Raw genomic sequence first — 115,343 nt, 5'->3', positions numbered from 1 at the left:
TTCTAACTTAAATGGAATGAATACTAAAAAAATAAAAAAAGATATATTAATTGAAATTATAGAATCAAGATATTCTGAATTATTAAATATCATTAATGATATTATTATAAAAATACAAAAAAAATTATTTTATTCTAAACAACCATATTTAATTGGATCGGGTATCGTCATTACTGGAGGAAGCGCACAAACAAAATCGTTAAAATGTTTTGCAGAAAAAATTTTTAAAATGCCAGTAAGAATTGGAGTACCCAATAATGTTAAAACAAACAACCAAAATATTCTTCATCCTAGTTATTCCACAGTAATAGGATTATTAAAATATAGTCAAAAAAAATATCATTATCAAAATCATAATAAAACTTTTATATTTAAAAAATGGATTTACAAAATACAAAATTGGTTTCAAAAGATTTCAAATAAACACTAAACTTTTTAAATAGGATATATTATGTTTGAATCTACAGAATTAAGTAATGAAGCAATTATTAAAGTATTAGGTATAGGAGGAGGAGGGGGTAATGCAGTAGAACATATGGTAAGAGAAAAAATAGAAGGAGTAGAATTTTTCGCAATCAATACTGATGCACAAGCACTAAAAAAAATAGAAGTAGGACAAACAATTCAAATTGGTAGTAATATTACCAAAGGATTAGGGGCAGGTGCAAATCCAGAAATTGGAAGACATGCAGCAGAAGAAGATAAAGATTCTATTAATAATGCTCTAAAAGGAGCAGATATGGTATTTATAGCTGCAGGAATGGGAGGAGGTACCGGAACAGGAGCAGCACCTGTTGTAGCTTCTATAGCAAAAGAAATGGGTATTTTAACTGTTGCAGTAATCACAAAACCATTTATATTTGAAGGAAAAAAAAGAATGGTATTTGCCGATCAAGGTATTTTAGAACTTTCAAAATATGTTGATTCATTAATAATTATACCAAATGATAAATTATTAAAAGTATTAAACAGAGGAATTTCTCTACTTGATGCATTTAGTGCTGCAAATAATGTACTAAGAGGTGCAGTACAAGGGATTGCAGAATTAATTACAAAACCAGGATTAATGAATGTAGATTTTGCAGACGTCAGAACTGTAATGTCTGAAATGGGATATGCCATGATGGGAACCGGTTTATCTACTGGAGATAATAGAGCTGAAGAAGCAGCAGAAATTGCTATTTCTAGTCCATTGTTAGAAGATATTGATTTATCAGGTGCAAGAGGAGTATTAGTCAATATTACTGCTGGAATTGATCTTAGATTAGATGAATTTGAAACAGTCGGAAATACCGTGCGATCTTTTTCTTCCGATAATGCAACAGTAGTAATTGGTACTTCATTAGATCCAGAAATGAATGATTCTTTAAGAGTAACAGTAGTGGCAACTGGTATTGGATCTGATAATCATCAAAAAAATGATATTTTATCTCAAAATAATACTAACAAAGAAAAAAAATCAGAATATCGATATCAAAATTTTAATTCATATATGAGAAATAATAATCAGAAAAAAAATATAAAAAATCATTTAGAATGTAATAAAAATCATAAAATAGAATCTAATTACCTAGATATTCCGGCATTTTTAAGAAAAAAAAAATATTAATAATTATCATAATAACAATAAAAAATACAAATATGATTATAATATCCAAATTGAAATTAAAAATTACTAGTACAGCAATCAAAAAAATTTATCAATTAACTCATAAAAAAAATAATACCTATTTAAAATTTAGAATTTATATTATCGGTGGAGGATGTAATGGATTTCAATATCAATTTAAAATAGATAATAAAATACATGATAATGACATTATACTCAAAAAAGAAAAAAATATTATTATTGATTCTATCAGTATACAATATCTTCATGGAGGCGTAATAGATTATATAGAAAATATAGAAGGATCAAAATTTACTGTATCTAACCCTAATGCAAAAACAACATGTAGTTGCGGATCATCATTTAGTATATAAATATTTAAATTATATATTTTATATATAACTTATACAATTATATATCCATACATATGATCATGGATACTTTTGAAGATACAAAATTTTCTTAATATCTATCATTTTTATAAAATTTGTAATTGTATAAGTTATTTAAAATAAATAATATATAAAAATTATATTATATAATATTCTTCTTAAAAATATATATTACCTATATAATCAATATTATATATGATCATCAATGATTTTAATTTTTAAAATAATAATTTATTTTTTCAAACATTATTTAAATACAGATTTTGAATTGATTAAATCAGTAATCGTACCTAAAAAAACCTGTGCAGATAATCCAATAGATTCAGACAACGTAGGATGAGGATGAATAGTTAATGAAATATCTTCTACGTCACAACCCATTTCAATCGCCAATGTAATTTCTGATAATAATTCTCCAGCTTGTCTACCAATAATGATTCCACCAAGAACTTTACGAGTATCTTTATTAATAATTAATTTTGTCATGCCATGAGAACAATTAGATACAATAGCTCTTCCAGAAGCTTTCCAAGGAAAAACAGCAGCTTCATAATTTATATTTTTTTTAATTGCATCATTCTCATTCATTCCTACCCAAGCAATTTCAGGATCAGTATAAGCAACTGCAGGAATAACTATAGGTTCAAAATAATGCTGATATCCAGCTATAACTTCTGCAGCAATATGACCTTGATGTATTCCTTTATGTGCTAATAAAGGATTACCAATAACATCTCCAATAGCATATATATTATTTATATTTGTTCGTAATTGACGATCCACTTGAATAAAATTATTAGAATTAATTTTTACTCCAGCATTTTCTAATTTTAATGGAAGAATATTTGATTTCCTACCAATAGCAACTAATACGGCATCATAAAAAATTTCTTTTTTATCAAAATTAGTATTAGATAAAGTAACTAATATTTGATTATTTTTCACAATTATTTCGTTAATATTTGTTTGTAATAAAATATTAAAATTCTCTGAAAGAGATTTTTTATAAATATTAATAATATCTTGATCTAAAAATGATAATAACCTATTATCACGATCTACAACATCTACCTGAGAACCCAGTGCACTATATAAAGTAGCCATTTCTAAACCAATAATACCAGATCCAATAATCAACATTTTTCGTGGAATAAAACGCAAAGATAAGGCTTCAGTAGAATTCCAAATATATTCACTATTTATAGGAATATTAGGTAAAGCAATTGATTGTGAACCAGTAGCAATAATTACATGATCAAAATGTACAGTAATCATTTCATTTTCATTAACAACAAGTACTGTATTTTTATTTATAAAAGAACCCATTCCATATAATATTTGTACTTTTCTATTTTTTGCCATGTATTTAATACCAGAAGACAATGTAGAAATAATTTCTTGTTTTTTCTTTCTAATAATATCTAAATCAATTTTAGGAGTCTTAAAGAATACACCTTGTTTTGATATCTCTTTTGCTTCTTGAATAACTTTTGCAATATGTAATAAAAATTTTGAAGGAATACATCCAACATTTAAACACACACCACCTAATGAATTATATTTTTCTATTAAAGTAGTTTTTAAACCTAAATCAGAACTTCTAAAAGCTGCTGCATATCCTGCAGGACCAGATCCAATAACTAATACTTGTGTACGAATATCCATCACCATAATGTTTTCCTTAATAAAAATTTTAAATATAATTTAATAAATTCAATAGTACATATTATACATCACACATTTATAATATTCATGAAAATACTTTAATATCACATACTATATCTATAATAATAACCATCTAATATCAGATAATAATTTATTAATAAAAGAAATAAATCTTGCACCATCAGCTCCATCAATAATACGATGATTATAAGACAAAGATAACGGTAATATTAATTTTGGTAAAAATTTATTACCATTCCAAATAGGTTTATAAAAAGCTTTTGAAACTCCTAAAATTGCAGCTTCTGGATGATTAATAATAGGCGTAAAAAAAGTACCTCCAATTCCGCCTAAACTAGAAATAGTAAAACAACCACCCTGAACATCTAAAACACTTAATTTTCTTTCTCTTGCTTTCTTAGAAAGATATAATATATTTTGAGAAACATCAAATATACTTTTGTTTTTTACATCTTTAACCACTGGTACTACTAATCCATAAGTTGTATCAACAGCTATACCAATATTAATATATTTTTTTAAAAATATTTTTTTATTGTCTAAAGAAATTGAACTATTAAAATAAGGAAATTTTTCTAATCCTTTTGCAAGCGCTTTTATAATAAAAGACAATAAAGTGATTTTTTTTTCTTGAATATTCTGTACTTCCATATTATATTTTTTGCGAAAATTTTCTAAATCAGTAATATCTACTTCATCAAATTGAGTAACATGAGGTATAGTAGACCAATTTTTAAATAATACGTCTCCAGAAATTTTTTTTACTTTCTTTAATTCTATAGTTTCAATTTTTCCGAAACGACTAAAATCAAAATCTTTTATACTGGCATCATTAATATCAAAAATACCCTCTTTACTAGCAACATCTTGATGTATACTGTGATCAATATTTTTAATATGATTCTGAATATCTTGTTTAGTAATTCTACTTTTCCTGCCAGTGCCTACTACTGTATGTAAATCAATTTTTAAAGTATGTGCCATACGACGAACTAATGGAGACGTATGTATAGTCTTGTGAGTAAAATCAAAACCATTCTCATTAGTATAAATATCTTTTTTACCATTATTTATAATATTATTATTTCCTTCCGGATGCTCTCTATTCTCAACAATCATAATAATAGAATTCTTTTTTACAATATCTGAAATATTTACTTTAATTTCTTTAATCACACCAGAACATGGAGCAGGAATTTCCATAGAAGTTTTTTCGCCTTCTACAACAATCAAACTTTGCTCTTTGAGAATGGTATCATTAACACAAACCAAAATATCAATTACCTCGGCTTCATCAATACCAAGATCTGGAATTTTAATTTCAATATCCATAACTTGTACCTCTTATAATAAACGGGGATTAACTTTTTTAATATCAATTTTAAATTTTAAAATCGCAGTAGAAACCATTTTTTTATCTATAATACGACAATTTGATAATTCTGTTAATGCAGCAATAACAATATAATTTGCATCAATTTCAAAATGTCTACGTAAATTTTCTCTACTATCAGAACGACCAAAACCATCTGTTCCTAATACTCGATACTTTATAGCAGGTATGTAATTACGTACTTGATCAGCAAATAATTTCATATAATCAGTAGCAGCAATTGCCGGAGCACTATTCATAATTTGAGCAATATAAGGTACTTTTGGATTTTCTTCTGGATGTAACATATTCCACCTTTCGCAATCTTGTCCATTTCTTGCTAATTCTGTAAAAGATGTGACACTATAAACATCAGAACCAATATTATAATCATCATGTAATATTTTTGCTGCTTTTTTTACATTGTTTAAAATTGCCCCTGATCCCATTAATTGAATTTTTCCTATTTTTCCAAATTTTGTTGTTAATTTATATATACCTTTAATAATACCTTCTTCAGAATTTTCAGGCATTTCTAACATATTATAATTTTCATTTGTTGTTGTAATATAATAATACACATTATCTTGTTTTTTTCCATACATTTTTTTTATACCATGATTAATAATCACTGCTAATTCATACGAATAAGCTGGATCATAAGAAATACAATTAGGAACTGTTAAAAAATGAATATGGCTATGCCCATCTTCATGCTGTAAACCCTCCCCATTTAAGGTTGTTCTACCAGAAGTTCCGCCAATTAAAAAACCACGTGCTTGTTGATCCCCAGCAGCCCAGCATAAATCTCCAATTCTTTGAAAACCAAACATAGAATAATAAATATAAAAAGGAATCATAGGAAAGTTATTATTACTATATGAAGTGGCAGCAGCTAACCAAGAAGCAGCAGCACCTAACTCATTGATACCTTCTTGTAAAATTTGACCATTTTTATTTTCTTTGTAATACGAAAGTTGATTTTTATCTTGCGGAGTATATTGTTGTCCATCAACATTATAAATACCAATTTTTCTAAATAGTCCCTCCATTCCAAATGTTCTAGCTTCATCAGCAATAATTGGAACAATACGATCTTTTAAATACGATAAATTCAATAATATATTTAATATACGTACAAATGCAATAGTAGTAGAAATTCTTTTTTTTTGTCTGATAATTACAGAATGAAAATCTTTTAGTTCTGGTAATTGTATTTGATTTGTAAATTTTGAATATCTACGTGGAAGATATCCCCCTAATTTTTTTCTTTGATTGTGTAAATAAATATATTCTGCAGAATTCTTATTAAAAGTAATATATGGAAGAGAAGAAATTTGATCTTCAGATATAGGTATTTTAAAACGATGATAAAAATATTTTAATGAATCTAAACTCATTTTTTTAACTTGATGAGCAACATTTTTTCCTTCTGCAACATCCCCCATTCCATATCCTTTAATTGTATGAAATAAAATAACTACTGGTTTTTCTTTTGACTGTTTTGCTTTATAAAAAGCAGAAAATATTTTCTGAGAATCATGACCACCTCTATTTAAAGAATAAATTTCTTCATCTGACATATCTTCTACTAATTTTAATGTTTCAGGATATTTCCCAAAAAAATACTTTCTTATATAAGATCCATCTTGGGATGCAAAGTTTTGATAATCCCCATCTACAGTTTCATTCATTAATTGTATTAATTTTCTACTATGATCTTTTTTAAATAATCTATCCCATAAACCACCCCAAATCACCTTAATAACTAACCAACCAGCACCATGAAATAAACCTTCTAATTCATTAATAATTTTTCCATTGCCATATACTGGTCCATCTAATCTTTGTAAATTGCAATTAATCACGTAGATTAAATTATTTAATTTTTCTCTAGATGCAATAACCATAGCACCTTTTGATTCAGGTTCATCCATTTCACCATCACCTAAAAAAGCATATACTGTTCTTTTACTAGTATTTTTTAATCCTCTATTTTCAAGATATTTTAAAAATTTTGCTTGATAAATCGCACTAATAGGAGTTAAACCCATAGATACTGTTGGAAATTGCCAAAAATTCGGCATTAATTTAGGATGAGGGTAAGAAGAAATACCTTTCCCGAACACTTCTTGTCTAAAATGATCTATTTGTTCATGTGTTAATCTACCTTCTAAAAATGCACGAGAATAAATACCTGGAGCAATATGACCTTGAAAATATACCAAATCACCATCACAAGTTTCATTAGAACCTATAAAAAAATGATTAAAACATACTTCATAAATAGTTGCAGAAGATTGAAAAGAAGATAAATGACCCCCTAAATCTAAATTTTTTTTAGAAGCACGTAAAACCATCATCATAGCATTCCATCTTATAACAGAACAAATTTTATTTTCTATTTCTAAATTCCCTGGATATCGTTCTTCATGTACTTTTGTTATTGTATTAATATAATTTGTAATTGACATATTATTGATAGTATTCATGCCACATTTTTTCATTTTTTCAAGCAAACGATCTAATATAAATTTAGCTCGGTCTAACCCATCGGTCATAATAACGGAAGAAATAGAATCTACCCATTCAAGAGTCTCAACAGGATCAATATCATCATAAAAATTGTTTGACATGTATATATTCCTTATATAATAAATAAAAATTCATATGGTTGTTATATTATAATAAAATAATTGTTATATCAAAAATCAAAAATAAATCACCACAATCATCATATAATAACTTTCATCTTACTGAAGATTAAAAATTTTATTTTCTTGTTCTAATACACGAATAAATGTTGTTCGCTTCGTTAATTCTTTAATATTTCTTGCTCCTACATAAGTACAAGATGATCTTAATCCTCCTAAAATATCCATAATAGTATTTTTTACCGTACCTTTTAATAACACTTGTACAACTTTGCCTTCATCAGTTTTATAACTTTCTATTTTTCCAATATGCAGTTTCATAGCATAATGAGAACTCATCCCATAAAATAACATAAATTTTTTATTATCTTTTTTAACAATTACTCCTTCACATTCATTATGACCAGAAAAAATACCTCCCAACATTACAAAATCAGCAGCAGCACCAAATGCTTTTGCAATATCCCCTGAATTAATACAACCACCATCGCTAATAATCTGCCCATTTAAACCATGCGCAGCATCTGCACATTCAATAACAGCAGAAAGTTGAGGGTAGCCAACACCTGTTTTAGAACGTGTAGTACAAACTGAACCTGAACCAATACCAACTTTTACAATATCAGCACCAGATAAAATTAATTCTTCTACCATTTCTCCTGTTACAACATTGCCTGCACAAATGATTTTTTCAGGAAAATCATTACGTACTCTTTTTACAAAATCTAAAAATCGTTCAGAATATCCATTAGCTACATCTATACAAATATAATTTAATGAAGAAGATAGTGAAAAAATTTTTTTTAATTTTTCATAATCTATATCAGATATACCTGTTGATACCATAATATAATTTAAAAGATTTTTTGAAGCAGTACTAATAAAATTTTTCCAACACGTTAATTCATAATGTTTGTGTATTGCTGTTAATACATGAAAATTCGACAATACTTTAGCAATACTAAAAGTTCCAATTGTATCCATGTTTGATGCAATAAGAGGAATACCAGACCAGATATATTTAGAATACCTAAAATTAAAACTTCGTATTAAATTAACTTCTGAACGACTTTTTAAAACTGATCTTTTAGGCCTAATTAAAACGTCTTTAAACCCTAATTTAATACCCTCTTCAATACGCATCACAATTCCAAATTTTAAAAAATTTACTTCATGATTATTATATTATATAATAACAGAAATAAAAAAAATAGTTAAATTATTTGTATTATAAAATAAAATTTTAAAAACCCATAATTTTTTTTATTATTTTAGAAATTGCTTTATATTGTAATGTATCTAACATAATAGAAAAAATATTAAATGCTTCTTTAATATATTCTTGTTTAGGATCTTTTTGTGCATATCCTCGAAAATGTATTCCTTTTCGTAAATAATCCATAAAAGATAAATGCTCTATCCAAAACAAATCTAAAGTACTTAACATAATAGTTTTTTCAAATTTTCTAACTGTAGAAAATCCAATTTTTCTCTCTTTAGCACAATAAGAATATTTAATAAATTGATAAATTTTTTTACAAAAATCTCTAGGAGAAATATAGTAATAATTACTGTTATTATAAGAAAAACGATATATTATATGAAAATCTTCTTTTAAAATATTGATAATTCTAAAAATTTGTTTTTTTTTTAAAAAAGATTTTTCTAGACAATTTTTATGAATTATTTTACATATATTTATAAATAAATAATTTTTTATTAATACTTTTATATCTTTCATCTCTAATATATAGTTTCTTAAAAAATATATTATATTTCTATGAATATTTAAAATATTATCATATTCTAATAATTGTTTACGAATTTCAAAATTATTATTTTCTATTTTTTTTTGTGCATACAAAATAAAATGATTAATCCAATTATGTTGTATAGGTTCTCCGTATGTTAAATTATATTTTTGAATAATATTTTTTATATTTCTTGGGATAAAAATTTTCATTAAAACATCTTCCATAGATAAATAAAAACGAGAAGAACCTGGATCTCCTTGTCTTCCTGCTCTACCCCTTAATTGATTATCAATACGTCGTGATTCATGTCTTTCGGTACCAATCACATGTAAACCACCAGAAAAAACAACTAAATCATGTCTTTTTTTCCATATTTTTTTTTTTTTTTCATATTCAATATCAGAAGTACAATCTTCTCTTTTTTGTATTTCTCCTCCCAATACAATATCTGTTCCCCTACCAGACATATTAGTAGAAATTGTCACAGCATTTAACTGACCAGCTTGAGAAATAATTTTAGCTTCTTTTTTATAAAATTTTGCATTTAAGACATTATGTTTAATATTTAACTTCGTTAATTGTTGAGAAAGTATTTCTGACTTTTGAATCGATATTGTTCCTACTAATACTGGTCTTTTGTTTAACAGACAATTTTGAATATCTTTAACAATTGCATTAATTTTTTCTTTTTCTGTAACATATAATACATCTGAGAGATCTTTACGTATCATGAGACAATTAGTAGGAATCACAACTGTTTTTATATTATAAATAACTTTAAATTCAAATGCTTCAGTCATTGCAGTACCTGTCATACCAGAAAGATACTTATATAATTTAAAATAATTTTGTAAAGTCATGGATGCTAATGTTTGCGTTTCATGTAATATAGATACTTTTTCTTTAGCTTCTATGGCTTGATGTAATCCATCTGACCATCTCCTATTTGGAACCATACGACCAGTATGTTCATCAACAATAATAATTTTTCTTTCTTTGACAATATAATCTATATCTTTTTTAAAAAAAATATGTGCACGTAAAGCAGAAATAAAATATTTAATCAAGATAATATTATTTACTAAATACAAAGAAGAAGGTGTAGTAATTAATTTATTTTTAACAAGTAATTTTTCAATTCGAATTAAACCTTGATCCGTTAAAATAATTTGTTTAGATTTCCAATCTATAACATAGTCTCCAGAATTTTTTACAAATTGCGCATCATATCCAACCGTTTTAGGAAAATATTTAATTAAGTTATTAATCGTGTTATAAATATTAGTATTTTCATATAATACACCAGAAATAATTAATGGCGTTCGTGCTTCATCAATTAAAATAGAATCAACTTCATCAAGTAAAGCATAATATAAATCTCTTTGAACACGATGTTTTGTATGAAAAATCATATTATCTCGTAAATAATCAAAACAAAATTCACTATTTGTACCATAAGTAATGTCAGAAAAATATGCTTTTTTTTTTAATTCAAGAGAAAGACCAGAAATATTAAGACCCACAGTTAAACCAAGAAATTCAAATAATTGTTTATTTTTTTTCGCATCCCGTGTTGCTAAATATTCATTCATGGTAATTATATGTACACCACGTTCTTTTAATGCATATAAGTATGCAGGTAAAGTAGCTGTTAAAGTTTTTCCTTCGCCTGTTTTCATTTCTGTAATATAATTTTTATATAAAAAAATTCCACCTAATATCTGAACATCAAAATGCCGCATATTGAATACTCTTTTACTAGCTTCTCGAACAGTTGCAAATGCTTCAGGTAATAATTCTTCTAATGACTTTCCATATTTTAAACTTTTTTTAAAAAAAATAGTTTTTTTTTTAATTCTTTATCTGATAGCTTTTGAAAAGAACGTTCTAAATTATTAATAATATTAAGAGTATTTTTTACATGATTAAATATTTTATTATTATTTTTTAAAAAAAAATCAAAAACATTGGCATCCATAGAATTCTCGTATTATTAATTAAGATATAAAATAGTATTTAAAATAAAATATATTATGTACATATAAATTTAATATAATTATAACAATATCAAATATTCTAAAAATAAATAGATGGTATATTAAAATAACTAGGATAATTGATTGTAAATAAATACAAACCATTTGCAATAGCAGTAGGTGCACAAAATAAACGATTTTTTTTTTCTAAAACATATTTTATCCATTCAAAATTTTTTTTCATTTTTCCAATTTCAATTAAACATCCTACAATATTTCGTACCATATATTGTAAAAAAGAATTTGCTTTAATATCAATAAAAACAAAATTATGAAATTTAGAAACATTAATATATACAATTTTTCTATATGTTGTACAAGCTTGACATGTACTAGATCTAAATGAAGTAAAATCATGTTCTCCAAGAATCAATTGACTTGCTTTATACATATTTTCTACATTTAAATTATGATGAATATGTGTTGTTTTATTATAATAAATAGGAGATCGAAATTTATTATTATAAATAATATATCTATAACAACGTGATACTGCACTATATCTTGCGTGAAATAATTGAGATACTTTTCTAATCCATTGTATAGAAATACTATTCGGTAAATAACTATTAATACCAAGTATCCAAGAAATATTCTTACGAATAGCAGTAGTATAAAAATGTATTACTTGTCCTAAGCTATGGACTTTAGAATCTGTTCTTCCTGCACAAAATACTTTTATTTTATGGTTAGCAATAATAGAAATTGCTTTTTCCACTTCTTCTTGAATACTTGCAATACCTGATTTTTGTTCTTGCCATCCATGATAATAACTACCATCATATTCTACACCTAGTGCAAATTTTATAACATGAGTACCGTGATACATAAAAATCCTATAATATAAAATATAAAATATAAAATAAAAAATTACATATGTTCACAATTTATACAATAATTATTTTATTAATAATATATCATTTAAAATAAATATATTTCAAAAAAAATATATCATCAGTATAATAATGCAATAAATATGTATATAAAATATATAAAATACAGAATAATTTCAATGTCTTATATCATACAAAACAAACTATAAATATGATTTCTTCTTCACATATATAACAAATTTCTTATTTTCATGTATGATATTTTTATAGTATATAAATTGTATATTTATACAAAATATTGAATAAGATAATAATTTTTATCATAAAACATAAAAATTTTGATAAGAAAATGAGTCTTTAAAAAATAAAAATGATTGAAATTTTTAATTTATCATTAAGGAAATAAACATTCAATGCAAACCCTTAAATTTGGTGGCACGTCATTATCAAATGCAAAGAAATTTTTACATGTTTCTGAAATTATTAAAAATAAAACAAAAGATACATCAGTATCTGTTGTATTATCTGCTCCAGCAAAAGTAACTAATTATTTATCCGAAATTATTGAAAATATTCAATGTAATCAATCATCAGAAAACATATTTATATCTTTAAAAAAAATTTTTAATAACATTATTTATGAAATACAAAATTTTCAAATACACTTTCCATATCAAAAAATATTAAATAAAGTTAATAATATTCTGCAAAAAATACAAGAAATAATTCAGGATATTCAAAATACACAAGAAGATATCAATTATATTTATGCAAAGATTATTTCTATTGGTGAGCGAATATCCATAATTATTATGAAAGAACTATTAATACTGAAAAATTTTTCTATATTTGTTATTGATCCAATAAAAACAATTATAGCAACAGGAAATCCTTTACATGCAACAGTAGAACTTCAAGAAACACAAAACAATTTTAAAAAAAATATTCCTCTTAAAAAAACAATTATACTAATGGCAGGTTTTATTGCTGGAAATCAAAAAAATCAATTAGTAACATTAGGAAGAAATGGATCAGATTATTCTGCTGCAATACTTGCAGTATGTTTAAATGCACATACTTGTGAAATTTGGACTGATGTAGATGGTGTATATACAACAGATCCTAAAATATCTAAAAAAGCAAAATTATTAAAATCACTATCTTACGAAGAAGCAATTGAATTATCTTACTTTGGAGCAAAAGTATTACATCCAAAAACAATTTTACCGTTATTCAAAAACAATATAAAATGTGTTATAAAAAACACATCTGCTCCAAACAATGAAGGAACAATTATTGAAAAACAACAAAAAAATCATTTAAAAAACAAAATTAAAGGTATCACATATCTTGATAAAATCATTATGGTTCAAATTAAAATATTAAAAACTTATGAAAGTCATGTAATAACAAAAAAAATTTTTTTAATATTTTTTGAATCTAAAATACAGATATTACTAACTCAATATTCACATCTGCAAAATATATATACGTTTTATATAATTGGGGAAAAATATCAAAAAATTCAAGAACTACTATATCATACATTAAAAAACAAAATTGATAATAAAATTATAGAGATTATAAAAATTGAAAAAAATATTAAAGTAATATCAGTGATTGGTAATAATATTAAAAATGACAATAAAATTATTAAAAAAATTATGTATGCTATACAATATAGTAATATGAATAATTTTAATATTATTAATCATATATCTCAAAATTCTATTTCCATTATTACCAATACCAAAAATATTATAAAAAAAATTAAAATAATACACGATCGTCTCTTTAACAAAAAAAATATTCTTGAAATATTTTTAATAGGTATTGGAGGTGTTGGTTCTGCTTTAATACAACAATTTTCAAAACAAAAATTTTGGTTAAAAAACAAAAATATAAAGTTTAAAATATGTGGTATTGCAAATTCAAAAAATATGTTTATAAATCTCCATGGTATTAGACTAGATGATTGGAGAAAAAATTTTTACCAAAATCAAAAACCATTCTGTATAAAAACAATTATTCAATATGCAAAGAAAAAATATTTATATAATCCAGTAATTATAGATTGTACTGCAAGTCAAAAAATATCTGATTCCTATGATAAAATTCTTTCGAATAAAATTCATATTGTCACACCAAATAAAAAAGCAAATACAAATCATTGGAATGAATATAAAAAAATTAGAAAAATAGCTATTAAAGTAAATAAAAAATTTTTATACGAAACTAATGTTAGTGCTGGATTACCAGTCATTACAACATTAAGAAATTTATTTTATGCAGGAGATAAACTCATTAGCTTTCAAGGAATACTTTCAGGATCGTTATCGTATATTTTTGGAAAATTAGAAGAAGGAGTATCAATTACAGAATCTACAAAAATGGCACAAAAATTAGGATTTACCGAACCCAATCCAAAAGATGACTTATCTGGAATTGATGTTGCTAGAAAATTATTAATTATTGCTCGAGAAGCAGGATATCCTTTAGAATTAAAAGATATTGATATTCAACCAATATTACCTAAAGAATTTTTTGATATTAATGATGAAAAAATATTTTTTAAAGAATTACAAAAAATAAATAAAATTTTTCTTGAAAAGTCAAAAAAAGCTAAAAAAAATAAAAAAGTTTTAAGATATATTGGAAACATTCAATCAGGAGGCATTTGCCAGGTTAAACTCATCGAAGTAGATAAAACAAACCCATTATATAATGTTAAAAATGGAGAAAATGCACTTACTATATATAGTAATTATTATCAACCAATACCATTAGTATTAAGAGGTTATGGTGCTGGAAATAATGTCACAGCTGCTGGAATTTTTTCTGATTTATTACAAATATTATCATAATTATTAGGAATATAAATATGATAAAAATTTATGCACCTGCTTCTATCGGAAATATCAATGTCGGTTTTGATACACTCGGAGTTGCTATTTCACCGAAAGATGGAAAAAAGTTAGGAGATTGTGTAATTGTAAAAAAAAATCACACTTTTTCCTTGACAAACATAGGAAAGTTTGCATTTCAACTTCCAAAAAATATTCAAGAAAATATTATTTGGAAATGTTGGAATCATTTTTGTACAATTATTGGAAAAAAAATACCTATTTCAATTCTATTAGAAAAAAATATGCCTATTGGTTCTGGACTGGGTTCTAGCGCATGTTCCATTGTAGCAACTTTAGTAGCTATCAATGAATTTTGCAAAAAACCTCTAAATAAACAACAATTACTGAAATTAATGGGAAAAATTGAAGGTGAAATATCTGGAGAAATACATTATGATAATGTTGCTCCATGCTACTACGGAGGTTTACAATTAATAATAAATGAAAATAATATTATTAGCCAATCAATTCCCTTTTTTAAAAATTGGATTTGGATTGTTGCTTGGCCAGGAATAAAAATATCAACATCACAAGCAAGATCAATATTACCTTTACAATATAATAAAAAAATTTGTATTGAACACAGTAAATTATTAGCAGGATTTATACATGCATCTTATACAAAACAAGAAAAATTAGCATATACATTAATGAAAGATATTCTTGCAGAACCATATCGTATACCATTAATTCAAAATTTTACTAATATCAAAAAAAATATATTAGATTTAGGAGCAATTAATTTTGGAATATCCGGATCAGGACCAACAATCTTTGTAATATGTGAAAATGAAACATCAGCAAATAAAATATCAATATGGTTATCAAAACATTATCTAAAAAATAAACACGGATTTGTTCATATTTGTAATGTAGATACAAAAGGAACAAGAAATATAGGAGTATAATATCCATGAAATTATATAATTTAAAGAATCATTATGAACAGGTAAGTTTTTTAAAAGCAGTAAAAATGGGATTAGGAGAACATCAAGGATTATTCTTTCCAATAGATTTACCTATTTTGAAAGCAAAAGAATTAGATGCCATGATCGAAATGGATTTTTTAACACGTAGTGTTAAAATACTATCTATGCTAATAGGAAATGAAATCAGTATTAACGATTTAAAAAAATATGTATACCACGCATTCTCATTTCCAGGCCCAAAAATCGCTCCAGTGACTGATAATATATCATGTTGTGAACTTTTTCATGGACCTACACTAGCATTTAAAGATTTTGGTGCTAGATTTATGGAAAGAATACTATCTCATTTAAATACAAATAACGAAATTATAACAATTTTAACAGCAACTTCAGGAGATACTGGAGCAGCCGTCGCGCATGCTTTTTATAAATCTAAAAATATTCGAGTGGTTATACTATATCCGGAAGGAAAAATTAGTAAATTACAAGAAACATTATTTTGTACATTAGGGCATAATATTACAACAATTGCAATAGATGGTAGTTTTGATGAATGTCAAACATTAGTGAAACAAGCATTTAATGATCATCAATTAAAAAAAAACACAGGTTTAAACTCTGCTAATTCTATTAATATTAGTAGATTATTAGCGCAAATATGTTATTATTTTGAAGCATATGCATTAATTCCCAAAAAACATCGTAATAATATAGTAATTTCAGTACCTTGTGGAAATTTTGGAAATTTAACAGCAGGTTTACTAGCAAAATCCATGGGTCTTCCTATAAAATCATTTATTGCTGCAACAAACACTAATGATACCGTTCCTAGATTTTTAAAAACTGGAAAATGGAAACCATATAACTGTATTTCCACAATATCTAATGCAATGGATATTAGTCGTCCTAATAATTGGCCAAGAGTAGAGGAATTATTTCACCGAAAAAAATGGAAATTAAATCAACTAGGATATGGAAGTATATCAGATAATGTAACCTGTAAAACATTAATTCAATTAAAAAATATGGGATATATTTCTGAACCACATGCAGCAATAGCATATAAATTACTTAAAAATCAATTACAATCTAATGAATATGGACTATTTTTTGGTACAGCACATCCAGCAAAATTTAAAAATGTTGTAGATGATATATTAAATATTACTGTTCCGTTACCTGAAAAACTAAAAATACCATCTAAATTACCTATATTATCACACTACATGAAACCAAACTTTGAAAAACTAAAAAAAATTTTAATTACATAAATAATTTATTAGAGAAGAATAGCTATTTCTTTCTTCTCTAAAAAATTATACTTTAAATAAAAATTTAATAATGTCTCCATCTTGAACAATATATTTTTTACCTTCTAATCGTATTTTACCTAATGCCTTTGCTTTATTTTCTCCGTTACAATTAATAAAATCTATATAACTAATTACCTGAGCTCTAATAAATCCTCTTTTAAAATCAGAATGAATTTTTTTAGCAGCTTCAAGAATTGTTGTACCTTTATGAATTTCCCATGCACGTACTTCTTTTTTTCCAACAGTAAAAAAAGTTTGTAATTTTAATAAATGATATGCAGAATTAATTATGGTATGAATTTTGAAACTTGTATTTTTTGTAAAATTTAAAAAATTTTTATTTTTTGATACTATAGAATTTTTTTTATGAGATTCTGATAAAATATTAACAGATATAACAGTATTTTTAAAAACAGCATTAGAATTCAATAATTGATTAAAATATTTTATACTATTGTTATTTTCTAAAACATTTGCAAGATATAAAATTGGTTTTAATGTAATAAATTTACAATAATTAATTAACTCTAGTTCTTTTTCATTAAAAAATACTGCCCTAATCATTTTACAATTTTGTAAATTCTTTAAACAAATATGTAAAATCTTTATTTTTTTTTCATGTTCAATATCAATATTATTTTTTTGGTTTTTTAATTTTAATAATTCTTTTTCACAAATTTGTAGATCTGATAAAATCAATTCCATATTAACTACTTCAATATCATATGCAGGTGATATTTTATTATGTACATGAATAATATTAGGATCTTCAAAACAACGTACTATATGAATAATAGCATCAGCTGTTCTAATATGACTTAAAAATTCATTACCTAATCCTGATCCTTTAGCAGCTCCTTTAACCAATCCTGCAATATCTATAAATTTTACGTAAGATGTTACAATATTTTCTGGATGTATAATTTCTGATATTAAAGATAATCGATCATCAAAAACAGGTGAAATGCCAATATTGGGATCAATAGTACAAAATGGAAAATTTTTTGCTGGTATTTTAGATTTTGTTAAAATATTAAATAACGTAGACTTTCCAACATTTGGAAGACCGATAATACCACATTTTAAACTCATAAAGATCCCTAAAATAAAAATATATCACTTTCAATATCATTAATATATTATATAATTAAAAAATACTCACTTTCATAAAAATAATCACAATAAAAATATAATACCAAAAGAATAAATTAATACAATCTATAAATATAAAAAATAATATTTATCATATATGATTAATAATATACAATTTTACATATAAAATTAATAATTCAAAATTTAAATATATATCTTTAAATAATATAATACATGATACGTATTCTCAATAATATCATTATGATTATGTTACATCGTACAATAATTACCAAAGTTAGAATGATATGTAATAAAACTTATCAAATTGTTTATAAAAATAAATAAAAATTTTGTATAAAATATAATATATTTTAACAATTAAAATTAATATATGAATATACAAAAAAAATATAATTTATTAAAAAATAGATTTCGAAATTTTTATCCTGTAGTGATAGATATTGAAACTACAGGATTTGACCATAAAATGAATGCTTTACTAGAAATCGCAGTCATTACATTAAAAATGAATCAACAAGGATGGTTAGAAAATTTAAGAACAATACATTTTCATATTAAACCATTCCTTGGTGCAATAATTGAAAAACAATCTATGATTTTACACAAAATCAATCTATTTAGTTCTTTAAGACAAGCAGTTGACGAAGAATATGCACTAAAATGTATTTTTGATATTGTATCTCAAGATATGCAATATCATCAATGTAAAAAAAGTATTATTGTAGCTCATAATGCAACATTTGATCATAATTTTTTAATGGAAGCTGCTAAAAGATGTAAAATAACCAATAATCCATTCCATCCATTTGTAACTTTTGATACAGCAACATTAAGTGGATTAGCTGTAGGACAAACAGTATTATCTAAAGCCTGTCAATACTTCAAAATACCATTTGATAATCATCAGGCACATTCTGCACTATATGATACTATAAAAACTGCAAAATTATTTTGTAAATTAATTAATCAATGGAAAAAACTTGGAGGATGGCCACCAAAAAAATATTTTAATTATTAAATAAAAAGTATTAGATTAATAAAAATAACATTTTATTAATCTAATTAAATTTTAATAAATAATTAATTTTTCTGTGTTGCACTCAATAAAATTTTTTTTAATTTTCCATTTTCTAACATTTTTAATATAATATCACATCCTCCAATTAATTCTCCTTTTACCCAAAGCTGAGGAAAGGTCGGCCAATTGGAATATTGAGGTAAAAAAGAACGAATATTTTCATTTTCTAATACATCCACATATGCAAATGATACACCACAACTTGACAATGCCTCTACTGCTTTAGCTGAAAAACCACAACTTGGAGATTCTGGAGAGCCCTTCATATAAATTAAAATGGTATTTTCACTAATTTGTTTTTGAATAATCTTTTTTATATGCATAATGTACCTTTTTGTAACAAAATACAAACTATTCATAGTATTATAAAATAAATATTATAAAAATTAAATATTATTTTTATGGAAGTAAGAAATATTTTATTGACTTTTTAATTTAATTAGTATTATTATAATACTATATGATAGAATAGATAGGGGGCTGATATTGGATTCGACAAAATCTTCTAAAAACTATCAGTGCATGCCGAGGTACGGTTGCCTCGATAAAAACCGTAAATTAATAAATGCAAAACAAGAAAAATACGCTTTAGCAGCTTAAAACACTAATAAAGCCCTTTTTGATTTTTAGTACTCTTTTAAAAATCATATACTATAAAGGTTGAATAAAAAGAGTATTCATAATAAATTATTCTCAGAATTTATATGAATTAAAAAACTGAGATAGGTATTTAAATAATATTTTCTTTTATATTAAAATACTAAATCAATTAAAAGAATAAGCATGTAGTACTATAGTATTAGATATTTTGGACGCGGGTTCAAATCCCGCCAGCTCCAAATAAAAATTCAATATTCATATATTCACAATCTTAAATACATGCACAATAAAAAATAAAAATATAACAAATTAAATAAAAATATTAATTACTTAAAAAAAATTTTTAAACCAATCTAATTTCTTTCTTAAAACTTTTAAATAATGATAACTTTTTGGATGAATTAAATTAATATAATATTTACTTTTATAAATAAAAATTTTATTTTCATGTTTAATAGGTAAAATAACCTGACTATCACAACTAATTTCAAAGTTATTCTCAGAATTAAATAACTTAATCATAATAACGGTATTATTATTAATAATAATAGGACGTGATGATAAAGTATGTGGTAAAATTGAAATTATAGATATTACTTCCGAAGTAGGAGATAAAATTGCACCTCCCGCTGACAAATAATAACCAGTAGAACCAGTAGGAGTAGAAATCATTATTCCATCAGAACGTTGATAAAAAGCAAATTGATTATCTAAATACACTTTTAAACTCATCATGTACGATTTTTTGATTGACGATATCATCACCTCATTTACAGCAACACTTTTTTTTTTAATCTTTTGATTTTCTACTGATACTTCTAATAAAAATCGTTTCTCTAAAAAAAAATTTCCTGATAAAATATCAAATAATCCCAAAAACATATTTTTGGGTTGTAAGTCAGTTAAAAATCCTAAGTTACCACAATTAATTCCAATTAGTTTAATAGGGTACGAAGATAACATTCTTGAAACATACAACATATTTCCGTCTCCTCCTATTACAATACCTAAATCACATTGCTCTCCAATCTCCACAAAAGTAAATATTTTAGCAGATTTAATATTAACAAACTTTGAAATACTATATTCAATAACAACATTATATCCTTTTTTTTTTAACCAATTATATAATATCTGATGTGTAAAAAATAAATGTTCGTTACGAGGATATCCTAAAATTGCAATCCATTTAAATTCTATATTCATAATCTACATATTTCCTATTTTCATCTATAAAAATAAAATGTGTTATATGTTATTGAATAAACCAATAAAAAACCTTATAATAAAACATATTATTTAACAGAATAAAAAATCAAATTATATGAACAATAACAAAGAAAATATGCAAAAAGAATCAAAAGTACAAAAACAACATCTAAAAATTCAAATACAAATATTAAAAGAAAAACTTTTAGTATTAAAAAAAAAAAAAAAAGAACTTCAATTACGAAAACAAGCAAATACTGAAAACATAAAAAAAAAATCTGAAAATAAAATGTTGCAATTACAAAAAGAGAATTTAAGCGTTTTCATAAAAAAAATATCTAATATAATTAATAAATTCAAGAATATATTTGAAATAGCAAAAAAACAAAAAATAGAACAACACTCTATTATAGAAGGTATTAAACTAACAAAAAAATCACTATCTAATAATATTCAAGTATTCCAAAAAAAAATAAACAATAATGATATCAAATAAAAATTTTATTACCAAAAAATAGGAATTTTATTGTGCAATAATAAAATTTTATTGATTTCCGAAAAATGCCGACAACCAAAAAACCCTAAATTTGCTGAGTATGGAGAAGGATGTGCAGCACACAACACATAATGTCTATTATGATTAATAATATACGATTTTTGTTGAGCATACTTTCCCCATAATACAAAAATAATATTATCCAAATATTTACTAATATAATAAATAATAGCATCAGTAAAATCAGACCAACCATACAATATGTGCGATTTTGGCTTTCCTAATTCAACAGTTAAAATACTATTTAATAATAAAACACCTTGATGAGCCCAATGATATAAACATCCATGATCGTAATAATTTTTCGGTAAAAGTAAATCATTAATAATCTCCTTATAAATATTTTTTAAAGAAGGAGGAATTTTACAATTATAATTTACTGAAAAAGATAGTCCATTTGCTTGGTTTCGTTGATGATATGGGTCTTGTCCGATAATAACAATTTTTATTTTATGAAAAGGAGTATAATAAAAAGCGTTAAAAACATTTTCCTTACTTGGAAAAATCATTGTACTTAGTCGTTTTTTATTAACTCTATGTAATATTTTGAATAATTTATTTTTTTCTTTGTAAAATAAATCTTTCCAATTAAAAATAATATTGTTCATAACTTGACCATACATATATTTTTAAAAAATACTAAAAGACATTTTTGTAATTCATATAATATCAAATATAATAAATTATAGTATATGATTTTCCATATTCATATTAAAGAGGAAAAATGAATTTAGTAACCCAAACAGCACCTAACTTTGTCGCTCCAGCAATATTAAAGAATGGTAATATTATTAATGAATTTAATTTTAAACAAAATATTAAAAATCAATTTACTGTATTATTTTTTTGGCCAATGGATTTTACTTTTGTATGCCCAACAGAAATTATTTCATTTAACGAATTATATCCTGAATTTAAAAAAAGAAACACAGAAATTATTGGAGTTTCTAAAGACTCTGTTTTTGTACATAAAGCATGGCAAAATCTTTCTATTCAGAAAGGTGGAATTGGAAAAATTAATTATACTATGGTTTCAGATATTAAAGGAGAAATACAAGATTCATATGATGTTACACATCCTAACATGGGAATTGCATTAAGAGCAACATTTGTAATTGATAAAAATTGGATTATTCGACATCAAGTTATTAACGACTTACCATTTGGAAGAAATATTAAAGATATTCTAAGAATGGTAGATGCTATTACATTTCATGAAAAACATGGAGATGTCTGTCCAGCAAATTGGGAAACCGGAAAAACTAGTATACATCCATCTGAAGAAGGACTAAAAAAATACTATCAGTAAATATATAATTTATTAAAACCAGTAATAAAATCTTTTATTCTGGTTTTAATAATTTTAAAAACTATAAGATTATATTATTCCATTTATAAACCAAAATAATCTGTATCATCTTCTATGTCTGAAACATTATTATCAAAGTCTTCTACATCATCATGATCACTCGTATCTGGTGTATCATTATTTACAGAATCATTTAAATGATGTGAACCTACAAAATTATTATGAACAGGATCAATATTAGTATGATTTTCAGAATCTTGAGTATGATCACTATTGATATCTTGCGTGTTATGGTTTAAATCCTGCCCATGATGAAAAAAATCAGATAACATATTTCCTGCAACAATTCCTCCAGCAACACCTACTGCTGTTTGTAAAGCATTTCCAAGAAAACTAGATATTTTATTGGTATTATGAACAGGTTGATTTGCATGATGAGTATAACTATTTTTTAAATCTTGAGAATCATTTTGTACATTTTGGTTAGAAAATATATTTTTTTTATTTAATACATCATCTCTTCTAACAGAATTTGCAATATTATTTTTTACCTCACCAGATAAAAATTCAGAACGATAATTCATTTTACATATTTTATTTTCCAAATTTTTAATTTTTTCAGTTAATTCTTTAATAATAATATCTTGTACTAATAAAGTTTGTACCATATAATAAGTGGCATTACGATGATTTTTTAATAAATCATCAATCATCTTTTCTGCCGCAGAATCCTTTTCAGGAGTTTGATTTTCAATATTACGTAATTTATTAAATAATTCTATAATTAATAATTTTTCTGTATCTTTCATAAATATCCTATAATATAAATAATATTTTTCTAAGTGTTTAAAATTATAAAATACACTATTATTAAAATAATAATTATAAAAATAAAATTATTATTTTTTGATTTCATGTATTATGTTTAATATAAAATCATTATATATTCAATAAAATTATATATTTAATTTTAAGAGAAAATCAATATATGCAAGATATTCCTAAGAATATTCAAAAAATTGATATTGAAAAAGAATTGAAATCTTCATATTTAGATTATGCAATGTCTGTAATTGTAGGAAGAGCATTACCAGATGTTAGAGATGGATTGAAACCAGTACATAGAAGAATATTATTTGCAATGAAAATTTTAGGTAATGATTGGAATAAACCATATAAAAAATCTGCTCGTGTAGTAGGTGATGTTATTGGAAAATATCATCCACATGGAGATTCCGCAGTTTATGATGCTATAGTTAGAATGGCACAAAATTTTTCATTAAGATATGTATTAATCGAAGGACAGGGTAATTTTGGTTCCATAGATGGTGATTCAGCAGCTGCTATGCGATATACAGAAATTAGAATGTCAAGAATAGCACATGAATTATTAGAAGATTTAGATAAAAATACCGTAGAATTTTTACCAAACTATGACGAAACAGAAAAAATACCAGAAATTCTACCAACTAAAATACCTAACTTATTAATTAATGGATCATCAGGTATTGCAGTAGGGATGGCAACTAATATTCCACCACATAACCTTAACGAAGTCATTAATGCTTGTTTAGCATATATTAATAACAAAAATATTTCATTAAAAGAACTGATGTACTATTTACCAGGTCCAGATTTTCCAACATCTGGTATTATTAGTAATGCTGAAGGTATTGAAAACGCATACCGCACTGGAAAAGGCAAAATTTATATTCGTGCTAGATATACAATTGAAAAACACTTTAAAAATAAACGAGAATCCATTGTAATATACGAATTACCTTACCAAGTTAATAAAGCAATTTTAATGGAAAAAATTGCAGAATTAATCAAAGAAAAAAAAATTGAAGGTATTCATACATTAAGAGACGAATCTGATAAAGAAGGTATGAGAATTGTCATTGAAATTAAAAAAGATGTTATAAAAGAAATATTATTAAATAAATTATATGTACTAACCCAGATGCAAATATCATTTGGAATTAATATGGTAGCATTATACCATGGACAACCCAAAGTCATGTCTTTAAAAGATATACTAAAATGTTTTATATTACATAGAGAAAATATTATTACGAGACGTAGTATATTTGAATTAAAACGCGCTAAAAAAAAAGCACATATTTTACAAGGATTATCGATTGCAATAAAAAATATTGATCATATTATTCAAATTATTAAAGAATCTAAAACACAAAAAATAGTAAAAGAAAAATTATTATTAAAAAAATGGAAAATGCATGAAAAAATCTTTTATAATCACTTCATAGATGATCAAAAACAACAAAATAATAATTCTGATAATCAATATAAATTTAGTGAAATACAAATTCAATCTATTTTAGAATTAAAATTACATAGATTAACAAATCTAGAAAATAAAAAAATTATTGAAGAATATAAAGAACTATTAAAAAAAATTTCTTCATTATCAAAAATTTTAAATAATCATCAAAATCTATTACATAGTATAACAAAAGAACTTAAAAGTATTCAAAAAAAATTTGGAGACAATAGAAAAACAGAAATTATTCAAAATAATACTGAAGTCAATATTGAAGATATGATTACAAAAGAAGATGTAGTAGTTACTTTATCTCATTCAGGATATGTAAAATATCAACCATTATCAGATTATGAAGCACAACATCGTGGTGGTAAAGGACGTTCTACAGCAAAAATAAAAGAAGAAGATTGTATAGAAACATTGTTAGTAGCTAATACACATGATACGATTTTATGTTTTTCAAATCAGGGAATTTTATATAGAATGAAAGTGTATCAATTACCAGAATCCAGTAGGCACGCCCGCGGAAAACCAATTATTAATTTAATTCCTTTAAATCACAAAGAAAGAATTACAGCTATTTTAAACCTAAATAAAATTATAAAAAACAAAAACGTTTTTATGTCAACAGCATACGGAATTGTAAAAAAAACTTCTCTAAATACTTTTAAAAAACCAAGATCTACAGGGATGATAGCAATTAATCTAAAAGAAGGTGATGAATTGATTGGAGTAGCACTAACAAATGGTATGAATAATATTATGCTATTTAGCAAACAAGGTAAAGTAGTACATTTTTCTGAAAAAACAGTGCGAAAAATGGGAAGAACAGCATATGGAATTAAAGGTATTAATATAGATCAAAATGATCAAGTAGTATCATTATTAGTACCACATCAAGATGGAACTATCCTAACAGTCACAGAAAATGGATATGGAAAAAAAACTCAAATACAATATTTTCCAATAAAATCTAGAGCTATTAAAGGTATTCGATCTATTAAAATTACTAAAAAAAATGGTGTTGTAATTAGCGCAATACAAGTAATAGAATCTGATCATATTGTAATTATTACTAATGCTGGTACACTAGTACGAATTAGAGTAGCAGAAATTAGAATATTAGGTAGAAACACACAAGGTGTTATTTTGATAAGAACTACGAAAAATGAAAAAGTAGTAGCAGTACAAAAAATTTCTAAAAATAATATTAAAACATCTTATTAAATATATTGAACTTTATTATCTTGAAAATAAAAAATTAGGTTTTTATGATAAATCAAACATTATTAGTAGAAAAAAAAAATGGAAAAAAAGAACCCATAAATTTAAATAAAATTAAAAAAGTACTCCAATGGTCAGCAAAAGGATTAAATTCTATTTCAATATCTCGAATAATATCACATGCTCAAATACAATTTTATCATAATATTACAACTATACAAATTCATGATATTATAATAAAAGTCACTGCAGACCTGATTTCACAAGAAAATCCGGATTATCAATATATGGCAGCAAGATTATCTATTTTAATGCTTAGGAAAAAAGCATATGGTAACTTTAACCCACCTACTCTATATAAACACGTTAAAAAAATGGTACAATTAAAAAAATATGATCATGAATTGCTTAAAAAATATTCAAAAGAAGAATATCACATTATGGATAGTTTTATTGATCATACACGTGATATGAATTTCTCTTATTCTGCAGTCAAGCAATTAGAAGGAAAATATTTAGTACAAAATAGAGTTAATGGAAAAATTTATGAAAGTGCTCAATTTTTATACATTCTGATATCCGCATGTTTATTTTCTAACTATCCCCACCATACAAGAATGCAATATATTAAAGATTTTTATAATGCTATTTCTACATTTAAAATTTCTCTACCAACACCTATTATGTCTGGAGTACGTACTCCCACTAAACAATTTAGTTCATGTGTACTTATTGAATGTGCAGACAGTTTAAATTCTATTAACGCTACTGCAAGTTCTATTGTAAAATATGTTTCACAACGCGCTGGAATTGGAATTAACGTAGGGCAAATACGAGCTATCGGTAGTTCTATTAGAAATGGAGAAAACTTTCATACAGGATGCATACCATTTTATAAGCATTTCCAAACTGCAGTAAAATCATGCTCCCAAGGAGGAGTACGAGGTGGAGCAGCTACATTATTTTACCCTATATGGCATTTAGAAGTAGAAGATCTGATTATTTTAAAAAATAATAGAGGTATTGAGGAAAATAGAGTACGACACATCGATTATTGTGTACAAATTAATAAAATCATGTATCAAAGAATGATAAATCAAGAATATATTACATTATTTAGTCCATCAGATGTTCCAGGATTATATGATTATTTTTTTTCTGACCAGAAAAAATTTCAAGAATTATATATAAAATACGAAAAAACAAAAAACATTCGAAAAAAAAAAATTAAAGCTATTCATTTATTTTCATTAATTATGCAAGAAAGAACTTCTACTGGTAGAATTTATATACAAAATGTAGATCATTGTAATTCACATAGTGCTTTTAACCCAAAATATGCACCTATCAAACAATCAAATTTATGTCTAGAAATTACATTACCAACAAAACCCATTTATGACTTAAATGATCAAAATGCTGAAATTGCATTATGCATATTATCTGCGATTAATTTAGGAAAGATTAAAAATCTATCTGAATTAAAAAAAATATCCGAAATATTAGTAAGAGCATTGGATGAAATAATTGATTATCAAGAATATCCTATACTTGCTGCAAAAAATAGTGCAAAAAATAGACGTCCTTTAGGTATTGGTGTTATAAATTTTGCATACTATTTAGCAAAAAATAATGTTCGCTATTCTGACGGTAGCGCTAATATATTGACACATACTACCTTCGAGCATCTTCAATATTATTTATTAACAGCATCTTGTAAATTAGCAAAAGAAAAGGGATCTTGTTCTTTATTTTATCAAACAAATTATTATAAAGGGTTATTACCAATAGATACTTATAAAAAAGATTTAGATAATATATGTAATACTCCACTCCAATTAAATTGGAATAAATTAAGAAAGAACATTAAAAAATATGGATTAAGAAATTCAACACTATCAGCAATCATGCCTTCTGAAACATCCTCACAAATTTCTAATGCAACAAATGGAATTGAACCACCAAGGGGATATATTACTATTAAAGCATCCAAAGATGGGATGCTCAAACAAGTCGTTCCAGAATACCAAAAATTAAAAAAACAATATGAATTGTTATGGAGTCTTCCAAATAATATTGGATATTTAGAATTAATTGGAATTATGCAAAAATTTATCGATCAATCCATTTCAGCAAATACAAATTATGATCCAAAAAAATTTTTTAATAATAAAATACCAATAAAAGTACTACTAAAAGAATTGTTAATAGCATACAATTTAGGAATAAAAACGTTATATTATCAAAATACTAGAGATGGCGTACAAGAACAAGAAAATAATATACGTAAAAAAAATAATCATTGTAATAATGGATCGTGTATCCTATAAATATATATCTTAATATTAATATATTTTCCTAGGTCATATCATGTCATATACTACTTTTTCTAGAAAAAAAAATAATCCACTAAAAGAACCAATGTTTTTTGGACAATCTGTAAATATTGCTCGATACGATCAACAAAAATATGCTATCTTTGAACAATTAATAGAAAAACAATTATCTTTTTTTTGGAGACCAGAAGAAATTGATTTATCTAAAGATCGAATTGACTTTCAAAAATTATCAAAAAATGAAAAACATATCTTTCTTAGTAATTTAAAATATCAAACACTATTAGATTCTATTCAAGGAAGAAGCCCAAATATAGCATTTCTACCCATTGTTTCATTACCAGAATTAGAAACATGGATAGAAACATGGTCATTTTCAGAAACTATTCACTCAAGATCTTATACACATATCATAAGAAATATTATCCATTCTCCATCAGAAATATTTGACAATATCATTTCTAATGAAAATATTTGTACAAGAGCAAAAGACATATCTAAATATTATGATAAATTAATAAATATGGTACATTATTGGAATTTATTTAAAGAAGGTTGTTATACAGATCATAATAATAAAAATATTATCGTCAACTTAAAGTCTATAAAAAAAGCATTATATCTTTGTTTAATCAGTGTTAATATACTTGAAGCAATTCGTTTTTATGTAAGTTTTGCTTGTTCCTTTGCATTTGCTGAAAGAAAACTTATGGAAGGAAATGCAAAAATTATTCGGTTAATTGCTAGAGACGAATCTTTACATTTAACTAGTACACAACATATTTTAGATATTCTTAAAAATCATGAAAATGATTCAGAAATGAAAAAAATAATTAAAAATTGTAAAAAAAAATGCATTTCTTTATTTCAACAAGCAGCTAATCAAGAAAAAGAATGGTCAAGATATTTATTTCAAGATGGTCCTATGTTAGGATTAAATCAAAAAATTTTATATCAATATATAGAATATATTACAAATATTAGAATGCAAACCATTGATTTTCCACAAATTTTTCCCAAAATCAATAACCCAATACCCTGGATTAATAATTGGTTAACATCAGATCATATACAATCCGCTCCTCAAGAAGTTGAAGTGAGTTCCTATTTAGTTGGACAAATTGATTGCGAAATCTCAAATCATGAATTTAAAAAATTTAAATTATAAAAAAAAATATATTATAAAAATCAAAAATCATATATATACTATAAAAAATAATGTACATAACATACCATTACTAATATTATTAAAATACATAAATATTCATATTCCTTATCAATGTCAAGAAGGATATTGTGGAACCTGTAAAATTCGATTAATTCATGGAAAAGTACAATATTTTAAAAAAAATATTATTGCTTTAAAAAAAAAAGGATACATATTCCCATGTTGTTGCAACATAAATAGCAATATTGAAATAAATATATAAATTTTTATATTAACAATCTATTGATCTGCTTGAATAGCTGTAATTGCAATTGTATATACAATATCATTAATTGATGCCCCTCTAGATAAATCATTAATTGGTTTTTTTAATCCCTGTAAAATTGGTCCAATCGAAATAATATCAGATGATTGTTGTACAGCTTTATATGTAATATTTCCAGAGTTTAAATCAGGAAAAATGAATACATTAGCATTGCCTTTTAAAATAGAATCAGAAGATTTAATTTGAGAAATTAATAAATTACTTGCTGCGTCATACTGAATAGGTCCATCAATCACCAAATTAGGACATCTTTTTTTAACTAATTGTGTTGCTTTTCTAACTTTTTCTACTGTTTCTCCTACTCCAGAAATTCCAGTAGAATACGAAAGCATTGCTATTCTAGGTTGAATAAAAAATTTAGATGCTAAATTAGCAGATTGAATAGCAATTTCAGATAATTGTTCTGCATTTGGACTAATATTAATCGCACAATCCCCATATACTAATACACAATTATTAAATAACATAAAAAATACAGAAGATACCAAAGAAAACTCACTATTTTGATTTTTTAGAACACCAATGATTTGTAATGCTGCTCGTAAAACATCAGCAGTAGAATATTTAATACCACATACTAATCCATCTACTTCATTATTCTGTAAAATTAAAGCACCTAATGTCATATTATCCCGAACACTAATAGATGCTATTTCTTTAGTCATTCCTTTAGAACAACGTAAATGTAATAATTGATCAATATATTTTTTTTGAACATTTTTAGGATCAATAATATCTACATTATTTAAAAATTTAATATTTTCTTTTTGCATGATATTATAAATAACCTTTGGATTACCTAATAATGTACATTTTGCAATATTCAAATTTGAAACAATCGATGTAGCTTTAAGTATTCTTATGTCTTCTCCTTCAGGTAATAAAATATTTCTACAGATTTTTTTTGCTTTTTTAACTAATTGATTTTGAAAAACAAAAGATGAAATTCTTTTATAACATACATTTTCTTCAAGAGTATTTTGAAAAAAATCATTTGCACAAAAACATTCAGTAAATTTTTTAATTATTTTTGTAAAATAGGATTTATTAATTTGAAAAAAATGATTATAGTATGCATTTAAAACATATACTACATCCTCTTTTTTTAAAAAAGTATAAAAAATCGGAATTGTAATAGAATATTGATTTTTTATTTGTTTGATTTGATCATAATTCTGTGTATTGATATTAGTTAATAAAATTGAATGAATATTAAAATTTTTAAATAAATTATTAAATTTTTCTAAAAATTTTATAAAATTAATATCTAAAGGAAGAATAATAACATTATAATTACAATAATGATATTTTTTTACAAAATCATTATCATATAATATAAATGATTCTATCAAATGAATTTTATCATTTTTTTGTATTTTTGTAAAAATTTTTAAGTTAAAGAATAATTTTTGAAAAAAATTTGTTAATAATACTGAATACACAGGAATATTAATAATTTTAGAGGAAAAATAACTAAAAATTTTATCAGTAAAAGAATGTTTATGTACAATGTTATTGTATATTTTTTTAGGATGTAAATGAATATTATTAATAATAATATTTAAAATATTTTTTTCAATATTTATATTGTCTTTACAAAATTTTAAAAGATTTAAAAAATTTTCTATATTATTATTTTGAGAAGTGTAAAAAATAATTTCAGGACAAATTTTTTTAATAAAATTCATATTAAAATCATGTACATAATATTCTTTTGAAAAATTTTTTATCCCTTCTATAAAAATAATATCATATTGATTATAATACTTATAATATAATTCTAAATTATATTTTACTAAATATTTTATGTAACATTCTTTCGTAAAAAATTTATTTTTATTAATTTTATTACACATGGAAACAATTTCAATGTCACAATATTTTTTTAATAAATTTTTTGTATCATCCATATGATTTTCAAATCTATAATTCTCATAAAAAGGCTTAAAAAATAAAATACGAAAACCTTTATCTTTAAAAATATTCATAAAACTAATAATAGTAGATGTTATACCAATACTGTTACTAATAGGAACAAACATAATAGTACGCAACACGATAAATATCCTAATTTTCATACATTCTTAATTAATATAGTATTATTATACTAGTTAATTATGTTTTTTTAAATAATTTTATTGTTTCTTTTGCAATTAATAATTCTTCATTTGTTGGAATTACAAGCACAGGAATAGTATTTTTTTTATTAATGTAACCTTGTTTTCCAAATTTAATATCATTATTAAGATTATCATCAATATAAATATTTAGTAATGATAATTTTGACAAAGTAATCTTTCTTACTAAAGCAGAATTTTCTCCAATACCACCTGTAAAAATAATCGCATCTAACTTTCCTTGTAATAAAACACTATATGCACCAATATACTTAGATAATCGATGACAAAAAACATTTACTGCTCTGTATGATTCTTTGTTAGAATCATAATTCTTTTCAATATCTCGAAAATCACTAGTGATGCCGTTTGTTAACCCTAAAATACCAGATTTTTTTAATAATATATTTTCAATCTCTGTAATATCAATGTTCAGAACATGATGCATAAAAAATATAATTGAAGGATCCAAATCACCACTTCGTGTCCCCATAACTAATCCTTCTAATGGAGTTAATCCCATAGAAGTATCTACGCTAACACCATTACATATTGCTGTTACTGATGATCCACTACCTAAATGACAACTAATAATATTTAATGTATTTATTGAAACATTTAGCATTTTTGCTGCTTCTTGAGAAACATAAGCATGACTAATACCATGTGCACCATATTTTCTAATATGATATTTTTTATAAAAAATATATGGAATAGCATATAAATAGGAAAATTCTGGAAGATGAGTATAAAATGTAGTATCTAAAACAGCTACATTTCTCTTAGATAAACTAGGAAAATATTTTATAGCTGCTACTATACCTAGTAAATTTATGGGATTATGTACAGGGGAAAAAATAATATTTTTTTTTATTTCTTGAATGATATTATCAGTAATAATAACTGATTGTTTTATTTTATATCCTCCATGTACAACACGATGACCTATAAATTTCACTCTTAACATCAATGCTGTGTATTTAAAAAATATATTACGAATAATAAATTTTAAAGATTTTTTATGTTTTATATAATCTCCAATAATAATTTTATTTTTTTTATTTTTATAATTCCATATCACATATGTTTCGGATAAATATAAACGATCAACTAATCCAAATAGATATTTTTTATTTTTTTTGGGATCTAGAATCGAAAATTTTAAAGAAGAACTTCCACAATTTAATACTAATACTAAATCACTGATCATGATTGTTCCTATCGGATATTATAAATCAATATTATTGAATTATTAAAAATACATCTATAATATTATTATATTAAATATTTAATATATGTATTTAATACTTTTTTTGTCCAACTGTAAGACGAAAAATATTTGAATAATCTGTATAAGATTGTATATTATAAAAATTATTATTTCTAAATAACTTTGTTACTTGTTGCACTTGATTACAACCATGTTCAATTAATAACCAACCTTGTATAAATAAATATTTTTTCGCATTAGAAATAATATATTCAATATCCGATATACCATATTTTAAAGAAAATAGTGCAGTATAAGGTTCATAAAAAATATCTTTTGAAAACATTTCTGTTTCATGATGACTTAAATATGGTGGATTACTAACAATCATGTGAAATTTTTGATGTATGTTCGAAAACCAATGACTATAAAAAAAAGAAACATTATTACAATTTAAAAATTTCGCATTTTTTTTAGCAATTAATATTGCTTTAGAATCACAATCAACACCTACAATATTACAATTTGAATGTTCATGTGCTATAGATATTGATATATTACCACAACCTGTACCTAAATCTAAAATACTAGTATTACTGGATATTCTACATAAAGCTTCTTCAACTAAAATTTCCGTTTCTGGCCTCGGAATCAAAACATCTTTAGAAATAAAAAAAGATAAAGACCAAAATTCTTTTTTTTGAATAATATATGCAATAGGTTCACCATGTATTCTTCTAAATAATAATTGTTTTAAATAAATAATCTGTTTGTTATTTAATGTAAAATCGTCAAATAAATATATCCAGGTTTTAGATTTTCCAAGTACATAACTTAATAAAATTTCTATATCTAATCTTGGAGTATTTGTAGATAATAATATTTTTTTAGCGTATTTGATCCATTCAAAAATTTTCATATTATTATTACAACATGATATCTTTCAAATCCATTTGAGAATAATATTCTCGAATCATCGGTTCAATTAAAACATCCAAATGACCATTTAAAATATCATCTAAGCAATATACAGTCAAATTAATACGATGGTCAGTAACTCTATTTTTTGGAAAATTATATGTACGATTACGATCTGAACGATCTCCTGTACCTAATAAATTTTTTTTAATAATAGATTTTTTTTTATTTTGCTTAGCCATTTCATTAGCATGAATTCTAGAAGATAAAATAGATAATGCTTTTGCTTTATTTTTATGCTGTGAACGTTCGTCTTGACATTCTACAACAGTTCCTGTAGGAATATGTGTAATTCTAATTGCAGAATCAGTAGTGTTGACATGTTGTCCACCAGCTCCAGAAGAACGAAAAGTATCAATTTTTAAATCAGAAGAACGAATAATAGTATTTTGCAAATTTTTAATTTCAGGCATTACAGCTACTGTACATGTTGAAGTATGAATTCTACCTTGTGATTCTGTTTTTGGAATACGTTGTACACGATGTCCACCAGATTCAAATTTTAATCGACCAAACACCCCGGATCCTGATATTTTAAAAATAATATCTTTAAATCCACCTTGTTCACTTTCATGAAAATGAATAATTTCCGTATTCCAATGATAATATTCAGAATATCTACCATACATTTTAAATAATTCTCCAACAAAAATTGCGGATTCATCACCTCCTGTTGCTGCTCGAATTTCAATAAAACAATTTTTTTTATCATTTAAGTCTTTTGGAAATAATATTTTACGAATCGTTGTTTCTAAAAAAATATTTTTTTTATTTAAAATTTTTAATTCATCTTGTACCATATCTAAAATTTCACGATCATGTAATAACGTTTTTGTTACGTTAATTTCATTGTTATTTTTTTTCCATTCTAAAAAATAAGAAATAATATTTGATAATTTTAAATATTCTTTAGATAATTTTTTAAATTTTTCTTGAGATTGAATAACTTTTGGAGTCGCAAGTAAATTCTCAAGATTTTGAAAACGAATATATAATTTATTTAATTGATTAACTATAAAAGATTCCACAAAAATACCTTATACTATAAATTGATCAATCTCAGATATAAAATATATTATTATAATGATAATTTATATTATACTTCAAAGATATCATCTTAATATATACAATATATATTAATATATAAATTGTATAATCATTATAATATTTACTACATAAAAAATAATACTTACTATGAAAATATTCTCTGGAAATTCAATTCTTAAACTATCACAATTAATTGCGAATGAATTATACAATCCTTTGGGTAACGCAAAAGTCAATAAATTTAGTGATGGAGAAGTTAACGTTGAAATTCATGAAAATGTTCGAGGAAGTGACATTTTTATTATTCAATCAACGTGTCGCCCTACTAACGATAATATTATGGAATTAGCAGTAATGATAGATGCTTTACGAAGAGCATCAGCAGGAAGAATTACTGCTGTTATTCCATATTTTGGATATGCAAGACAAGATCGTAGAATAAGATCCGCTAGAGTACCAATTACAGCAAAAATAGTAGCAGATTTTTTATCTAGTGTTGGAGTTGATCGTATTTTAACTGTTGATTTGCATGCTGAACAAATACAAGGTTTTTTTGATGTTCCCGTAGATAATGTTTTTGGAAGTTTTGTTTTATTAGAAGATATGCTAAAAAGAAAACTAAAAAACCCTATTATTGTATCACCTGATATTGGTGGTGTTGTAAGAGCTCGTGCAATTGCAAAATTATTACATGATACTGAAATGGCTATTATAGATAAAAGAAGACCAAAATCCAATGTCGCACAAGTGATGCATATTATTGGTGATGTACATAACAGAGATTGTATTTTAGTAGACGACATGATTGATACAGGAGGTACACTGTGCAAAGCAGCAAAAGCTTTAAAAAAAAATGGAGCTAATAAAGTATTAGCATATGCAACACACCCTGTTTTTTCCGGTAATATTTTCAATAACATAAGAAAAAAATATCTAGATGAAATTATTGTATGTGATACAATTCCTTTACCATATAATATATATCAACAAAAAAAAATTCGGGTGCTTACAATTTCTAGAATGTTAGCAGAAGCTATTCGACGTATTAATAACGAAGAATCTATTTCTGAAATGTTTGATTATCAAAAATATGTAAAAAATTACATAAAAACATAAAAAATAAAATTATTTTTTAAAAAACTTATCACGCATAAATTTTATCACCTCCGAAACAATCAAAAAAGAACCAAAAACTAATATCACATCTTTTGGATTGACCGTTTTAAGTAGTACAGATAATATCTGATTAATATTCAGAAAAAAAATAGAATGTTTTGGTAGAAAAGTTTTTAAAATATTTACTGAAACAGCTCTGGGATTTTTTAATGGAGCAGAACACCAAATATCAATAACATCCAAAAAATTAGAAATAAAATTTTTAATATCTTTATTAAAAGACATTCCTATGATCCCATATACTGTAATGTTATTTTTACTTTTTAAAAATTCTTTTAATTTTTTTAATAAATATTTTCCGGAATTTACGTTATGTGCAACATCTAATATAATATATGGATTATAAAAAATAATATGAAATCGACCTGGTAAAGTAATTTTTTTTAAAGCATTTACAATATTTAATGATTTTACATTAAAATTAGTAGATCGTGCAACAGCTATTGCAACAGCAGCATTAGATAACTTAATCCGAGGAATAAATAATTTTTTTAAAGCACCATATTGATCAAAAAAATTCCAATGATTAATATTTTTATTCCAGTTCCACTCATAAGGTATACGATTTAATGAAATTTTTAAAATCTGAGAAATATGATATACAGAATCTGGAATATCTATATCACCATAAAAAACTGGTATTCCATATCTAAGAATGCCTGTTTTTTCTAATCCAATAGCATTTCTAGTATTTCCTAATAATAATGTATGGTCTAAATCAATATTAGTAATAACAGCTATATTAGGATCGAAAATATTTGTAGCATCTAATCTTCCACCTATACCAACTTCTAAAATTAAAATATCTAAAAAAAATGATTTAAATATTAAAAAAGAAGCAAGTGTAATAAATTCAAAAAAAGTTAATAGGATATTACCACGAACTAATTCTACTTGCTCAAAAGCAGTAGTAAAAATTATAGAATTTTTAATCGTATTTCCATTGATTCGAACTCTTTCATAAAAGTATAATAAATGAGGAGAAGTATATAATCCTACACGATATCCTGCATCTAAAAATATCTGTTCTAATAAAGTAGATGTACTACCTTTACCATTCGTTCCAGCAACTGTAATAATAAAAGGATACTTTTGCAATAAATTTAATTTTTTTGCAATAAAAATCACTTTCTCAAGAGAAAAAACATCATGAATAAAACTATTATTTTTAATATAAGATAACCAATTTCTTAAAGAAGTATATTTATTATATTGATTTTGTTGCATATAATTATCTAATGTATGTAAAATTATTAAAACTATGTAAATATATTTTTTATACTAAAATTATAAATTAATAGTATCATAAATATTATAGTAATAATTACAGAGGTCATATTTTCTAAAACATAAATATAATTTGAAAAGATAATATTTAATGAAATAATAATTATCATGATTGATAAAATATATTGAATATATTTTCTTTTGTAAATAAAATTAGATAATATAAAATAAATAGATCGCAAGATTAAAATAGAAAAAATATTAGATGAAATAACAATAAATAAATTTTGCACAAAGGATAAAATAATTGGAACACTATCTACCGCAAAAATAATATCACTAATTTCAATCATAATTAAAGAAACTAATAATGGTGTAATATATAAAAATTTTTCTTTATAAACAAAAAATTTATCTCCATATAAACGATTTGTTATACGAAATATTTTTACCAATAAGAGAAAAAAAATATCTTTTTTAAAACTTTTTTTATCATTATTTTTATGTACAAGAAGCATTTCTATACCAGAAAATAATAATATGATTCCAAAAATAAAAATAATCCAATTCCAACGTAGTATAAACCAATAACTAATCAAAATTAATAACATTCTAAATATAAAAGAAACTAATATTCCATACATTAAAACTTTTTTTTGATAATTAATAGGAATCATAAAATATTTAAATAATAGTATCCAAATTAAAACATTATCTAAAGATAGTATTTGTTCAATACCAAAACTTAAAAAAAAAGAAGTTAATATTGTATTTGCTATATTCTGATTAAAATATAAAAAATAATATATCCAAATTAAAAAAGTGAAAATAAATGTTGAAAAAATCCAAAATAACAAAAAAAAATAAGATTTTTTTAATGTATTTAATGTATAAAAATATTTTATTTGAATATAATTACTACACAAAAAAGTCAATATAATAACAACGAAAAATATCATCCATAGTACTAATTGATTAAATATATTCAAAACAATGTACCTATAACAAAATATCAATTATTAAATTTAATACCATAATATGAACTATAATATATGTAAACCAATCATATTTATGATACAATTTGGAAAAAATCCCAAGAAAAAAATTATCATACTAATGAAAATTATCAATATTTCAATGTTTTTATATTTTTTTTTAAAAATTATTTTATGGTTAATATTTTTACAAGAATATAAATTTAATATCATTTTTAAATAATAATATATACCTAATCCTGAATTTACTAAAATAGCAAAATTTATAAACCAAAAATTATGGTATGTAATGAAGAAAATCATTAAAAATTTCACAATAAAACCTAATGTACATGGAATACCTAAAAAAGAAAATAAAATAACAGTAATTGCAATAGTTAATTTTGGATTTTTCCAAAACAAACCTTCGTAATAAGATATATAATTAATTTTAGTATTTTTTGTATTTTGTGATAATTCTGATAAAAATAACATACTAAATAAGCCAAGATTACTGAGTACATAATAAATAAAGTATATTATGGAAATTTTGTAATAATTATCATATTGATTTGTTACTAATAATATAACTATAATATATCCCATATGAATAATAGAAGAATATCCAATAAACTTTTTTATATTTTGTTGAAATAACATCATAATACTTCCAAAGATGATTGAAAATATCGCAACTATTTCTGTAATAAAATACAAAATCTTAGACTGTAAATATGGAAAATAAAAAAATAATTTTATAAGTACAAAAAATGTAGTTATTTTTAAAACTGTAGTAATATAAAATAACAATATAGAATAAGTATATTGATACACATCAGAAACCCAAAAATGTAATGGAAATAAAGATAATTTAAAAAAAAACGATATTAATAAAAATCCTATTCCTAACAATAAAATTTTATTATCTTGGATTTGATTAGTTAAAAAATACATTTTAATACTATTAAAATTTAAATTTCCACATATGGAATATATAAGAACTATACCTAATAGCATAAATACTGAAGATATTATAGATAATATCATATATTTTAACATCACTGATATAGATTCTATATCAAATATAGAATATATCATTAAACCAATAATAGGTAATGACATTAATTCCATACCAAGAAATAAAACAATCATATGATTGGAACAAATAACTAGAATACTTCCTAACAGAGAAGATAAAAATAATATATAAAATTCTTCTCGATAAAAAAAAAATTTATTTAAATACAAATAAGAAAAAGAAACAAAAAATAAACTTATAAAAATAATTATTTCAATATATCTTAAAGAATAAATATTAATATCTAATAATTCATTAACATTTATTGGAAGAAAATTACAAAGATATATTAATGATAAAAAAATACTATTTAATCCAATTATTGTAGTAAAAAATACAAATTTATGGCTACGATACACAATTATAGAAAAAAGAATAATAAATACATTAACAATTAAAATTAAAAAGGGTAATAAGGAAATTATTGGATACATAGAAAATGACATAAACGTCATAACCTCAAAAATGTAAATTTTTTATATTAAAAAGTAATAGCATGTAAAATTACTTTTGGAAACAATCCTGATATTAATGTACATAATACAAAAAAAAGAATTAATAAAAATTCATCATAATAAATTGCATATCTTATTTTCAAAGAACGATGTACTATCGGGCCGTAGAAAATTTTATGTAAAAGATTTAATGAATAAATTGTTGAAAAAAATAAACTAAAAATTAATAAATATGAAAAAAATGGAGATGTGTGAAATATACCAACTAACATCATCATTTCACTAATAAAATTCATTGTTCCAGGAAAATTTAAATTTACAAAAATAAAAAATAATACAAAACTTGGAATCCATTCAATACATGCAAACAATCCACCCATTTTTTCAATATTATTAGTATGAAATCTTTGGTATAATTGACTAAATAAAATAAATAATGCTGCCATTGAAAAAGAACTAAATAAAATTTGTAATATAGCTCCTTGATATGCCAAATAATAATTACAATATATTGCTACTAAAATAAATCCCATATGTGATATTGAACTATAAGCAAGAATTCTTTTAATATTTGTTTCTATAAAAGCCATCCAGGAAGCATAAAAAACAGTAATAATTCCTAACAATATTGCAACAGGAGAAAAAAAATAAGAAGACTTCGGAAATAAATGCATATTAAATCTTAATAATCCATAAAAACCAACTTTAATCAACAAACTTGATATATCTACGGAACTGTTTGTAGGAGAAACAGCATGTAAATCTGGTAACCAAGAATGAAATGGAAAGATTGGTATTTTAACAATAAAAGGAATAAAAAATCCTAACATAATTAAAAATTCTAATGAGAATGGAAGAGAAAAATTAACAAATTTATTGTAATCAAAAGTTAAAATATGTGTTTTTTTATAAAATGAAAATGATAATACTAAAATTGAAAATAACATCATGACACTAGAAACTTGTGTATATATTAAAAATCGATTTGCAACTTTTGTTCTTTTCACATAACTATAAATAGGATTGCCCCAAAAAATAATTAAAAAATAAGCTGGTATTAACATCAATTCCCAAAAACAAAAAAATAAAAATAAATCACAAGACAAAAAGGTTCCTAATGTTCCAGATAGCATTAATAATAAATTTAAATAAAAGTAACCACATTTTTCTTTAGTATGATGCCAGGAACATAAAATAGAAATAATACCCAAGATACTAGATAAAAAAATCATTGTAAGAGATAATTTATCTATTGATAAATGAAAGTTGATACCTACATTGGAAATCCAAGGAATTATAAATTCTGTATTCCAACAATTTTTTTCAATCTGAAAATTAATACAATAAAAATATTTTAACCATATTAATATAGAACATAAAAATATTAAAATAGTTGTAAATAATGCTAACCATCGAGATTTTTTAATATTATTATATTCATATTGTACACAAAAAATACCACCAATTATCGGTATAATAATTAGAAATACAAGTAACATATAATAATCCCATGAGTTTTATACTCTATAATTTCATACTGATATTTTAAATTTTTCTAAAAATATACAAATAAAATATTATTTAAACAATTTGTTAAATTCATCATTGTATTAATATATAATCAGTAATGTTATAAAAAAAATACTAAATAATATAATTGTCATATAAGAACTTAAAAATCCATTCTCTATAGACAAAATATATTTATTACAAACAATAAATATACTTACTAAAGTATTCAAAAAAACATTTGATGCATTATAGAATATATATTTTGTTATTTTAGTAAATGGAGTAATAAATATAAATTTATATATTTTGAAAATATAAAAACCATGAACAAAAAAATTCAATAATACAGATACAAATATATTTTTAAATATTTTAGAAAAGATATTAATTTTTGTAAAATATAAAAAATATGATATTCCAAAACTCAACATAATAAAAAAACTAGAACAACATTCTAAATATAATTTTTCAAAATAATGCACCCTAACAGGTGTAGGGAAAAAATTTGATATATTTAAAATACAAAATCGACCTAAAAAAGTAGATAATACTAATAAAATAATTAATGGACACCATTGTAAAAAAGAAAAACGAAATTTTTTAACTATTATATTTGATTGGGTATGAAATACTATAAAAATTAATCGATAAATATATATTGTTGTTAAACAAGTTGATAACATTGCAATAGTGAAAAAAAATATATTCTGACTTTTAAAAATATAAAATAAAATACTACCTTTACTATAAAAACCTGAAGTCAGAATTGGAATGGAAGATAATGAAGAACCTCCTACTAAAAAACAAAAATACAAAAATGGAAATTCTCTCCATAATTGATTACCCATATAAAAAATATTTTTTTCATTTTTACATTGTATAATTAATGCACCTGCAGATAAAAATAATAATGCTTTAAAAATAGCGTGAGTAACTAAGTGCACAACAGCTGCATACCATGCTCCTACACTTAAAGCCATAAACATGTACCCAATTTGACTCATTGTAGAATATGCTAATATCTTTTTAATATCTACTTGAAATAATGCTGCAATGCTAGAAATTAATACCGTAATACTTCCTAATATACCCGATAAATTTAAAATTTTTGGAGTCATGATAAATAAATCATGATTTCTTAAAATTAAATATACACCTGCAGTAACCATAGTAGCAGCATGAATTAATGCAGACACTGGTGTAGGACCAACCATAGCTTTTGGCAGCCAAATGTGTAAAGGAATTTGTGCTGATTTTCCTATTGCACCAAATAACAACAAAATTGTTATCACATTTAATATTGTTGTATATTTGATAAGGTGAATTTTAATAAAAAATTGTATATCATAAAAATTCAAAGTATGGTAATAAAAATATATAGTTAATATTGCTGATATAAAAAATAAATCTCCTATTTTAGTAATTATAAATGACTGCATAGCAGATTTATTTACAATATTACTATAATAATAAAAATTAATTAAAAAATATGAACAAATACTAACACCTTCCCAACCAATATACATTGTAATAAAATTATCTGACAAAACGAGTATTAACATATTTGCAATAAAAAAATTTATTAATGCAAAAAATATTGCAATTTTTTTTTTTTTCATATACCAAATAGAAAAAATAGAAACTAAAAAACCAATACACAAAATCATAATAACAAATGTCAATGATAAATCATCTAATAATAAAGAAAAATTAACTTCATATTTTTCTAAAATAAACCATAACCATAATTTTTGTTTAATAATAAATAATTTGTTATGAATAAAATATAGCAATAAAAAAATTGCTATTATAGTAGATAACAATATTGAGGTAATACCAGTAAAAATAATAAAACGATACGAAAATATTCGGTGTAAAAATTGTAATACTAAAAAACTTAATATTGGAAATAAAATTATTAAATAAATAATATTCATTCACATTTCTCATTTAATTTATTAATATTGAGAGTATACTTTTTACGATACAATCGTATTAGTAATATCAAACTAATACTAGCTTCAATAGCAGATAAAGTAATTAATAATATATACATAATTTGACCATCAATATGATTCCAATATTTTCCAACAGCAATAAATAATAAAGCAATAGCGTTGATAATAACTTCCAATCCAATAAAAATAAAAAATATATTTTTATTAATAATAAATGTAGTAAATCCTATAAATAATAATATAAAAGAAACAGCAAAAAAATGAAATAAAGATATCATATTCTATCCTTTGATAACTTTAAAGAAACTAAATCATTTTTAGAAATTAAAAGAACAATTATTAAAGCTGACAATAATAATATTGAAAGACATTCAGTAATTAAAATATATGGTTGAAATAAAACTATTCCTAATGTGTGTAAATTATCAATGAGAACAACCACCTGTTTATAACGTAAATAAAATAATATATTGAAAAATAAAAAAAAGAAAATTAAAAATATTGAAATTATAAATAAAAAGCATCTAAAATAATTCAAAAAAAAATATCTTTTTTTTATTTTATGTTCTATATTAAACATCATAATCACAAAAATAAATAAAACTATAATAGCTCCAGAATAAATGATAATTTGTAACGATCCTATTAAATAATCCCCTAACAAAAAAAATACCGCAGATGTTGTTACAATAGATATACCAAGATAAAACAATGAATACATAATAGAATTTTGAAACGCTGATAATATTGTAAAAATAATCGTTAAAATTAAAAAACAAGAAATCAAAAATGACATGGAATATTATTCCTTAAGGTAATAAATCTTTTACATTTACTGGAATATTATGAATACAAGTGTCTTTTTTATCGTTTGAAAAAACAGAAACACCACATTGTTTATAAAAATTATACTTTGGATATTTCCCTGTTCCTGCAATAGATAAATCTTCTTTTTCATAAACTAAATCTTGTCTATTAAAATCACCTAATTCAAAATCAGGTATTAATTGAATTGCAGTCGTTGGACATGCTTCTTCACATAAACCACAGAAAATACAACGCGAAAAATTAATTCTAAAAAATTTTGGAAACCAACGACCTGACTTTTTTTGTGATTTTTGTAAAGATATACAACCGACAGGACAAACAGCAGAACATAAATTACAAGCTACACAACGATCTTTACCATCTGGATCTTTTGTTAAAACTATTCTACCTCGATATCTAGGAGGAAGATATATAGGATATTCTGGATACAAACGGGTTTCTCTTTTTTCAAACATATGTTTTGCAGTGATAAAAAGACTACGCAACTGAGTAAAAAATCCTAATAAAATATTTTTTAAATTCATAAAATACCTATTATTAAAATAATAATATGATCCATGCAGTAAATATTAAATTCAATAATGTTAAAGGTAAACAAATTATCCATCCAAAGTATAAAATTTGATCGTACCTAGGTCGAGGTAAAGCTGCACGTAATAAAATAAATACTATGATAAAAAATATTGTTTTCAATATAAACCAAAAATAACCAGAAAAATATGGTCCATACCATCCTCCAAAAAACATTGTTGTCATTAATGATGCCACTGTTATCATAGAAATATATTGACCAATAAAAAACATACCAAATTTTATACCAGAATATTCAATATGATATCCATCTGCTAATTCCTGTTCAGATTCTGGTTGATCAAAAGGATGTCGGTGACATAATGCTAAACTAGCAATAAAAAACGTTAAAAATCCAAAAAATTGCGGAAAAATATTCCATAAATACTTTTGAGAATTTACAATATCTATTAAATTAAAAGATTGAGACCTAGCAACAACACCCATTAAAGATAACCCTAAAAATACTTCATAACTTACAGTTTGTGCAACAGCACGTACAGCACCAAGTAATGCATATTTATTATTACTAGACCATCCAGCAAATAAAATTGCATATATTGAAAAAGAAGCCATCATTAAAAAAAATAAAACTCCTATATTTAAATTAATAACAAAACAATTAAAATTTATAGGAATAATTGCCATAACTAATAATAAAGAAATAAATGAAATCATAGGCGCGATAATAAAAAAAAAAGATTTACTAAAACTAGGTACCCAATCTTCTTTAAATAACATTTTTATAATATCGGCAAAAATTTGTAATATTCCAAACCAACCAACACGATTCGGACCATATCGATTTTGAAACAAACCCAATAGTCTACGTTCTACAAAACTTAACATAGCACCTAAAAAAATAATTAAAAATACTATAGATAATGAATTAATAAGATAATGTATTATATTGACAAATTTTAATAATAAATTTATCATAACATTTTTAAATAATCCCTCTTATATTTCGAATATTTTTACCTAATAATGTTCTGGGAACATTAAGGCGTCCCAATGGTAGTCCTATTTGTTGTAATGGTAATTTATAAGAAAATTTTATAAAAAATGTAAACTTATTTTTCAAACAATCACATTCAATGACAGAATTTTTTTTTAAACCTAAAATTTTTTTATATTGAATATTTAACAAAGCATATACCTTAGAATACTGTTTTTGAATTACAGGAGAATATTGACTTAATTCTTCATTTCCAAATAATACATAATATGGAACAATATTCCATTCACCTGTCATATTATTTAAATTAATCATTATATGAAAAAAAAAATTCTTATCTATTGCATGAGTTTGAAAAATTCTAATACCAGAATTATATGTTTGTTTTTTTAAGTCATATTTATTGAATGATTGTATAGAATTCCATCCAGGAAACCAAGAAAAAGGAATATATTCTAAATTATAATGTGACGGTTGCATACCTTCCATAGAAAAATTAAACATAGTATTTTTATCTTTTTTCTGTTCAGGTTCATGAACATTATAATGTGATAATATTGCTGTTCTTCCACTTGCTCTATGGGGTAATCTTGAAATTTTTTGATTTAAAATACGAAAATTACTATTTGGGGTTAAAAATTTTATTTTCCTAAAAAGTTCAATTTCATTAGAATATTCTTCAATAACATCATCTAAATGAATATTTTTTTTTTGATCATAAATATTCAAATATATTTTATATAGCCACTGCCAACTTTCTAAAATAGAGGATTGAGGACTATATATAATAGGATCACAAACAGAAAAAAATCTTTGCGAACGACCTTCGTAATTAATTACAGTACCTGAACTTTCAAAAAAATTCGATACAGGGAGTAACATAGTACTCTTTTTTGTTGTTTTTGTCATAATATGATCTAAAACAATTAAGTTTTTTAATTTTTTTAATACTTTATTTATAAAATCAGAACAAAAATTACGATATAAATCATTTTCTAATACTATTAACGTATCTACTGTTCCAGCAAGAATTTCATTAAGTGCATATTCTATAGAAAGATTAGACATGATACTAACTCCAATACTATTAGAAGAGGGAGTTAATAAAAGTAATCCAACATTTTTATTTAAATTTTGTAAACCTTTTGCAATATTAGTAGCTGCTTTAATTAAATTTGTACTACCAGAATGAGCACCTGAAATAATCAAAGGTTTTTTAGAAGATAATAAAGCATGAACAATTTTAAAAACCTTTTCACTAAAATTAATATCTACATTCTGTACATTATGAGATTGTTGATTAATATGATCAGAAATAGAAGATGCAAAAACTTCTTGATCTTGAATAGAACCATAATATTGCATTTGAGTGATATTATCTAAAGAAGTTTCATGACTATAAATAAGATAAATACATTTTTTATCATCATTAGAAATATTCAGCATAGCCATACTATGCCAATTTGGTATATCTCTTATATTTGTAGCATCTTTTTTTTTATTTCTATGTAATTGTCGTATTGATAAATCTAATCTAGGAGATGTTTGTGTAATATCTTCTCCAATAATTAAAACAACATCATAATCTTCTATTTCGGATAATGTAGGAATATAAATTCCGCTATTTTGTAAAATATTTACAATTAACTTTAAACAATTATGATCAGTATTGGAAAGACCACTAGAAAAATTTTCTTGATGAACTAATTTTCTTAAAGCAAAATTACTTTCAATACTAGATCTAATAGATCCAATACCAAGTACACGATTCGATTTTTTGATAATATTAGAAATCAAAAGAATAGTATCTTGTACATTTAAAATTGTATTATCTACATGAATATTTTTAATAGGATTTTTAATCCGATTATCTACATTCACATAACCATATCCAAATCTTCCTAAATCACATAAAAAATAACGATTTAAACTTTCATGATATCTATTTTCTATTTTACAAAGTTTTCCATATTTTTCTCCAATAATAATATTACACCCTAAACTACAATGTTGACATATACTTGGAGAATGTTGTAAATCCCATTTTCGATTATAATGTTCATAAGATGTTTTATCTGTAAAAACACCAGTAGGACATACTTCTATTAAATTACCTGAATGCACACTTTTAAAAGCTCCTTCTTGAAATCTACCAAAATAAATATTATTACTGGTTCCATAAACTCCAAAATCATCACCTCCAGAATAATCTTTATAATATCTTACACACCTATAACAACCAATACACCTATTCATCTGATGTGTTATAAATTCTCCCAGATATTGATTTTTATGAATACGCTTAGGATATATGTATCTACGATTATTTTGTTTTGTTATTACTGTCATATCTTGAAGATGACAATTTCCACCTTCTTCACATATTGGACAATCATGAGGATGATTAGTCATTAATAATTCTATAATTCCTTTTTGAAATTTTTGTGCTTCTCGATCTATTGTAGAAACTATCATATTTGGTATGATAGGTGTTATACAAGACATAATAATTCTTCCAACTTTATCATCAACATTATTATATTGCTTAACAGCACATAATCTACAAAAACCTACACTACCCAATTCAGGGTGCCAACAAAAATATGGAATATTTATATTTAAAGATAAACAATTTTGTAATAAGTTTTTTGATACATCTGCATTATATTTACTACCATTAATATATACCATAACCATAATTATATATTCCAAAATATAAAATCATTATATTAAAATAATATTCACATACAAAATACTATAAATTCAATTTAAACATATTCGGTTGAATTCCTGAAATATGATTTAAATATCTTTTTTTACTATTCACTCTTTTTTCAAAATCCTTTCTGAATATTTTCATTGCACTTTTTAATGGTGCAACAGCACCGGGTGCATGTGCACAAACTGTTTTTCCAGGACCTAATTGATAACATAAATCTTCCAAAATGTTCATATCATCAAACTTAGCATTAAATATTTTAAAATCCTGTAAAATTTTTACAATCCAAGGTAATCCTTCTCTACAAGGAGTACATAATCCACAGGATTCTCGAGCAAAAAATTGCTCTAAATTTAATATTAATGATACTATATCAATAGTATGATCAATTGCCATTGCTATACCAGTTCCTAATCTACTACCTAGATTTGCAATATTTTCGAAATCCATTTTAACATCAATATTTTTATCAGTTAATAAATCCGTTCCAGCTCCTCCAGGTTGCCAAGCTTTTAAAATATACCCTGTTTTCATACCACCTGCATATTCTTCTAATAATTCCCTAGCAGAAATTCCAAAAGGAACTTCCCAAACACCAGGATATTTTACTTTTCCTGAAAAACCCATTAATTTTGTACCTCGATCCTTGCTATTCTTAGAAAGATTTTTATACCATTCTACACCATGCAACATGATAGCAGGAACATTTGACAAAGTTTCCACATTATTTACACAAGTTGGTTTTCCCCATAAACCCACTGAAGCTGGAAAAGGAGGTTTAATTCTCGGATTAGCCCGACGACCTTCTAAAGAATTTATTAATGCCGTCTCTTCTCCACAAATATACCTTCCAGCACCAGTATGTAAAAAAATTTGAAAATTAAAGTTACTACCTAAAATGTTTTTCCCAAGATAACCATGATTTTTTGCTTCCATAAGAGCACGTTGTAAATAATTTTCTGCATCTACATATTCACCTCTTAAAAAAATATATGCTACAGATGCCTCTATAGCAAAACCAGAAATAATCATACCTTCAATTAACTGGTGAGGAATTTTTTCTAATAATAATCGATCTTTATATGTTCCAGGTTCCATTTCATCAGCATTACATAATAAATATCTCGCAAGATGATTTTTTTTAGGCATTAATCTCCATTTCATTCCTGTAGAAAAACCTGCTCCACCTCTGCCTTTTAATTCTGAATTATAAATAGTATCAATTACTTCTTTAGGATGAAATTTGTTTAATACTAATCTTAAAGCTGCATATCCATTCTTTTTTAAATACTCATCAATCCATATAGGATTGTCTTGATTTTGAAACCACCATGTTAGAGGATGTGTTTCAGGTTTTTTAATAATTTTTTTCATCTATATTTCTCTAATAAAATAGGTATATAATTAACTTTTACATTATTATAAGTATGATGATTAATCATTAAAACAGGAGCTTTATCACAATTACCTAAACATGAAATAGGTAATAAGGTAAACTTTTTATCATTAGTCATTTGACCAATTTTAATTTTTAATATATTTTCTAATGTACTTTTTATATTTTTACAACCCATAATATAACATACTACACTATCACAATATCGAATAACATTACGTGCTACTGGTTTACGATAAATTTGACTATAAAAAGTAGCTACTTCATCAAGCTCACTAGGTGATATACATAATACTTTAGCAATTGCACAAACCAAATCATCAGATATCCAACCTCTGTAATTTTGTACAATTTTTAAAGATTCGATAGATGCTGCAAGTATATTTTCATATTTCTTTTTTTCTTTTTGAATTTTATATATTTCTATAGCACTTAATATACTGTTTTTCATAATGTGCACACTTTAAAAAATAATTTTAAAAGATTTATCGATCTACATCAGACATAACAAAATCAATACTACCTAAATAAACAATCAAATCTGATATTAAACTGCCTCTAATTACAGAAGGTATTTGTTGTAAATGAGGAAAACTTGGAGTACGAATTCTAGTACGATAACTCATAGTACTACCATCACTAATTAAATAGTAACTATTAATACCCTTCGTTGCTTCAATCATTTGAAAGCTTTCATTCGCTGGAATTACTGGTCCCCAAGAAACTTGTAAAAAATGGGTAATCATAGATTCAATATTTCGTAAGGTTAATTCTTTTGGAGGAGGAGTAGTTAAAGGATGATCAGATTTAAATGGTCCACTGGGCATATTATGTAAACATTGTTTTAAAATTAATAAACTTTGCTGAATTTCTTCAATTTTTAAAATAACCCGCGAATAACAGTCGCTAATCCCATCACCTAATGGCACTGTAAAATCAAAATTTTCATATCCTGAATATGGTCTATGTTTTCGAACATCAAAATTTACTCCAGTTGCTCGTAATCCAGCACCAGTAATACCCCAATTTATTGCTTGTTGTCGATTATAACAAGCTATTCCTTTAGAACGATTAATTAAAATACTATTTTGAAAGGCAACTTTAATATAAGAATCTAATCTTTTTGGCATCCAATTTATAAATTCTAATAGTAATTTATCCCAACCCATCGGCAAATCATGTGCAACACCTCCAATTCTAAACCAAGCAGGATGCATTCTAGCACCAGTAATTGCTTCAATAATATCGTATATTTTTTGACGATCAGTAAAAGCTAAAAAAACAGGTGTCATTCCCCCAACATCTTGAATAAATGTTGAAATATACAAAAGATGGCTATTAATACGAAACAATTCAGATAACATCACTCGAATACACTGTACTCTATTAGGAACAATAATGTTAGCTAATTTTTCTACTGCTAATACATATGGCATTTCATTGACACATCCGCCTAAATATTCAATGCGATCTGTATAAGGAATATAACTATGCCATGATTGACGTTCTGCCATTTTTTCTGCACCTCGATGATGATATCCAATATCTGGAACACAATCTATAATTTCTTCACCATCTAACTGTAAAACAATTCTAAAAGCTCCGTGTGCAGAAGGATGGTTAGGACCAAGATTTAAAAACATAAAATCTGAATATTTATTTCCTTCCTTCATTCCCCATTCTTTCGGATTAAAAGATAAATCCTCCATAGCTAAATTTTCTTTTTCTTGATCTAAAAAAAAAGGGATATTTTCAGTTGCTCTTGCTGGATAATCTTTTCTTAAAGGATGTCCGATCCATTTTTTTGGCATAATAATACGAGTTAAATTTGGATGATTATTAAAAATAATACCAAACATTTCCCATGTTTCGCGCTCATACCAATTAGCATTTGGAAAAATTTTTGTTAATGTTGGAATATTTAAATCTTTTTCTAATAAAGGAACTTTAATTAAAACATCAATATTTTTATTAAAAAAAAACAAATGATAAAAAACAGAAAAATCAGAAGTAGGCAAATTTTTTTTATAAATTCGTAACCGTTCATCAATACCATGTAAATCAAATAACATGACATCAGAATTATTAAAGTTTTTCAAGAAATTCACTACTTCTAATAAAATATCACGATTTACCCAAATTACCAAAGCGTGAATTAATGTTTTTTGAACAATAAATGTATAATCTTTAAAGTAATTACGTAATTCTTGAAGAAGAATATCCATGATAAAAACTCAAAAATTCAATATTGCATCAATAATATCATATCTTAAAATAAATATATTAATAAAATCATTGTTATCATATAAATAAATACATGTTATACAATTAAATATTTTCTGGAGTTGATAAATTATATATTTGAGATCTTATAAGATGTTTTTTTGTTTTCATAGATTTCATATTAGCTTGGTAAATACCTTGATCTCCAACTACCCAAGACAAAGGTCTACGTTCTTTTCCAATTTTTTCCTGTAATAACATTAATCCTTGTATATATGCCTCAGGACGTGGAGGACAACCAGGAATATACACATCTACCGGTAAAAATTTGTCAACTCCTTGAACTACAGAATAAATGTCATACATACCTCCAGAATTAGCACAAGAACCCATGGAAATAACCCATTTAGGTTCTAACATTTGGTCATATAATCTTTGAATCACTGGTACCATTTTAATAAATGGTGTACCAGAAATAATCATAACATCTGATTGTCTCGGAGAAGCCCGTAACACTTCAGCACCGAATCTAGAAACATCATGTACAGATGTAAAAGATGTTACCATTTCAACATAACAACATGATAACCCAAAGTTATATGGCCACAAAGAATTTTTTCTACTCCAATTAACTAATTTTTTTAACAAAAAGGATAATTTCCCTGTAAAAATATTTTGAGTATTTTTTTTATCTATAGGATCGTTTACTATTTTTTTAGTATTTTGAGGGTATTTTCCGGAATTTTGAACATTGATTTTTGTTAAAGTATATTTCATAAAATTGTCCTAATCATAATTAAAAAATATTATTAATAATATTATTAGATTTTTTTGGAGTCCAAGAAAAAACATTTTCTTTTACAAGATATACTAATGATAGTATTAACATAACAATAAATATAAATATTTCAAAAAAACCCATCCAGCCAATTTTTCTTATACTAATAGACCATGTATAAATATATAACGCTTCAACATCAAAAAGTACAAAAAGAACTGCTAACAAATAAAATTTTATAGAAAATCTTATGTTTGTATCTCCATAAGAAGTAATTCCTGATTCAAAAGGAATATTTTTTTTTCTTGAGACATTATATGAACCTAAAAAACAACCAGCCAATAACATAAATATACAAATACTAAAAGAAGAAAAAATAAACAACATAAATTGATAATTTTGCATATAATGAAATTCCTATATTTATGATAAAATACAAAGATTATTTACAAAATATGAAATTTTAAAAAAATACAATATATATAAGTAAAAATAAATTTTAAATTTCTTAAAATATTTTTAATAATTATTATTTAAATATTTTAAAATCTCACTTGATCAAAAATAAAAAGACCTTATTTATCTTTAATAGGATAAATCACCTTTAAATGAAATATAGGTTATCAAAAATCAGTATATATGTTATTAAACTAAATAAACAATAAGGAAATAAATATGGGAAAAATTATTGGAATAGATTTAGGAACTACAAATTCCTGTATTGCAATTATGGATGGTAAACAACCTAAAGTATTAGAAAATTCAGAAGGTGATCGTACTACTCCATCTATTATTGCATATACTAAAGACGAAGAAATATTAGTAGGACAACCGGCAAAACGCCAATCAGTAACTAATCCAAAAAATACCTTATTTGCTATAAAAAGATTAATGGGTAGAAAATTTCAGGATGAAGAAGTACAAAAAGATATAAAGATCATGCCATATAAAATTATTAATTCAAATAATGGAGATGCTTGGATTAATGTTAAAGGAAAACATCTAGCACCACCTCAAATTTCTGCTGAAATATTAAAAAAAATGAAAAAAACAGCAGAAAATTATTTAGGAGAAAGAATTACAGAAGCAGTAATCACAGTACCAGCATATTTTAACGATGCACAAAGACAAGCAACAAAAGACGCAGGAAAAATAGCAGGATTAACAGTAAAACGTATTATTAATGAACCAACTGCTGCAGCTTTAGCATATGGATTAGATAAAAGTAAAGGAAATAAAATAGTTGCTGTATATGACTTAGGGGGAGGTACATTTGATATTTCAATTATTGAAATAGATAATGTAGATCAAGAAAAAACTTTTGAAGTGCTTTCCACAAATGGAGATACTCATTTAGGAGGAGAAGACTTTGATAGCCGTTTAATTAATTATTTAGTAGAAGAATTTAAAAAAGAACAAAGAATTGATTTGAGAAATGATGCCCTTGCTATGCAAAGATTAAAAGAAGCTGCTGAAAAAACTAAAATAGAATTATCATCGACACAACAAAGTGATGTTAATTTACCATATATTACTGCTGATGCTAATGGACCAAAACATTTAAATATTAAAATAACCAGATCAAAATTAGAATCATTAGTAGAAGATCTTATTACAAGATCTATTACTCCGTTAAAAATCGCACTAAAAGATGCCAAAATATCTATTTCTGATATCAATGATGTAATATTAGTTGGTGGACAAACTCGGATGCCACTAGTACAAGAAAAAGTAGAAAAATTTTTCGGAAAAAAACCTAGAAAAGATGTCAATCCTGACGAAGCAGTTGCTGTTGGTGCTGCAGTACAAGGAGGAGTACTATCAGGAGAAGTAAAAGACGTATTACTATTAGATGTCACACCATTATCATTGGGTATTGAAACCATGGGTAATATTATGACACCACTAATTAATAAAAATACTACTATTCCAACTAAACATAGTCAAATTTTTTCCACCGCAGAAGATAATCAATCAGCAGTGACTATACATATTTTACAAGGTGAAAGAAAAAAATCTACTGATAACAAATCTTTAGGACAATTTAACTTAGATGGCATCGAACCTGCTCCAAGAGGAATTCCACAAATTGAAGTAACATTTGATATTGATGCAGATGGTATATTACATGTTTCAGCAAAAGATAAAAAAACAGGAAAAGAACAAAAAATTACAATACAAGCATCATCTGGATTAAAAGAATCTGAAATTAAAAAAATGATATCAGATGCTGAAATAAATGCTGAATCTGATCGACAATTTGAAGAACTTATTAAAGTTAAAAATCAAGGCGATCAAATTTCACATAGTACAAAAAAACAATTACAAGAAGTAAAAAATCAACTTACAAAAGAAGAATATGAAAATATTAATAAAGTTATTGGAGAATTAGATATATTATTAAAAAAAGATAATAAATCTGATATAGAAAATAAAATACAAGAATTAATACAAAAAAGTAGTAAATTAATCGAAATAGCACAAAAAAAACAAAAAGATATTCAAAAAAATCAACAAAATAATTCTAATAAAAAAGAAGATAATGTAGTTGATGCAGAATTTGAAGAAATTAAAGAACCAAAAAATAAAAAATAATATCTTCTAATATCTCTAAATTCATACGGGCGTATTACATTATATTTACGTCCGTTAAAAATTCGTAATATTTAGGAAAATCGAATGACAAAAAAAGATTATTATAAAATATTAAACATTCCTAAGTCTGCTAATGATAGAGAAATAAAAAAAGCTTATAAAAAATTAGCTATGCAATATCATCCTGATAGAAATCCAGACAACAAAAATGCCGAAAATAAATTTAAAGAAATTAAAGAAGCATATGAAGTATTAATTGATTCGCAAAAAAGATCAGCATATGACCAATATGGACACAGTGCTTTTGAACAAGGTGGATATTCAAATAATACCTCCTTCGACGGTAATTTTTCTAGTAATACAGATTTTAGTGATATTTTCGGAGATGTTTTTGGTGATATTTTCGGTAGTAATAAAAAAAATAAACCAAAAAAAGGATCAGATCTGCAATATAATATCGAAATCTCTTTAGAAGAATCCGTAAAAGGAGTGAGCAAAGAAATTTTTATTCCTATATTTCAAAAATGTAATTTTTGTCATGGTAGTGGTTCATATTTAGGAGAAAAATCGAAAAAATGTAATCCTTGTAAAGGAAGTGGTCAAATACACATTAGACAAGGTTTTTTTTCTGTTCAACAAACATGTTCTAATTGTCAAGGTAGCGGTGAAATCATTGATAATCCTTGCAATCAATGCAATGGTAGTGGAAGAATTAAAAAACCAAAAAAAATCATTATTAAAATACCAAAGGGTGTTGATACTAATGATAAAATAAAACTCCAAAATGAAGGAGAAGCAGGAAAACATGGTGCACAATCAGGAGATCTATATATTCAAATTTTTGTAAAAAAACACAATATTTTTCAAAGAAAAGAAAATAATTTATATTGCGATGTTCCTATTAATTTTTGTATGGCTGCATTGGGAGGTAATATTGAAGTACCTACATTAGATGGAAAAATTAAAATTCGAATACCAGAAGAAACACAATCAGGAAAGCTATTCAGAATTCAAGGGAAAGGAATCCGATCTATTCGAAATCAAAATATGGGTGATCTATTTTGTAGAATCATCATAGAAACACCAATTAATTTGAACAATAAACAAAAAGAACTACTTAGAGAATTAGAGCGTAGTATTAATAATAATAAAAATAAAAAAAAAAATAATCCAAAATCAAAAAGATTTTTTGAAGGTATCAAAAAGTTTTTTGACGATTTAACAAAATAAAAAATATAGTATTGCTTTATAAAATATATATGAAGCAATACTACTGTCATAAAAATAATATAAATACAAAGTATTAAGGTATTTTTTTTATTTTTAAATATAATCTAGATTTACATCTAGATGCTTTATTTTTATGAATTATTTTTTTAGTTGCAAAACGATCTAGAATAGGTTGTAATATTTTCCACGACTCTTGTGCAAGAATTTTATTTTTTTGAATAATTGCTATATCAACTTTTTTAATTAATGTACGTAATAAAGATTTTCTACTTTTATTAAATTGATTATTTTTTTTAGATTGTATAGCATGTTTTTTAGAAGATTTAATATTAGACAATGATATTTCTCCTATTATGAAAAATGAACAACTTACATATAATAGTTCATAAAATACTAATCAATATGAATATTTCAAAATTTTTAAAGTATTTTGTAAAAAATAATTATTTTATACATACAGAATCAATATCATTCCATATAAAAATAATAATTTTGAAAATATAAAATATTAATAAAGTATATCTTTAGAAGTAAAACTGTATATCACAGTATTATAACATATATTATAAAAAACTATTAAAAATATTTTAGTATTAAATATATATTTTTATTCATAATGAGGATTCGATGAAATCTTATCAAAACACTTTAAATTTACCTAAAACAAACTTTCCAATGAGAGGTAATTTATCTGAAAAAGAACCTGTTACTTTAAATAAATGGAAAAAAAATAATATATACCAACAAATTCGAAAAAAAAACGAAAAAAAACCCAATTTTATAATACACGACGGACCACCATATGCTAATGGAAATATTCACATTGGTCATGCTATAAATAAAATTTTAAAAGATATTATTACAAAATCAAAAACATTATGTGGTTTTAATACACCATATACTCCATTTTGGGACTGCCATGGATTACCTATTGAACATCAAATAGAAAAACAATTTGGAAAACCAGGAGATCAAATAACAAAAGAAAAGTTTAGACAAATGTGTAAAGAATATGTTATACAACAAGTAAAAAAACAAAAAAAAGATTTTATAAGATTAGGAATTTTTGGCGATTGGGAAAATGCACAATTAACTATGCAACCAAACTTAGAATCTAATGTTATAAAAATATTAGGAAAAATTATTGAAAATAAATATTTGTATCAAGGATTTAAACCTGTGCATTGGTGTATAAAATGCCAGTCTGCATTAGCAGAAGCAGAAGTAGAATATGATACAAAAAAAACAAAATCTATTATTGTACTTTTTTCATGTTTCCAATTAGAAAATCTGAAAAAAATTTTTTCAATTAATATCAAAATACTAGCGATATATATAAGTATTTGGACCACAACTCCATGGAGTATTCCAGCAAATCGGGCAATTGCCGTTCATCCTAATTTTCAATATCAATTAATTTGCTACAAAAAAAAATATGTAATTATTGCAAAAAAATTAGTTGTAAATATTATGAAAAAAATAAAAATCACAAAATGGAAAGTTTGTAGTACGATATATGGACACCAATTAGAACATTTGCAATTTATACATCCATTTCTAAATAATACAATACCAATTATATTATCAACACATGTGACACTGGATGCAGGAACAGGAGCTGTACATATAGCACCAGATCACGGTGAAGAAGATTATTTGATAAGTAGAAAATATAAAATACCTATAGCAAATATTATTGATCATGCAGGAAATTACATCAATAATATACATGATAAATTAAATTATTTAAATATTTTTAAAAGCGAAAAAATAATTATTGAATTAATTCAAAATAACAATTTATTATTATGTTCTGAAAATTTATATCATTCCTATCCACATTGTTGGAGACATAAAACACCTATTATTTATAGAACAACTAAACAATGGTTTATAAAAGTACAAAATAAAGTATTTAAAAAAAATATACTAAATGATATTAAAAAAGTAAAATGGATCCCTGACTGGGGATATAATAGAATGCATACAATGATTGAAAATCGTCCTGACTGGTGTATTTCTAGACAAAGAGTATGGGGAGTACCTATAACAGTATTTCTGCATAAAAAAACCAATCAACTACATCCAGAAACTACTAATATTTTTAAAATAATTAGTAACCTTATCAAGTTACACGGAATAGAAATATGGTGGAAAATAGATAAAAAAGAAATTTTAGGTAAAGATTATCAAGAATATAAAAAATCTAAAGATATTTTAGATGTTTGGTTTGAATCAGGATGTATAAATAATACAATCAGTAGTAATAAAAAAAATAAAATTAATAACCTCCACATGTACTTAGAAGGATCAGATCAATATAGAGGATGGTTTATGTCTTCTATTATTATTTCAAAAAGTATGAAAAATATATTACCATTTCAAACAGTATTAACACATGGATTTGCAGTAGATCACTTAGGGAAAAAAATGTCTAAATCTATTGGAAATGTTATTACTCCAATAGAAATTATTAAAAAATTTGGAGCTGATGTTTTAAGATTATGGACAGCATCAACAAATTATACAAGCGATATTATTATATCGGATGCAATAATAAAACAGATTTCTGATTATTATCGTAGAATTCGAAATACAAGTAGATTTTTATTAAGCAACATAAATGATTTTGACCCATACACTCATACTATTGATTTTTCTAAAATGCTAATCATAGATCAATGGATCTTAAATAGAACAAAAAAAATACAAGAAAAAATCATTATATTATACCAAAATTATAAATTTCACAAAGTAGTCAAAAAAATTATGCAATTTTGTTCTATAGAATTAGGTTCTTTTTATTTAGAAATTATTAAAGATAGACAATATACATTACAAAAAAATAGTATAGAAAGAAAAAGTTGCCAAACGGCATTATATTATATTCTACATGCATTAGTTCGCTGGATAACTCCAATATTACCATTTACGGCAGATGAAATTTGGGAATATATACCTGGAAAACATGATACATCGATTTTTATAGAAGAATGGTTTCGAATTCCATACAATATATTACAAAAGAATGCTATTAGTAATGAAAACTGGATTAAATTATATAATTTAAGGATTGAAATTAATAAAATAATAGAATTAGAAAAAAAAAAGAAAAATATAAAAAATTCTCTGGAAAGTAGCATTATATTATATGTAAAAAATGATTTCTATAAATTAGTTACAATACTTGCATACGAATTAAAATTTTTATTTTTAGTTTCTAAAGTAACAATTCAAAAATATCAAGATGCACCTATAAAATCTTATAAAAATAAAAATATTCAAGATATAAAAATATTAATACAAAAATATTTTGGTATAAAATGCCCAAGATGTTGGAATTATTATAATCATATATATATCAAAAATGTCAATAAAGAAATTTGTAATAGATGTAATAAAAATATATATGAAAATGGAGAAAAAAGAAAATTTATATAAAAACTTTTTTTTATTGTTAATCATATTCATGATAGATTTTTGTAGTAAACTATATATCGTATATAATTATAATCTATATCAATTTCAAAAAATAGTATCTATAATCAATATTTATTATGTACATAACCATCAGATAGCCTATACTTTTTTTACAAAATTTCCTCAATATTTAAATTATCTTATTATTATTATTAACGTTATTACAATCACTGTGATTTTCCAAAATAATTATTTAAACCACCAAGATAACATTCAATATATATTAATATTGGGAGGATCCATAGGAAATACTTTTGATAGAATACAATATGGATACATAATAGATTTTATAGATATTTATCTATATCATATACATGTAGTTATTCTAAACTTTGCAGATATTATTATAATAATTGGATTAATATTTTTAATAAAAAATAAAATGATTCAAAATTCTCATATAATGTAAAAATCTTATAATATACCATTATAATAAAAATAATTTATCGTAAATATTATAATAATATTTATTTTTTTTTGAAATACTAACTGAAATATAAAAATATGCATAATAAAATTATTAAAATTGGAATTACTGGTGCTTACGGAAGAATGGGTAGTAGTATTCTTACAGAAGTCAAAAAATACAAAAATGTTATTTGTACTTGTATAATTGTTAAAGTAATAAATAAAAAAAATTGTTTTTATGATAAAAAAATAAAAATTACTGAAAATATTGAAAAAGAAATTAATACTTTTGATGTTTTAATAGATTTTACTACACCAAAAAATACTTTAAATAATTTGTATATATGTAAAAAATATCAAAAAAATATTATTATAGGAACAACAGGATTTAATGAATCTGAAATGTCAATTATTAAGCAATATTCTAAATATATTGCAATTGTATTTTCAGCAAACTTTAGTATAGGCATTAATGTCATATTTCAAATGTTAAAACAAGCGACAAAAATGTTAGATGAATCTTATGATATTGAAATTTTAGAAAAACACCACAGAAATAAAATCGATTCTCCTTCAGGAACTGCTTTAAAAATTGGAAACATCATTGCAAAATATAAAAAATGGAATTTAAATGAAAGTAGTATATATAGAAAAAAAGAAATTACTAAAATTAGAAAAAGCAATCAAATTGGGTTTTCAATTATAAGAGGCGGAAATATTATTGGAGAACATGAAATTATGTTTTTGGGAGCTGGAGAAAATATTATTATTAAACACCAAGCAAATAATAGAAATACTTTCTCGAACGGTGCTATTCAATCAGCAATATGGGTAATAACAAAAGAGTATGGATTATTTAGTATGATAGATGTTTTAAACATGTCATAAATAGATTTTAAAAATACAATATTAATATTATTTGAATAAAAAAATATATTTGTATTTACGATGTAAAATAAAATTTATTCAATTGGAGAAAAAATTGAAAAAATCTGCATTTTTATCTTTAGAAGATGGTACATTATTTAAAGGGGAATCTATTGGAGCAACAGGAATTGCAGTTGGTGAAATCGTATTTAATACTGCAATGACTGGATATCAAGAAATATTAACTGATCCTTCTTATAAAAATCAAATGATTATGTTTACATATCCTCATATCGGTAATACTGGTATTAATAATATAGATGCTGAATCTAATAATATTCATATTCAAGGTGTCATCACACGTAATGTTTCTTTAATTGATAGTCATTATAGAAGTAGTATGAGTTTTTCAGAATATCTCAAGAAACATCAAATTATAGGAATTACAAATATTGATACAAGAAAATTAACAAAAAAAATAAGAAATACAGGAAGTCAATATGGATGTATACTCAGTGATCAAAATATTAATATAGCATCAGTATATCAACACATACAAAAAAAAATTACTCAATCAAATGTACAATTATTAAAAGAAGTAAGTACTACAAATATTTACCATTGGAGTACAGGAACACAAAAAATAGAAAAAAAAACAACCAGTATTCAAAAAACAAAATTATCTTTTCATGTTGTGATTTATGATTTTGGGATTAAAAAAAATATTTTAAGATTACTAGTAGATTATGGATGTTATTTAACTGTTGTACCGTATACCACTTCTGCTGAATATATTATTGCATTAAAACCAGATGGAATTCTACTTTCAAATGGTCCAGGAGATCCTAGATCATATATTGAAATTATTACAAATATTCAAAAATTACTAACAACCAAAATACCTATTTTTGGAATATGCTTAGGACATCAATTACTAGCTTTAGCAAATTTAGCAAAAATTAAAAAAATGAAATTTGGACATCATGGTAGTAATCATCCTGTACAAAATATAAAAAATAAAAAAGTTATGATTACTACACAAAATCATAATTTTACCATTGATAAAAAAAATTTACCAAAAAATATTACAATCACTCATATATCTTTGTTTGATCATACAATACAAGGTATTGAAATTAATAATAAAAATGTATTTGGTTTTCAAGGACACCCAGAAGCTAACCCAGGTCCTAACGATACACAAAAATTATTTGAAAAATTTATAAAAAACATTAAAAATTATAAACAGAATTAGTATAGGAATAAACATGCCAAAACGTACCGACATTAAATCTATTTTAATTATTGGAGCTGGTCCTATCATTATTGGTCAAGCCTGTGAATTTGATTATTCAGGGACGCAGGCATGTAAAGCATTAAAAGAAGAAGGATATAAAATAATTTTAGTCAATTCAAATCCTGCAACAATTATGACTGATCCTGAAATCGCTGATGCGACATATATTGAACCAATAAATTGGAAAATTATTAAAAAAATCATTAAAAAAGAAAAACCTGATGCAATACTACCAACCATGGGAGGACAAGTTGCACTGAACTCCACATTAAAATTACATGAAAAAGGAATTTTATCACTTTATAATATAAAAATTATTGGTGCTAGTATTCAATCTATTCAAAAATCTGAAAATAGAAATTTATTTAAACAAACAATTGAACAAATTGGATTAAAAACTGCAAAATGTAAGATTGTTAATAATATGCAAGATGCAATACAGGCATCTAAAGAAATTGGATTTCCCTGTATTATTAGACCATCTTTTACTATGGGTGGATCCGGGGGAGGTATTGCATACAATTATGAAGAATTTAAAAAAATTTGTGAACAAGGACTATCTCTATCCCCAATCCATGAATTAATTATTGATGAATCATTATTGGGGTGGAAAGAATATGAAATGGAAGTCGTACGAGATTGTAATGATAATTGCATTATAGTATGTAGTATTGAAAATATTGATCCTATGGGTATACACACTGGAGATTCTATTACAGTTGCTCCTGCACAGACTTTAACTGACAAAGAATATCAAATGTTACGAAATGCATCAATTAAAATTTTACAAGAAATTGGTGTAGAAACAGGAGGTTCTAACGTACAATTTGCTATTAACCCTAAAAATGGGAAAATGATTGTTATCGAAATGAATCCTAGAGTTTCTAGATCATCTGCTTTAGCATCAAAAGCAACTGGATTTCCAATTGCAAAAATAGCAGCAAAATTAGCAATAGGATATACATTAGATGAATTACATAATGATATTACAAATAATAGCATACCCGCATCTTTTGAACCGACAATAGATTATGTTGTTACTAAAATACCAAGATTTAATTTTGAAAAATTTTTAGGTTGTAACGATAGACTTACAACACAGATGAAATCTGTTGGAGAAGTCATGGCAATCGGTAAAACGTTTCAAGAATCTATACAAAAAGCTATGCAGGGATTAGAAATTGAATCATATGGATTCGAATCTAAAATTGATACTAAGAATGTAAAAAATATTAAAAAAATTCAATATGAATTAAAAAACCCAGGATCTGAAAGACTTTGGTATATAGCAGATGCATTAAGAATGGGATTTACTATCAAAAAAATTCATAAATTAACAAATATTGATCCATGGTTTATATCTCAAATACAAGATATTATAGATACTGAAAAAAAAATAAAAAATACAAAGTTATATGAAATAGATTATTCTTTTTTAAAAAAGATTAAAAAAAAAGGTTTTTCTGATACTAGAATAGCAATACTTATGCAACTTACAGAACAAGATATTCGAACAATACGTTATAATTTAAATTTACATCCTGTATATAAAAGAATTGATACTTGTTCTGCAGAATTTCATACAGAAACAGCATATATGTATTCAACATGGGAAGAAGAATGTGAATCTCATCCTACAAAATCTCAAAAAAAAATAATTATTTTAGGTGGCGGACCAAATAGAATAGGACAAGGAATAGAATTTGATTACTGTTGTGTACATGCTGTACAAGCACTACAAGAAGACGGATATGAAACAATTATGATTAATTGTAATCCGGAAACTGTTTCTACAGATTATGATATTTCTGACAGACTATATTTTGAATCAATTACATTAGAAAACATATTAGAAATTATTAGAATAGAAAACCCTAAAGGAATTATTATACAATACGGAGGACAAACCCCATTAAAATTAGCTAAAGATTTAAAAAAACTTAATATACCAATTATTGGAACTGATCCAAAAAATATTGATAAAGCAGAAGATAGATATCAATTTCAAAAAATAGTCACTGCATTAAAATTAAAACAACCAAAAAATACAACAATTACGACAATAGAAGAAGGAATATTAGCCTCTCAAGATATTCAATACCCAATCATGGTACGTCCATCTTATGTATTAGGTGGTCGATTTATGAAAATTGTATATAATGAACATGATTTAAAAAAATATTTTCAAAAAATATTACAACCATCTCAAAAAAATCCTATTTTCTTAGATCATTATTTAGAAAACGCAGTAGAAATAGATGTAGATATTATTTGCGACGGAAAAGATGTTTTAATTGGGGGTATTATGGAACATATTGAACAAGCAGGTATACACTCTGGAGATTCTTCTTGTTCTCTTCCACCATATACACTCAATGAAAATATTATTAAAGAAATTAAAAAACAAGCCATTCAGTTATCTTTTGCTCTATCAGTAATAGGTTTAATGAATATACAAATGGCTATAAAAAATAACACAATATATATTATTGAAGCAAATCCTAGAGCTTCACGTACTATACCATTTGTATCTAAAGCAACTGGTATACCATTAGCTAAAATTGCCGCAAAAGTCATGAATGGAATATCTTTAAAACAACAAAGATATAATAAAGAAATCAAGTTATCATATTTTTCTGTTAAAGAATCTATATTACCATTTAATAAATTTCCTGGTACAGATCCTATATTAGGACCTGAAATGCGCTCAACTGGAGAAATTATGGGTATAGGAAAAACATTTCCTGATGCTTTTGCAAAAATTATGCTTAGTACACATACTAAAATTAAAAAAAAAAATCGCGTTTTGCTATCAATAAAAAAATCAGATAAAAACAATATTATTAATTTAGCATTAATATTAACACAATTACATTTTCAAATAGATACAACAGAAAAAATTCATAAAAAATTAAAAGATTTCGGTATAAAATCAAGAATGGTCAATCAAGTACACGAAGGTAGACCAAACATATATGACCATTTAAAAAATGGAGAATACTCTTATATTATAGATACTACAAAACCTAATAAAAAAATTGAAACTATCAAATTAATTAGAACTATTGCATTAGAAAATAATATTCATTATGATACTACTATTAATGCAGCTTTTGCAACAACAATGTCTTTAAAAACTAATCCTGATCATTGTATCATAAAATTACAAGATATGTATCAAAAAAAAAATATCACTCAATAAATCCCATTTCAATAAAATTATTTAATATTCTGAAACGATGCACTACCATAATAATAAAAATATAAAAAATATATTATATCTTTATATAAGAACAATATATTTTTATCGAATAACATAATATATAATATTATAAATCAAGTATTAAAAATAATATTTAAAATATAAAAATTATTTATACAATAAAAAATAGTAAAATATATACTATATTATTTAATCAATATAATAAAAATCATATTATTAAAATAATATGTATATATTTGTGTATTTAAAAAAATAAATTATATTACATCATATAGTACAAATAACGAATTATTTCTTATGTTCATAAAAATTCGCTAATTTACAATATTCCATTACTGATAAATTTTCCGCTCTTAGATACGGATTAATACCTAAATTTAATAAATCCTGTTGATTAAATAAATTTGATAAACTATTTTTTAAAAATTTTCTTCTTTTTTGAAAAGCAAAAAAGGTAATTTTACTTAAATTATTTAAATACATACTAGAATAAAAAGGTATTTGTTTTGGTCTAATATAAATAAAAGTAGAATCTATTTTAGGAATAGGAAAAAAAGATTTAGGAGAAATATTAAATCCAATACTAATATCATAATAACATTGTACAATAATACTTAATCTACCATAAAATTTAGTACCAGGGATAGCAACTAAACGTTCTGCAACTTCTTTTTGAACCATAAAATTTATATCACATATATAATTATTAAATTTAATCAAAAACAATATTAATTTTACTGAAATATTATAAGGGATATTTCCAAAAATTCGTAACATTTTATGATTTTCAAGAGATAACTGTTTAAAATCAAAATCTAAAACATTCATATTAAAAATACATAATTTTTTATAAAAACTATAATCTTTCAAATACAATAATAATTTTTTATCTATTTCTATTATAAATAATTTCTCTACAAATTTAGAAATCGGATATGTTAGAGCTGCTAATCCTGGACCAATTTCTACTAAACAATCTTCTCCCTTAGGATCAATAAAATCTACAATTTTACTAATAACATTTTTATCACATAAAAAATTCTGTCCTAATGATTTTTTAGGGAAATATTTTTTGAATAATCTATTATTCATATTATTCTTATAATTCTTTTAGTGTATAATTAATTTATTAAAATATAAAAATTGTTATACAAAATATTTTCAAAAATGATCATGTATCAAATTTCAACAATATTTTCTTCACAATGATACAATATCATATCTTATAAATAAGTTTTCAATAAAATTTTTAATAAAATGAGTCATTATGAAAGATTGGATTCAATATTTAATTATTAAATCTACATCTCATCCTTTAATATTAGTAATTTTAATCACTTTTTTGGAATCACTAGCAATCGTTGGATTATTATTGCCAGGAATTGTTCTTATGACTAGTATAGGAACATTAATTGGAAATGGAAAATTATCATTTTACTCTGCATGGATCACTGGAATGATTGGATGTTTAATAGGAGATTATTTATCTTATTATATTGGTTGGAAATTTAAAAATTGGATATATACTATCAAAATATTTCAAAAAAATATCCATTTATTTCAAAATATAAAAAAAAAAATAAATCAATATAGTATGATTACTATTATATTCGGAAAATTAATTGGGCCAACAAGACCATTAATTCCTATGATCTCTGGAATGCTAAATCTTCCAATGAAAAAATTTGTATTACCCAGTTTCATTTCTTGTATAATTTGGCCTGCTGTATATTTTATACCAGGTATTATTACTGGTATTCTAATGCATCATCAAAAATATTATTCTAAAAAAAAAATATTCTTATGTCTTGTTATATTCACAATATGTATCTTCTTTTTTATACAATATATGTGGAAATTATACAAAAAAAAAAAAAATTTTTAAAACATATACAAAAAATCAATATTATAAATCAAATTTATCGGTACGAGAGGATTTTTTACGAATCTTTTCCACTATCACCATGATAGCGCACAAAAAAACTGCGCTACGTACCGAAAATATTAAATACAATCATATCAAAAATACATATTATGGTTTATATAAAAAATCAATATGTAATATTTTAAGCTTAAACGAATGCATTTGTATGGATTTTAAAAATACTAAATATTTTTCATTAGATACTACCAATGTAATTGTATTAGAATGAAATTTCGGTTTTTTATAAATATTGAAAATAGTATCATGGTCTAACGATAAACATATATGTGATTTTTTAAATCCATAAACAATAATAGGAATTCTATTTTTTACTCTTCTTAACCTTTTACTGTAATTTGTACCACATTGTAATCGTTTTTCTGCATGTATGACAAACATAATTTAACCTTAAAAGTTTTATTTTAAAAATATCATTGTATCTTATTAAATTAAAATTTAAAAAAATTAATATAATAAAATAATCAATTGTAACAAAAATTAATTCTCTTAATATATTATATAATATCATAAAAAATATTAAAAATATACTTTCTTCACATTAACCATAATTACAAATGTAAAGAATCAATAAAATTTTAATTTCTTTTTAATATAATTATATTATACATTGATACAATAAAATTTTTATTACATATAACTTCATCATGAAAAAAAAAAAACATATTACTTTTTGTGAAATCATTGATAAATTAAAAATTTTTTGGTCAAAATATGGATGTATTATTGTACAACCAACAGATATTGCAGTAGGTGCTGGTACATTCCATCAATGCACATTTTTAAGAGCATTAGGTCCTGAACCATTAAAAATGGCATATTTACAAACATCACGTAGACCCACTGATGGAAGATATGGAAATAATCCAAATAGACTACAACAATATTATCAATTTCAGGTTATTATAAAACCAGCTCCAGAAAACATTCAAATTCTATATTTACAATCTTTAAAAACAATTAATATTGATAAAACCCTAAACGATATAAGATTTGTAGAAGATAATTGGGAAAATCCAACATTAGGTGCTTGGGGAATAGGTTGGGAAGTACTATTAAACGGTATGGAAGTTACGCAATTTACTTATTTTCAAAAAATAGGATCATTAGATTGTTCTCCCGTCACTGTAGAAATTACTTATGGATTAGAAAGAATCGCAATGAATATTCAAAATATAAAAAACGTATATGAAATTCTATGGGATAAAAATAAATTTTCTGAAATAACATATCAAGAATTATTTCAAAAAAATGAACTTGAACAATCCAAATACAATTTTAATGATTCTAATATTAAATTTCTTATCACACTTTTTAATCAGCACTTATTAGAATCTAAAAGATTATTATTATTGAAACATCCACTCATACTTCCTGCATATGAACATTTATTATATGCTATACATAATTTTAATTTATTAGATGCAAGACAAATTATTTCTAACACTGAAAGACAAAAATATATTTTCAATATACGGTCTATATCGATTAAAATTGCAAAATATTACTATCAATATAGAAAAACACAGGGATTTCCTTTATTAGAAAAAGGTAAAATATAATATAAAATGAATTACAAAACTTTTTTAGTAGAAATTTACACCGAAGAATTACCATCACGAATGATAAGAGAAATTGCAAATATTTTTTATAAAAACTTTATTATGCAATTAAAAAAGTATAAAATATTTTTTTCTCAAGCCAATTTATTTGATTCACCAAAAAGAATTGCCATAAAAATACATAAATTAGATACATCTCCAATTATTAAAATAATAAAAGAAAAAGGTCCTGCAATTAAAAATTCATATTATAATGGAAACTTAACAAATGCAGCACTAAAATGGTTAAAAAAATTTAACATTAATATTCAACAAACTAAAACACTAAAAAATAAAAAAGGAACATGGCTATTATATGAAAATTATACAAAAAAAATTGTTATAAAAAAAATTTTACCAAAAATTACAATATTTGCAATTACAAATATTCCTCTTTTAAAAACCATGAAATGGAACGAACATAATATACAATTTATTCGACCTATTAGAAATATGATTATGCTTTTAGATAATTATTTAGTACCATTTAACAATTTTGGAATTCATTCAAGAAAATATTTGTATGGTAACACATGTACATTACCAAATAAAATTCATATTAACCATGCAAAAGAATATGAAAATATACTATATAAATATGGAAAAGTTATTGCAAAGTTTCATATCCGAAAAAAAAAAATTCAATATCAAGCTCAAAAAATTGCAAATAAATTACATGGAAAAATTAACTTTTATAATTCTTTATTAGAAGAAATAACATGCCTAGTCGAATGGCCTAATATTTTATACGGAAAATTTCATAAAAAGTTTCTAAATATTCCTATAGATATTATAATATATACTATAGAAAATATCCAAAAATATTTTCCAATATATAACATTAAAAATACAACAATCACAAGATACTTTATTATTGTTTCCAACGTTGATTCTAAACAACCTAATAAAATTATTTATGGTAATGAATGCGTTTTAAACGCTAGACTTGCTGATATAGATTTCTTTTTAAAGAATGATAAAAAAAAACAATTTCAAAAATATTTTTTATTACTTAAACAAATAATATTTCACGAAAAGTTAGGAACAATGTTTCACAAAACAAATCGAATGATAAAATTAATTAAATATATTGCAAAATACACCAAAATAGATATACAAAAAAGTATACAATGTGCATTTTTATCAAAATGTGATCTAAAAACTAATATGGTATATGAGTTTCCTAAATTAAAAGGAATTATAGGTATGCATTATTCCTTATACTACGGAATCTCTCATGAAATAGCAATCTCTATAAAAGAACAATATCAACCAAAATTTTCAGGAGATAAAGTACCATCTACTATACTGGGATGTTTATTATCTATAACAGATAAAATTGATACTATTGTTGGTTTTTTTTTAATTGGGAAATATCCTAAAAAAAATAAAGACCCATTTTTTTTAAGAAGATTGACAATTGGTATTATACGAATTTTCATAGAAAAAAAAATTAACATTAATTTATATGATACTATTAAAAAATCTATTGTGTTATATTCTTATATAGATAAAAATAATGAAATTTCTAATATCATTATGGAGTTTATTATAAATAGATTATGTGTATTATATCAAGAAAAAAAATGTAATATGAATATTATTGAATCTATCATTGTATTAAAAAATACAAATATCTTAGATATTGATAAAAAAATAACAATACTATCTCTGTTTGAAAAAAATATCTTATTTCAAAAATTCATTTTAACACACAAAAGAATATCAAATTTAATTGAAAATACAAAAGTAGTGATAAACACCAAAAATATAATAAATGAAAAATTAATACAAAATACAATAGAAAAAAAACTTTATTCACAATTCCAAAAAAATTATGAAAAAATATATATTTTATTAAAAAATAAGAAATATATAAAAATTTTAAAAATATTCTTTACATTCAATCAACCAATAAAAGAATTTTTAAATAACATATCTATTAAATATTCTCAACTTGATATTCAAAAAAATAGAATTTTACTTCTTACAAAAATAAAAAATTTATTTCTTACAATTGCAGATTTTTCTAAAATATAAATCATTTTTCATATTATAAAAAATCAGTCATGTTGATATTTTTAGAAGTTAGTATATAAAAATATATCATAAATTATATCTTTCTTAAGGAAGCTCCAAATTTTTTTTTTATACCTTGTAAATAAAAAGACATCATATTATCAATTTCTTGGTCTGTTAAAGTTTTTTCGATACTTTGAAAAATAAATGTTAATGATATACTTTTTTGACCATTAGGAATAGTGTGACCTCTATATATATCAAAAATGCGAATTTCAGATAATAAATCAATAAATTTTTTTTTACAAAATAATATAATCTCATTAACTTCAATATCTTCGTTCATTAAAATTGAAATATCTCTTCTACTATGTGGAAATTCAGAAATTTTTTTGATTTTATTAAAATCTCGAAAAATTATAAAATCCCAAAATAATTCAAATAAAAAAACAGAATATTGTAAATTAAATGACTTTAATAAAGAAGGATGTAAAGCTCCAAAAAAACCAATATATTGATTATTTAAAAAAATACCAAAATTTTGTTCAGGATGTAAAATCCGTGAAGATATTTTTTTAAATTCTATATTCTCTAAATAGCCTAAAATATCAAATATAGATTCTATATCACCTTTTAAATCATAAAAATCAAATTTTCTAGCAGAAAAAAACCAATTTTTTTTATCACCAATATTTCCAATAATTCCTGATAAATATAAATCTTGTTTCACACCCAAATGTTTTTTAGGGTTAGAAGAAAAACATAATCCACTTTCAAAAAATTTTACTTCTTCATACTGCCGATTTTGGTGATAAGAGAGATTTTTAATTAAACCAGGTAAAAGAGAATATCGCATACATGACATTTCTATTGATATAGGATTATTTAAAAATAAAAAATTATTCTTAGGAAATATTAAATTTTGTATTTTGGGATCTATAAAACTATAATTTATCACTTCATGATAACCTAAATCTATTAATAAATATTTAATACGTTTTAAAAAATTTTCAGTAATATTATTAGAAATAATATTGTGAGTAGAATAAAAAGGCTGTATAGGTATATTAGAATATTGATAAATTCTTATAATATCAGAGATGACATCTTCTTCAATAGTAATATCTAATCTCCATGTTGGAGGAATAATATTCCAATATTGTTCACATGTATATTCTATAGAATATTGTAAATTTTTTAAAATTTTACTAATAATATCATAATGAATATTACATCCTGTCAGTCTTTGAATATTCTTATAGTTTAAGGTTATTTTTTTATTAATATATTTATGATAATCTTCAGATACATAAGAAACTATAGGTCCTACATTACCTCCACAGATTTTTAAAAATAGGTTAGTAGTATATTCTATAATTTTTATCTGGTCAGTCGTATCAACATAATATTCATTGTTTTGAATACAAGGATTTTTTTTTTTAAGTTCATAAAGAGAATTATAAACTGTTTTTGGATCAACAAATAAAAAACCAAGAAATAAATTTTTATGATTTAAATGAATCGGGAAATATTTAAAATCCATATTTCCTAAAAATGATAAAATACTACATTTATTTGATAAAACTATGATTTTTTTATTTAAAATAATTGTATTTTTATTTTTTATAAAAATTTTTTCTGAGTCTTCTGCAAAACGTAACACAATATCATGCATAGTATTTAAAAAACTAAACACATATAAAGATTTTCCAAATTCTAGAAAAATATAATTTACAATATCAATCACAATATTTACAGAATTAATATGACATCTTCTTAATTTTTCTTTCATCCATATTGGTGTTTTAATATTTAAATTAACATTTTTAATAATTCTACTAGTATAGTATATAGTATCTGAAATTTTAACTTGTAAATTACACTTTTCCTGAATTGTTATTGGGCTTGGTATATTAGCAATATTAGGCATATTGAAATCATTTAAAATAGCCACTTCTCTTGCAATTCCAAAAACACCTAATGCATCTAATCTATTTGGTGTTACATTTACTTTAATAATTTGATCTTTATAAAATAAATAATCTTGAAAATTTATACCTATTGGAGCACAGTCTAGTAATTCAATAACATCATTTTTTTTATTAAACATATTGCAATGTTTGTAAGTACATATAATACCTTCAGAGATAATACCACATATATTTTCTTTTTGTACAATTTTATTATTAGATAATATAGAACCAATTTTTGCAACAACAACTTTCATATGATGACAAAAAAATTTATTGTCAGAAACGATATTTAAAATTTTTTCCTTACTAATCGCTACTTTGTAAATCATATACAATGAAGAATTCGGATGTTGAATAGAAAATATTATCTTTCCTATTACAAGATATTTTTGAAAAATATTAATATTATTCTGAATATCCTCTGTTTCTAACCCAGAATATGTAATTTGTTTACAGATAGTATCAAAATGAATATTACAATTGATCCAGTTATATAAAAGATGTTTACTCAATCGCATTAATAATACCTGCTTCTTTTGAATTGTTGAAGAAATTTTAAATCATTTTTTAAAAATAAACGCAAATCATCAATTCCATAATATAACATAATTATTCTTTCAATACCAATTCCAAAAGCCAATCCTGAATATTTTTTTGAATCAATATTAAATCTATTTAAAATTTCTGGATGTACCATTCCACATCCTAATATTTCTAGCCAATTATTATTAGTATGCATGATATCTACTTCTGCAGATAATATAGTAAAAGGGAAATAAGAACAACGAAATCTTATCTTCATCTTTTTATTAAAAAGAAAATCTAAAAAATAATTAATAATCCACTTTAAATTTGTAAAATTAATATTTTTATCTATAATAAGCCCTTCTACTTGATGAAACATAGGACTATGTGTATAATCATAATCTTTTCGATATACTTTCCCTGGAACAAGAATTTTAATCGGTAGCTCTTTTTTCTTTATTTCGTGAATTTGCATATTTGAAGTTTGAGTTCTTAATAAACGGTTTGTGTCAAACCAAAAAGTATCCTGATTTTGTCTCGCAGGATGATAATTAGGAATATTTAAAGCATCGAAATTATGATATGTATCTTCTATTTCGAATCCATTATGAATAATTTTAAAACCTAATCTTACAAAAATGGATTCTATGTAATAAATCATATTTGTAATAGGATGAAGAGCACCGATATTTTTTCTTCTTCCAGGTAGTGAAAAATCTTGTTTTTTTAATTGTATTTTATTTTGTATATTTAATAATTGAATTTTTTTTTTTTTTAAAGCAATTTTATTAATAATATATTTTTTTATATCGTTAAATATTATACCAATTTTTTTTCGTTCTAATAATGGAACATATTGAATTTTTTTAATTTGTGTAACAACAATACCTTTTTTACCTAAATAGTGGATACGTAATTTTTCTAAATCCTTGATTGTAATCACTTGATTATAATGTACATTAAATTTTTTTAAAAAAATTACTTTATCAAAATCCATACATAGATACTCAAAATAGTAACCAAAATTAATATAATTTTTAAAGCTTCCAAAAAAGGAAGCTGAAATTAAACATCTATTCTTTAGAATATATAAAAATATTTATTGCAAGGATTCTTGTACATTTTTGACTAATAAATCAAATGCATGAGGATTAGAAATAGCCATATTTGATAAAATTTTACGATTAATCTGGATACACATTTTTTTTAATTTAAAAATAAATTCACTATACGAAATTTCATATTTACGAACCATAGCATTAATTCTTGTAATCCATAATTTTCGGAATTGTCTTTTTTTTTGTCTTCTATCACGATATGCATATTGACCAGCCTTAATGACCGCTTGTTTTGCAACGCGATATACTCTCGAACGAGCACCATAATATCCTTTTGCTTGTTTTAAAACCTTTTTATGCCGTGAATGTGCTGTTACACCTCGTTTTACACGAGCCATTAATACCTCTTTATTAAGTTTAATTGAAATCGTTAATAATTACCCATATGGAAAAAATGCTCGAACATGCATGTTATCTGATTTTGAAATTAATATTTTTTTTCTAAGATGTCGTTTTACTTTAGAGGTTTTTTTAGTTAAAATATGTCGTAAATTAGACTGTTTACGTTTAAATTTACCAGATTCTGTACTACGAAATCTTTTTAAAGCACTTTTCAGTGTTTTCATTTTAGGCATAATAATATTTTTACCTATTTCAAAGAATGAAAATTATTTTTTTTTAGGAGATAATATCATAATCATTTGTCTTCCTTCTATCTTTGATGGGAAAAATTCCACTAAAGATACTTTCTTTAAATCTTCTTGAATATTTTTAAGTACTGCAATTCCAATGTTTTGATGTGCCATTTCTCTTCCACGAAAACGTAGTGTTACTTTTACCTTATGACCGTGATTTAAGAAACGTATTAAACTCTTTAATTTAATACAATAATCATGCTTTTCAGTACCAGGACGAAATTTTACTTCTTTCGTTTGTATGATTTTTTGTTTTTTTTTCTGTACTTTAAGAATCTTACTTTTTTTATATAAAAATTTTCCATAATCCATAATTCTACATACTGGAGGAACTGCATTAGGACTAATCTCAACCAAATCTAAATTTAAAAGTTTAGATTGTTGTAATGCTTGATCAATTTTCACAATTCCAATTAATTCATTATTCACACCAATTAATCTCACTTCACGAACTTTTATTTCATCGTTAATACGGTTTTGTTTTATAGATTGCATACGTTTTCCAGATTTAATACCTTATTCCTCCAAAGAATTAAAAAGATAATTTTTAATTTCATAAGTTATTTTTTTAATAAAAAGATCAATATTCATTAAATTAATCATATTATTATTTCCATACCTTACACTCACTGTATTAGTCGAAGATTCTTTATCACCACATATTAATATATAAGAAACACGCTGCATAGTATATTTTCGAATTTTAAAATTTATTTTTTCATTACCTATATCATACTTTACTCTAATATTATATTGTACTAATTTTTTAAATACTTTTAAAGCATAATTATTATTATTATTATTAATATTAACAACTATCACTTGCAGAGGAGATAACCAAGTAGGTAAAAAACCTACATATTCTTCTAATAAAATACCAATAAACCGTTCTATAGAACCTAAAATAGCCCTATGAATTATAATTGGTATTTTTTTTTTATTATTTTCATCAATATACGATGCAGAAAATCTATTTGGTAAATAAAAATCAAGTTGTATTGTTCCACATTGCCACAATCTATTTAAACGATCTTCTAAAACGAATTCAATTTTTGGTCCATAAAATGCACCTTCACCAATTTGATATGTAAAATCAATATTATGCTTTAATAAAGCATTTTTTAAATTTTCTTCTGCATAATCCCATATTGTATCACTTCCGATTCTTTTTTCCGGTCTAGTAGAAAATTTAACGTGAATTTTTTGAAATCCAAAAATTCTATAAATTTCATTAGTAATATTAATACAATTAATAATTTCACTTTGTACTTGTTGTAAAGTACAAAATATATGTGCATCATCTTGAGTAAAGCTTTTTAATCTTAATAAACCATTTAAAGAACCAGATGTTTCATTTCGGTGACATACTCCAAATTCTGCTAATCGTACTGGAAGATCGCGATATGATCTTAAGACATTATTATATATATATATATGCCCAGGACAATTCATAGGTTTAATACAAGATCTTTTATTGTCTGTATCTACATAAAACATTAATTCTGAAAAATTTTCAATATGTCCACTAGTTTTCCAAACCGATTCGTTCATTACTATAGGAGTTTGAACTTCTTCGTATTCCCATTTTTTTAATTGAATACGAATAAAATTTTTTAATTCTTGAAAAATAATTAATCCATTTCCATGCCAGAATATCATACCTGGAGCAACATCTGAACTATGATATAAATCCATTTTTTTATTCAAAATTCTATGATCTTTATTTTTAATTTTCTCTACATTTTGTAAATATTTTAAAGATTGATTATCGTTTAACCAACACAAACCATAAATTCTATGTAACATGTTATTATTCTTATTACTTTCCCAATATGCTCCAGATATATTCTGTAATTTAAAAGAAGAACAAAATTTAATATTAGGAACTTGAGGACCTAAATAAATATCTAAATATTCTTCATGAAAATAAATAGGTATTATTTTTTTATTGCAAAAAATTTTTTCAATATAATATAATTTATAACATTCATTATTTATATAAAATATTTTTTTAACTTCTGATTTTAAAATATATTGTAGTATAATATTATATTGAATATTAATTAAATCTTTCATAATACATTCTAATTCTGAAAGTTTTTCATAATTAATAACACTGTTAATATCAATATCACAATAAAAACCGTTTTTAGTTATACCACCGATTCCTATTTTAGAATGTTTCCATATTTTTTTACATGCATAAGACAATAATTGTATGTAAGAATATTTAATAAAATTAATTGCTTTTTTATCTTTATAAGTTAAAATATGTATTTGAGAATCGTATAAAATCATAGATCGTAAATCTACTAATTGACCATTTACAATAGCTCCAATAGAATTTTTGGACAATCCTATACTAATATCTTCTGCTACTTTTACTAATGAAATAGTATTTTGATATACTCGTTTTTTTCCATTAAGTAATGTAATAACAGGCATTATCAATCCTTATCATTGAATGTAAGTATTTTACCATCAAATATAATATCATATATTATATTAATTGAAAAATTAAAATATATATTTATAATATTTTTAAAAATATATTCCATGAGTATACCAGTCAAAAGACTGGTATGAAAATTTATAATCGACTATTCACAGCTTTTGCTAATTTTTCAAGTACTAAAACACTATCTTCCCATCCTAAACACGGATCTGTAATTGATTGACCATATGACAATTTCTTTTGAGAAAAAATATTTTGTGTCCCTTCTTTTAAAAAACTTTCAATCATAACACCTGCAATATTTTTGGAACCATCTATAATTTGTTTACAAACAGATTCTGCAACATCACATTGCATACGATGTTGTTTTAAACAATTTCCATGACTAAAATCAATCATTAAATATTCTGGCAATTTAAAAACATTTAATTTCTTTACTGCTAGATTAATATCATCTGCATGATAGTTAGGACTCCTTCCACCTCTCATAATAATATGAGCAAAAGGATTTCCACTAGTATGATTAATAGTCATTTTACCATTTTTATTAGGCGCAAAAAATAAATGTCTTGCTTGAGCAGCTCGAATTGCATCAATTGCAATATCAACATTACCATCCGTTCCGTTTTTAAAACCTACAGGACAAGAAAGAGCAGAAGCCATTTCTCTATGAATTTGACTTTCCGTAGTACGTGCTCCAATTGCACCCCAACTAATAAAATCAGCAATAAATTGTCCAATAACAATATCTAAAAATTCAGTTGCTGCTGGAATACCTATCGTGTTAATATCTAATAATAATTTACGTGCTATAGATAAACCATGATTTACTCTAAAACTATTATCAAGATTAGGGTCTGAAATTAAACCTTTCCAACCAATTACTGTTCTGGGTTTTTCAAAATATGTTCGCATAATAATTTCTAATGTTGCATGATATTTCTTACGCAAAACATTTAATTGATTAGCATATTCTACAGCAGCAATAGGATCATGTACAGAACATGGACCAATTACTACCAGTAAACGTTTGTCTTGACCAGTCATAATATTAGCAATATTTTTTCTTGTTACAATAATATTATCAACAATTTCGGCAGTTAATGGATAACGATTTGCTAAATCTGTAGGAGTAATTAACGGTTCAATCCGTATTGTACGTAATTCATCTGTTTTTTTCATTTTTTTTAAATACATGCATATTCCTGATAAAACAATTTTTTTAAAAATTAATTACAATGATAATAAATAAATATAATTAAAATATATATCTGTAATAATATTTTGAAATTCATAAATAAATTGTATAACAAAGTTTTTATAATAATAAAGTATGTAATTATTACAAAAATATATATAACATCAATGTATATAAAACATATAAATATTATAATTCTAATATTGAGTATATGTATAAGAAAATATATCAATATTATGAAGAAAAAGTATATATAATATCAAAATAATACTATTATTCATCAATAAAGAATATATTTTATAATAATTTGATTTAAATAAATAAAAATATTTAAATTATAATATGATATAAAATACCGTAATTAAAAAATTTAATATAAAATATCACATATGAAAAATGAATGGTCAGGAATTACAATTACAAAATTAGCAAAAAAATATCTTAAATCGATTATTAAAAAAAAAAAAAATATTCAGGCTATAGAAATTAAAATTAAAAAATCTGGTTGTGCTGGATTTAAATATTCATTATCCTTACTAACAAATTCTCAAAAAAAAAATATTCAAAAATATTATGTATATAACCAAGATAATATTGTAATATACATTCCAGAAAAATACATGTATATTATGGATAAAACAAAAATTGATTTTATTAAAAAAGATGGAATAAATATGAGTATTACATTTATGAACGATAAAATAAAAAGATTTTGTGGTTGTGGTGATAGTTTTTATATTCAAGATCAAAAGATATTACCAACACAATAAACAATGTTTTTTTTTACCTTTAGATAAAATTGTAAATTTATTAAATAATTTATCTACATCAGAAAACTTATAATTAAAATCTGTATTTTTTTTTCCATTAATTTTAATTGCATGAGAAGAAATTAAGCGATGTGCATCACTACGTGAAACAGAAAGATTAGCATTGACTAAAACTTGCTTAAAATCTTCTAATCCATTTAATATAATAGAATATATTCCATCTTTTTGTAATTGATACAAATCCGATTTCTGTAAATCTAAAATCTTACCAGAAAATAAATTATGAGTAATTCTTTTAGCTGCATTTAATTGCTGCGATCCATGTACAATTTCCGTAATTTGGTCTGCAAGAAGTATTTTAGCATCCTTTTTACTATAATATTTTTGGATATTATCAATTTCTTTTACATTCAAAAAAGTAAATAATTTTAAAAAATCAAATATTTTATCATCATGAATATTTAACCAGAATTGATAAAAAGAATATGGACTAGTTTTTTTACTATCTAACCAAATTGTATTATTTTTTTCTGTTTTTCCAAACTTCATACCATTATCTTGTAATAATAAAGGAATAGTTAATCCAAATACTTCTTGATGAAATTTTTTTTTAATTAAATGAATTCCGGAAGAAATATTTCCCCACTGATCCGATCCACCAATTTGTAACACTACTTTATATTTTTTATATAAATACAAAAAATCGTACGACTGTAAAAGATTATACGAAAACTCAGTAAATGATATACCTTGCTCTATTCTATTAATTCTGTTTTTAACTGATTTTCTATTAATCATTTTATTAATCGAAAAAAATTTTCCAATATCACGAAGAAATGGAATAATTTTTACATTTTGAAACCAAGTATAATTATTTAATATTATCGAATAAGATGCACGGTTATTAATAAAAAATTTCTTAATTTGTATTTTTATGTTTTGACCCCACAAAAACATTTCTTGAGGTATTTTAAAATCTCTTTCTTGTATTTTAAAACTTGGATCTCCAATTAAACTAGTAGCATTCCCTATTACAATAATTATTTTATGGCCATATTTATAAAACCATAATAAACATAACAAGGGTAACAAATGACCAATATGTAAACTATCCGATGTGGGATCAAAACCACAATATAAATAAATTTTTTTATTAAAAATATTTTTCTTTAAATCCGAAAAATTACTTACTTTATTAATAAAACCTCTAAATAATAATTCATCTAATAAATTTTTTGTATTCATAGAATTATATAAAAATTAAACTTAAAAATCAATTTTAATACATATATTATATATTATCTTTATTGAATTAAATAATTTTTTTACAAATACAAATAAAAAATTTATTATGATAAATAATTATTTCTATAGTACAATACATATAATAGAAAAATAATATTTTTTTAATTACTATTAAAATATTTTATATCATTTAAAAAATAAAAAATTGTGAAAAATTTTTCTTACATAAAAAAATACTATTTTTAGAATTATATTGATATACTATAATATAGTATCAAAAATATTTAAAATAAATAATGTATTCATACAATATGTTATATATATATTGTCATTTTTAATACTTTTCAATGTTTATATTTTAAATATTCTGAATATTCAAAATCTAATAAAAAATTCTTTAATATAAGATTCCGAATAACAATTTTTAATGGTACAATGATCTCGTATATACCAATTATTTTAAAAAATTTACTTAATATTTTATAAATCATTTCACAATAAAATACCCTATTTATAAAATTTCTTTATAAACAATTACAATAAAATATTCTATAATATAACGAAAATTCGTTAATAATGTACTTTAAAGATAATATTTAATATTTTAAAGAAAATTTCTCATATTCTTCAAATCAAATATATAAAATATGATATAAAAATCTATTTATGGCATATAAAATACCCATTTACTTTAATAAAAAATTTTTCTGACATAAATATTGATCTAATTTCTCTATTATAATTTGTGTATAATAATCCACTTCAATATTTACTACATCTCCAATATTTTTTTTATTAAAATTGGTGGAACGAATAGTTTCCGGGATTAAACACACTGAAAATGTATTTTTATATATTGTATTCACTGTTAAACTTACACCATCAATTGCAATAAATCCTTTTAAAAATATATATTTCATTACTATTAAATTATTAATTTGAAAAAATATCTTTCTATTATTTTTTGAAAATTCTATTTTTAATACTTTAGCTGTAGTCATGATATGACCTGAGACTATATGTCCTCCAATTTCATCACCAAATTTTAATGATCTCTCAATATTAATTCCAGAATAAAGAGGTAAAAAAGGAAAATTTGTTGTTTCTAAAGTTGCTTTCATAACATCAAAAGAAACATCATTATTTTTAATTTTAGTAACAGTTAAACAACAACCATTATTTGCTATAGAATCTCCAATTTTTAAAGAATATAATAAATATGATGGAAAGGTTACTTGATAAGTATGAAACCTATTTTTTTTCTTAATTGATGTTAATAATGCTATACCATGGACAAGACCAGTAAACATATTCCCTCTCAATCATAATAACAAATATGTTTTTTATAAAAACGTTAATATTATATTAAATAAATAAAATATTTACTATTTTATAAAAATTTTATATAATATATACTACATTGTAATATGAAAATAGCGTTCGTAACTCAGTTGGTAGAGTGTCACTATGACATGGTGAAAGTCAGTGGTTCAAATCCACTCGAACGCATAAAATACATATTATGTACTTTATTATAAATAAAATATAAAATACATTTTTCAAGTTATATGATTTTCATTCAAGAATTTATTCAAAAGATTCAATATCAGCAATGCATTTTAATTTCTTATAGTGGAGGTTTAGATTCTACAGTTTTATTATATCAATTAATACCATTTATGTATCAATATCCATTTTTACAACTACGAGCAATTCACATCAATCATCAAATTAATAATAAATCAGAAATATGGAGTCAACATTGCCACAAAATATGTCAAAAAAATAATATTACTTTAAAAATTCAAAAAGTTTTTTTTAAAAATAAAAAAAATTTTCAAAATCATGCAAGAAAAGTACGTTATCAAATTATTAAAAAATATATGCTAAAAAATGAAATTCTGGTTACTGGTCACCATTTAAATGACCAATGCGAAACATTATTTTTATCATTGAAGAGAGGTAGTGGACTACCTGGTTTATCCGGAATAGCATCGTGGAAATATCTTGAAAAAGAAAAAAAAATTTTCAGACCATTAATAAAATATAAAAAAATAGAAATTAAAAAATGGGCTATATTAAATCATATACCATGGATAGAAGACGATAGCAATTTTCAAAATATATACGATAGAAACTTTATTAGAAATAAAATTCTAACACCAATAGAAAAAAAATGGCCAATTTTTCTAGAAAATTGTTATAGAAGTATGAAAATTTGTTATAAACAAGATAAAGCACTCAATTACTTTTTAGATCAAATATTAATAAAAAATAAGTTACTATATCATAATATAAAAGTTTCAATAATTGAAAGTTATATTCAAGAAATACAAATTATTTTAATAAAAAGATGGATATTTCTTAACATCAAAAAAAATATTTCTTATAACAAAATAAAAGAAATACATCATAAACTTATAAAAGAACATTCTAAAAATCCAAAATATAGTATTAAAATTAATAATTACAAAATTTTTAGATACAAAAATATTATATATCAAATATTTTCCTATCCTGATTTAAAAAATACAATAATATATTGGCATAACCATAACAAATCACTTAAACTACCATATCATTTGGGGGAATTACAAAAAAATCAATATGGTACTACACTTCCAAAACCAAAGAAAAAAGATTTAGTTAGTATACGATTTCATACATGCAAAATAATTTCTATTAATAATAAATATCATAAAAAAATAAAAAATATTTGGCAAGAAAATAATATTCCTCCATGGAATAGAAATCGTATACCAATCATATTTTACAATGAAAAAATCATTTCCATAATTGGAATTATAAATTTTAGTAATTATTATAATGATATATGGAAAATTTCTTGGACAAAAAAAATTATTTAAATTAATTGATTAATTTTTTCTATACTAATTCTTTGATATAATGATTTAAATTCTGCAATATAATGATTAAATAATGGGGCATGTATACTCTCCCAGTTCAAATCAGTTAATAAAAATAATTCTACCTTTTTGGCTAAATCAGGAACAATCGGTTTTAAGTAAATCATAATCATGCGAAATAAATTAATTCCCATAGAACAAATTTCTTGTAATTTTAAATTATTTTTTTGATCTACCATTTTCCAAGGAGCTTTTTTATTAAAATATTGATTTGCTAAATCTGATAATTGTACTACTGTTTGTATAACAAAATTAAAATTTCGATTATTAAAAAAATGAGATATTTTATCAGATTGTTTTACAAAATATTGATATATTTTTTTATTTTCTAATTGTGAAGATAATAAATTATCAAAATATTTATTTAAAAAACTTGAACTACGAGATGCTAAATTCACAATTTTATTAACAATATCCGAGTTAATTTTATTACGAAATTCTTTTAAATCTATTTCAATATCTTCAACTTTAGAAGATAGTTTAGAAGCAAAATAATATCTTAAACTATCCGAATCTAAATATTTTAACCATTTTTTTGCAGTAATAATAACATTTTTCGATTTAGAAAATTTCATACCTCGAAATTTCAAATGTCCATGTACAAAAATTTTTGTAGGTTTCCTAAATTGATTACTTTCTAAAATAGCAGGCCAAAATAATGCATGAAAATATACAATATCTTTACCAATAAAATGGTACAATTCAGTTTTTGAATTAAGATTCCAAAATTCATTAAAACTTATAGAACAATTTTTATCACATAAATTTTTAAATGTACTAATATAAGCAATAGTTGCATCCAACCAAACATAAAAATACTTATTTTTCATATCTGGTATCTTAAAACCAAAATATGGAGCATCTCGAGAAATGTTCCATGCTTTCAAATCTTTTGTAAACCATTCTTTAACTTTATTAACTACCTCTTTTGGAAGTACTCCAGAATGAATCCATTTATATAACATCTCTTGAAAAAAAGATAAATTAAAAAATATATGTATAGAACTACGAATAATTGGTTTGGTATTAGAAATATTTGAAATAGGATTAATTAATTTAATAGGCTTATAAACTGCACCACATACTTCACAAGTATCTCCATATTGATTGTTTGCATTACAAGAAGGACAAGTTCCTTGAATAAACCTATCTGATAAAAACATTTTTTTTTTAGTATCATAAAATTGTAAAATTTTTTTTAAAAAAATTAAATTATTTAATTTTAGTTGATAATAACATTTATTTACCAAATATAAATTTTCAATACTATGAGTAGAAGAATAATTATCATAAGAAATATTAAAATTTCTCAAGTCATTAATATGATCTTGAAAAATACTCGCAATAAATACTTTTGACGATATATCATTTTTATGAGATTTTAACATAATTGCCGTACCATGAGCATCATCTGAACAAATAAACCAAACTTCATTACCTATCATTCTTTGATAACGAACCCAGATATCAGCTTGTATATGTTCTAGCATATGACCAAGATGAATTGCACCATTAGAATATGGTAATGCACAAGTCACTAAAATTTTTTTTTTAATATAATCATAATATTCTTTTCATTAAAAAATTAATATAATAAATTATATAAAATTATATTCTATTTATTAAATTATAATAATAGACTAATATAAAATATATTTATTTTTATTAGTCTATATATCCTAAGAAATAATAATCATTCCTTTATCCAATTAGTATGATATATTCCTGCTTTATCATATCTTTTATACGTATGTGCACCAAAATAATCTCTTTGTGCTTGTATTAAATTTGCTGATGATTTTTCTGTACGATAACCATCATAATATGTCATTGCAGAAGAAAATGCAGGAATAGAAATACCTTGCATAATAGAATATGATACTACTTCACGTAAAGAATGTTGATATTTATTTGCTATTTCTTGAAATATAGGAGACAATAATAAATTAATAATGACATTATCATATTTATAAATTTTCACTATTTCATGTAAACAACTTGATTGAATAATACAACCTGATCTAAATATTTTTGCTATATTACTACAATTAAGATTCCAGTAATATTTTTTAGATGCACTACTTAATTGTGCAAATCCCTGAGTATAAGCAATAATTTTACTTAAATATAAAGCTTGTCGAAGTTTTTCTATAAAATCTTCTTTATTATAAACAATAGGAGCAATATTTGGACCAGCAAGTATCTGAGATGCTAACATTCTTTGAGATTTTAAAGAAGATAAATATCTTGCAAATACAGATTCAGTAATTATATTTAACGGTTGATTTAATGATAGTGCTTCCTGACAAGTCCATTTTCCTGTACCTTTTCCAACAGCTTCGTCTAAAATAATATCTATTAAATATTCACCACTATTATCTTTTTTAGTAAAAATATTTTTAGTAATTTCTATTAAATAACTATTTAATTCTCCTTGATTCCAAGTATCAAAAATTTTTGAAATATTTTTATTACTTAAATTTAAAAGTTTTTTCAAAATGCAATAAGTTTCAGAAATTAATTGCATATCAGCATATTCAATACCGTTATGTACCATTTTTACATAATGTCCTGCTCCATCTGGACCTACATAAGAAACACAAGGTTCTTCATTAAATTTTGCAGATATTTTTTTTAAAATTGGAAAAATAATATCATACGCTTTTTTCGAACCACCTGGCATTATTGCAGGTCCTGTTAATGCACCATATTCTCCACCAGAAATTCCTGATCCAATAAAACGAATTTCATGTTTTAGCAATAATTGATATCTTACTATCGTATCTTTATAAAAAGAATTCCCACCATCAATAATTATATCACCAGAATTTAAATATGGTATAATAGTAGAAATAGTTTCATCTGTTGGTTTTCCTGACTTAACCATTAATAATATACATTTTGGACTACTTAACGAATTGACAAAATCTTGTATTTGAAAATATGGAAAAATATTTTTATGATTATTTTTTGCAATCATTTGTTTTGTTTTTGTTGCTGTACGATTAAATATAGAAACATGGTAACCATGATTTGCAATATTTAAAGAAAGATTTCTACCCATAACAGCCATACCAATAACACCAATATCATTTTTTTGCATCTTTATAACCTCCAAAAAAAAGTACTATAAAATAGTATGATTTAATACAATACAATTATTAAATATATAAATATAAAAAATATTATTTATTGTATTTCTTTATTTTTATTACGTAATTTTAAATTACAAATAATATCATGAAAATCTATATTTTGATTATGTAATAAAACTAAAAAATGATATATTAAATCAGAAGATTCATTAATAATATCTTTTTTATTTTTATTAAGTGCAGCAATAACAACTTCAATCACCTCTTCTCCCAACTTTTGTACTATTCTATGAATACCAGTACTATGTAAAGTAGCAGTATATGAATTTACACAATTAATATTTTTTTTATTTTTAATATATTGTTCTAGATAAAAAAAATCAGTATAAGTTGTTTTTATCCCATTAAAACAACTGTTATTATTTAAATGACATGTATTTCTTATTGGATGTACTAATATTAGTAAACTATCCCGGTCACAATCTAATATTATATTTAAAACATTTAAAAAGTTTCCTGATTGTTCTCCTTTTTTCCATAATCTTTTTTTTGTTCTAGAATAAAAAACAACCATTTTTTTTTTTTGTGTTTCATATAACGCTTCTTCATTCATATATCCATGCATTAATATTTCAGAAGAAAAAAAATTCTGTATAATACATGGAATTAAGCCATCAGTTTTTTTCCAATCAATTTTTTTTAACAAATCATTATTTAACATACCCGAATTCTTATTCCTTTATTAATCAAAAAATTTTTTAATGTTTGAATATTAATAATATCATTGTGAAATACGGAAGCAGCTAATGCACCTTCTACATTTGTTTCTTGAAAAACTTCACAAAAATCATTCATACTACCTGCTCCACCAGATGCTATTAGTGGAACACGACAAATTTTTTTGATCATTTTTAATTGTTCTATATCATATCCATTGCATGTACCATCATGATTCATCATATTTAATACAATTTCCCCTGCACCTCTTTTTTGTACTTCTTCAACCCAAGATATGGTATCCCAATTTGTTTTTTGTACTTTTAATTCACAGCCAGTATACTGATATACAAAATACTCGTTATATGCTTGATCAAACCAAGAATCTATTCCTATTACGACACATTGCGATCCGAATTGATCAGCAATACGAGTTATTAAATCAGGATCGTTAATAGCTGAAGAATTAATTGAAATTTTATCGGCGCCGGACGATAAAATTTGTTGAACATCTTTAATATTTTTAATACCGCCTGCAACACAAAAAGGAATATTAATATATTCTGCTACTCTATAAATCCAATCTTTACTCACAGTAGTATTATTTACAGAGGCTTGAATATCATAAAATACTAATTCATCTGCCCCTTGTTCTACATATTTTTTAGCAAGCGATATAATATCTCCAACAATTTTATGATTTTTAAATTGTATTCCTTTTACTACACATCCTTCTTTAACATCGAAGCATGGAATGATCCTTTTTGCCAGCATTTTATTGCTCCTGCAATAGTAAATTTATTTTCCAATAAACTTTTTCCAATAATAACATCCTTAACACCGATATTTTTTAATCTTACAATATCATTGAGATGGTGAATACCACCAGAAGCTTGAAAATGAATCTTAGGAAACTGTAAAATCAAATCTTGATACAATGAAAAATTTGGACCTGACAAAGTACCATCTTTAGAAATATCTGTACATAAAACATATTTAATATCTACGGAAGATAATTCATGTAAAAAATCTTCTAAACAAATATTAGTATTTTTTTTCCACCCATTAATAAAAATTGTTTTTATATTGTTTTGAATAATATTAATATCTAATGCAACAACAATTCGCTGATTACCATAATATTCAATCCATTTCTTAACTTTTTTAATATTATTAATTGCTTCTGATCCAATAACTATTCTTTTCGCTCCTATTGAAAATAATTTATCTATTTCCTTTTTAGAATTAATACCTCCTGCCATTTGTATACATTCTTTAAAAGAAAAAATAATTTCATAAAATGCTTTACTTCTTTTTTGATTTCGAGTACGAGCTGATTCAAGATCTACTAAATGAATAATTTTAGATCCAGAAGCAATATATGTACTAATTAAATCATATACATAATAATCATAATATTTTACTGAGTCATAATTTCCTTGATATAATCTAACAACCTGGTTATTTAAAATATCTAAAGCTGGAATAATCATATTTTATATCTCTAAAAAATTTGAAAGTAATTTCGAACCCATTGCACCAGATTTTTCTGGATGAAACTGTACTCCAAAAAAATTGTTTTTTTGTACAATAGCACTAAAATGTACATTATAACAAGAAGTTGCAATTGTATATTTATTAATTGGATAAGCATAACTGTGAAGATAGTAAAACCAAGAACCTGTTTGTATTCCTTTTAATAAAACATTGTTTTTATCAAAATGTACTTGATTCCAACCAGTATGCGGTAAAGGTAAATCGTGAGAATCTAATAATAACACAGGAACACTAATAATATCTAACATATCGATTCCATAAGATTCATCGCTAAAACTAGATAATACTTGCATACCCAAGCAAATCCCTAAAACAGGACAAGTCATCTTTTTAATCACTTCATTTAATTGATTTTTATATAATTGTTGCATAATTTCTGAAGCACTACCTACTCCAGGTAATAATAATTTATCTGCAGTAGAAATAATATTAGGATCGTTTGTTATAATGGCATTATAACCTAGATGTTCAATAGATAATTTTATGGATAATAAATTAGCACATTGTGTATTTAATATTATAATATTCATTTATAATATTCCTTTCGATGTTGGTAGTACATTGCCAGTAACATTTACTGCTTTTTTTAATGATCGACCAAAAGCTTTAAAAATACTTTCAATTTGATGATGATCATTTTTTCCTGTACTAAATATATGAATAGTACTATTCATAGAATAAGATAAAGATCTAAAAAAATGTTCTACCATATTAGTACTAAAATTTCCAACATATTGATAATAAAATGTACTTTGAAATTTTAAATAAGGACGACCAGAAATATCTAATAAACAATATGCACAACTTTCATCCATAGGAACATAAAATCCAAATCTTTCAATACCAATTTTTGAACCTAAACATTTTAAAAGAGCATTACCTAAAACAATACCAATATCTTCTATTGTATGATGATCATCAATATCAAGATCACCCAAAACAGTTAAATTCATCACAATATTACCATGTATACAAATTTGTTCTAACATGTGATCAAAAAAATAAATTCCAGTATCTATTTTACTTATACCAGATTTATTTAACCATAGTTCCAATGTTATTTTTGTTTCTTTAGTATTTCTAATAATTTTTGCATATCTATCATTTTTCGAAATAATATCATAGATATTTCTCCAATTCATGCTTTTTTGGTTGTATAAAATACCATGAATACCCATTCTATTTGCTAATTCTAAATCTGTTTCACGATCTCCGATAACATAACTATGATCTTTATCTAATATATTATTTTTTAACCAAGGCATAACTAATTCAACATATGGTTTTCGACAATTACAACCATCGTTTATATTATGTGGACAAATTAATATATTCTGAAAATAAATACCTTGTGATTCAAATGTATCAATCATACATTTATGAGGTACAAAAAAAGATTCATAAGGAAATTTTTTAGTATATAAATCATCTTGATTACTTACTAATACCAATTTAAAATTTAATTTTATTAACTTTCTTAATATAAGAATCACAAAAGGCTCAAAAGTTAATTTATTAATTGAATCTATTTGAAAATTATCAGTAGGTTCGTGAATTAAAGTTCCGTCACGATCAACAAATAATATTTTCTCTTGCACGATGCTCACCTTTATAATTTAAAAAAAGAATTATATGATATTTTTTAACGCAATAATTAATTTTATACATTCTGTTTTATTTCCTATAGATATTCTAATACATCCTTTTAAAGTTTTTTCATGATTTTGGTTTCTAACAATAATCCCTTGATCCCATAATTTTTGAAAAACAAAATCAGAACGAAAAAATTTTACTAATACATAGTTCGTACTAGTAGAAAAAATTTTTTGTACTACATGAATATATTTTAATTCTTTTAATAACCATATTTTATTTTTTTGGATTTGTAATATATTCTGTTTCATACATGCAATGTTAGATGGTTCTAGTGCTTGAATTGCAATATCTATCGTAGGAGAAGATAATGGATATGGTGCAATTACTTTTTTTAATAAATCAATAATATCTTTATGTGCTATAGCAAATCCACATCTAATACCTGCTAATCCAAAAGATTTAGATAATGTTCTTAAAATAACCATATGAGAATATTTTGATAATAAAAATATCAGAGTATTCTCCAAACAAAATTCAATATATGCTTCATCAATCACAACAATAGATTTACCAACAGTCATTTCTAGTATTATAATAATATCTTTTATATTAAAAATATGACCAGTAGGATTGTTAGGACGACATATATATATTAGTTTTACAAGATGTAGATTCAATTTTAAAGATTGAATATCCAGTGAAAAATTATCTAACATATTTATAGAAATATTCTTAATATTATAAATTTCAGCAATTTTAGAATACATAGTATATGTCGGTGGGAATGTCATAATACATTCTTTATTAGGTATACAAAATACTTTCATTAATAAATCAATTGCTTCATCTGCACCTCTACTAATTAAAATATTTTCTATTTTTACATTAGCATAAGTAGCATAATAATCAAGTAATTTTTTTGATTGAAATTCAGGGTATCGATTAAAAACATATTGATGTAAAAAAAATTTTTTAGACATAGGAACTTCATTTGCATTTAACCAGACATCCCCCTTTCCACCAATAGATCTTGCCGATTTATATGGTTGTAGTTGTAAAATATGTTTTCTAGATAAACTGTGGATATTATTTTTCATATTCATTCCTGCATGGCATTAATACGTACTGTAATAGAATTTTTATGAGCATCCATTGTTTCTGCTGAAGATAATACTTTTACGATATTTGAAATATTTTTTAAACCATTTATAGTTAATTCTTGAACATTAATTTTTTTTTGAAAATCCAAAACACTTAATCCTGAATATGATATAGCATTTTTATTAGTTGGAAGTACATGATTTGTTCCAGAAGCATAATCTCCTACAGATTCTGGAGACCATAAACCTAAAAATACTGAGCCAGCATTAACAATTTTTGAAAGAATCGATCTAGGATTTTCTGTTTGAATAATTAAATGTTCAGGCGCATATATATTAGAAATACTAATACATTCTAATATATTTTTTACTAAAATAAAACGAGTATGTTTTAATGCTTTTAAAATAATTTCTGACCTGGATAAATATATCAGTTGTTTATTAATTTGTATAATAACTTGTTCTAAAATATATTTATCTGGTGTTAAAACAATTACTTGCGAATCTGTACCATGTTCTAATTGTGATAATATATCTGATGCAATAAAAGTGGGATTTGATGTTTTATCAGCAATAATTAATAATTCCGAAGGACCTGCAACCATATCAATAGATAACCCTGGAACTAATCGATTTAATTGTATCTTTGCTTCTGTAACATATGCATTCCCTGGACCAAAAATTTTATTTACTTTTAAAATAGTATCTGTACCAAAACCAAGAGCTGCAATAGCTTGTGCACCACCAACAGAAAATATATTTTCAATACCACAAACATTAGCAGTATATAAAATTTCATTGGTAATAGGAGGTGGAGAACATAATATAATATTTTTACAACCTGCAATACGAGCAGGTATTGCTAACATAAGTACAGTAGAAACTAATGGAGCAGTACCACCAGGTACATATAATCCAACTGATTCTATTGGAAGAGTAATTTGTTGACAGCGTATTCCCCGTTGTGTTTCTATATCTATCGGTTTTATATTTTGTTGCATATGAAATAATTCAATATTTTTTTTTGCAATTAAAATAGCATCTTGAAACGCTTTACTAACAAACAATTGTGCATTATTAATATTTTTTTTATCCACTTTGATATTTTTTAAATGGATATTATCAAACTTTTCAGTATATTTATTTAACGCCATATCTCCAAATTTTTTAACATCATGTATTATAGATTTTACTACATCAGATAAGTTATCAATTTTAGATGTTATTGGACGTAGCAACATTTTTTTTTTTTTTATACTACTTAATAACTCCCAGGAAATTATTTTATCTTTTGATAACATATATTTATTCCATCATTTTTTCAATTGGTAACACTAAAATAGCACTAGCCCCTAAAACTTTTAATTGTTCCATAGTTTCCCAAAATAATGTTTCACTACTTACCATGTGTATAGCAACTTTATTTGTTTCTCCAGCTAATCTAGAAATAGTAGGATGTTCTGCACCATGTAATAAAGATATTATTGATTGTACTTTAGAAGAAGGTGCATGTAACATAATATATTTTGATTCTCGAGCTTTTATAACACCTTGAATACGAGTTATTAATTTTTCAATTAATATTTTTTTAACACTTGGTAATGGTCCTAAACGAGATACCAAACATGCTTGTGAATTATAAAGAATTTCAACTTCTTTTAAACCATTCGCTTCTAGCGTTGCTCCAGTAGAAACTAAATCACAAATTGCATCAGATAAACCTGCAACTGGTGCAACTTCTACAGATCCATTAAGTATAAAAAAATTAAAATTGATATTTTTTTTATCAAGATATTTTTTTAATAAATAAGGATACGAAGTCGCAATACATGCATTTTGTAAAGATAATAAATTAACATATTTTTTACTACAAGGTATTGCTAAAGATAATCGACATTTTCCAAAATCAAGACGTTGTAAAATTTTATACAATATTTTTTTAGACTGTATTCCACGTCTTAATAATTCTTCTTCAAGAACATTTTCTCCAACAATACCCAAATCAACAACTTGATCCATTACTAATCCTGGAATATCATCATCTCTTACCCGAAAAATATCAATAGGCATATTTTCAGAAAAAGAAATTAATTCTTGTTTTTTTAAGTTAATTTTAATACCACATGTCGTTAACAATTTTATAGAATCTTCACTTAAACGACCTGATTTTTGCATGGCAATACGTAATCGATTGTTATCTAACATGATATTACCTTAAATATTTAATATACAAAATCTCATTTATATATAACGTTATTTACTAAAAATACAATTTCTAAAATATCAATATTATAATATCATAATAAATCATTAAACATGGATATACATTATCATGTTAAGTAATTTTATATATAGAAATTCATTTCTAGTATATTTATCAAAAATAATAATTATTTTTGTAATAATCCGAATAATGTGGTATTGTGCCCAAAAATATTAGGTTCTTGATAAAAAGCTATAGTATCTGGATGTTGCGATAACCAAATTGGGACATTACGTTTTAATATATTTTTCCCATGTCCATGAATAATTGCAAAACAAAAAATTTTTTCTTTTTTACAAAAAAAAAATAATTTCCCTAATTCTTTTTTTGCAGTATTTTGATTCACTCCATGAAAATCCAAAAATAATTCTGGAAAATATTCTTTATTTTTTAATTTTTTTAATTCTTTCCTACACAGTTCATCTCTAACATACGAAACTGGATTTTTTTTAATAATTTTTTGAGAAAAATTACTTTTAAAAAAATAACTATGTGCATCTTCTTGGTAAATATTTCTTTTTTCAAAATATTTCTGATTTAATTTATATTTTTGAGAATGAAAAATAGTATCTTGTTTGATTTTTTTAATTCCTCTAACTTCCTCGTAAAATGATTTAATTTTCTTAGAACAAATAGAGCGATTTTTAATCATAAAATGTACCAGATATGTATTTTAATATATAAAAATATTATGTATTATAATAAAAATTATCTAACGTTACATGAATGATCATTTTCTATTTATAATATATATATTAATATGTATAATAAATTTTTATACATAAAATTTTACAATCAAGATATATCATAATATTAACATAATTTATAATTTATATAAATATATAACAAAAATTATTTAATATAATTAAATCAAATATATGCATTAAAGGAAATCATTATGCCTGGGAATAGTATAGGAAAAATATTTAAAGTACATACATTTGGAGAATCGCATGGAATCTCCCTAGGTTGTATTATTGATGGTATGCCACCAGGAATACAAATATCACAAAAAGATTTACAAAAAGAATTAAATCGTAGAAAACCTGGAACATCAAAATATACTACACAACGCCGAGAACCTGATACTGTTGAAATTTTATCTGGAACTTTTCAAGGAAAAACAACTGGTACTAGTATTGGTTTAAGCATTAAAAATACCGATCACCGATCACAAGACTACGAAAACATCAAAAATATATTCAGACCAGGACATGCAGATTATACTTATTTTATGAAATATGGAATTCGTGACTATAGAGGTGGAGGCAGATCTTCTGCTAGAGAAACAACTATGAGAGTCGCTGCAGGAGCTTTTGCAAAAAAATACTTAAAAAACATTTATAATATTAAAATCAGAGGATACCTATCACAAATAGGAAATATTAAATGTCAGATAAAATCATGGAGTCAAATTAATAAAAATCCATTTTTTTGTCCTGATAAAAAAAAAATACCAAAAATAGAAAATTTTATTAAAGATTTAAAAAAAAGAAGAAATTCAATCGGAGCAGAAATTACTATTATTGCAAAAAATATTCCTATAGGATTAGGAGAACCTGTTTTTGATCGTTTAGATGCCGATTTAGCTCATGCACTCATGAGTATTAATGCTGTTAAAGGAATAGAAATAGGAGATGGATTTTCTGTAATTAACCAATTAGGTTCTGAAAATAGAGATGAAATTTCTCAAGACGGTTTTTTAAGTAATCATGCAGGAGGAATATTAGGAGGAATTAGTAATGGAGAACCTATAATTATAAAAATAGCTCTAAAACCAACATCTAGTATTGATATCCCTATTAATACAATTACTGAATCTGGAAAAAATACTAAAATTCAAGTAAAAGGTAGACACGATCCCTGTGTAGGAATTAGAGCAGTACCAATCGCAGAAGCAATGACTGCAATTATAATTATGGATCATATGTTACGATTTCAAGCACAATGCGGAAAATAAACATATCAATTATAATAATATATATTTCACAAAATATCACTATACACTTTAAAAGTAAATCAGTAAAAATTCATTTTTATGACTTGTCAAAATAAATTTTATTTTTTTACAAAAAATAATATATTTTTATAATATTTTTAAATCTCCTTTCAAAATATATTATATATTTTACAATATATAAAATATTATATAATACAAAAAAATCATTTTAACAATTTATTACGATAAAACCATAATATTATTATTTTTATCAAAATATATAATATATACAATCTTACCAAAATAATTCAAAAAATTAATCTTTTAAAAAAATTAATATTTAAATATATTTCATTTTATTAATTTCATCTACATATTATATTGTATGTAGTAAAAATCATCATTTTAAATATTAATACCAAATAAAATTAACAATCATCATGAATATAATATACAGTAAAAATTGATAGGAGAAAAAAATGTTTACAGGAAGTATCGTCGCAATCATTACACCAATGACATCAGATGGAAAAATTTGTCGTTCTAGTTTAAAAAAACTTATTCAATACCATATAAAAAATAAAACTAAAGCCATTGTTACTGTTGGTACAACAGGAGAATCTGCTACATTAACTCAAAAAGAACATAATAAAGTGATATTATTATCAATAGAATTTGCAGATAATAAAATACCAATTATAGCAGGTACAGGCGCAAATTCTACTAAAGAAGCTATATTGTTAACAAAAAAAATAGAATATTCAGGCGTTCATGCATGTTTAACGGTCGTTCCTTATTATAACAGACCTACTCAAAAAGGATTATATCAACATTTTAAATCTATTTCAGAAAATACAAATATTCCACAAATTTTATATAATGTTCCAAGTAGAACAGGTTGTGATATATCCCCTGAAACAGTAATTCAATTATCTAAATTTAAAAATATTATAGGAATCAAAGAAGCAACAGGGGATTTATCAAGAGTACATCAAATAAAACAATATGCTAAAAAAAACTTTTTACTAATCAGTGGAGATGATAGTACTGCTTTAGATTTTATGCAACTCGGAGGTCATGGCGTCATTTCTGTTACAGCAAATATAGCAGCTAAAGAAATGTCCAACATGTGTTCTTTAGCTTTGCAAAAAAAATTTTGTGATGCTAGAAGGATTAATAACACCTTAATGCCAATACATCAATCGCTATTTCTCGAACCAAATCCAATACCAATTAAATGGGCTGCCTGGAAATTAGGAATGATTCAAAATAATTACATAAGATTACCATTAACCCAATTATCTTACAAAACGCAATTAATACTAAAAAAGTCTTTACGTATATCAAAACTACTTAATTGATTTTAAGATCTATAATACCAATAAAAAACTCAACAAAATATCTAAAATATATAATATCAATATAACCATTCACAGAGTATCACATATTGATACTCTGAAATATTTAATAATTTTTTATATTAAAATTTTTTCCATAATACTTTGATACATTAAACTTAATATTTGTAAATCTGTTATTTTAACACATTCATTGACTTTATGAATCATATTGTTTACTGGTCCTAATTCAATAATTTCAGAAGCAATATTTTTTATAAATCTACCATCTGAAGTACCTCCACTGGTAGATAATATTGGTTTTAAATGATTATATTGATAAATAGAATGAACAGCAATATCAATTAATTTTTTTGAATGTGTTACAAACGGTTCACCAGATAATTTCCATGTAATAGAATATTCTAAACCACATTTTGCCAATAAAGAAATCACTTTCTCTTTTATTTCTGCAACTGTAATATCTGTTCCAAATCTAAAATTAAACCTTAACATTAATTCTTTTGGAGTAACATTTTCACTACCTATACCAGAAAATATATTTGAAATTTGTAAACTAGTAGGTACAAAATATTTATTTCCTGTACTCCACTGCATATTTGTTATTTGTTTCAAAAAAGATAGAATTAAATGTATTGGATTTTTTGAAAATTCTGGATATGCTATGTGTCCTTGTACACCATAAACTACTAAATGAACATTTAAAGAACCTCTACGACCAATCTTAATAATATCACCAACAACTTTATTACTAGTAGGTTCTCCTACAATACAATAATCAATATTCTGTTTCATAGATTGTAAATATTCTATAATTCGTATTGTTCCATCCTCTGCACTCGATTCTTCATCAGAAGTAATTAAAAAAGACAATCTTCCTAAATGATTAGGATGGGCATAAATAAAATTTTCAGCAGCAATAATCATAGCTGCTAATGATCCTTTCATATCTACTGCACCCCTACCAAATAAATACCCATCTTGGATGATGGGTATAAACGGAGGATGCTTCCAATTTTTTTCATCTCCAACAGGTACAACATCTGTATGTCCAGCAAAAGACAATGTTTTTCCATTTCCTTTATAAGCTAATAGATTACTAGTATTATTTCGTTTTAAAGGTATGACTTTAAAACCAATATACGATAATCGATCAGCAATAATTTTTTGACATCCACCGTCAGTAGGACTAATAGAAGGTATAGAAATCAACTGTTGTGCTAAACTAATTACTGGACAATTCATATTTTTACACTCAATGAAATTTTATATAAAAATATTATTTATTCTTTATTAATAATATTTTTTTTTAATAATTTTTTTATCCTATAGACTATTTTTTCTTTTGTAAAACCAAACTTTTTAAATAATTGTGATGCAGAAGCAGAATCACCAAAAGTATCCATACCAATAACTATTCCTTGCAAGCCAACATATTTATACCAAGAATCAGATTTTCCTGCTTCAATAACAACACGATTTATAATATCGCGAGGAAAAACAGACTCCTGATATGAAAAATCTTGAGCTTCAAAAACATCAATAGAAGGCATTGAAACAACTCTAATACCATATCCTAATTGGTGAATTGATTGCGCAACTGAAATAGCTAATGGAACCTCTGAACCAGTAGCAATAATAATAATACTAATCAATTTTCCAAACTCTTTTAATATATACCCACCTTTTTCAATATCATCAATTTGTTTTCTACTTCTTTTAAATTGTTCTATATTTTGTCTTGATAATATTAAGGCAGTAGGTCCTTGATATCTTTCTATAGCAAATTTCCAAGCAACAATAGTCTCAATAGTATCACTGGGTCTCCAAACACTCATATAAGGAATAGATCGTAAATTCGATAATTGTTCTACTGGTTGATGTGTTGGACCGTCTTCTCCTAATCCAATAGAATCATGTGTATATAACATAATATTTCTAGTTTTCATTAATGCAGACATACGAATAGCATTTTTAGAATAATCTGAAAAAATTAAAAATGTTGCTATATAAGGAATAAAACCACCGTGTTGAGATATACCATTAGCAATAGCAGTCATTCCAAATTCACGTACACCATAATGAATATAATTTCCTGAATTATATTTATGAATTGGATTAGAACCTGACCACATTGTTAAATTACTTGGAGCTAAATCTGCAGATCCTCCTAATAGTTCTGGTAAAATTTTTCCAAAAAACTCTAATACATATTGTGAAGATTGACGAGTTGCAATATTTTTAACATTTTCATTACTTTGAATAATAAAGTTAAATATTTGATCAGACCAATCAATTGGTAATAAACCAGACATTCTTCTTGTATATTCATCAGATAATTCTGGGTACTCTAATTTATATTTAGCAAATAAACTATTCCATTTTCTTTCAATATTTTCACCAGTATCTCTGGCATCCCAATTATTATAAATTTCATCCGGGATATAAAATGGTGGATGTTTCCAATGTAATTGTTTTTTTGTATTATTGATTTCTTGTTCTCCTAAAGGAGCACCATGTACTTCTGCTGTTCCAGATTTGTTTGGAGAACCAAAACCAATTGTGGTATTAAAAAAAATTATAGAAGGTTTACTACCACTTTTTTTAGCACTATTAATAGCCTGAAAAATAGATTCTGCATTATGTCCATCTACATCACTAATAACATTCCAATTATATGCTTGAAATCTTTTAATAGTATCATCACTAAACCAATTTTTTACAGCACCGTCAATAGAAATTTTATTACTATCGTATAGTACAATTAATTTATTTAATTGTAAAGTACCAGCTAAGGAACATACTTCATGTGAAATACCCTCCATTAAACAACCATCTCCTACAAATACCCAAGTATAATGATCAATGATATTATAGTGAATTCGATTAAAATATGATGCAAGTATTTTTTCAGCAATAGCCATTCCAATACCAGAAGCTAATCCTTGTCCTAATGGACCTGTTGTAATTTCAACGCCTGGAGTACAACCGACTTCTGGATGTCCTGGAGTTTTAGAATGTAATGTTCTAAAATTTTTTAAATCATCTATTGAAATATCGTATCCTGTTAAATGTAAAATGCTGTACAATAGCATTGAAGCATGACCATTAGATAATATAAAACGATCACGATTATCCCAATATGGATTATTAGGATTATGATTTAAAAAGCTTCTCCATAATACCTCAGCAATATCAGCCATACCCATTGGTGCTCCCGGATGCCCGGAATTAGCTTTCTGAATTGCATCAATACTTAATACTCGAATTGCATTAGCTAATTCTTGTCTCGAACACATATGTCTTCCTAATAATAAATAAAATTAAAATCATTTTAAAAAATAGAATATAGTAATTTTTCAAGTTTTTCTTGATCTGTACTAAATTGACGTATACCATCTGATAATTTTTCTACAGCCATTTGATCTTGATTATGTTCCCATCGAAATTCTGATTCATGTAATATACCAGGTCGAGTTAGAATATTCTTTGAAGGTATTAAATTCCTTACAACACAACCAGAGGTATTTTGTAATTTTTTTAATAAATTTGGTGAAATGGTTAATGCATCACATCCAGACAAAAGTAGAATTTGTTGAATATTTCGAAAACTAGCTCCCATTATAATAGTATTGTATCCATATTTTTTATAATATGTATATATTTTTTTTACAGACAATACACCTGGATCTTTATGAAAATCATCCTTATGAATTAATTGATGTTGAACATACCAGTCATAAATTCTACCAACGAAAGGAGAAATTAAAAATACATTAGCCTCAGCACATGCTCTAGCTTGCGCAAAAGAAAATAACAAAGTTAAATTACAATGAATATTTTCTTTTTCTAATTCTTTTGCTGCTTGAATAGCTTCCCATGTTGCTGCTAATTTGATAAGTACTCTAGAACGATGAATACCAGCAACTTCATATATATTAATAATTTTTTTTGCTTTTAAAATACACGCTTCTTTATTAAAAGATAGTCTTGCATCTATTTCACTAGAGACTTTTCCAGGTATATTTTTTAATATTGCTATGCCTATATTCACTAAAATTTTATCACTAGCATGTATAATTTGTTCTGCAAGAATATTACTACTTTTTTTTCCAAATATAACAGCATCATCAAGTAAATTTTTATATTCTGGAATATTAATAGTTTGTAAAATCAAAGAAGGATTTGTTGTTGCATCTTCTGGACAATATAAATTAATTTCATTAATATTTCCACTATCTGCAACAATTTTTGTAAATTTTTTTAACTGTAATAATTGGTTCATTATTATCCCTAAAATTATTTTTCATTAAAAATAATACATTTATTATATTATAAATATACCTATAGAATATTTAATATTGTAATGTATAATATAATATACTATTAAAAAATTTTTTGTAATATAATAGAAGTATTCACACCTCCAAATCCACAATTATTAGACATTGCAATATTTATTGAACAGGGTTGTTTATTAAATAAAATATTCATTTTTTTAATTTTTTTATCTAAATGATCAATATTAATATTTGGAAATATGAAATTATTATACATCATTAATAAAATATAAATAATTTCTTGTACTCCAGAAGCTCCTAAGGCATGTCCTGTAAGAGATTTTGTAGAAGAAAAGTATGGAATCGAATGCTTAAATATCCGTTGAATAGATATTAATTCTATAATATCTCCCAATTTTGTAGATGTTCCATGTGTGTTAATATAATCAATTTTAGATTTATCCAAATTATTAATTGCTTCTTTCATAGAATATACTAATCCAGATCCAGAAGGTTTAGTCATATGAAATCCATCCGAGCAAATACCATAACCAATAATTTCAGCATAAATCTTTGCTTTTCTAGATATTGCATGATTTAAATCTTCAAGTACTAATATACCAGAGCCACCAGAAATCACAAAACCATCTCTATCCATATCATACGGTCGAGAAGATTTTTTAGGAAATTCATTATATTTTCTTGATAATATTTTTATTTTATCAAATTCATATGATAACTCACAACTTAATTCTTCTGTACCTCCTGCAAAAATAATATCTTGTTTATTACTTTTAATGAGATCAACAGCATTAATAATACAATTTGACGATGTTGCACAAGCAGAACTCATAGAGTAACTAATTCCATAAATATTATACAATGTTGATAAAAAAGCAGAAATGTTAGAAAACATAGACTGTATTACAAAATAAGGAGATAATTTCTTTTTTTTAGAAAAATATTTTGCATTGTTTGCAAAAAAATTACAACCTACTCCATTGATAATACCTACTTTATAGTTTTTTTGATATATTTCCTTTATTAAACCAGAATCTTGAATAGCTTGCTCCATAGATAAATAAGCATATAATGTAGCTTTATTCATAAATTTTACAAAATAACGATCAATTAATTCTTCTTTTTTTAAACAAATATCACCACAAACATTACTTTTTAAACCAAAAGATTGCATATTTTTAGAAAACACAATACCTGATTTTAATGATTTTAAAGAATGTAAAACTTCCGTTTTATTATTACCAATACTTGATATAATACCAAAACCTGTAATTACAACACGTTTTATCAAATTAGATACCCTAAAAATAATAAAATTATAAATATTATAATGATAATAAAGATTTGTTTTACTAACATTAATTATACAATAAAATATTTTTAAAATATGAAAATTAAAAATACCGGAATATTATATGTTGTTGCAACTCCTATTGGAAATTTACAAGACATTACCTATAGAGCTGTTGAAATTTTAAACACAGTACAATTAATAGCAGCAGAAGATACTAGACATACAAAATATTTATTAAAAAAATTTAATATTAATACTCCAACAACCTCTTTACATCAGTATAATGAAAATCTAAAAACTCAAAAAATAATTTCTTTATTAAATACTATTTCTATTGCATTAGTATCCAATGCTGGAACACCTACCATTAATGATCCAGGATACCAATTAATTAAAAAATGTCACCAAAAAAATATTACCGTTGTACCAATACCAGGTCCATGTGCATTCATTACTGCTTTAAGCGCATCTGGAATACCAAGTGATCAATTTTATTATAAAGGATTTTTTCCTAAAAAAAATATAATACATATTAAAACATTAAAAGAAATTAAAGAAAATACAAAAACAATAATATTCTATGAATCTTGTCATAGAATTTTAAAAAGTATGCAAAACATAGTACATATTTTAGGAGCAAATAGAACTATTGTTTTTGCTAAGGAAATAACAAAAAAATGGGAAACAATTAAATATGGAAAATCTTCTGATATATTATTATGGCTAAAAGAAGATCTTAAAAGAATGAAGGGGGAAATCATTATTATTATTAAAGGAATAAAAAAAAAAAAAGAAAATATTTCTTTAAATATTCAAAATACATTATTAATATTACAAAAAAAATTATCAATAAAGCAAGCTATTGTATGCACTGCAAAAATCCATAATATTAGTAAAAATTTGTTATATAAATACTACACACAAAATATTTTACATGACAAAAAATAATAAAAAATATATAATAAATAGAATAGTTGACCAGACAGTCGCTAAATAATTTAATATTAAATTAAATAGAGGAAAGTCCGGGCTCCATAGAGCAAGAGTGCCAGATAACATCTGGGCAATATTTTATTTGACGACTAGTACAACAGAAAAAATACCGCTAATTTATATATTTGTATATAGATAGTAAGGGTGAAAAGGCGTGTTAAGAGCACACCGTATATTTAGTAATAAATATAGCAATGTAAACTCCACTCGGAGCAAGGTTAAACAAGATTTATAATATTGCTCGTATTACAATCTGGGTAAACCGCTTGAATCAATAAGTGATTATTGATCTAGATAAATGACTGTCAAATACAGAACCCGGCTTATAGGTCAACTATTATTCATCTACAGAAATATTATATTCCTGAAATCTGCATATGGTCTAAAAGAATAGATCCACAATTAATCCCTGTCCTATATTCTATATCATTACTAATGTAAATAATACTTCTCCACATATCTTTTAAATTTCCTGCAATAGTAACTTCATGTACTGGATGTTGAATTTCCCCATTTTGCACCCAAAAACCAAAAATACCTCTAGAATAGCTTCCAGTAACAATATTAACACCTTGTCCCATAAATTCTGTTACTAAAAGTCCAGTTCCCATATTTTTTAATAAATCTTTAAAATGGATATTAGTGCTATTAGAAATACACCAATTGTGTATTCCACCACAATGACCAGTACTAGAAAAACCTAATTTATTACCAGAATAACTATCTAACAACCAAGTACATAAAACACCATTTTGTACTATAAATCGAGATTTTGTTTGTACTCCTTCTAAATCAAATGGTTTAGATAAAATTCCTTTATGGATATGGGGTTCTTCTATAATATTTAACCATTTAGGGAAAATTTTCTTATGTAAAGAATGTAATAATATTGTAGATTTTTTATATACATTGGTTCCATAAATTGCAGCAATAAAATGAGAAAAAAATTCATCTGAAATACTTGCAGAAATAATAATTGGACAATTAATTGTACTTATTTTTTTAGCTAATAGACGTTCTTGTACTTTTTTGGAGCTCTCTCTACCAACATCTTTAGGAGAATACAAATCAGATTTTTTACGAGCAACCGTGTAAGAAAAATCTTGTTGCATAATATTAGAATGAGTTTTAGCAATTAAAAAACTATACATTTTATTTATAGTAGTTTGATAACTTCCTAACATTCCATAACTATTTCCAAAAGCATAATAATTACTATGGCTACTAATATTAATATTTTCAGTACTAATTACATTATTAGAATCTTGTAATGCATATGATTCCACTATATTCGCTTCTTCCATAATCTTTTCAATAGTAAATTTATACGGATAAAATAAATCAATATGAATTTTTTTAAAAGATAATAATTCTGGTTTTGGTAATGTAGCATAAATATCTGAAGATGTATATTGTAAAATATGTGATAAAAAAAGAATCATATTTTGAATGTTTTTGATACTTAAATTTGTAGAATGTACGATAGCTTTTTTAAAATTATGGTATCCAGTAATGATTATCATATTATCATCATTAAATTCTACATTTTCTAATTTAAAATTTCTAGAATTAATATTTATTCCTACAGTTTTTATAATAGAAACTGAAGATAAATGTACTTTATTTTTCAATAATTTTAATGTTTCTAATATTAGGTTTTGAAAATTACATTGTATTTCTTCAACGTATTTTATATGATGAATCATTCAAAATCCTTTATAAAAATTAATATATTATAGTAAAATTGCATAAAATATATAATCAAATTTTTATTATAATAATCTTTATAAATACAAATAATACAAAAAAATAAATAATTATGAATTTAAAAAACTTATTATCAGGAAAAAATATTCCACACGACATATATGTAGTGATTGAAATTCCATATCATTCATATCCTATTAAATACGAAATAGATAAAAAAACACAAATACTATTTGTCGATCGGTTTATACCAACTGCTATGCTGTATCCATGTAATTATGGATATATTAATAATACATTGTCTGAAGATGGAGATCCATTAGATGTATTAATTCCGATTCCATATGCATTACAATATAATTCTGTTATTCAGTGCAAACCCATCGGAATATTAAAAATGATCGATGAATCAGGCTTAGATGCTAAAATTATTGCTGTTCCACATGATAATATTTGTCAAGATTACCATGATTTTAAAAATATTACAGACCTTACGAATATAACAAAAAAAAAAATAATACATTTTTTCCAACATTATAAAGATTTAGAAAAAAATAAATGGGTAAAAATTATTGGATTTGAGGATGTCAATTCTGCAAAAATAGAAATACAAAAAACCATTCAAAGATATAATGAAAATAAGAAATATTAAAAATCACTATACTATAATTAAAATATCAAAATTTATTGTATTAATTACATCGAGAATATCGAAAATAAATAATTCAGAGGTATTATGTCTAAAATATGTTATATTACTAACAAAAAACCTATGTTTGGTAATAATAGGTCACATGCAATGAATGCAACTAAAAAAAAGTTTTTTCCAAATTTACAAAATCATAAATTTTGGATACCAAAATATAAAAAATTTCTTCAATTGAAAATTTCTACAAAAGCAATGCGTATTATTGACAAAAAGGGAATCGAATATTTTATTAAATAAAACATTTTAGGTTAACAATGGCTAAAAATAAAAGAGAAATCATAAAATTAATATCTTCATCTGGATCCAAACATTATTATACAACAACTAAAAATAAACGTTCCAACCAAAAGAAAATACAACTTAGAAAATACGATCCAATAATAAGAAAACATGTATTATATAACGAAAAAAAAATTAAATAAATATCGCTTCTATAATATTAGTAATATACTATATTTATTTTTATATATTTCAAATATATTATGATATTCCAATTTGTTAATATAAAAATATATAGTATATTAAATGTTTAAAAAGAATTTTTAAAAATAAAGAATTTAATGTACAACGAATATAATATATAAATATATCATAAAAAATAATAAAAAAAGTAAAGATTGATAATAAATTTACTACAAAACTCACTGAAAATCCTGTTATTGGAGAAAAAAACCTCTTTAATATTCCAATGATAATATTTAAAATAAAAAAAATTACTATTATAGGAAATGTGAAACAAACACCATATGTAAATACTATTTGTACTATTTGAATACATAAAAAAACAAAATAAAAATTTAATCGAATATTATCTATTGGAAAAAAAACAAAACTTTGAAAAAAAAAAATAATAATATATAAATATCCATCACAAGATAAAAAAATTAAAAATAAAAAAATATTTAAAAAAACTGATACAGTGGAAATCTTTGGAAAATCATTACAATGTAAAGAAGTTAGAAATGTTAATCCTGTTTGCATACCTATAATTTCACTAGTAATAAAAATAAAAGAAAATACTAGCTGAATAGAAAGACCAATAATACATCCAATAATAATTTGTTTTATCAAAATAATAATACAATCTAAATAAAGTACCTGATGATACCGAAAATGTATCCAAGATATAATTAAAAAACTTATTACAATAGAAAAAAAAAATTTTGTTTTTTTTTTATTTATAATATATCCTGGTATAGGAATAATCAATAGTGTAGAAAAAATCCTTAAAAAAATAAAAAAAAATTTAATAAAAAATAACATATACAATGATTGCAACATAATATTATACAAAATAAAAAATCGTAAATATAATACTCTTAAACATATATTGCATATAACATAACATAACATTCAACATCCAGGAACCAAAAAATAATAATATTATAAATAATATAATAATTTTAGGAATAAATGCTAAAGTTTGTTCATGAATTTGTGTTGCTGCTTGAAAAACACTAATAATAACCCCTACAAATAAAATGGAAAATAGTATTGGAAAAGAAAGAATTAATAACACTTTTAAAGATTCATAAAATAATATTTTTACAATATTAATTTCCATATACTCTCACTAACTAAATTACATTAAAAATGCTATCATAATCATTCTAAATCAATGAAAACTTTTTATTAAAGAAGAAAAAATTAATTTCCAACCATCTACTAAAACAAATAATATTAATTTAATAGGTAAAGAAATATTTGTAGGAGAAACCATTATCATACCTAAAGAAATTAATATACTTGCAACAATTAAATCAATTATTAAAAATGGTATAAAAATAGTAAATCCAATTTGAAAAGCAGTTTTTAATTCACTAGTAATAAAAGATAATAATAAAATTTTCATAGGAATAACATTTTTTGTTTTACAAAAAGGAGTATTAGATAATATAAAAAAAGTTTTTAAATCTGCTTCATAAGTTTGATGTACCATAAAATTCCGTATAGGATTGATACTATTTCTAATACATTCTTCAATTTGAATGTTATTATGTTGAAAGGGAAGATACGCCTCTCGGTATATTTGATCAACTGTAGGACTCATAACAAAAAAAGTTAGTAAGAAAGAAATTCCTAATAATATTTGATTAGGAGGAGCATAAGAAATACCTAATGCATTTCTTAACAAATTTAATACAATAATAATTCTAATAAAACCAGTAGTCATTAAAATTAATGTCATTATAATAGAAAATAACGCAAAGAAAAAAAAAATTTTCATAGACGCAGGTAATAATTGGACACTATTATAAAGAATATGAAAATTTATATCTGAAAACTCTAATGCATATATAATAGGACTATAAAATAGTAATATCAATAATAATGGTATTATTGTAAATATAAACATATTATAAAAATCCAATGAAAAAATTATATTCTATATTTTTATGATAATTTTTTTTTTAGTATTTTTTTTTACTGTTTTAGGTAACACATATAATAACTGTATGTGGTGTGGTGTAATCCCTAATACTAATTTTTCTGTTTCTATATTTAATAAAATAATTTTTTTTTTTTGACCTAATTCAATCTGTGCAAGAATATTCATATTTTTTTTTTGATAACTCTTTTTTAATGAAAAAACTCTTTTAAAAAAAAGAAAAAATAAAAAAAATAATATCAATATTTTAATAAAAAAAGTATTTTGATAATAAAAATAATTATTAATAATATTCAAAATAATATCATGCATATTATTTATTTAATACAATTAAAAATTTTAGTAATTCGAATACCATATTTTCCCTCTAAATATATTAATTATCCTTGAGAAATTAAAAAATTGTTTATAAAAATATCTAATTGGTACTGATTCAATTGATCCAAATATAATATTTTCCCTAAAATAATTTTAAAGAAATCTTTCATTATAATGTTTAATGTACCTAAATGGATGATAATATTCATTATAGTATCTAATACTAAATTATTTTTAATATCAATATTTTTGAAACAATATTTCTTTATAGTAAATGTTTTAGAATCTAAGAAATCCTTTTTTTAAATTTTTGTAATATATTTGTATAGTTTTCTAGGGAAATCTCTAAATTTTTTATACCATTCATATTTTTTCTTCTTTGAATGTTATTATATGTAAGAAATTTTTCTTTACCTGAAAAATATTTTATTATTATAATAACATTTACATAAAAAATACAATTATTATCGTTATATACTGTTATCAATTTTCATTATTCTAATATAGAAAAGATCTCTGATTTTAAAATTAATTAACTCTTTTAATAAAATTTAATGATCTTCTAATTTTATGATCAAATTCATTGCATATTATAAAAATCATACAGTCCATGTATTATAATAATCTAAATTTAATAACTATAATTTTTTCTAAATTTTAGATATCGTAAATATTTATCTTATTTACAAAAAATTATCTTGAAAGATAAATAATTCAATCACTTTTAAACGATTGGTATATACATAAAAATTTAGTATTATAATATCTTTGATATTTTCTAAAAAAATACATCTATACTAAATTTATAATTGCAAAAATACCATTCTTTAAAATTATATTACATGATTTAATAAACATGATAATTATTTAATGAATCATATATATCTTAGAAGGAATTAATGATGTATTTTGAATAGAAAAATATATTTTGTATTACAGAAAAATAACTGTAATATATTTTTAGTAAAAATGAGAAAAATACCAACACTAAATTTCACATTTAATAATTTGAATTTAAAAATCCAATTTGAATATATTGATATTTTAATGTATTTGAAAAAATACTATTTATGATATTAATTCCAAAAACACTATAAAATATATTAAACATATTTTAGAAACTGATAAATAATTTATAATTTTTGAAAAATATTAATATATTTAAAAAATTAACAATTATGATAAAATATTTTGGAAGTAAAAAAATATTACTATTTACCAAAATATTTTCTCTATGTATGATTGAAATATAATACTTAATAAATAATGCAAACACTCTAAAGAATAATTGAAATTTTTTTTTCCAATAATAACTTTTGTATTTTAAATACTATTTTTTTTCTTATCGTAAGAATTATGTTATTTGATATAGGATAATTATAATTTTCTACATTTAATACATATTCTTGTAAATTAGGAATATTTTTAAAAAATTTTTTTTTTACTAATTGATGAGCATAGTATAAAGAAAGTATCATATAATGTATATTGAAAATACTACTTAACAATAAAATACTTGTATCTGTCAAATATATACTTTTCTCAAAAGTAAAAGTTTTTAAAAAAAATTTTTCTCCAATAGATTTATCAAATTTTATTACGTTCATCATAATAATATTTTGACTTTTTTCTTTCATAGTATGAAATAATTCAATAGCTGTTTTACAACCAATTTTTTGAAAAGATAAGTTTTTTTTTTCATCTAATAAAAAATTTATCACTTTGATTAAATCAGGTATTTTAGATTCTTGTAATCCCTGAAAATTAGTCATAGAATATATAATTTCGGATTTTTTATCATCAGGAAAATAAGAAATAATATTTTTAGTATGTTTTATTTCTAAAAATAATAATATTGTAGTAATAAAATATAAACTTTCATTTTTTAATAAAAAAAATAAATCTTTTGCAGAAATATAATTTAACAATTTTATTTTTGCAAAAAACTTTTTTTTATTTAATAATGTTTTAGAAAAAGTATCTATTTTTTTTTTATTTAAATGATTTAATAGAATCGAAGAAATATAAGAATCATGATCTAAATATATAGCACCAGATATCTTATTATATTCAATAATAAACTGATTTAGTATGTTATATACTTTTTCTTGAGAAACAATATCAATACTTAACATAGCTGTCATAATATTTTGAATATCTTCTGTTTTGAAAAAATTTAATATTTTTATCGTTTCTTCTATCCCAATTAACATAAATAAAATTGCACTGTTCCTGATACCATTTAAAATCATTGATCGTTATTTATCCAATTTTTAATAATTATAGAAGTTAATTTAGGGTTTTTTTTTGCAATACTTAATATGTGTTGTATTAATTCATCATTTTGCATTTTTAATACTGTATTGTTTTTAATATCATTACCATATTTATTAAAAAAATTATTGTTTTCCTTTTTATTATTAAATACTATATTTATATCTTTATACTGTTTTATACTAAATAATCTATAAATTTTCTTCAAAAATTTAATAAATATTAATATTATGAATAATAATAAAAAAAATATCATTTCATGTAAATATTTTTGAAATAATTGTTTCACAAAAAAAGTATCTTGAAAATTTTTCTTACTTATAAATTTCATATTAATAATATTAATATTGCTAGTATCAGTATTAACATTTCCAATAATATGCGCAACTAAAATCTTTATTGCATTGCTTTGTATATCATTTAATGGAACTAATTTCCCATCTTGATTTCTTAAAAAATTCATTAATATAGAGACTGATATTTTTTTTTTTTCTAAAAAATGATTATTAACATCATGAATATCATTATATATATTTTCTTTTTGAAGATTCAAGATAAAATAATAAATATTATGTATAATATCACTATTATGTATATTTAGTAAAAAATTGATATTCTTATAAAGAATATTTCTTACAAAAATATCTTTTTTATCAAAATTAATTGTTTTTCTTTGAAAATCCATAATGAGTGGTTTATTATTTCTAATCATCACTTGTATTTTAAAATCACTTAATTGAAAAAAACATTTTAAAACATTCATAATTTTATGACAAAAATAATTTTGTAAATTGTGAATATAATTCCATTGGTACATACAAGAACTATTCATAAAACTTTTTTTTTCATTTAAATAATGACCTTTATCATCTAATATTATTATATTTTTTGTCAGTAATTGTGGTACACTGGCAGAAATAAACTTTTCAATTGATAAAAATTGTAAAAAATTTAAATGCCTACTATGTTTTATACTTAACATGACTGCAGCGGACGGTAAAATATTCTTATTTTCAAAGATAGAATATGAAGGAAAAGATAAATTAATTTTCGCTGATTTTATAAATTTCATTTGTTCAAGAGATCTTGATAATTCACCTTCTAATGCTCTTTTATAATGAATTTGTGAAAGAAATGGATTTGGTACAAATGATTCTTGATCAAATAATTCAAACCCTAAATTGGGTTTCTTAGGTATTCCTTCTGATAGTAACATCAATCGTACTAAATTCACTTTATTTTCGGGAATCAATAAATTTCCTGAAGATTCAACATATCGATATGGTATTTTTTTTTTTAAAAGTTCATATATAATCATATTACGATTTTCAGTAGACAAATGATTATATATTAATTGATATTTAATATGATGTGAAAAATAAAAAAATATTAATATAATAGAAAAAAATATCAATGTTACCAAAAATAATATCATAAAATATTTCCATAATGATGTATTACGGATAGTATTTTTATTTAATTTTTCTATATTAGAATAATTCAAGAAATGAACATTCATAATTACTTCCTAAAAACATTTATTAAAAATCACATAATATTTTAAAAATATTGATTATATACTATAATTTTTTAATATTGATAATAATATTAAAAATATTATATATATTTAAATACCAATATATAGTATAAAATAAATACAAAATTGATTCAATTTGTGAAATTTCATACTTTTGTTATATTACTATATAATAAATACTTCAAAATACATTGAAAATTAATACGTAATTTAAAATTTTTAAAATCTAAAATCAATATTAAACTAATATTTTAAGTAAAAATTACTATAATATTTTATCAAATATCAAATATTTTTATATCATGTAATCAATTATTATGATCCAAAATATCAATTGTACATTTAATGGTATGAAATTATAAATAAAAAAAATATATTTTTATAAATATATTTTTTTTTAATAATTATTAATCATAAACTATTTTTGATGAATAATCATGCAATATTTTTTAATTCTTTTTAAAGAATTAAATTTACCAAGAATTTCCATAATAGTGCTTATACTTGGAGAAACATCTGAACCAGTAATGAATATTCGTAACAACATACAAATATTCTTTAAAGCAGTATGAAAGTTTTCAGATATTTTTTTTAAAATTTTCATAATCTCTTTTGCATTCCAATTACATATATTACATAATTTTTCATAAAGAATTTTTATTATTGTATGATAATCATTAAAATAATATTTTTTTATTAAAGTACCACTGATATTAGTATATTCTTCAAAAAAATAACGAGATTGCATAGCCATTTCTTGAAAATTATTACATCGATGTCTCAAAAACTTTATAA

At 23.7% G+C, this 115,343-nt stretch carries 99 protein-coding genes, 1 tRNA gene and 2 other RNA genes (2 of these 102 only partly in view); 35 read left to right on the top strand and 67 right to left on the bottom strand.

Features of this window, described 5'->3' with window-relative positions:
- The 3 genes in view from ftsA to erpA are tightly spaced (at most 32 nt apart) and all read left to right on the top strand, a layout consistent with a single transcriptional unit that may run on beyond the window.
- Window positions 1-430, top strand: partial view of a cell division protein FtsA gene (gene ftsA / locus AB4W53_RS00775; protein WP_367672052.1) — the end only. 830 nt of this gene lie to the left of the window's left edge; the window shows 430 of its 1,260 coding nt (coding positions 831-1,260); its start codon lies beyond the left edge, outside the window; its stop codon occupies window positions 428-430.
- A gap of 21 nt (window positions 431-451) precedes the next feature.
- Window positions 452-1,609: a cell division protein FtsZ gene (gene ftsZ, locus AB4W53_RS00770; RefSeq protein ID WP_367672050.1), complete on the top strand. Its 1,158-nt coding sequence runs from the start codon at window positions 452-454 to the stop codon at window positions 1,607-1,609.
- Between the two features lie 32 nt (window positions 1,610-1,641).
- Entirely contained in the window at window positions 1,642-1,983 is a 342-nt protein-coding gene (gene erpA, locus AB4W53_RS00765) for an iron-sulfur cluster insertion protein ErpA (protein WP_367672049.1), read from the top strand.
- A gap of 264 nt (window positions 1,984-2,247) precedes the next feature.
- On the opposite strand, the gene lpdA is transcribed toward erpA, so the two are convergent.
- The 7 genes from lpdA to truA all read right to left on the bottom strand — a co-directional run bounded on the left by lpdA (window position 2,248) and on the right by truA (window position 12,332).
- Window positions 2,248-3,672, bottom strand: a complete 1,425-nt coding sequence (gene lpdA, locus AB4W53_RS00760; protein ID WP_367672048.1) for a dihydrolipoyl dehydrogenase — start codon at window positions 3,670-3,672, stop codon at window positions 2,248-2,250.
- Window positions 3,673-3,783: 111 nt separating this feature from the next.
- Window positions 3,784-5,019: a 2-oxo acid dehydrogenase subunit E2 gene (locus AB4W53_RS00755; protein WP_367672046.1), complete on the bottom strand. Its 1,236-nt coding sequence runs from the start codon at window positions 5,017-5,019 to the stop codon at window positions 3,784-3,786.
- 12 nt (window positions 5,020-5,031) lie between these two features.
- Complete coding sequence (gene aceE / locus AB4W53_RS00750; protein WP_367672044.1) at window positions 5,032-7,695, bottom strand: pyruvate dehydrogenase (acetyl-transferring), homodimeric type; 2,664 nt, start codon at window positions 7,693-7,695, stop codon at window positions 5,032-5,034.
- 117 nt (window positions 7,696-7,812) lie between these two features.
- Window positions 7,813-8,856, bottom strand: a complete 1,044-nt coding sequence (locus tag AB4W53_RS00745; protein ID WP_367672043.1) for a GMP reductase — start codon at window positions 8,854-8,856, stop codon at window positions 7,813-7,815.
- A 100-nt stretch (window positions 8,857-8,956) separates the two neighbouring features.
- The gene (gene secA, locus AB4W53_RS00740) at window positions 8,957-11,308 is read right to left on the bottom strand and encodes a preprotein translocase subunit SecA (RefSeq protein WP_367672121.1); all 2,352 of its coding nucleotides are present in this window, start codon (window positions 11,306-11,308) and stop codon (window positions 8,957-8,959) included.
- On the bottom strand, window positions 11,287-11,445 hold the full coding sequence (locus tag AB4W53_RS00735) for a hypothetical protein (RefSeq protein ID WP_367672042.1): 159 nt from the start codon (window positions 11,443-11,445) through the stop codon (window positions 11,287-11,289). Before AB4W53_RS00735 ends, secA begins: the two co-directional genes overlap by 22 nt.
- A 98-nt stretch (window positions 11,446-11,543) precedes the next feature.
- Entirely contained in the window at window positions 11,544-12,332 is a 789-nt protein-coding gene (gene truA / locus AB4W53_RS00730) for a tRNA pseudouridine(38-40) synthase TruA (protein ID WP_367672041.1), read from the bottom strand.
- A 417-nt stretch (window positions 12,333-12,749) separates the two neighbouring features.
- Here truA and thrA point away from each other — a divergent pair, with 417 nt between their 5' ends.
- Genes thrA through thrC form a run of 3 tightly spaced genes read left to right on the top strand, consistent with a single transcriptional unit; the run spans window position 12,750 to window position 17,442 of the window.
- Entirely contained in the window at window positions 12,750-15,200 is a 2,451-nt protein-coding gene (thrA, locus tag AB4W53_RS00725; protein ID WP_367672040.1) for a bifunctional aspartate kinase/homoserine dehydrogenase I, read from the top strand.
- A gap of 17 nt (window positions 15,201-15,217) precedes the next feature.
- Window positions 15,218-16,150: a homoserine kinase gene (gene thrB / locus AB4W53_RS00720; protein WP_367672039.1), complete on the top strand. Its 933-nt coding sequence runs from the start codon at window positions 15,218-15,220 to the stop codon at window positions 16,148-16,150.
- A 5-nt stretch (window positions 16,151-16,155) separates the two neighbouring features.
- On the top strand, window positions 16,156-17,442 hold the full coding sequence (thrC, locus tag AB4W53_RS00715; RefSeq protein ID WP_367672037.1) for a threonine synthase: 1,287 nt from the start codon (window positions 16,156-16,158) through the stop codon (window positions 17,440-17,442).
- A 45-nt stretch (window positions 17,443-17,487) separates the two neighbouring features.
- Here the strand turns inward: thrC and ychF are convergent, their stop codons facing one another.
- A complete protein-coding gene (gene ychF, locus AB4W53_RS00710; protein ID WP_367672036.1) occupies window positions 17,488-18,576 on the bottom strand; it encodes a redox-regulated ATPase YchF in 1,089 nt (362 codons plus the stop codon).
- A 391-nt stretch (window positions 18,577-18,967) separates the two neighbouring features.
- Here ychF and rnt point away from each other — a divergent pair, with 391 nt between their 5' ends.
- Window positions 18,968-19,615 carry a ribonuclease T gene (gene rnt, locus AB4W53_RS00705; RefSeq protein ID WP_367672035.1) on the top strand — a complete coding sequence of 216 codons (648 nt, stop codon included), beginning with the start codon at window positions 18,968-18,970 and terminating at the stop codon, window positions 19,613-19,615.
- 62 nt (window positions 19,616-19,677) lie between these two features.
- Here the strand turns inward: rnt and grxD are convergent, their stop codons facing one another.
- Entirely contained in the window at window positions 19,678-19,998 is a 321-nt protein-coding gene (gene grxD / locus AB4W53_RS00700; protein WP_367672033.1) for a Grx4 family monothiol glutaredoxin, read from the bottom strand.
- Window positions 19,999-20,151: 153 nt separating this feature from the next.
- Between grxD and ssrA the strand changes: the two genes are divergently transcribed.
- Window positions 20,152-20,515: a transfer-messenger RNA gene (gene ssrA / locus AB4W53_RS00695) on the top strand.
- Window positions 20,516-20,605: 90 nt separating this feature from the next.
- Here the strand turns inward: ssrA and AB4W53_RS00690 are convergent.
- Entirely contained in the window at window positions 20,606-21,481 is an 876-nt protein-coding gene (locus AB4W53_RS00690) for an NAD(+)/NADH kinase (protein WP_367672032.1), read from the bottom strand.
- 118 nt (window positions 21,482-21,599) lie between these two features.
- Here AB4W53_RS00690 and grpE point away from each other — a divergent pair, with 118 nt between their 5' ends.
- Window positions 21,600-21,980 carry a nucleotide exchange factor GrpE gene (gene grpE, locus AB4W53_RS00685; RefSeq protein ID WP_367672031.1) on the top strand — a complete coding sequence of 127 codons (381 nt, stop codon included), beginning with the start codon at window positions 21,600-21,602 and terminating at the stop codon, window positions 21,978-21,980.
- 8 nt (window positions 21,981-21,988) lie between these two features.
- On the opposite strand, the gene ung is transcribed toward grpE, so the two are convergent.
- A complete protein-coding gene (gene ung / locus AB4W53_RS00680; RefSeq protein ID WP_367672120.1) occupies window positions 21,989-22,639 on the bottom strand; it encodes a uracil-DNA glycosylase in 651 nt (216 codons plus the stop codon).
- Window positions 22,640-22,764: 125 nt separating this feature from the next.
- On the opposite strand from ung, the gene AB4W53_RS00675 reads away from it, so the two are divergent.
- Window positions 22,765-23,349, top strand: a complete 585-nt coding sequence (locus AB4W53_RS00675; RefSeq protein WP_367672030.1) for a peroxiredoxin — start codon at window positions 22,765-22,767, stop codon at window positions 23,347-23,349.
- Between the two features lie 83 nt (window positions 23,350-23,432).
- Here the strand turns inward: AB4W53_RS00675 and AB4W53_RS00670 are convergent, their stop codons facing one another.
- Complete coding sequence (locus AB4W53_RS00670; RefSeq protein WP_367672029.1) at window positions 23,433-24,158, bottom strand: DUF2076 domain-containing protein; 726 nt, start codon at window positions 24,156-24,158, stop codon at window positions 23,433-23,435.
- Window positions 24,159-24,337: 179 nt separating this feature from the next.
- Between AB4W53_RS00670 and gyrA the strand changes: the two genes are divergently transcribed.
- From gyrA to AB4W53_RS00650, 4 genes are read left to right on the top strand one after another with little or no spacing between them, the layout of a single operon-like run.
- The gene (gene gyrA / locus AB4W53_RS00665) at window positions 24,338-26,863 is read left to right on the top strand and encodes a DNA gyrase subunit A (protein ID WP_367672028.1); all 2,526 of its coding nucleotides are present in this window, start codon (window positions 24,338-24,340) and stop codon (window positions 26,861-26,863) included.
- Between the two features lie 47 nt (window positions 26,864-26,910).
- Window positions 26,911-29,190 carry a class 1a ribonucleoside-diphosphate reductase subunit alpha gene (gene nrdA / locus AB4W53_RS00660; protein WP_367672119.1) on the top strand — a complete coding sequence of 760 codons (2,280 nt, stop codon included), beginning with the start codon at window positions 26,911-26,913 and terminating at the stop codon, window positions 29,188-29,190.
- Window positions 29,191-29,230: 40 nt separating this feature from the next.
- On the top strand, window positions 29,231-30,364 hold the full coding sequence (nrdB, locus tag AB4W53_RS00655; protein ID WP_367672027.1) for a class Ia ribonucleoside-diphosphate reductase subunit beta: 1,134 nt from the start codon (window positions 29,231-29,233) through the stop codon (window positions 30,362-30,364).
- Entirely contained in the window at window positions 30,339-30,626 is a 288-nt protein-coding gene (locus tag AB4W53_RS00650) for a 2Fe-2S iron-sulfur cluster-binding protein (protein ID WP_367672026.1), read from the top strand. Before nrdB ends, AB4W53_RS00650 begins: the two co-directional genes overlap by 26 nt.
- A gap of 17 nt (window positions 30,627-30,643) precedes the next feature.
- On the opposite strand, the gene pta is transcribed toward AB4W53_RS00650, so the two are convergent.
- From pta to prfA, 4 genes are all read right to left on the bottom strand, one after another.
- Window positions 30,644-32,746 carry a phosphate acetyltransferase gene (pta, locus tag AB4W53_RS00645; RefSeq protein ID WP_367672025.1) on the bottom strand — a complete coding sequence of 701 codons (2,103 nt, stop codon included), beginning with the start codon at window positions 32,744-32,746 and terminating at the stop codon, window positions 30,644-30,646.
- 58 nt (window positions 32,747-32,804) lie between these two features.
- A complete protein-coding gene (locus tag AB4W53_RS00640; RefSeq protein WP_367672024.1) occupies window positions 32,805-34,016 on the bottom strand; it encodes an acetate kinase in 1,212 nt (403 codons plus the stop codon).
- 91 nt (window positions 34,017-34,107) lie between these two features.
- Window positions 34,108-34,935, bottom strand: a complete 828-nt coding sequence (gene prmC / locus AB4W53_RS00635; RefSeq protein ID WP_367672023.1) for a peptide chain release factor N(5)-glutamine methyltransferase — start codon at window positions 34,933-34,935, stop codon at window positions 34,108-34,110.
- A gap of 7 nt (window positions 34,936-34,942) precedes the next feature.
- Window positions 34,943-36,022 carry a peptide chain release factor 1 gene (gene prfA, locus AB4W53_RS00630; RefSeq protein ID WP_367672021.1) on the bottom strand — a complete coding sequence of 360 codons (1,080 nt, stop codon included), beginning with the start codon at window positions 36,020-36,022 and terminating at the stop codon, window positions 34,943-34,945.
- A 157-nt stretch (window positions 36,023-36,179) separates the two neighbouring features.
- On the opposite strand from prfA, the gene AB4W53_RS00625 reads away from it, so the two are divergent.
- The gene (locus tag AB4W53_RS00625) at window positions 36,180-37,157 is read left to right on the top strand and encodes a ribose-phosphate pyrophosphokinase (protein ID WP_367672118.1); all 978 of its coding nucleotides are present in this window, start codon (window positions 36,180-36,182) and stop codon (window positions 37,155-37,157) included.
- A gap of 9 nt (window positions 37,158-37,166) precedes the next feature.
- Here AB4W53_RS00625 and folC read toward each other — a convergent pair whose 3' ends face one another.
- The 15 genes from folC to ndhC form a co-directional block, all read right to left on the bottom strand.
- Window positions 37,167-38,444: a bifunctional tetrahydrofolate synthase/dihydrofolate synthase gene (gene folC / locus AB4W53_RS00620; RefSeq protein ID WP_367672020.1), complete on the bottom strand. Its 1,278-nt coding sequence runs from the start codon at window positions 38,442-38,444 to the stop codon at window positions 37,167-37,169.
- 32 nt (window positions 38,445-38,476) lie between these two features.
- Window positions 38,477-39,433, bottom strand: a complete 957-nt coding sequence (locus tag AB4W53_RS00615) for a TerC family protein (RefSeq protein ID WP_367672019.1) — start codon at window positions 39,431-39,433, stop codon at window positions 38,477-38,479.
- Between the two features lie 54 nt (window positions 39,434-39,487).
- Complete coding sequence (locus AB4W53_RS00610) at window positions 39,488-40,942, bottom strand: NADH-quinone oxidoreductase subunit N (protein WP_367672017.1); 1,455 nt, start codon at window positions 40,940-40,942, stop codon at window positions 39,488-39,490.
- 35 nt (window positions 40,943-40,977) lie between these two features.
- Window positions 40,978-42,450, bottom strand: coding sequence for a NuoM family protein (locus AB4W53_RS00605; protein WP_367672016.1), 1,473 nt, complete (start codon window positions 42,448-42,450; stop codon window positions 40,978-40,980).
- Window positions 42,451-42,561: 111 nt separating this feature from the next.
- Window positions 42,562-44,400, bottom strand: a complete 1,839-nt coding sequence (locus AB4W53_RS00600; protein ID WP_367672015.1) for an NADH-quinone oxidoreductase subunit L — start codon at window positions 44,398-44,400, stop codon at window positions 42,562-42,564.
- The gene (gene nuoK / locus AB4W53_RS00595) at window positions 44,397-44,699 is read right to left on the bottom strand and encodes an NADH-quinone oxidoreductase subunit NuoK (RefSeq protein WP_367672013.1); all 303 of its coding nucleotides are present in this window, start codon (window positions 44,697-44,699) and stop codon (window positions 44,397-44,399) included. The genes AB4W53_RS00600 and nuoK overlap by 4 nt, the downstream gene beginning before the upstream one ends.
- On the bottom strand, window positions 44,696-45,217 hold the full coding sequence (locus AB4W53_RS00590) for an NADH-quinone oxidoreductase subunit J (RefSeq protein ID WP_367672011.1): 522 nt from the start codon (window positions 45,215-45,217) through the stop codon (window positions 44,696-44,698). Before AB4W53_RS00590 ends, nuoK begins: the two co-directional genes overlap by 4 nt.
- 13 nt (window positions 45,218-45,230) lie before the next feature.
- Window positions 45,231-45,773 (bottom strand): NADH-quinone oxidoreductase subunit NuoI, encoded by a 543-nt coding sequence (gene nuoI / locus AB4W53_RS00585; RefSeq protein WP_367672009.1) that lies wholly within the window; start codon window positions 45,771-45,773, stop codon window positions 45,231-45,233.
- Window positions 45,774-45,786: 13 nt separating this feature from the next.
- Window positions 45,787-46,758: an NADH-quinone oxidoreductase subunit NuoH gene (gene nuoH, locus AB4W53_RS00580; RefSeq protein ID WP_367672007.1), complete on the bottom strand. Its 972-nt coding sequence runs from the start codon at window positions 46,756-46,758 to the stop codon at window positions 45,787-45,789.
- A 7-nt stretch (window positions 46,759-46,765) separates the two neighbouring features.
- Window positions 46,766-49,474: an NADH-quinone oxidoreductase subunit NuoG gene (gene nuoG, locus AB4W53_RS00575; RefSeq protein WP_367672006.1), complete on the bottom strand. Its 2,709-nt coding sequence runs from the start codon at window positions 49,472-49,474 to the stop codon at window positions 46,766-46,768.
- A 58-nt stretch (window positions 49,475-49,532) separates the two neighbouring features.
- Entirely contained in the window at window positions 49,533-50,870 is a 1,338-nt protein-coding gene (nuoF, locus tag AB4W53_RS00570; RefSeq protein WP_367672005.1) for an NADH-quinone oxidoreductase subunit NuoF, read from the bottom strand.
- Entirely contained in the window at window positions 50,867-51,343 is a 477-nt protein-coding gene (nuoE, locus tag AB4W53_RS00565; RefSeq protein WP_367672003.1) for an NADH-quinone oxidoreductase subunit NuoE, read from the bottom strand. Before nuoE ends, nuoF begins: the two co-directional genes overlap by 4 nt.
- Before the next feature lie 34 nt (window positions 51,344-51,377).
- Window positions 51,378-53,117 (bottom strand): NADH-quinone oxidoreductase subunit C/D, encoded by a 1,740-nt coding sequence (gene nuoC, locus AB4W53_RS00560; RefSeq protein ID WP_367672002.1) that lies wholly within the window; start codon window positions 53,115-53,117, stop codon window positions 51,378-51,380.
- Window positions 53,118-53,220: 103 nt separating this feature from the next.
- Window positions 53,221-53,892, bottom strand: coding sequence for an NADH-quinone oxidoreductase subunit B family protein (locus tag AB4W53_RS00555; protein WP_367672000.1), 672 nt, complete (start codon window positions 53,890-53,892; stop codon window positions 53,221-53,223).
- 19 nt (window positions 53,893-53,911) lie between these two features.
- Window positions 53,912-54,298 (bottom strand): NADH-quinone oxidoreductase subunit A, encoded by a 387-nt coding sequence (ndhC, locus tag AB4W53_RS00550; RefSeq protein WP_367671998.1) that lies wholly within the window; start codon window positions 54,296-54,298, stop codon window positions 53,912-53,914.
- Window positions 54,299-54,568: 270 nt separating this feature from the next.
- Between ndhC and dnaK the strand changes: the two genes are divergently transcribed.
- Window positions 54,569-56,488 (top strand): molecular chaperone DnaK, encoded by a 1,920-nt coding sequence (gene dnaK, locus AB4W53_RS00545; protein ID WP_367671997.1) that lies wholly within the window; start codon window positions 54,569-54,571, stop codon window positions 56,486-56,488.
- An 84-nt stretch (window positions 56,489-56,572) separates the two neighbouring features.
- Window positions 56,573-57,718 (top strand): molecular chaperone DnaJ, encoded by a 1,146-nt coding sequence (dnaJ, locus tag AB4W53_RS00540; RefSeq protein WP_367671996.1) that lies wholly within the window; start codon window positions 56,573-56,575, stop codon window positions 57,716-57,718.
- Between the two features lie 73 nt (window positions 57,719-57,791).
- On the opposite strand, the gene rpsT is transcribed toward dnaJ, so the two are convergent.
- Window positions 57,792-58,055 (bottom strand): 30S ribosomal protein S20, encoded by a 264-nt coding sequence (gene rpsT / locus AB4W53_RS00535; protein ID WP_367671995.1) that lies wholly within the window; start codon window positions 58,053-58,055, stop codon window positions 57,792-57,794.
- 290 nt (window positions 58,056-58,345) lie between these two features.
- Here rpsT and ileS point away from each other — a divergent pair, with 290 nt between their 5' ends.
- From ileS to carB, 5 genes are all read left to right on the top strand, one after another.
- The gene (gene ileS, locus AB4W53_RS00530; protein ID WP_367671993.1) at window positions 58,346-61,159 is read left to right on the top strand and encodes an isoleucine--tRNA ligase; all 2,814 of its coding nucleotides are present in this window, start codon (window positions 58,346-58,348) and stop codon (window positions 61,157-61,159) included.
- On the top strand, window positions 61,086-61,607 hold the full coding sequence (lspA, locus tag AB4W53_RS00525) for a signal peptidase II (protein WP_367671992.1): 522 nt from the start codon (window positions 61,086-61,088) through the stop codon (window positions 61,605-61,607). The genes ileS and lspA overlap by 74 nt, the downstream gene beginning before the upstream one ends.
- Before the next feature lie 95 nt (window positions 61,608-61,702).
- Window positions 61,703-62,494 (top strand): 4-hydroxy-tetrahydrodipicolinate reductase, encoded by a 792-nt coding sequence (gene dapB / locus AB4W53_RS00520; RefSeq protein ID WP_367671990.1) that lies wholly within the window; start codon window positions 61,703-61,705, stop codon window positions 62,492-62,494.
- Between the two features lie 94 nt (window positions 62,495-62,588).
- Window positions 62,589-63,728, top strand: a complete 1,140-nt coding sequence (gene carA, locus AB4W53_RS00515) for a glutamine-hydrolyzing carbamoyl-phosphate synthase small subunit (protein WP_367671989.1) — start codon at window positions 62,589-62,591, stop codon at window positions 63,726-63,728.
- Window positions 63,729-63,741: 13 nt separating this feature from the next.
- Window positions 63,742-66,972, top strand: coding sequence for a carbamoyl-phosphate synthase large subunit (carB, locus tag AB4W53_RS00510; protein ID WP_367671987.1), 3,231 nt, complete (start codon window positions 63,742-63,744; stop codon window positions 66,970-66,972).
- 309 nt (window positions 66,973-67,281) lie between these two features.
- Here carB and rsmA read toward each other — a convergent pair whose 3' ends face one another.
- On the bottom strand, window positions 67,282-68,085 hold the full coding sequence (rsmA, locus tag AB4W53_RS00505) for a 16S rRNA (adenine(1518)-N(6)/adenine(1519)-N(6))-dimethyltransferase RsmA (RefSeq protein ID WP_367671986.1): 804 nt from the start codon (window positions 68,083-68,085) through the stop codon (window positions 67,282-67,284).
- A 175-nt stretch (window positions 68,086-68,260) separates the two neighbouring features.
- Here rsmA and AB4W53_RS00500 point away from each other — a divergent pair, with 175 nt between their 5' ends.
- A complete protein-coding gene (locus tag AB4W53_RS00500; protein ID WP_367671985.1) occupies window positions 68,261-68,878 on the top strand; it encodes a DedA family protein in 618 nt (205 codons plus the stop codon).
- Between the two features lie 147 nt (window positions 68,879-69,025).
- On the opposite strand, the gene rplY is transcribed toward AB4W53_RS00500, so the two are convergent.
- On the bottom strand, window positions 69,026-69,316 hold the full coding sequence (gene rplY, locus AB4W53_RS00495; protein ID WP_367671984.1) for a 50S ribosomal protein L25: 291 nt from the start codon (window positions 69,314-69,316) through the stop codon (window positions 69,026-69,028).
- A 266-nt stretch (window positions 69,317-69,582) separates the two neighbouring features.
- Here rplY and glyQ point away from each other — a divergent pair, with 266 nt between their 5' ends.
- Together glyQ and glyS are read left to right on the top strand one after the other, a co-directional pair.
- Entirely contained in the window at window positions 69,583-70,497 is a 915-nt protein-coding gene (glyQ, locus tag AB4W53_RS00490; RefSeq protein WP_367671983.1) for a glycine--tRNA ligase subunit alpha, read from the top strand.
- A gap of 6 nt (window positions 70,498-70,503) precedes the next feature.
- Window positions 70,504-72,576, top strand: a complete 2,073-nt coding sequence (glyS, locus tag AB4W53_RS00485; protein WP_367671981.1) for a glycine--tRNA ligase subunit beta — start codon at window positions 70,504-70,506, stop codon at window positions 72,574-72,576.
- Between the two features lie 73 nt (window positions 72,577-72,649).
- On the opposite strand, the gene pheT is transcribed toward glyS, so the two are convergent.
- From pheT to AB4W53_RS00450, 7 genes are all read right to left on the bottom strand, one after another.
- Window positions 72,650-75,046, bottom strand: a complete 2,397-nt coding sequence (pheT, locus tag AB4W53_RS00480; RefSeq protein ID WP_367671980.1) for a phenylalanine--tRNA ligase subunit beta — start codon at window positions 75,044-75,046, stop codon at window positions 72,650-72,652.
- Window positions 75,046-76,050: a phenylalanine--tRNA ligase subunit alpha gene (gene pheS / locus AB4W53_RS00475; RefSeq protein ID WP_367671978.1), complete on the bottom strand. Its 1,005-nt coding sequence runs from the start codon at window positions 76,048-76,050 to the stop codon at window positions 75,046-75,048. The genes pheT and pheS overlap by 1 nt, the downstream gene beginning before the upstream one ends.
- A 102-nt stretch (window positions 76,051-76,152) precedes the next feature.
- Entirely contained in the window at window positions 76,153-76,509 is a 357-nt protein-coding gene (gene rplT, locus AB4W53_RS00470; protein WP_367671976.1) for a 50S ribosomal protein L20, read from the bottom strand.
- Window positions 76,510-76,548: 39 nt separating this feature from the next.
- The gene (rpmI, locus tag AB4W53_RS00465; protein WP_367671975.1) at window positions 76,549-76,746 is read right to left on the bottom strand and encodes a 50S ribosomal protein L35; all 198 of its coding nucleotides are present in this window, start codon (window positions 76,744-76,746) and stop codon (window positions 76,549-76,551) included.
- A gap of 33 nt (window positions 76,747-76,779) precedes the next feature.
- Window positions 76,780-77,319: a translation initiation factor IF-3 gene (gene infC, locus AB4W53_RS00460; protein WP_367672116.1), complete on the bottom strand. Its 540-nt coding sequence runs from the start codon at window positions 77,317-77,319 to the stop codon at window positions 76,780-76,782.
- 3 nt (window positions 77,320-77,322) lie between these two features.
- Window positions 77,323-79,251: a threonine--tRNA ligase gene (gene thrS, locus AB4W53_RS00455; RefSeq protein ID WP_367671973.1), complete on the bottom strand. Its 1,929-nt coding sequence runs from the start codon at window positions 79,249-79,251 to the stop codon at window positions 77,323-77,325.
- A 145-nt stretch (window positions 79,252-79,396) separates the two neighbouring features.
- On the bottom strand, window positions 79,397-80,443 hold the full coding sequence (locus AB4W53_RS00450) for a 3-deoxy-7-phosphoheptulonate synthase (protein ID WP_367672115.1): 1,047 nt from the start codon (window positions 80,441-80,443) through the stop codon (window positions 79,397-79,399).
- A gap of 405 nt (window positions 80,444-80,848) precedes the next feature.
- Here AB4W53_RS00450 and AB4W53_RS00445 point away from each other — a divergent pair, with 405 nt between their 5' ends.
- Entirely contained in the window at window positions 80,849-81,229 is a 381-nt protein-coding gene (locus AB4W53_RS00445) for an iron-sulfur cluster assembly accessory protein (RefSeq protein WP_367671972.1), read from the top strand.
- On the opposite strand, the gene tyrS is transcribed toward AB4W53_RS00445, so the two are convergent.
- Together tyrS and AB4W53_RS00435 are read right to left on the bottom strand one after the other, a co-directional pair.
- A complete protein-coding gene (tyrS, locus tag AB4W53_RS00440; protein WP_367671971.1) occupies window positions 81,215-82,474 on the bottom strand; it encodes a tyrosine--tRNA ligase in 1,260 nt (419 codons plus the stop codon). The two genes, AB4W53_RS00445 and tyrS, sit on opposite strands and share 15 nt — an antisense overlap.
- Window positions 82,475-83,160: 686 nt before the next feature.
- A complete protein-coding gene (locus AB4W53_RS00435) occupies window positions 83,161-83,784 on the bottom strand; it encodes a riboflavin synthase subunit alpha (RefSeq protein WP_367671969.1) in 624 nt (207 codons plus the stop codon).
- A gap of 126 nt (window positions 83,785-83,910) precedes the next feature.
- On the opposite strand from AB4W53_RS00435, the gene AB4W53_RS00430 reads away from it, so the two are divergent.
- Window positions 83,911-83,983 (top strand) — tRNA-Val (locus AB4W53_RS00430).
- 59 nt (window positions 83,984-84,042) lie between these two features.
- A complete protein-coding gene (gene tilS, locus AB4W53_RS00425) occupies window positions 84,043-85,341 on the top strand; it encodes a tRNA lysidine(34) synthetase TilS (RefSeq protein ID WP_367671968.1) in 1,299 nt (432 codons plus the stop codon).
- On the opposite strand, the gene metG is transcribed toward tilS, so the two are convergent.
- The 11 genes from metG to smrB form a co-directional block, all read right to left on the bottom strand.
- On the bottom strand, window positions 85,338-86,957 hold the full coding sequence (metG, locus tag AB4W53_RS00420; RefSeq protein ID WP_367672114.1) for a methionine--tRNA ligase: 1,620 nt from the start codon (window positions 86,955-86,957) through the stop codon (window positions 85,338-85,340). The genes tilS and metG overlap by 4 nt on opposite strands.
- A gap of 137 nt (window positions 86,958-87,094) precedes the next feature.
- A complete protein-coding gene (gnd, locus tag AB4W53_RS00415) occupies window positions 87,095-88,504 on the bottom strand; it encodes a decarboxylating NADP(+)-dependent phosphogluconate dehydrogenase (RefSeq protein ID WP_367671967.1) in 1,410 nt (469 codons plus the stop codon).
- An 86-nt stretch (window positions 88,505-88,590) separates the two neighbouring features.
- Complete coding sequence (gene hisIE / locus AB4W53_RS00410) at window positions 88,591-89,217, bottom strand: bifunctional phosphoribosyl-AMP cyclohydrolase/phosphoribosyl-ATP diphosphatase HisIE (RefSeq protein ID WP_367671965.1); 627 nt, start codon at window positions 89,215-89,217, stop codon at window positions 88,591-88,593.
- Complete coding sequence (gene hisF / locus AB4W53_RS00405) at window positions 89,211-89,987, bottom strand: imidazole glycerol phosphate synthase subunit HisF (protein WP_367671963.1); 777 nt, start codon at window positions 89,985-89,987, stop codon at window positions 89,211-89,213. Before hisF ends, hisIE begins: the two co-directional genes overlap by 7 nt.
- The gene (locus AB4W53_RS00400) at window positions 89,936-90,706 is read right to left on the bottom strand and encodes a 1-(5-phosphoribosyl)-5-[(5-phosphoribosylamino)methylideneamino] imidazole-4-carboxamide isomerase (protein ID WP_367671961.1); all 771 of its coding nucleotides are present in this window, start codon (window positions 90,704-90,706) and stop codon (window positions 89,936-89,938) included. Before AB4W53_RS00400 ends, hisF begins: the two co-directional genes overlap by 52 nt.
- Window positions 90,707-90,709: 3 nt before the next feature.
- On the bottom strand, window positions 90,710-91,300 hold the full coding sequence (hisH, locus tag AB4W53_RS00395) for an imidazole glycerol phosphate synthase subunit HisH (protein ID WP_367671959.1): 591 nt from the start codon (window positions 91,298-91,300) through the stop codon (window positions 90,710-90,712).
- A complete protein-coding gene (hisB, locus tag AB4W53_RS00390; RefSeq protein WP_367671958.1) occupies window positions 91,301-92,368 on the bottom strand; it encodes a bifunctional histidinol-phosphatase/imidazoleglycerol-phosphate dehydratase HisB in 1,068 nt (355 codons plus the stop codon).
- 30 nt (window positions 92,369-92,398) lie between these two features.
- Window positions 92,399-93,463 carry a histidinol-phosphate transaminase gene (hisC, locus tag AB4W53_RS00385; protein WP_367671956.1) on the bottom strand — a complete coding sequence of 355 codons (1,065 nt, stop codon included), beginning with the start codon at window positions 93,461-93,463 and terminating at the stop codon, window positions 92,399-92,401.
- A 2-nt stretch (window positions 93,464-93,465) separates the two neighbouring features.
- Window positions 93,466-94,767: a histidinol dehydrogenase gene (gene hisD / locus AB4W53_RS00380; protein ID WP_367671955.1), complete on the bottom strand. Its 1,302-nt coding sequence runs from the start codon at window positions 94,765-94,767 to the stop codon at window positions 93,466-93,468.
- A 4-nt stretch (window positions 94,768-94,771) separates the two neighbouring features.
- Window positions 94,772-95,671 carry an ATP phosphoribosyltransferase gene (gene hisG / locus AB4W53_RS00375; protein ID WP_367671954.1) on the bottom strand — a complete coding sequence of 300 codons (900 nt, stop codon included), beginning with the start codon at window positions 95,669-95,671 and terminating at the stop codon, window positions 94,772-94,774.
- A 185-nt stretch (window positions 95,672-95,856) separates the two neighbouring features.
- Window positions 95,857-96,381, bottom strand: a complete 525-nt coding sequence (gene smrB / locus AB4W53_RS00370; protein WP_367671952.1) for an endonuclease SmrB — start codon at window positions 96,379-96,381, stop codon at window positions 95,857-95,859.
- 246 nt (window positions 96,382-96,627) lie between these two features.
- On the opposite strand from smrB, the gene aroC reads away from it, so the two are divergent.
- On the top strand, window positions 96,628-97,689 hold the full coding sequence (gene aroC / locus AB4W53_RS00365) for a chorismate synthase (RefSeq protein ID WP_367671951.1): 1,062 nt from the start codon (window positions 96,628-96,630) through the stop codon (window positions 97,687-97,689).
- 458 nt (window positions 97,690-98,147) lie between these two features.
- On the top strand, window positions 98,148-99,029 hold the full coding sequence (gene dapA / locus AB4W53_RS00360; protein ID WP_367671950.1) for a 4-hydroxy-tetrahydrodipicolinate synthase: 882 nt from the start codon (window positions 98,148-98,150) through the stop codon (window positions 99,027-99,029).
- A gap of 114 nt (window positions 99,030-99,143) precedes the next feature.
- On the opposite strand, the gene dapE is transcribed toward dapA, so the two are convergent.
- The 4 genes from dapE to AB4W53_RS00340 form a co-directional block, all read right to left on the bottom strand.
- On the bottom strand, window positions 99,144-100,271 hold the full coding sequence (gene dapE, locus AB4W53_RS00355; protein ID WP_367671949.1) for a succinyl-diaminopimelate desuccinylase: 1,128 nt from the start codon (window positions 100,269-100,271) through the stop codon (window positions 99,144-99,146).
- A gap of 38 nt (window positions 100,272-100,309) precedes the next feature.
- Complete coding sequence (tkt, locus tag AB4W53_RS00350) at window positions 100,310-102,325, bottom strand: transketolase (RefSeq protein WP_367671948.1); 2,016 nt, start codon at window positions 102,323-102,325, stop codon at window positions 100,310-100,312.
- A 35-nt stretch (window positions 102,326-102,360) separates the two neighbouring features.
- On the bottom strand, window positions 102,361-103,311 hold the full coding sequence (gene tal, locus AB4W53_RS00345; RefSeq protein WP_367671947.1) for a transaldolase: 951 nt from the start codon (window positions 103,309-103,311) through the stop codon (window positions 102,361-102,363).
- Window positions 103,312-103,412: 101 nt separating this feature from the next.
- Window positions 103,413-104,615 carry a beta-ketoacyl synthase N-terminal-like domain-containing protein gene (locus AB4W53_RS00340; protein ID WP_367672113.1) on the bottom strand — a complete coding sequence of 401 codons (1,203 nt, stop codon included), beginning with the start codon at window positions 104,613-104,615 and terminating at the stop codon, window positions 103,413-103,415.
- Window positions 104,616-104,714: 99 nt separating this feature from the next.
- Between AB4W53_RS00340 and rsmI the strand changes: the two genes are divergently transcribed.
- Together rsmI and rnpB are read left to right on the top strand one after the other, a co-directional pair.
- A complete protein-coding gene (rsmI, locus tag AB4W53_RS00335) occupies window positions 104,715-105,569 on the top strand; it encodes a 16S rRNA (cytidine(1402)-2'-O)-methyltransferase (protein ID WP_367671945.1) in 855 nt (284 codons plus the stop codon).
- A gap of 22 nt (window positions 105,570-105,591) precedes the next feature.
- An RNA gene (rnpB, locus tag AB4W53_RS00330) (RNase P RNA component class A) lies at window positions 105,592-105,956 on the top strand.
- Between the two features lie 14 nt (window positions 105,957-105,970).
- Here the strand turns inward: rnpB and pmbA are convergent.
- Window positions 105,971-107,320: a metalloprotease PmbA gene (pmbA, locus tag AB4W53_RS00325; protein WP_367671943.1), complete on the bottom strand. Its 1,350-nt coding sequence runs from the start codon at window positions 107,318-107,320 to the stop codon at window positions 105,971-105,973.
- A 113-nt stretch (window positions 107,321-107,433) separates the two neighbouring features.
- On the opposite strand from pmbA, the gene ppa reads away from it, so the two are divergent.
- From ppa to rpmG, 3 genes are all read left to right on the top strand, one after another.
- The gene (gene ppa / locus AB4W53_RS00320; protein ID WP_367671942.1) at window positions 107,434-107,973 is read left to right on the top strand and encodes an inorganic diphosphatase; all 540 of its coding nucleotides are present in this window, start codon (window positions 107,434-107,436) and stop codon (window positions 107,971-107,973) included.
- 84 nt (window positions 107,974-108,057) lie between these two features.
- Window positions 108,058-108,267 carry a 50S ribosomal protein L28 gene (gene rpmB, locus AB4W53_RS00315; protein ID WP_367671940.1) on the top strand — a complete coding sequence of 70 codons (210 nt, stop codon included), beginning with the start codon at window positions 108,058-108,060 and terminating at the stop codon, window positions 108,265-108,267.
- Window positions 108,268-108,284: 17 nt separating this feature from the next.
- Window positions 108,285-108,452 (top strand): 50S ribosomal protein L33, encoded by a 168-nt coding sequence (rpmG, locus tag AB4W53_RS00310; protein WP_367671938.1) that lies wholly within the window; start codon window positions 108,285-108,287, stop codon window positions 108,450-108,452.
- A 76-nt stretch (window positions 108,453-108,528) separates the two neighbouring features.
- Here rpmG and AB4W53_RS00305 read toward each other — a convergent pair whose 3' ends face one another.
- The 8 genes from AB4W53_RS00305 to gltX all read right to left on the bottom strand — a co-directional run.
- Complete coding sequence (locus AB4W53_RS00305; protein WP_367671936.1) at window positions 108,529-109,293, bottom strand: flagellar biosynthetic protein FliR; 765 nt, start codon at window positions 109,291-109,293, stop codon at window positions 108,529-108,531.
- A 22-nt stretch (window positions 109,294-109,315) separates the two neighbouring features.
- On the bottom strand, window positions 109,316-109,594 hold the full coding sequence (locus AB4W53_RS00300) for a flagellar biosynthetic protein FliQ (RefSeq protein WP_367671934.1): 279 nt from the start codon (window positions 109,592-109,594) through the stop codon (window positions 109,316-109,318).
- A gap of 51 nt (window positions 109,595-109,645) precedes the next feature.
- Complete coding sequence (gene fliP / locus AB4W53_RS00295) at window positions 109,646-110,386, bottom strand: flagellar type III secretion system pore protein FliP (protein ID WP_367671933.1); 741 nt, start codon at window positions 110,384-110,386, stop codon at window positions 109,646-109,648.
- A gap of 30 nt (window positions 110,387-110,416) precedes the next feature.
- Window positions 110,417-110,731: a flagellar biosynthetic protein FliO gene (locus AB4W53_RS00290; protein ID WP_367671932.1), complete on the bottom strand. Its 315-nt coding sequence runs from the start codon at window positions 110,729-110,731 to the stop codon at window positions 110,417-110,419.
- 68 nt (window positions 110,732-110,799) lie between these two features.
- Window positions 110,800-110,946, bottom strand: coding sequence for a hypothetical protein (locus AB4W53_RS00285; protein WP_367671931.1), 147 nt, complete (start codon window positions 110,944-110,946; stop codon window positions 110,800-110,802).
- A gap of 1,068 nt (window positions 110,947-112,014) precedes the next feature.
- Window positions 112,015-112,989, bottom strand: a complete 975-nt coding sequence (locus AB4W53_RS00280; protein ID WP_367671929.1) for a hypothetical protein — start codon at window positions 112,987-112,989, stop codon at window positions 112,015-112,017.
- Window positions 112,986-114,530 (bottom strand): flagellar basal-body MS-ring/collar protein FliF, encoded by a 1,545-nt coding sequence (fliF, locus tag AB4W53_RS00275; protein WP_367671928.1) that lies wholly within the window; start codon window positions 114,528-114,530, stop codon window positions 112,986-112,988. Before fliF ends, AB4W53_RS00280 begins: the two co-directional genes overlap by 4 nt.
- A 436-nt stretch (window positions 114,531-114,966) precedes the next feature.
- Window positions 114,967-115,343, bottom strand: partial view of a glutamate--tRNA ligase gene (gene gltX, locus AB4W53_RS00270; RefSeq protein WP_367671926.1) — the final stretch only. 1,027 nt of this gene lie beyond the right edge of the window; only the last 377 of its 1,404 coding nucleotides appear in the window; its start codon lies beyond the right edge, outside the window — the gene reads right to left on this strand; the stop codon is at window positions 114,967-114,969.

The sequence above is a fragment of the Buchnera aphidicola (Myzocallis carpini) genome (assembly GCF_964059025.1).
Taxonomy (GTDB): Bacteria; Pseudomonadota; Gammaproteobacteria; order Enterobacterales; family Enterobacteriaceae; genus Buchnera_L; species Buchnera_L aphidicola_AK.
This window is presented reverse-complemented; position numbering and strand designations above follow the sequence as displayed.

Excerpts from the sequence above, each read along its gene's own strand:
- grpE (WP_367672031.1), top strand. The coding sequence starts at position 21,600 with ATGAACAATAACAAAGAAAATATGCAAAAAGAATCAAAAGTACAAAAA.
- glyS (WP_367671981.1), top strand. The coding sequence starts at position 70,504 with ATGAATTACAAAACTTTTTTAGTAGAAATTTACACCGAAGAATTACCA.
- nuoF (WP_367672005.1), bottom strand. The coding sequence starts at position 50,870 with ATGAAAAAAATTATTAAAAAACCTGAAACACATCCTCTAACATGGTGG.
- AB4W53_RS00590 (WP_367672011.1), bottom strand. The coding sequence starts at position 45,217 with ATGTCATTTTTGATTTCTTGTTTTTTAATTTTAACGATTATTTTTACA.
- AB4W53_RS00400 (WP_367671961.1), bottom strand. The coding sequence starts at position 90,706 with ATGATTATTCCAGCTTTAGATATTTTAAATAACCAGGTTGTTAGATTA.
- hisC (WP_367671956.1), bottom strand. The coding sequence starts at position 93,463 with ATGAAAAATAATATCCACAGTTTATCTAGAAAACATATTTTACAACTA.
- rplY (WP_367671984.1), bottom strand. The coding sequence starts at position 69,316 with ATGTTTGTCATACATGCAGAAAAACGATTACAATGTGGTACAAATTAC.
- AB4W53_RS00300 (WP_367671934.1), bottom strand. The coding sequence starts at position 109,594 with ATGGAAATTAATATTGTAAAAATATTATTTTATGAATCTTTAAAAGTG.
- grxD (WP_367672033.1), bottom strand. The coding sequence starts at position 19,998 with ATGCATATAAAAAAGATTATTCAAAAACAAATTAGTGAAAATACCATT.
- AB4W53_RS00650 (WP_367672026.1), top strand. The coding sequence starts at position 30,339 with ATGAATTTAAAAAATTTAAATTATAAAAAAAAATATATTATAAAAATC.
- AB4W53_RS00610 (WP_367672017.1), bottom strand. The coding sequence starts at position 40,942 with ATGTCATTTTCTATGTATCCAATAATTTCCTTATTACCCTTTTTAATT.
- gnd (WP_367671967.1), bottom strand. The coding sequence starts at position 88,504 with ATGCAAAAAAATGATATTGGTGTTATTGGTATGGCTGTTATGGGTAGA.
- ppa (WP_367671942.1), top strand. The coding sequence starts at position 107,434 with ATGAATTTAAAAAACTTATTATCAGGAAAAAATATTCCACACGACATA.
- AB4W53_RS00435 (WP_367671969.1), bottom strand. The coding sequence starts at position 83,784 with ATGTTTACTGGTCTTGTCCATGGTATAGCATTATTAACATCAATTAAG.
- pheT (WP_367671980.1), bottom strand. The coding sequence starts at position 75,046 with ATGCGATTGAGTAAACATCTTTTATATAACTGGATCAATTGTAATATT.
- hisG (WP_367671954.1), bottom strand. The coding sequence starts at position 95,671 with ATGTTAGATAACAATCGATTACGTATTGCCATGCAAAAATCAGGTCGT.
- tilS (WP_367671968.1), top strand. The coding sequence starts at position 84,043 with ATGATTTTCATTCAAGAATTTATTCAAAAGATTCAATATCAGCAATGC.
- AB4W53_RS00670 (WP_367672029.1), bottom strand. The coding sequence starts at position 24,158 with ATGAAAGATACAGAAAAATTATTAATTATAGAATTATTTAATAAATTA.
- nuoE (WP_367672003.1), bottom strand. The coding sequence starts at position 51,343 with ATGAAAAACAGTATATTAAGTGCTATAGAAATATATAAAATTCAAAAA.
- glyQ (WP_367671983.1), top strand. The coding sequence starts at position 69,583 with ATGAAAAAAAAAAAACATATTACTTTTTGTGAAATCATTGATAAATTA.
- tal (WP_367671947.1), bottom strand. The coding sequence starts at position 103,311 with ATGAACCAATTATTACAGTTAAAAAAATTTACAAAAATTGTTGCAGAT.
- AB4W53_RS00285 (WP_367671931.1), bottom strand. The coding sequence starts at position 110,946 with ATGAATATTATCATCCATTTAGGTACATTAAACATTATAATGAAAGAT.
- hisD (WP_367671955.1), bottom strand. The coding sequence starts at position 94,767 with ATGTTATCAAAAGATAAAATAATTTCCTGGGAGTTATTAAGTAGTATA.
- aroC (WP_367671951.1), top strand. The coding sequence starts at position 96,628 with ATGCCTGGGAATAGTATAGGAAAAATATTTAAAGTACATACATTTGGA.
- dapA (WP_367671950.1), top strand. The coding sequence starts at position 98,148 with ATGTTTACAGGAAGTATCGTCGCAATCATTACACCAATGACATCAGAT.
- dnaJ (WP_367671996.1), top strand. The coding sequence starts at position 56,573 with ATGACAAAAAAAGATTATTATAAAATATTAAACATTCCTAAGTCTGCT.
- fliP (WP_367671933.1), bottom strand. The coding sequence starts at position 110,386 with ATGTTTATATTTACAATAATACCATTATTATTGATATTACTATTTTAT.
- AB4W53_RS00675 (WP_367672030.1), top strand. The coding sequence starts at position 22,765 with ATGAATTTAGTAACCCAAACAGCACCTAACTTTGTCGCTCCAGCAATA.
- ychF (WP_367672036.1), bottom strand. The coding sequence starts at position 18,576 with ATGAGTTTAAAATGTGGTATTATCGGTCTTCCAAATGTTGGAAAGTCT.
- AB4W53_RS00500 (WP_367671985.1), top strand. The coding sequence starts at position 68,261 with ATGAAAGATTGGATTCAATATTTAATTATTAAATCTACATCTCATCCT.
- rpmB (WP_367671940.1), top strand. The coding sequence starts at position 108,058 with ATGTCTAAAATATGTTATATTACTAACAAAAAACCTATGTTTGGTAAT.
- dapE (WP_367671949.1), bottom strand. The coding sequence starts at position 100,271 with ATGAATTGTCCAGTAATTAGTTTAGCACAACAGTTGATTTCTATACCT.
- erpA (WP_367672049.1), top strand. The coding sequence starts at position 1,642 with ATGATTATAATATCCAAATTGAAATTAAAAATTACTAGTACAGCAATC.
- tkt (WP_367671948.1), bottom strand. The coding sequence starts at position 102,325 with ATGTGTTCGAGACAAGAATTAGCTAATGCAATTCGAGTATTAAGTATT.
- nuoH (WP_367672007.1), bottom strand. The coding sequence starts at position 46,758 with ATGATAAATTTATTATTAAAATTTGTCAATATAATACATTATCTTATT.
- AB4W53_RS00450 (WP_367672115.1), bottom strand. The coding sequence starts at position 80,443 with ATGAAAAAAACAGATGAATTACGTACAATACGGATTGAACCGTTAATT.
- lpdA (WP_367672048.1), bottom strand. The coding sequence starts at position 3,672 with ATGGTGATGGATATTCGTACACAAGTATTAGTTATTGGATCTGGTCCT.
- rsmA (WP_367671986.1), bottom strand. The coding sequence starts at position 68,085 with ATGAATAATAGATTATTCAAAAAATATTTCCCTAAAAAATCATTAGGA.
- AB4W53_RS00605 (WP_367672016.1), bottom strand. The coding sequence starts at position 42,450 with ATGTTACTTGTATTTCTAATTATTATACCGATAATTGGTGGTATTTTT.
- hisF (WP_367671963.1), bottom strand. The coding sequence starts at position 89,987 with ATGCTGGCAAAAAGGATCATTCCATGCTTCGATGTTAAAGAAGGATGT.
- thrS (WP_367671973.1), bottom strand. The coding sequence starts at position 79,251 with ATGCCTGTTATTACATTACTTAATGGAAAAAAACGAGTATATCAAAAT.
- rpmG (WP_367671938.1), top strand. The coding sequence starts at position 108,285 with ATGGCTAAAAATAAAAGAGAAATCATAAAATTAATATCTTCATCTGGA.
- nuoG (WP_367672006.1), bottom strand. The coding sequence starts at position 49,474 with ATGGTTATGGTATATATTAATGGTAGTAAATATAATGCAGATGTATCA.
- rpmI (WP_367671975.1), bottom strand. The coding sequence starts at position 76,746 with ATGCCTAAAATGAAAACACTGAAAAGTGCTTTAAAAAGATTTCGTAGT.
- ndhC (WP_367671998.1), bottom strand. The coding sequence starts at position 54,298 with ATGCAAAATTATCAATTTATGTTGTTTATTTTTTCTTCTTTTAGTATT.
- thrB (WP_367672039.1), top strand. The coding sequence starts at position 15,218 with ATGATAAAAATTTATGCACCTGCTTCTATCGGAAATATCAATGTCGGT.
- truA (WP_367672041.1), bottom strand. The coding sequence starts at position 12,332 with ATGTATCACGGTACTCATGTTATAAAATTTGCACTAGGTGTAGAATAT.
- AB4W53_RS00690 (WP_367672032.1), bottom strand. The coding sequence starts at position 21,481 with ATGAATATAGAATTTAAATGGATTGCAATTTTAGGATATCCTCGTAAC.
- dapB (WP_367671990.1), top strand. The coding sequence starts at position 61,703 with ATGCATAATAAAATTATTAAAATTGGAATTACTGGTGCTTACGGAAGA.
- smrB (WP_367671952.1), bottom strand. The coding sequence starts at position 96,381 with ATGATTAAAAATCGCTCTATTTGTTCTAAGAAAATTAAATCATTTTAC.
- gyrA (WP_367672028.1), top strand. The coding sequence starts at position 24,338 with ATGCAAGATATTCCTAAGAATATTCAAAAAATTGATATTGAAAAAGAA.
- thrC (WP_367672037.1), top strand. The coding sequence starts at position 16,156 with ATGAAATTATATAATTTAAAGAATCATTATGAACAGGTAAGTTTTTTA.
- AB4W53_RS00290 (WP_367671932.1), bottom strand. The coding sequence starts at position 110,731 with ATGCATGATATTATTTTGAATATTATTAATAATTATTTTTATTATCAA.
- thrA (WP_367672040.1), top strand. The coding sequence starts at position 12,750 with ATGCAAACCCTTAAATTTGGTGGCACGTCATTATCAAATGCAAAGAAA.
- rplT (WP_367671976.1), bottom strand. The coding sequence starts at position 76,509 with ATGGCTCGTGTAAAACGAGGTGTAACAGCACATTCACGGCATAAAAAG.
- dnaK (WP_367671997.1), top strand. The coding sequence starts at position 54,569 with ATGGGAAAAATTATTGGAATAGATTTAGGAACTACAAATTCCTGTATT.
- AB4W53_RS00745 (WP_367672043.1), bottom strand. The coding sequence starts at position 8,856 with ATGCGTATTGAAGAGGGTATTAAATTAGGGTTTAAAGACGTTTTAATT.
- AB4W53_RS00555 (WP_367672000.1), bottom strand. The coding sequence starts at position 53,892 with ATGAAATATACTTTAACAAAAATCAATGTTCAAAATTCCGGAAAATAC.
- nuoI (WP_367672009.1), bottom strand. The coding sequence starts at position 45,773 with ATGAATTTAAAAAATATTTTATTAGGATTTTTTACTCAGTTGCGTAGT.
- nrdB (WP_367672027.1), top strand. The coding sequence starts at position 29,231 with ATGTCATATACTACTTTTTCTAGAAAAAAAAATAATCCACTAAAAGAA.
- AB4W53_RS00445 (WP_367671972.1), top strand. The coding sequence starts at position 80,849 with ATGAAAAATGAATGGTCAGGAATTACAATTACAAAATTAGCAAAAAAA.
- AB4W53_RS00280 (WP_367671929.1), bottom strand. The coding sequence starts at position 112,989 with ATGATTTTAAATGGTATCAGGAACAGTGCAATTTTATTTATGTTAATT.
- pmbA (WP_367671943.1), bottom strand. The coding sequence starts at position 107,320 with ATGATTCATCATATAAAATACGTTGAAGAAATACAATGTAATTTTCAA.
- tyrS (WP_367671971.1), bottom strand. The coding sequence starts at position 82,474 with ATGAATACAAAAAATTTATTAGATGAATTATTATTTAGAGGTTTTATT.
- aceE (WP_367672044.1), bottom strand. The coding sequence starts at position 7,695 with ATGTCAAACAATTTTTATGATGATATTGATCCTGTTGAGACTCTTGAA.
- AB4W53_RS00640 (WP_367672024.1), bottom strand. The coding sequence starts at position 34,016 with ATGATCAGTGATTTAGTATTAGTATTAAATTGTGGAAGTTCTTCTTTA.
- AB4W53_RS00755 (WP_367672046.1), bottom strand. The coding sequence starts at position 5,019 with ATGGATATTGAAATTAAAATTCCAGATCTTGGTATTGATGAAGCCGAG.
- carB (WP_367671987.1), top strand. The coding sequence starts at position 63,742 with ATGCCAAAACGTACCGACATTAAATCTATTTTAATTATTGGAGCTGGT.
- folC (WP_367672020.1), bottom strand. The coding sequence starts at position 38,444 with ATGCAACAAAATCAATATAATAAATATACTTCTTTAAGAAATTGGTTA.
- AB4W53_RS00735 (WP_367672042.1), bottom strand. The coding sequence starts at position 11,445 with ATGGATGCCAATGTTTTTGATTTTTTTTTAAAAAATAATAATAAAATA.
- prmC (WP_367672023.1), bottom strand. The coding sequence starts at position 34,935 with ATGAAAATTTTTGAATGGATCAAATACGCTAAAAAAATATTATTATCT.
- pheS (WP_367671978.1), bottom strand. The coding sequence starts at position 76,050 with ATGGATTTTGATAAAGTAATTTTTTTAAAAAAATTTAATGTACATTAT.
- nuoC (WP_367672002.1), bottom strand. The coding sequence starts at position 53,117 with ATGGATATTCTTCTTCAAGAATTACGTAATTACTTTAAAGATTATACA.
- AB4W53_RS00600 (WP_367672015.1), bottom strand. The coding sequence starts at position 44,400 with ATGAATATTATTTATTTAATAATTTTATTTCCAATATTAAGTTTTTTA.
- nuoK (WP_367672013.1), bottom strand. The coding sequence starts at position 44,699 with ATGATATCTTTATTTCATTTTTTTGCTGTTTCTTTTATATTATTATTT.
- ftsZ (WP_367672050.1), top strand. The coding sequence starts at position 452 with ATGTTTGAATCTACAGAATTAAGTAATGAAGCAATTATTAAAGTATTA.
- rsmI (WP_367671945.1), top strand. The coding sequence starts at position 104,715 with ATGAAAATTAAAAATACCGGAATATTATATGTTGTTGCAACTCCTATT.
- lspA (WP_367671992.1), top strand. The coding sequence starts at position 61,086 with ATGTCAATAAAGAAATTTGTAATAGATGTAATAAAAATATATATGAAA.
- hisH (WP_367671959.1), bottom strand. The coding sequence starts at position 91,300 with ATGAATATTATAATATTAAATACACAATGTGCTAATTTATTATCCATA.
- AB4W53_RS00305 (WP_367671936.1), bottom strand. The coding sequence starts at position 109,293 with ATGTTATTTTTTATTAAATTTTTTTTTATTTTTTTAAGGATTTTTTCT.
- ileS (WP_367671993.1), top strand. The coding sequence starts at position 58,346 with ATGAAATCTTATCAAAACACTTTAAATTTACCTAAAACAAACTTTCCA.
- hisIE (WP_367671965.1), bottom strand. The coding sequence starts at position 89,217 with ATGTTAAATAATGATTTGTTAAAAAAAATTGATTGGAAAAAAACTGAT.
- fliF (WP_367671928.1), bottom strand. The coding sequence starts at position 114,530 with ATGAATGTTCATTTCTTGAATTATTCTAATATAGAAAAATTAAATAAA.
- rnt (WP_367672035.1), top strand. The coding sequence starts at position 18,968 with ATGAATATACAAAAAAAATATAATTTATTAAAAAATAGATTTCGAAAT.